This window comes from Eikenella corrodens, from assembly GCF_003990355.1.
In the GTDB taxonomy this organism is placed as follows: domain Bacteria; phylum Pseudomonadota; class Gammaproteobacteria; order Burkholderiales; family Neisseriaceae; genus Eikenella; species Eikenella corrodens_B.
This window is the reverse complement of sequence record NZ_CP034670.1, coordinates 631,136-746,478: the sequence shown is the minus strand read 5'-3', so window position 1 is coordinate 746,478 and position 115,343 is coordinate 631,136. Positions and strand designations below refer to the sequence as shown.

Below are 115,343 nucleotides of genomic sequence, written 5' to 3'. Positions count from 1 at the left end.
GCAAGCCGTTGCCGCGTTCAAGCAACTGCCCGAAGCCGCCGCACTCGCCGCCGCCAACAAACGCGTGCAAAACCTGCTGAAAAAAGCCGATGCCGCGTTGGGCGAAGTCAATGAAAGCCTACTGCAACAGGACGAAGAAAAAGCCCTGTACGCCGCCGCGCAAGGCTTGCAGCCGAAAATTGCCGCCGCAGTCGCCGAAGGCAATTTCCAGACTGCCTTGTCCGAACTGGCTTCCGTCAAACCGCAAGTCGATGCCTTCTTCGACGGCGTGATGGTGATGGCGGAAGACCCCGCCGTAAAACAAAACCGCCTGAACCTGCTGAACCGCTTAGCAGAGCAAATGAACGCGGTAGCGGATATTGCAGTATTAGGGGAATAACCCTTTGCTAGCACCAACTTGCTGATGATTTATACCTTACCTTGGTGCAATTAAGATGGAACAACTAAAATACCAGGCAGCCCCCCCTCCTCGCATCTATCTTGCTCTACCTAATATAAGCGGCATAACCGAATTATTCATTCAAAACTTGCAACACCATGGTTTTGACGTAATTAGCACTGATATTGCTATGCAATTTTCTTACCCCTCATTCAGCGCGAGATTACAAACTAAATATCGCCAACTGCTGTTAGGTGAGAGGGATGCCAAATTGCGCCTGCAAAGTAAAATAATTCAACAAGAACTAAGTGCTCAACTAAATGGACAACCGGTAGATTACGCATTAATTATACGTAGTGACTTATTGCACCCAGAGTTACTAACCTTTATCCGTAGGAATACCCGCCATACTATGGTAGCCTATCAATGGGATGGTATCCAGCGCTATCCTAATATCTGGCGTACTATTCCTTACTTTGATCGTTTTTTTGTATTTGACCCAGCCGATCTGGTATATCAGCAATATCCTCTACTACCTACTACGAACTTTTACTTTGATCATCTACCAACGGATAACACAAATACTAACAATAACTTCTACTTCCTAGGCTTCCATAATGATGATCGAGCTACTAAAATTAGCAATTTTGCCAGATATGCTAAGCAGCAAGGTTGGCAGTTAAATTTCAATATCCTATGGAATCAAGAGCCTTCGGAATTTCATAACTTTTATCCAGAAAACGTTAATTTTATTACCTCTGCTATTAGCTTCGACGAAAACCAAGTAAATATTAGAAATAGTAAAATATTAGTAGACTTTGTTATCCAAGCGCACCATGGTCTATCATTCCGTACGTTTGAAGCGCTTCACTACCAAAAAAAATTAATTACCACTAACACTCAAATACGTCACTATGATTTTTACCATCCAGATAACATTTTTATTTGGGATGGCCTTAGTTTTGATGGTATAACTGACTTCTTAAAACAACCATACCATGAAATTAATAGCCGTATCAAAGAGCGATATAGCTTTGGTAATTGGATTCGCTATATCTTAGATATTCCTCCATATGACCCAATTAGACTACCTAAAATTACTATATAACTTACCATCATGAGCCACCAGCCAACGATTTTATTAGGCATGCCGCCAGATAATGAAATCTTCCGTCTAATTGAAACCAATCTAAAATATCATGGTTTTAATGTTATTAATATTGTTGACGATGGTAGCCAATTTCAATATCCGTCCTTTTATGACTGGGCACAGACTAAATTTCGCCAATTAGCTCTCAGAGATAAACAAGCAAAACAACGGCTACGTTTATCACAACTACACACACAAATTGCTGATTTACTATCGAAAAATGAAAAAATAGATTATGCCCTATTTATTCGGGCTGATATCTACTCAGAAGATATACTACATCTCATTCGTCAGCATATAAGATTTAATATGGTTAACTACCAATGGGATGGCATGAATCGATATCCAAATATTAAAACACGCATCCCTTTATTTGATCGCTTCTATATATTTGATCCTGATGATATTTGTGCAAATTTTTTGCCTAACACGAATTTTTATTTTGATTATGATCTAAAGCTTCCACTAGAAAATAATAACGATACATTCTATTTTACAGGCAGCCATCTACCTGGCCGTGAGTTACTAATTCATAATTTTAATTCTTCTGCAAGAAAAAAGGGGTGGAATTTAAACTTTCATATCTATTGCGGATCTAAGCGACAACATAATTTTTCTAATTATAAAAAATTATACCCTAATAATATCAATATAATTAGCCACAATATTAGTTTCCTGGAAAATTTAAAAAATGCCAGAAAAGCTAAAGCATTAGTAGACTTAAAAGCACCAGACCATAATGGGCTATCCTTCAGAATATTTGAATCTATAGGCTACCAAAAGAAACTGATTACCACTAATCATAATGTGAAGAAATATGACTTTTATCATCCAAATAATATATTTATTTGGGATGGTATCCAATTCAATGGAATAGATAACTTTTTAGAGACTCCTTATTACCCAATAGATACTACTATTCGTGAAAAATACGGCTTTCTCAATTGGATACGCTATACTTTAGATTTACCACCATATCAACCAATTAACTTACCTACCATATAACCCATCTCAACTGAATTTACAAAATATTTAACACGAAGAGCGCCCGTATGGAAATTAAACTATTACCCTTACAAAGCCATGGCGATGATCGTGGCTCATTAATTGCTTTAGAAGAAGGGAAAAATGTCCCTTTTAAAATCAAACGAGTTTATTATTTATATAATACTAAACCTGGTGTATCACGTGGCTTTCATGCCCATAAAAACCTGAAACAAGTTGTAATTGCAGTTAGAGGGTCGTGCCGTTTTGTACTAGATGATGGTGATGAAAAAATTAGCATTCTACTGGATAATCCAGCTCAAGGGCTTTTAATTGAATCGGGAATTTGGAGAGAGATGCATAACTTCTCAGAAGATTGTGTACTAATGGTATTAGCAGATAGCCTATATAGTGAAGAAGACTATATTCGTGACTATAATAAATTTCTTCAATTCCATAAAAACATTGGAGGCGTACATGATTCATTCTTTAAGTGATGTTCATAGTAATAATATCGGAAATGGAACAAAAGTATGGCAATTTTCAGTTATCTTAGCTGGTGCTAAAATTGGGGATAATTGTAATATTTGTGCACATACTTTTATTGAGAATGAAGTGATTATTGGAAATAATGTTACTATTAAATCAGGGGTATACTTATGGGATGGAATCGTAGTACATGATGATGTATTTATTGGTCCGAATGCTACATTTACTAATGATAAAAAACCTCGATCTAAGCAATATCCTGACCAATTCTTAATGACAACTATTGGCAAAGGTGCATCCATTGGTGCTAATGCAACCATTCTCCCTGGAGTGAATTTAGGAGATTACTGTATGATTGGTGCAGGATCAGTAGTTACTAAAGATATTCCACCATATAGTATAGTTATTGGTAACCCAGCAAGAGTTATTGGAACAACCCTAGAAAATTCCAAACAGTATCTATAAGTATCAGTTATATTAACAATAGTATAACCAGAACAATATAAAGAGTTTCAGCAATGATTAAATTTTTAGACTTGCAAAAAATTAATGCTCAATATAAAAATGAGATACAAGATGCCTGCTCACGTGTGCTTGATTCTGGCTGGTATTTATTAGGAAAAGAACTAGAAAATTTTGAAGCTCTTTTTTCTAAATTCTGTGGAACAAAATATGCCTTAGGCGTTGCTAATGGATTGGACGCACTAGCCCTAGTGTTGCGCGCTTGGAAAGAATTAGGCTACCTGAAAGATGGTGATGAAGTTATTGTGCCAGCAAATACCTATATTGCTAGTATTTTAGCTATTACAGAAAATCGCCTAACTCCAATTTTGGTTGAACCAAATATCAACACTTATACTATAGATACAGATAAAATTCAATCGGCTATAACCACAAAAACTAAAGCTATCTTGCCTGTGCATCTTTATGGCCAGCTAGCCAATATGTCAGCAATTCTACAGATTGCCAAACAATATGACTTACTTATATTAGAAGACTGTGCTCAAGCCCATGGCGCACATATTGATGGAAGGAGAGCTGGCAATTTTGGGCATGCGGGGGCGTTTAGTTTTTATCCCGGTAAAAATCTTGGCGCATTGGGAGACTCGGGGGCAATTACTACCAATAATGAAACGTTATTTAGTACCTTAAAAGCTTTGCGCAATTACGGTTCTCATGAAAAATATAAGAATATTTATTGTGGTACAAATAGCCGGCTAGATGAACTCCAAGCTGCCATATTATCAGTGAAACTCCCCCATCTGCCTCAAGAAAATATTCGTAGGCAACAAATTGCCAAGCACTATTTAGAAAATATTCGTAACCCTGCAATAACCCTGCCTTGTATTGACATAGCATCAGCACATGTATGGCATTTGTTTGTTATCCGTAGTAAATATAGAGCTGCGCTACAAAACCATCTAGCTGAACAAAACATACAAACACTTATCCACTATCCTATTGCCCCACATCATCAGGCTTGTTACGCAAAGTGGAAGCATTTATCTTTGCCACTTACTGAACGCATCCATCAAGAAGTTTTATCTTTACCCATCAGCCCAGTGATGGAAGATAATGATGTAGAGGCTGTTATCACTGCTTGTAATTCTTTTAAAATATAAGGATGTAACATGACCCCCCCTATTGTTTCTATTTTAGTACCTGTTTACAATGGGGAAAAGTATCTTGGTATGTTGATTGACTGTCTTATAAAACAGACTCTGACTAATTTTGAAGTGATTTTTGTTGATGATCAATCTGAAGATAACAGTCTGCAAATAATTGAATATCAGGCTAGTCTTGATACTCGCTTTAGAGTGTTAAAAATGCCTAAAAAAGGGGGGAATGCGGTAAAAGGTATTAAATATGGGCTTAATTACTGTAATGGTAAATATTTCTTTTATATGAGTCAGGATGACTTAATAGAACATGATACTTTAGAAAAATTAGTTACAACTGCAGAACTACAAAATGTAGATGCAGTAATCCCTGATATGGAGTGGTTCTTTGCTAACTCTCCAAATAACCGTAGAACAACACTACCAAATGGATTAAACTACGATAGTATTATCGATGGTACTACGGCATTCAAATTGGCTATGCCATGGAAAATACATGGTTTCTATTTAAGAAAAACTTATTTACTTCGAGAGGTTGGCTATGATGATTCTTATCTCACAGGTGATGAATGTAACTCACGGAAATATTTATTTTTCTGCAATCGAATAACCTTTTGCCAGACTACTTTTTACTATCGTCAGGATAATACTTCTGCCCTCACTAAAGTTTTTCGGCCACATATTATAGAAGATATTTATAGTTATGTTCATCTTCTAGAATTTATGTATCAGAACTCCTTTGATAGAGAATTTATAAAAAAATGGCATCAACATACAGTTGATTTAATTTTTTACTATAGAAGAATGGCAGAACAGAATTCTGCCACCCTTGATGATACAGATAAGAAATCCGCACAAAATATATTGTATGAAGCAAGAAGTAGATTATTGAAATTCTCAAGAAATAGTAGGCTATTTAAAGGCTATCTTAGACTACTAAGAAAATCTAAAATCAACTGGCAATAATATTCTCAAATTAAATTATGCATCTTCCCCTCTTATCGATTTGCTGTTTAGGCTATAACCACGCAAATTTTCTCCAAGAAAATCTGGACTCTATTGTCTGCATAAATTATAAAAATATTGAAGTAATTGTTGTGGATGACGGTTCTACAGATAATAGCGCTGACATCTTACAAAAACTGGCCAAAAATTTTCCATTACCGATTACCATCATTTCACAAGAGAATACTGGGAATATTGGAAAAAACTTTAATACTGCCATACAGCATGCTAACGGAGAACTTATTTCTTTCATCGCTTTAGATGACGTATTCCGACCAGATACTATGCTAGCTTCCATTCAGCTAATGGCTAAAAACCCAAGCTTAGCTTTTATTGCTGCCAAAACAGCCGTAGCCATAAATGATACAGGCCTAGTGATAAATAAACTGCCTCCATTGCCAATAGAAGAACTAGAGCATATCAGCATCGATGAGCTGTTAGAATTTGAATATACACAATTTGGATCTTTCTACATACAAGGATGCATCTTTAGAAAATCTATCATTGATGCAATCAGCGGATTTGATGAAGATATGACTGGAGATGATATTATCTTAAGAACAAAACTATTTCGACATTTAAAACAAAATTCTGGATGGGAATATAGCTTTATTAATGATAATACCGTATTCTATCGATTACATGATAATAATGTTCACAAAAATGGTACTAGACAAATTCGTATTGTTTCAGAATACCTAGATAAATACTGGCCAAATAAACCAAATCCACAGACATTGATTGATTGGGCAAAATGGGTTATCCAAGATAAAAAATTTGAAGAAGCAATTTCTCTATTCTCTATGAATAAGCGCGCAGCTACTTTGCTATCAGATCCAACGATACAACAAACATTACAGCATATACTATATCGAAAAAGTAAACTAAATAAAATTATAAAAAAATACATCTATAGGAAAGAAAGGCCTACCTCAGAGATACGTAAATTAATTTTCTTTGGTATCATCCCTATCTCTTATCGAAGAAAAAAACAGATTTCCTCAGATCTTTTGCCACTTGTCCACTATTCAAACTACAAATAATTATGAATCTTCTCATCACTGGTGGTGCCGGCTTTATCGGCTCGGCAGTTATCCGCCACATCATCCAACACACTCGAGATTCCGTCATCAATCTCGACAAGCTCACCTACGCGGGCAACCTCGAATCTTTGGCAGAAGTTTCAGGTAGCCCCCGCTATACCTTCGAGCAAGTAGATATTTGCAATCGCGCTGAGCTCGACCGCGTATTTGCCCAATACCAGCCCGACGCGGTGATGCACCTGGCAGCAGAAAGCCATGTAGATAGGAGCATAGACAGCGCCGGCGAATTTATTCAAACCAATATTGTCGGCACCTTTAATCTGCTCGAAGCTGCCCGTGCCTACTGGCAAGGGCTACCTGAAAACCGCCGCTCGGCATTCCGCTTCCACCATATCTCCACCGATGAGGTGTATGGCGACTTGCACGGTACGGATGATCTATTCACCGAAACCACGCCCTACGCCCCGTCCAGCCCCTATTCCGCCAGCAAAGCCTCCAGCGACCATCTTGTACGCGCCTGGCAGCGCACCTACGGCCTGCCCACCATTATTACCAACTGCTCCAACAACTACGGCCCCTACCACTTCCCCGAAAAACTCATTCCGCTGATGATTCTGAACGCCCTAGCCGGCAAGCCATTGCCTGTCTACGGCGACGGGCAGCAAATCCGCGATTGGCTCTTTGTGGAAGACCATGCCCGCGCACTGTACCAAGTCATCACCCAAGGCAAAATCGGAGAGAGTTACAATATCGGCGGTCACAACGAAAAAACCAATCTCGAAGTGGTGCAAACCATCTGTACCCTGCTGGAAGAACTTGCTCCCGAAAAACCGGCCAGCGTAGCGCGTTATGAAGACTTAATCACTTTCGTGCCCGACCGCCCCGGCCACGATTTGCGCTACGCCATCGACGCCGCCAAAATCGGCCGCGAGCTCGGCTGGCGGCCGCAGGAAACATTTGAATCCGGCATGCGAAAAACCGTACAATGGTATTTGGCCAACCGCCCTTGGTGGCAACGCATTCTCGACGGCCGCTACCGCCTGGAACGGCTCGGCCATTCATCAACCCGATAAATTGGAGCTTATTCATGAATATCCGCAACACCGCACTACTCGGCTTCCTTGCCCTCGGCCTTGCCCTCTCCGGCAGTGTAGAAGCCAAAACCCGCCCCCACCGCGCACCTGCCGCCGCCCAGCAGCAGCAACGTGCCGACGGTAGCAGCCAAGAGCGCGCCGTAGTTATCCACGAAAACGACACCCCGCGCGGCATTGCCGCCGAAAACCGCTGGATTGCCCAAAACATGCCAGGCTACCGTAAAATCGGCCAAGCCCTGATTCAAGGGCAAAACGGCATCTACGACCGCATCAGCGTAGTCGGCCCGAACGGCGAGCGCAAAGAAGTATTCTTTGAAATCAGCGAATTCTTCGGCCGCTACAACGGTAAACTGCTGGGCGCGGAATAAACACCCGGCAACTCGCAACAGGCAACAGGCTACCTGAAAACGTTTTACCATTTTCAGGTAGCCTTCTGCAAAGGAGGAAGGAAGGTATGAAAGGCATCATCCTCGCTGGCGGTTCCGGCACACGGCTCTACCCCATCACTCGCGGCATATCCAAACAACTTATGCCCGTATACGACAAACCGATGATTTATTACCCCCTATCGGTGTTAATGCTCGCCGGCATCCGCGACATCCTCATCATCACCACCCCCGAAGACAACGCCGCCTTCCGCCGCCTGCTCGGCAACGGCAGCGACTTCGGCATCCGCCTGCAATACGCCGTACAACCCAGCCCGGACGGCCTTGCCCAAGCCTTCATCATCGGCGAAGAATTTATCGGCAGCGACAACGTCTGCCTCGTATTGGGCGACAATATCTTCTACGGCCAATCCTTCACCCAAACCCTGCAGCAAGCCGCAGCCCAAACCCACGGCGCCACCGTATTCGCCTACCAAGTGAAAGACCCCGAACGCTTCGGCGTGGTCGAATTTGATCAGCACTTCAAAGCCCTATCCATCGAAGAAAAACCCGCGCAACCCAAATCCAACTGGGCAGTAACCGGCCTCTATTTCTACGACAAGCGCGTGGTCGAATTCGCCAAACAAATCAAGCCATCCGCACGCGGCGAGCTCGAAATTTCCGACCTCAACCAACTCTATCTCGAAGACGGCAGCCTTTCCGTGCAACTGCTCGGCCGCGGCTTCGCCTGGCTCGATACCGGCACACACGAAAGCCTGCACGAAGCCGCCTCATTTGTGCGCACCATCCAAAACGTACAAGCCCTTCAGGTAGCCTGCCTCGAAGAAATCGCCTGGCGCAACGGCTGGCTTTCCAACGAACAATTGGCCGATTTGGCCAAACCCATGGCCAAAAACCAATACGGCCAATACCTGCTGCGGCTGCTCAAAAAATAGTTCAGGCTACCTGAAAACTCAGCAAACCCCATTGCAGCCACCTACCATTTCGATAGTGTAAAATAGCACGTACCGTTTTCAGGTAGCCTAGGAACACCAGCCCATGCCGTTTCCCGCCGATCATTTCGCCTCCACCGCCACCCCGCTGCTGCGCCTCAACCAAAGGCCGTGGAAAATCTTCTACCGCGGCCTCACCCCCAAACCACTGCGCAACAAAATCAATGCATACGCCAGCCGGAAACAGATGTATCACACCGCCGAATTATGGCGGCCTTTCCTGCAAGCCTACTTTCAAGGCCAGCTGCCCCGTTTTAATCTTCAAGCCAAACAAGATTTGCGCGGACAAAAAATCATCTGGCAATACTGGGGGCAAGGCCTCGAACCAGAGCAACTGCCAGAAATGGTGCGCCTGTGTTTCCGCTCAGTCGAACAAAATCTAGACGACTACCGGCTTATCCGGCTAGACGACCACACCCTGCACAATTATTTGGATCTGCCCGATTTCGTTCAAACCAAACGCCAAAATCCGGAGTTCAAACCCGCTTTTTTTGCCGATCTGTTGCGCCTGGCACTATTGGATATTTACGGCAGCGTTTGGCTGGACGCTTCTATATTGCTTACCGCCCCACTCCCAAAAGAATGGGCGCAAACAGATTTCTTTATGTACCAACGCTCTCCCAAAGCTGCCCATCAGGACTTTTGGCAGGGCTTCAATGCCGATGTATTCAATTGGTCGCCCAATCACCCCGTGCAGGTCAACAACTGCATTATCGCCGCCCAACCCGGCAACTTGCTGATTCACACCTGCCTCGATGTGATGCTGAACTTTTGGCAAACCCAAAACCACATACCGCACTACTTCTTCTTTCAAATCATGTTCAACGAACTAGTGCGCAACCATCTGCCAGGCCAAGCCAGCGAACCCGTAGACGACACCCTGCCTCATCTGCTCCTGGCCAAATTAGAACAACCCTACAACGCCGAAGCTTTCGCCGAAATCACTGCACAAACCCCCGTGCACAAACTCGACCGCCGTTTAAGCTTCCAACCCGGCACCTTCGGCGCGCACTTGAAACAACTCTTTGATTCCACATCATGATTCCAGCTTACATTATTTCCCTTGCCAACCAGCAAGACCGACGCGAACATATGCGGCAAGAGTGTGCGAAAGTGGGCATTGAGGCCACCTTTATCGATGCCGTGGATATGCGCCAAGCCAGCCAATCCGATATCGAACGCCTCTCATCCCGGCTGCTGCATAAAAAAACCAAAAAACAACGTTGGCTCACCCGAGGCGAATTAGGCTGCGCCCTCAGCCATCATCAGGTTTACGCCCACATTGTCCGCCAGCAGCACCCCTACGCCCTGGTTTTGGAAGATGATGCCGAATTTATCCGCAATCCGCAGCCCTTATTGGATGAAGGCTACCTGAAAGCCCTATCCACCCAATATCCGTTCGACATCCTGATATTAGGTTACGTCAAAACCCTGCCGCACCAACTGCCCTATTACTACCGTCGCATCCCCATCAAGCATCGTGTCAAAATGAATACAGACGGCAACACCATCTATTTCGGCACCCCATGGGAACAATACGGCTGCGGCACCGTTGCCTACATCATCAGCCGTGAAGGCGCGGAAAAACTGTACCGAGCTACACAAACCCCTTGCGCCACAGCCGACGACTGGCTCTACTTCGAACAACACCACGGCCTGCGCATCCTGCACAGCCGCCCCACCTTCGTACTCGAGGCGCTAGAAAAACTTGACAGCACCATCCGCCAGGAAAAAGCAGGCTTCCTCCAGCCGAAAACCAGTAGTATCATCATCCGCAGCATCAAAGGCTACCTGAAACACATCGGCATGAACTACTTAGGAATGAAATCATGATCAAATCTCGCCCCCTCCTCCTCACCCTCTTGCTCGCCGCCCCTCTGGCCCGCGCCGACATCTCCTTCGTCCGCGCCATGAGTGCGGCCGAATGCAAACAAGCCGTTATCGACAGCATGGAAATGTTTGTAGACAGCCGCTACTGCGAAAAAACCGACACCGAGCAAACCCGCCGCCAAGTCCTGATCGGCTGGCATGCCATTGGCGAACTCAACAGCCAATCGGGCAACGAAGAATTCAACCGCTGTACCCTCACTCCGGAACAGCTCCAAGAACTTTCCGATTTAACAACATATTATGAAACCATTATACGCACTCCCGAGCGCCTGCAGAACTTCTGTACCCCGGCCAACCGCGCCCGCATCGCACCGCTCTACCCCCGCTATATGCACCTGCTGCAAGAGCTGGTAAATGCCCGTCAGCAAAACAGCAATCCGCCAAACTGATTTTCAGGCAGCCCCATGCCCACATTATCCCGCCAGCCTATTTCTCGCCGTCATGCCCTCCAACACCAACCACGTCTGCTTCCACTGCCGCGCCGCCGTGCGCCGTGCCAAAACCCACGGCCAAGCCGTGCCCTGCCCCGAATGCGGCCGCCCCTGCACCCGCCTCAGCTACAAGCTCGCCATCCCGCCCAAACACCAGCCCAAAGCCTGGCAGGCGCTGCAAAACAAAATTCAGGCCTACTACGACGGCCAAGCCGCCTATGCCGTCCAAATGCAGCAACGCAACAAAACCGAGCTGCAACAGCGCATCGCCCGGCTCAAGCAGCAGGCCAAACAGCCCGGTTGCGGCAGCAAAGAACATGAACGCCTCAACCGCCAGCTGGCCGAAGCCCGGCACAAGCTCGGGCAAATCCAACGGCAACAATACATCAGTAACACCCTGGAGCATTCGTAAACCCATTTTCAGGCAGTCCAAAAGAACAGGCTGCCTGAAACCCTCTCCCTAACCCCAACCCAACGCGCATGAACATCCTCCCCACCACCCTTCCCGACGTCAAACTCCTCCAGCCCCAAGTCCACGGCGACGAGCGCGGCTTCTTTATGGAAACCTTCCGCGACAACTGGTTTCGCGAACACATCGTCCCGCACACCTTCATGCAGGAAAACCACTCCAAATCCGGCCAAGGCGTTTTGCGCGGCCTGCACTACCAAACCGAAAACACCCAAGGCAAACTCGTGCGCGTGATTGCCGGCGAAGTGTTCGACGTGGCCGTCGATCTGCGCCGCAGCTCCCCCACCTTCGGCCAATGGGTCGGCGCCGTCCTCTCCGCCGAAAACAAACACCAGCTCTGGGTGCCCGAAGGCTTCGCCCACGGCTTCTACGTGCTCAGCCAAGAGGCCGAATTCGTTTATAAATGCACCGACTACTACAACCCAAAAGCCGAACACTCCCTGCTGTGGAACGACCCCGCAGTCGGCATCGAATGGCCGCTGCAAGGCGAGCCCAAACTCTCGCCCAAAGACCTCGCCGGCAAACCGCTGAACCAAGCCGTATTGTTTGATTAAACATCCCAATTTCAGGTAGCCCCTATGAAACTCCTCATCACCGGCCACCATGGCCAAGTCGGCCAAGCCCTCATCCGGCAGGCCACCGATCACAATTTTCAGGTAGCCGCTTACGACCGCAGCGAGCTCGACATCGCCAACCGTGCCGCCGTATTGCAGGCCGTCGAGCGCGAGCAGCCCGACGTGATCATCAACGCCGCCGCCTACACCGCCGTAGACAAAGCCGAAAGCGAACCGGCCGCCGCCTATGCCGCCAACGCCGAAGGCGTCGAAAACCTCGCCCGCGCCGCCCACGCCGCAGGCGCCGCCATACTGCATATTTCCACCGACTACGTTTTCAATGGCCGCACCGAGCGCCCCTACCTCGAAACCGACACCCCCGATCCCCAAACCATATACGGCCGAAGCAAACTGGCCGGCGAACAAGCCGTGCAGGCCGCCTGCCCGCGCCACATCATCCTGCGCACCGCCTGGGTGTTTGGCGAACACGGCCACAACTTCGTGAAAACCATGCTCCGCCTCGGCCGCGAACGCGACAGCCTCGGCATCGTGGCCGACCAAAGCGGCGCCCCCACCTATGCCGGCCACATCGCCGCCGTCCTGCTGCACATCGCCGGGCGCACCCAAACCGAAAACTGCCCCTACGGCCTCTACCACTTTTCAGGCAGCCCCTACACCACCTGGCACGGCTTTGCCGCCGAAATCTTTCGCTGCGCCGCCGAGCAAGGCATCCTGCCCCACGCCCCAGAACTGCGCGCCATCACCACCGCCGACTATCCCACCCCCGCCCACCGCCCCGCCGACTCCCGCCTCAACTGCCGCAAAATCCACACCGCCTTCGGTATCGCCCCCAGCGATTGGCAAAGCGCACTGGGCAACCTGGCCGACTATCTCTAGCCATACAAACTTTCAGGTAGCCTCTCCCATAACAGGCTACCTGAAAACATTTATAGTGAACTGTTGGGGTTCCCAACCCAAGCTATGCGCCGGGCGGCTGTAGGGTGTGTGCCGCAGGCACGCACGCCGTTATTTGAGGTTTGAATAACGAGTACGTGCGTTCCGCATACGCCCTACACGCCCCCCAATGGAGAAAGCTACCTGAAAAGCCGTGGGTCGGACTCAAAAGCACAATCCATTGCTGTTTCAACGAAGTTTAACCACTGTTGCCAATCATCCGAAAACTTTCAGGTAGCCCCAAAAGGCTACCTGAAAGCGCAACAAGAGTAGATGGAGTTAACCACAGGCGTAACCCAACCAATAAAGTGAACCGTTGGCTTTCCCAACCCAAGCTGCGCGCCGGGCGGCTGTAGGGTGTGTGCCGCAGGCACGCACGCCGTTGTTTGAGGTTTGAATAACGCGTGCGTGCGTACCGCACACACACTACATGCCCCGCAAGGGAAGGCTACCTGAAAAGCCGTGGGTCGGACTCAAAAGCACAACCCACTGCTGTTTCAACGAAGTTTAACCACCGTTGCCAATCATCCGAAAACTTTCAGGTAGCCCCAAAAGGCTACCTGAAATTTCCTACCTCCGTCCGTTTTCCCACTCCCGCCGCGCCGTGCTCGCCTCGGCAAACATCTCCCGCAAGCCCGCTCCGTCTTCCTGCGCCAAGCATTCGCGCAGCTGCGCCAACTGCTGCTGTTGCCCGTCCAATAAAGCCAGCAGGTTTTCGCGGTTGGCCAGCGCAATGTCCGCCCACATCGCCGGCTCGCTGGCCGCCAGGCGGGAAAAATCGCGGAAACCGCTGCCCGCCAGCCGCAGCCATTTGTCACTCTCTGCCGCGAGCGCCACCTGCCGCATATAGGCATAGGCCAAAAGCTGCGGCAGGTGCGATACCGCCGCAAACGCCGCATCGTGCGCCGCTGCATCCATATACTCCACCCGTGCGCCCACTGCCTGCCACAATGCTTCCACCCGCGCCAGCGCCGCCGCATCCTGCCCCTCGTGCGGGCACATAATCAGCCGTTTGCCTGCAAACAGCCCGGCCTGTGCCGCCGCCGCGCCCGAACGCTCCGTGCCTGCAATCGGGTGTGCCGCCACGCAGCGCGGCCACGCATCCGCCAAATACTGCACAAACGCCGCCAGCACCGACTGCTTGGTGCTGCCCACATCGCTCACCACACATCCCGCCGGCAAGAGCGGCGCCAATTCCGCGCAAATCCGTGCCACCGCGCCCACCGGCACGGCCAGCAGCACCCAATCCGTATCGGCCGATAAGGCCTGCCCGAGCGAAGCAAAGCCTTCATCCACCACGCCCAACTCCAGCGCCTGTCGCAGATTGGCCGCGTCCGTATCCACGCCCGCCACGCAATCCGCCAGCCCCAGCCGCTTCACATCCAAAGCCAGCGAGCCGCCAATCAGGCCCACCCCCGCCACCACCATCCGCCGCAGCAAAGCCATTGTTCGTCCTTTTCCCATTCACTAATCACAGGCAAATATTCTAGCCGCAAAGCCCGCCCGGCAATAGGGCAGTTGCTTGCTGCCGCATACCAAAGGCTACCTGAAACGAGGTTTCCGCAGAAAGCCGAGTTGCCGCAAAGCTAAAGCATAGCTTTGACGAAATTCAAACGGCGCTAAAGGCTACCTGAAACTTTCAGGTGGCCTTTGCTCATTCCAACTGCCTCAGCGTTTAGCGGGTAACGTTTTTATCCGCCAATTCCTTACGCAGTTTTTTGGTAACCGCCATCATCACTTCAAGCTGCTCCAAGGTTTCTTTCCAGCCGCGGGTTTTCAGGCCGCAGTCGGGGTTCACCCACAGGCGCTCTACCGGCACCACTTCCATCGCTTTGCGCAGCAGGCGCTCCACTTCGGCTTCGGTGGGCACGCGCGGGCTGTGGATGTCGTACACGCCGGGGCCGATGTCGTTCGGGTATTTGAAGTCGCCGAACGCGGTGAGCAATTCCATGTCGGAACGTGAAGTTTCAATGGTAATCACGTCTGCATCCATGCTGGCGATGGCGGGCAGGATGTCGTTGAACTCGGAATAGCACATATGGGTGTGGATTTGGGTGCTGTCTTCCGCGCCGGTGCTGGAGAGGCGGAAGGCTTCGCAGGCCCAGTCCAGGTATTCGTCCCACTGCGCTTTTTTCAGCGGCATGGCTTCGCGGATGGCGGGCTCGTCGATCTGGATCACCTTGATGCCGGCTTTTTCCAAATCCAGCACTTCGTCGTTCAGCGCCAATGCGATTTGCTTGGCCACCACGCTCAGCGGCACATCGTCGCGCACAAACGACCATTTGAACATGGTTACCGGGCCGGTGAGCATGCCTTTCATCGGGCGTTTGGTCAGGCTTTGCGCGTAGGTAGACCAATAAACGGTCATCGGATTGGGGCGGGACACATCGCCGAAAATAATCGGCGGTTTCACGCAGCGGCTGCCGTAGCTCTGCACCCAGCCGAATTGGCTGAAGCAGTAGCCGGCCAGCTGTTCGCCGAAGTATTCCACCATGTCGTTACGTTCTGCTTCGCCGTGTACGGGCACATCCAATTCCAATTTCTCTTGGATTTCCACGCAGTAGGCGATTTCTTTCTTCATCGCGGCATCATAATCGGCAGCGGAGAGCTCGCCTTTCTTGAACGCGGCGCGCGCTTGGCGGATTTCGGTGGTTTGCGGGAAGGAGCCGATGGTGGTGGTGGGCAGCACGGGCAGCTTCATCCATTCCTGCTGTACCTTAATGCGCTGGGCAAACGGCGATTTGCGTTGGTCGGCGCCTTTGGGCAGGTCGGCCACGCGTTTTTGCACGGCTGCGTTGTGGATTTTCTTGTTGGTGGCGCGGTCGGCGGCGGCGGCATTGGATTCAGCCAAGGCAGCCTGAACGGCAGATTTGCCATGTGCTAAAGCCTGTTTCACCACGCCCAGTTCCACCAGCTTCTGTGCGGCAAAAGCCATCCAAGATTTGATTTCGCCGTCCAGTTTTTCTTCCACGGCCAAGTCTTGCGGGCTATGCAGCAGCGAGCAGGAGGGGGCAATCCACAAGTTGTTGCCGAATTTGGCTTTTACGGGCTCGAGCGTGTCGATTACCTTGTTCAGGTTGGCGCGCCACACGTTACGGCCGTCAATCAGGCCTACAGACAGCACGCGGTTGTCCGGCCAGCCGTCGGCAAATACGGAGAGCTGCTCCGGTGCGCGCACACAGTCGATGTGCACGCCGTGTACGGGCAGGGATTTCAGCAGGTTCAGATGTTCGGCCACGGAGGCGAAATAAGTGCCGATGACGATGCGCACGCCAGTGTTGGCCAATTCCTGATACACGGGAGCGAATGCATCCAGCCACACTTGTGAAGCTTCGGCAGCCAAAATCGGTTCGTCAATCTGAATCCAATCCACGCCTTCGGCAGCCAGCTCGCGCAAGAGTTGTGCATAGGCAGGCAGCAGCTTGGGCAGCAGCAGTTTGGTTACGCGGCAGCCGAAATCTTCTTTTTTCTTGCCCAACCAAGCCAGCGTAACCGGACCCACCAGCGTGGGCTTGATGTCGTGGCCTTGCGCTTTGGCTTCTTTGATTTGCGCAATCAGGTTTTTGGCGTTTACCTTAAATTCGGTGTCGGCCGACCATTCGGGCACGATGAAGTGGTAGTTGGTGTCGAACCATTTGGTCATTTCCATCGCAAACTGGGTGGCGTTGCCGCGTGCCAGCTGGAAGTATTCCGGCAGGGTCAGCTTGGCTGCATCAAAGCCGAAACGGGAGGGGATGCCGCCCAAGGTGCAGAGCAAATCCAGCACATGGTCGTAGAACGAAAAATCGCCCACCGGCAGCAAATCGGCGCCGGCGGCTTTTTGGGTGGCCCAGTTGGCACGGCGGATATCGGCCGCTACCTGCTGCAATTCAACTTCGGATTTCGCGCCTTTCCAAAAGGCTTCAACGGCAAATTTCAGCTCGCGCTTCGCACCGATGCGCGGATAGCCGGAGAGGTGGAATGTGTTCATAAAAACTCCTTCAATGGTTTGCAAAATGGAAAATGTTTAGGAAATAAGTAAAATTTCTCAAGAGGCAAGTTTGCGGCAGGACGAGGCAAGTTGCAAGCGATAAATTTGCTGCTTTGCATGAATGAAATTAATGCAAGCAGCAAAGCCAGCCCGAACTAAATTTATTTAATTTTAAGAAGAATATTATTTTTCAAAATATTGAATATAATTCTAAGATTCTGCGTTCTGCTCTTCTTCCAACCTTACTCCGTCTTTATAAATAAATTTTTAATAGATAGAAGAAAAAAGTCTAAGCCGGATAGTTCAGCCAACCTTACCGCGTTACGGCCAAAAGGCTACCTGAAAACACAGCTTCAACGAAGTTATAAACATAGCCGCACTCAGCTTTCAAAGCCACTTCGGCCACAGTTCGCGGCTTTTCGGATTGGCAAAAAACGGCTGCAACAGGCGTTGCAACTGCGGCAGGTAGAGGGTGGCGGCGGGGTCGTGGCAAATGGCGGCGCGGTAATACAGGGCAAAGATTTCGGCCTGCTGCTCCATATTGAGGCGGTTGAAGTGCAGTACGGTGTCGAGCATGGGCAGGCGGTAGGCGCGTTTTTTCAGGTAGCCCAAACGTAAAGCCTGCAAACTGCCGCCAAGCCAAACGGGAAAACCGTTTTGATGTTGCCAAACATGTGTCAGCTCGTGCACCAGCCAGGCGCGTTCGATCAAGGGTCGCTGGGCGAAATCGGGGCAGAAGCGGTTGGCGGGGAAGTAAACATGGCCGAAGGGGGCTATGGCAATATTGCGGGTAGGCAGCCACCACGCGCCGCCGTGCAGGCGGATGCGTTCATAACGCAGCCCGCTGCCAAACACGCTGCGGGCGAGTTTGGTTTCGGCGGGGGTGAGCGGGCGGGAAGAAGAGGAAAAAATCATAATCAGAACAATCCGGAGAGCCAAGAGGAATATAGCATACGGTGTCGGAATATAGGCCGCATTCCGCTACACCGGTTGAAACCTTTGCAAACCTCTGCCTTTGGCACTTTTCTCCGATATGCGTTTCTCAACAACTCATCCAGCTTAATGTTATAGTGGATTAAATTTAAATCAGGACAAGGCGGCGAGCCGCAGACAGTACACACGTTACGGCAAGGCAAGCCAACGCTGTACTGGTTTAAATTTAATTCACTATATGATTAAATATCTTATAATCCTTTCACTCCAAACAATACTTAATTCCTGTGTTTTGCAATGGATCTCAGGCTACCTGAAAATCGGCCGGGCAGGTTGAGTACGTCGCCCTTCTCCCGGGTATAGGATATCTCGCAACGCAAAGAAAAACGGCAACTGCCATGGTGCAGCTGCCGTTTGTTGTACCGCTTTAGAATATTTCCTGCCAAGAAATACGGCGGACAATGCCTTTAGAATCCTGCGGAGGACGTGGTTTTTCCAATGGGTTCATGGCAAGGGACATTTGGCCGGTATCACCCATAGCTGCAAGCACAGTTGCCTCACCGTTGGCGGTTTGAGCCAGCGACATCGCACTGGTAACGGCGATATTGTCGTAGAAAGTAATCATGCCGGTCTTCGCGTCTTTTTCATCGAACACGCCGTCGCCGTTGGTATCAAACACGGGCTTACCGAACAAGCCGCCATTTTTCAGATCCACGTTGATAAACGAGGTCGAACCGCTCAGTGAGCAGGAGGTGGGATTAGGGTTGCTCCTACGCGATACCGCTTGGAACATTGCTACCTGTTCGCGGTAAATGATGGCCGGAGCGGTAACGATCTGGCCGGCTGGCAACTCAATAAACCAGCCCTTTTCCGAACCGCTCAGCGCGTTTTGGCTGATTGTGAAGGCAGCCGCGTTACTTCTGGTGATCGCACTTGCGTCGCCTGATGCTTGTCCGCCGATGCTCTGGCGCAATAACTGCCCATGCCCGGTAACGGTGCTGCCGTCGTCGAAGAAGCCGTAAACATAATTCTGCTGATTGCGGTCAAGTGCATCGGCCGTCATATATTGGCCGGTACCGGCAATAACGTATGTCTTACCGCCTGGGTCTTTATGGGCGGCCGGCCTGGTGGTCATGGGCGGAGAGCCTGCCGGAGCGGCATACAGCTTGCTGGGCGTCCAAGCCCCGGTTGTCCGGTTGTAATCTACGCGCCACAAATTACCATCGTAGTCACCGGCATAGAGTCTTTCCGGCACGCCGTCTTTATTTGAATCCAGCACGAGTACGTCGCCGACACCGGCACGTCCCAATGGGATTTTCTGATATTGGCCGCCCCAAGACCCGCCTCTCGGCCTATCCACGTTCAAAACGAAGATATGTCCTCTGTCGGAGGGATTGTTGTAGCCGCTGTTGAAAATCGCAATGGCTTTGCCGTCTTTGTTTTTAGCCACATAAGGCACGCCTACGCCCACGCCCAAGTCGGAATCGTCGGCATTGGTAAATTCCCACATCAGGTTACCTTCGCCTGGAGACGAAAGATCGGTTACGTCGAGGGCGTAAACTGCCGCACCGCCTTTGCCTGCAGAACCGATGGCTACGGAGTGTGCCTTACCATCCGCCAGACAGGTCTCGGTCACCGAGGGGGTACCGTCGTTCAGGTAGCGGTGCACATACGACGGGCTGGCATAGTCATCCAACCAAGGCAGTGCAGTGGACAGCATCAGCGCCATTTTTTCTTCGCCGGAAGCATCCAACACATGCACCATACCGTCGTTGGCGCTCACCACATAATGTCTCGGCCTAGTGTTCGGATCAACGGTATAGCTGCAGCCCATTGGCCGTTCACTTGCCGGGATAGGCGAAACCAACGCCACGGTCGGGCTGACCATCGTGCCAAGTATCTTGTCGCGAGTGCGCGCCATAGCGGCCGCTTCCTTGCTGTTGTCGCCCAAGGTGTAGTTGATTACATCGTTATCCGACAAACTGCCGGTTCCGGAAACCGATGAGGCAAAATTGGACTTATTGGCGGTATTGAAGCGCACGAAGCCGTTGCCCCGGTTGCGCACGAACACTTGGCGGTTGGCATAATTGCTGCCGTTGTGGAAGCGTGCACCTATTTTCCCCGAAGCGGACCAAAGGATGCCGCCCACAGGCTGCAATTTATTGTTTACCATCTGCTGGCGTTCCGACACCACATCACCCGTCAGCTTAGTGAAATCATAAGTAGTTGAGATGATTTCGGTGCTTTGGCCAGATTTCAGGTCGGTTTTCTGTCCGGGAGGAGTGGTAAAGGTCGGTGCGGCCTGCGTGGGACGGGCAAAATCGCCGGCACGGGTAAAGGCACGCCTTAGAGCAGCGGCCATATTTTCCGGACTATTGCCCAAGGCAAAGTTCCTCGGCATTCTGTCGTTGCCAAACAAATTATTCTCTTCGCTAGTAGACGCCCGTTTCCAAGACCTGGCATCCTGATTAGGATTAGTCAGGGTTGCTGCACGTTGGACGCTGCCGCCATGCTCAAAACCACCATACTTGGCCGCCCAATACCACGGATTACCATAAGTACACTGGGAGTTGGCCGGAGGTAATTGGACGCCTCCACTCCACCTTTGCTGACAATTGTAACTAGAACTACCAGGCTCTTTAGAGTGACCGCCTTCCAATACGTCGATAATAAAGTTACTCTGATATTGGTTACCCGGGATATCGCTGCGCGTATCGTTGATATGCGCCCAATAGGCCAAACCGGCCACGCCGCCCGGGGAGTGTCCGTCTTTTTCACCGGTCCATAAATACTGATACTCTTTCAGGCTACGGTTCATATCCCACTTTCTACCCGGCCTACCTTCCCAATTCCAGATCTGCCTGAACAATTCTCCGGTCTTCAGGCTACCGGTATCGCTTACCCTGTTAGAGTTCGCTCTACCGGCATTTGTATACATATCCCACTGGGGTAAGTTGTTGTCATAGTGGGTATTGGTATCACCGATCCAAATAATGGTATTTGGACGGCACATCGGCTCCTTACTATTGGCGGGGAAACCCGTTTTCAGCGGGTCTTGCCAATCATAGTGAGCCGGGAAACCGTCTTTTTGTGTATCATTGGGATTACCGCGGTACACCGAACCGTTTACGTCTTGAGAACCGATTCGCAAGTATCGCATTGCAGCATAATACAGCTCGCCGCTGGGGTCGGTATCCTTATAGCCTTGGCGGTCGCCGAATTTATTAATATAGTTAATCACGCCGCTGTTGCCTTCCCCGGCATTTTCCGGGTTCGGATTCAGCTTGCCCGTACCCGCATCCCATTCGGGCGTATTGGTAACGGGGTTGCCGCTGATAGACGATTTACCTGGCGGGGGAACCAAATATTTCATCGGCGCGCGCAATACGCCGCCGTCCACATCATCGGTACGCGTGTAGAGGAAGCCGAAGGCGGCGAAGCGCGTACCCTCGCGCGCCTTGGCTTGAATCAAGCCTTCTGGTTTGTATTTACTACCGTAAGGCACGCAGAATTTCGCATCTTCACCCGGGAAAGGGGCAAAATCACATACGCGCACTACCACCGGTAGGTAGCGGTTTACCAACCCATTCCCAGAGTTCCTTCTATATAAGTAGTGAATTTCATTACCATTTCTTCCTGCACGGGCAAAAACAAAACCAAAATTATAGTTGTGGAAGTAGATATTTTGGTTAGCAAACCGCATGAGGTTTTCACGGCCAAACGTACCATTTTCGTTGATATAGCCGAATTGTCTCCGATTATCTGACAACATTTCATCGACCACCGAATGCGGCAGATAGCGTTTCAATTGATCCGGAGTCCCATTGAGCCCGCGGAAACGCATACGGGTACGGTAGGCGGCCATATCCTCACGCCCCCAACCAACATCGCTTCTCCAGCCTTCGTTGAATCTGGCGCGGCGCAGGAAGGTATCGCCATTGATCCCTATGCTTGAATTAAATTTCGCCCCATCGCCTTCGGCATAATCGCCATGATTGGGGTCGGTATTGGTACCCGTACCGTAGACGCGATTACCGCCGGTGAGGGTTTTACGGAACATATCCAAGGCGGACATGGTCCCCCAGTTCAGCACGTTGCCGCTGAACTCATTTGCCTTGGGGCAAGCATAATCAGGAGCTTGCGCGCGGGAAGTGGCATAGAAATAGCCGTTATTACCACCGTCGGCTTTAAACTCGTAGCATTTGTCCGAATCAAAATAGCCCAGATAACGGCGGTTGAAATCACCATTCCTGTATTTCAGTGTCAGATAACCCTTTAGCCATGGAGTTAGATCGTCGCTCAGAAAATCATCACTTGAATAAGCGCCGCCGGCGGTCGGATATTCCACCGAAGGCACGAGCACAATATTGGGCTGGTAGGTAGACTGCACCCCCGCCAACGGAGACTGGGCGATATTGATATTGGCGGCCATTAGCGACGGCGAAAACAACGACAACACGGAAACCGCCGCCAATTTCATCGGCATGCGGGGAGCCGTTTGCCCCCTTCTTTTTCTTTTTCCGATACGGGATACCATAAAATACTCCTTAAAATAAACTATTAACCCACAAGAAGCGTCAAGCCGGCGCAGCCCTCCGCCTGATAAGCCATTATATACTTATTTGTATCTTTTTCAAAAATTTTAATCCGAAATCCAGGCGGATAGCCGAACCGGGAAGCAGCTTGAAATAGCAATGCAAGCAAATTCCATACCACCCGGCCAACTCCGCAAGATGCGAACCTGCCCGAATACCCCCTGCCGGCATACCGTTTTATGCACCTCTGCCGCCAAAGCAGGCCGTATGGCAGGAGCCGCTATCGGCCGGTTTGCCCGCAAATTGAATTTGCCCCTGCCGCCATGCTGCCGTTTTTGAAACAGACGGCAAGATGACTCTTCCGAACCTGACAATATTCGTCAGCATCGCGCCAGCCCCATGCTATCCGGCACCCGGCTTCCGGAATTTGGGACGCCTTCTCAGTACGGCTTTCGTCGGCATAGCCAAACCAGCCTGCAGACCAAGCCTTTCGACAAATGCCGCATCGTTCTTGCTTTCAAGCATTCGATCCCACGAGAGGCTACCTGAAAAATTGGAACTTGCAGCGCATAGGAATTGGCTTTAAGCTGCACCAATACCCTTTTCAAGTAGCCTTTCCCCCGTATTCAGGCTACCTGAAAATAATCAGGCAGATTTCAGGTAGCCCCTTCTCTTTGGGAGCGTGATAATATGCGCCGTTTAATTTTGTTTACCCCGCTGCCATGACCCCCCAACAACGCATCCGCACCCTCGTGCAAACGCTCAACCGCTACGCCCACGAATACTATACTTTGGACGCGCCCAGCGTGCCCGATGCCGAATACGACCGGCTCTACCGCGAGCTGGAGGCCCTGGAAGCCGAGCATCCGCAGTTCAGGCTGCCCGAAAGTCCCACGCAGCGGGTGGGCGGCGCGGTGCTGGACGGCTTTGAACCCGTGGTGCACGCCGTGCCGATGTTGTCGCTGAACAACGCGTTTTCGCCGCGAAATGACGACACGGGCGCGTTCGACCACGCCGAATTTTTGGCGTTTGACGAGCGCGTGTGCAAGGAATTGGGCGTGGCGCAGGTGGAATACGCCGCCGAGCCAAAGTTTGACGGGCTGGCGGTCAGCCTGTTGTATCAAAACGGGATTTTGGTGCAGGCAGCCACGCGCGGCGACGGCACCACGGGTGAAAACGTAACCGAAAACATCAAAACCGTGCGCAATATCCCGCTGAAACTGCATGGCGAAAAGCAGCCTGCACTTTTGGAAGTGCGCGGCGAAGTGCTGATGCTCAAAGCCGATTTTGCCGCGCTGAACCAACGCCAGCTCGACGCCGGCCAAAAACCCTTCGCCAACCCGCGCAACGCCGCCGCAGGCAGCCTGCGCCAGCTCGATTCCAAAATCACCGCGCAGCGCAAACTGCATTTTTTTGCTTACAGTATCGCCCAGCTTTCCGGCGCAGAAAGGCTGCCTGAAAGCCATATCGAAGAACTCGCGCTGCTGCACGAACTCGGCTTTTCGCTGCCCGAAGGCTATGTCGGCGCGTACACCGGAGCGGCGGCCGTGTTGCGCGAATACGAACGGCTGGCCGAACACCGCCCCCGCCTGCCGTATGAAATCGACGGCATGGTGGTCAAAGTGAACTCGTTGGCCGAACAAAAAAAACTCGGCTTTGTGTCGCGCGCGCCGCGTTGGGCGATTGCGCAAAAATTCCCCGCCGAAGAAGCACTCACCACCGTGGAAGCGATTGACGTGCAAGTCGGCCGCACCGGCGCAATCACCCCCGTGGCGCGGCTGGCGCCCGTGTTCGTGGGCGGCGTTACCGTGACCAACGCCACGCTGCACAACCAAGACGAAGTGGCCCGCAAAGACGTGCGCGTGGGCGACACCGTGGTCGTGCGCCGCGCAGGCGACGTGATTCCCGAAGTGGTGCGCGTGCTGTTGGAACGCCGCCCGATGCAGCCTGTTGATTTATTGGGCGAACAAATGGAAGCGAAGTACGAACCGTTCAAGCTACCTGAAACCTGCCCCGTGTGCGGCAGCGCCGTCGAACGCGAAGAAGGCGAAGCCGTTGCCCGCTGCACCGGCGGCATGCTCTGCCAAGCCCAGCGCGCACAAGGGCTTATCCACTTCGCCAGCCGCAAAGCCATGGACATCGCCGGGCTGGGCGACAAGCAAATCGAAGCTCTCGTCGCCGCCGACGTATTGCACAGCTTTGCCGATATTTACCAACTGGACATCGCCCAACTGCAAACCATCAAAGACAGCAAATCCGCCGCCACCAAATGGGCGCAGAACATCTTGGACAGCATCGCCCAAAGCCGCACCCCGCCGCTCGCCCGCTTCCTGTTCGCCCTCGGCATCCGCCACGTCGGCGAAAGCACCGCCAAACAGCTGGCATCCACGTTCGGCAACCTCGACACCGTGCGCCGCGCCCCCGAACCCATACTCGCCTGCCTGCCCGACATCGGCAGCGTCGTTGCCCACGCCATCACCCACTATTTCAGGCAGCCTGCACAACAAAAAATGTTGGACGACCTATTGCAACACGTCGCCCCGCAAGCCGCCGCCCCGTCACCCCAAACCCGCACCCACGCCGCGCCCGAACAATGGCTGCAACGCCTGCCCGACATCAAGTTCAGCGAAAAACGCGCCGCCGAACTCTGGCAGCTCGCCGGCAGCCTGCACGCCCTGCAAACCGACCAAGCCCTGCCGCAAGAATGGCAAGACTGGCGCAGGCAGCCTGCACACGCCGCCTTGCTGCAAAACATCATCGCCTTCACCGAAGGGCTGCCTGAAAGCAGCGCAGACAACGTTTCAGGCAGCCTGCACCCCGAAAACAGCCCCATCGCTGGCAAAACCTTTGTCCTGACCGGCACCCTGCCCACCCTGAAACGCGACCAAGCCGCCGCCCTCATCGAAGCCGCCGGCGGCAAAGTGAGCGGCAGCGTATCCAAAAAAACCGATTTCGTGGTGGCGGGCGAGGCCGCAGGCAGCAAACTGGAAAAGGCGCAGGCACTGGGCGTGGCCGTGCTGAGCGAGGAAGAGTTGCTGGGGATGCTGGGGGGAACGGATTAGAAGGCTACCTGAAAACCTGTTTTCTACCATTTAGCCATCTCATTTTTCAGGTAGCCTTTCCCACCTGCTTTCAGGTAGCCCTTCCCACCTGCACACCCCCTATCTGCGCCATCCCTGCCCCGTTCATCGGCAATCTCGGGTAAGATGGCGTTTTTTTTCGGAGACAGCTATGCCGCAGAAAGTAATCGCAATCGACGGGCCGAGCGCATCGGGCAAAGGCACGGTGGCGCAGCGGGTGGCGGATGCCTTGGGCTGGCGTTATCTGGATTCGGGCGCGCTCTACCGCATCACCGCGCTCTATGCGCGCAACCGCCAAACCGCTTGGGATAACGAAGCTGCGGTGGCCGCGCTGGCGCAGGCTTTGCTGGTGGAGTTTGCCGAGGGCGCGGTGCTGTTGGACGGGGAAGATGTTTCCGCCGCCATCCGCAGCGAAGAAATCGGCATGGGGGCATCACGGGTGGCGGCGCTGCCGGCGGTGCGTGCGGCTTTGTTGCAGCGGCAGCGCGCGTTTCTAACCGAACAGGGGCTGGTGGCCGACGGGCGCGATATGGGCTCGGTGGTCTTCCCCGATGCCGTGCTCAAGGTTTTCCTCACCGCTTCGCCGCAGGTGCGTGCCGAACGCCGTGCCAAACAAATCGGCGTACCGCTTGCGGGCGCGGGTTTCGAGCGCATTTTGGCCGATATCGAAGCGCGCGACGAAGCCGACCGCAACCGCGCCGTTGCGCCGCTGCAAAAGTTGCCTGAAGCCCATCTGCTCGACACTTCGGCGCTGACGATTGAAGAATCGGTAAAAAAAGTGCTTGATTGGTATCGGGAAAAATAAAGTTACTGTATAATGCCGCGTTTTCGGCGCATCCGCTCCGCTTGGGCGCGGCTGTGTTGTATAAGCAATTGATTTAACTCACGCCTGCCATGCCAAGGGTGGCAGGCTTCTATCAACTCCAACCCTCCGCACTCCTTGGCCGTGCGTGGAAAAGACAAAACCTTATGGAAAATTTTGCCCAGTTACTGGAAGAATACTCAGCCGTACAAGAAATGAACCAGGGCGAGGTGATTACCGCCGAAGTGGTGGCGATTACCGACAAACACGTTATCGTGAACGCCGGCCTGAAATCCGAATCCCTGATTGATTTGAACGAATTCAAAAACGCCCAGGGCGAACTGGAAGTTAAAGTCGGCGATTTCGTTACCGTAACCATCGAATCCGTAGAAAACGGCTTCGGCGAAACCAAACTCTCCCGCGAAAAAGCCAAACGCGCTGCCGATTGGCTGGCTTTGGAAGAAGCCATGGAAAGCGGCGAGATTCTCTCCGGCGTGATCAACGGCAAGGTCAAAGGCGGCCTCACCGTGATGATCAACAGCATCCGCGCTTTCCTGCCAGGCTCTCTGGTAGACGTGCGCCCGGTGAAAGACACTTCTCACTTTGAAGGCAAAGAAGTTGAATTCAAAGTGATCAAACTGGATCGCAAACGCAACAACGTAGTGGTATCCCGCCGCGCCGTGCTGGAAGAAACCCTGGGCGAAGAGCGTCAGGCTCTGCTGGAAACCCTGCAGGAAGGCACTGTGGTGAAAGGTATCGTGAAGAACATCACCGACTACGGCGCATTCGTAGACTTGGGCGGTATCGACGGCCTGCTGCACATCACCGATTTGGCATGGCGCCGCGTGAAACACCCCAGCGAAGTGCTGGAAGTGGGCCAGGAAGTAGAAGCCAAAGTATTGAAATTCGACCAAGACCGCAGCCGCGTATCTTTGGGTATGAAACAGCTGGGCGAAGACCCCTGGAGCGGCCTCGCTCGCCGTTACCCTGCCCGCACCCGCCTGTTCGGCAAGGTAACCAACCTTACCGACTACGGCGCATTCGTTGAAATCGAACAAGGCATCGAAGGCTTGGTGCACGTTTCCGAAATGGACTGGACCAACAAAAACGTTCACCCGAGCAAAGTGGTTCAGCTGGGCGACGAAGTAGAAGTGATGATTCTGGACATCGACGAAGATCGCCGCCGCATCAGCCTGGGCATGAAACAATGCCAGGCCAATCCGTGGGAAGAATTTGCCGCCAACTTCAACAAAGGCGACAAACTCACCGGCGCGGTTAAATCCATCACCGATTTCGGTATTTTCGTGGGCCTGCCCGGCAACATCGATGGCCTGGTACACCTCTCCGACCTCTCTTGGAGCGAAAGCGGCGAAGAAGCCGTACGCAAATACAAAAAAGGCGAAGATGTGGAAGCCGTTGTATTGTCTATCGATGTAGAGAAAGAACGCATCAGCTTGGGCATCAAACAGCTCGAAGGCGACCCCTTCGGCAGCTACATCAGCATCAACGACAAAGGCGCCTTGGTGAAAGGCACCGTGAAATCTGTTGAAGCCAAAGGCGCCGAAGTGCAGCTGGCCGACGAAGTAGTGGCCTACCTGCCTGCTTCCGAGTTCGACAGCGAGCGCGTGGAAGACTTGACCACCAAGCTAAAAGAAGGCGACGAAGTGGAAGCCGTCATCGTTACCGTAGACCGCAAAAACCGCAATATCAAGCTGTCGGTAAAAGCCCGCACGGCCAAAGAAAGCCGCGAAGCGCTCAACACCGTGAACGCAGCGGCCAGCCATGCCGGCACCACCAGCCTGGGCGATTTGCTCAAGGCCAAGCTGGGCGGCGAAAACGAATAAGGATAGCGCAAAATGACCAAATCAGAGTTGATGGCCCATCTGGCCGAGAAGTATCTGGCTCAAGGGCATTCCCGCCTGGCTGTTAAGGATGTGGAGCAAAGCGTGAAGGTTTTGGTGGATGCCATGACCCGTGCGCTGGCTCGTGGTCAGCGTATCGAGATTCGCGGGTTCGGCAGTTTCGACCTGAACCACCGTCCGGCACGCATCGGCCGCAACCCGAAAACCGGCGAAAAAGTGAACGTGCCCGAAAAATACGTGCCGCACTTCAAAGCCGGCAAGGAATTGCGCGAACGCGTAGACCAAGCCGCCAAGTAAGATTGGCATTCGGCCGAATAAAAGGCTACCTGAAAATTTCAGGTAGCCTTTTATTTTATCCAACAGTTCCCGCAATGGCGTTATGTATGCACCTCGGTTGTTTAGATATAGCAGCCGAATCAACTCTCAAAACCATTCGGCAAGCCTCAGACAATACACACGTTACGGCAAAATGCGCATACCGTAATGCTTATTTTAATCCGCCATATCTGTCCCTTGCCTATCAGCCCCGGGGCTTTGAAAAGCCGCCCGTGCCTTTAAGGCAGCCTTCGGGAAAGGAAGACGGGTTGAATAATCCGGCCTATGACTGCTCCGCTACCTTGCATACCGCGCGGGCAACTACTTTCGATACACCGTGCAGGCGGTTAAACGGAATGCGTGCGCCTTGCGCGTTGGTGCGGCGTTCCACTTCGCGCACGGTTTTTTCTGCGCACTGCACCGAATAAACCTTGCTGCCGGCAGATCTGGTGTTGCGCACATATTCCGCCAGCGTCCTGCCTGGAACGACTACAAAGGCCTGAGAATTTTGGAGCACGCTCAACAAATGGATAGATGCAATTTCGCCCTCGCGCGCACCGCCATCCACAAAAATAAAGGTTTCCGTTATATCTTGAGCGGGCGTGCCGTAGATTTGATAGCCGTCAACCACATCCGGCGGTTTGAGATCGGCAAAGCTCGGGTCTTTGGCCAAAGCTGCCGAAGCGGATACGGCCAATACAGTAAACAACAGTTTTTTTTCATCATTTTCCCTTCAAGATAACGCCGCTCCGGCGGCAAAAGTGGCGCGGCACATGCCGCATGGTTTCAGGTAGCCTGCGGCGGGCAGGCCACGGATAGTAAACACCGCCATTCTACACATCCGCCCGAAGCCCGATAATCTTCCGCATACCGGCAGGCCGGGCATGGCTGCCGCAGCGGGCAAAATAGGCGCAGGCGGTATTTATCTGCAATCCCGCTACCTTTGTCTTACCCTTCTTTAATCTGCCATATATAGTGAATTAACAAAAACCAGTACAGCGTAGTCTCGCCTTGCCGTAACGTGTGTACTGTCTGCGGCTCGCCGCCTTGTCCTGATTTTTGTTAATCCACTATAAGGGTTAGAGACCGTCTGAAAACAAAGGGGGATATTTTCAGACGGCCTCTAAGATTCTCACTCCATATTTACCCGTTTCAACCTCAACGCATTGCTCAACACCGAAACCGAACTTGCCGCCATTGCCGCGCCTGCGATGATGGGATTTAAGAAGCCAAGCGCGGCGAGCGGGATGCCTAAAATATTGTAGAAAAAGGCGAAAAACAGGTTTTGCTTGATGTTTTTTAAAGTGGCCTGCGATACCAGCAGGGCATCGGCGAGCTGGTTGACCGAATGCTGCATCAGCGTGGCGGATGCGGTGTGTTCGGCAACGTCCGCACCTCCTTTCATGGCGAAGCTGACGTTGGCGGCGGCGAGTGCGGGTGCGTCGTTGATACCGTCGCCAACCATCGCCACGGTTTTGCCGGCAGCTTTGAGTTTCTGCACTTCGGCTGATTTGTCGCGCGGACTCATATTGCCGAAGGCGTGTGCGATACCCAGTTGTTTGGCGACATATTCGACCGTACCTTGGTTGTCGCCGCTCATAATATAGACATCGATATTGTGTTTTTTCAGACGGCCTATGGCTTCGGCGGTATCGGCTTTCAACGCGTCGGCGAGTGCGAATGCGCCGATAGGTTTGTTGTCAACTGAAACTGCGACAATGCTGGCAATGTCCCAAACGCCGTCTGAAAACTTCGGCAAGGTCAGTTCGGCAAATTCGGCTTTGCCCGCTTTCACCAAACCCACGCCTTCGACCTCGGCGGTAATACCTGCGCCGACAACGGTTTGCGCGTTTTGTGCGGCGGGAATCTCCAAACCGCGCTCTTGGGCGGCGGACACAATGGCGCGGGCGAGCGGGTGGGCGGCGTTTTGTTCGACGGCGGCGGCGATGCGGTACAAAGCGTCTTCGTCAAAACCGCTGTCAGGCACGCAATAAACGGCGGCAACCTGCGGCCTGCCTTCGGTCAGCGTGCCGGTTTTGTCCAACACGACGGCATCGACGTGGGCGGCTTCTTCCATCGCCGCCGCATCTTTAAACCAAATACCGTGTTTCACCGCCTTGCCCATGCCGACCATAATCGCGGCGGGCGTCGCTAGACCGAGTGCGCACGGGCAGGCAATTACCAAAACGGCAACGGCGTGCATCAACGCCACCGTCCAATCGCCCTTAACCAGCCAAGTGGCGATAAAGGTCAAAAGCGCGATGCCCACGACGGCAGGCACGAACACCGCCGCCGCCTTGTCCGCCACGCGCGCAATCGGCGCCTTGCTGCCCTGCGCTTCGGACAGCGCGTTCATCATGTCGCCGAGCAGGGTTTGGCTGCCGAGCTGCGTGGCGCGGTACACCACGCTGCCTTCGGTCATCAGCGCGCCCGCCAACACTTTGCCGCCCGCCTTTTTCTCTTCGGGATTGGATTCGCCGGTGAGATGGCTCTCGTCCGCCCAGCCGCTGCCGCTTTCGATAATGCCGTCGGCGGCAATGCGTTCGCCGTGGTTGGCGCGGATAAGGTCGCCGATTTGCACTTGGTCGATGGGCAGTTGTTTCCATTCGCCATCGCGTTGCACGTTGACTTGGGTCGGCGTAAGTTTCAAAAGCAAGCCCAAGCTGTTCAGGCTGGATTTTTTGGTGCGGTGTTCTAAAAATTTGCCCAGCGACACAAAACCAATCACCATCACGCCCGCTTCAAAATACACATGCGCCATGCCGTGCGCCGCGTGCGGGCTGAAAAATAACATATAGACGGAATACAGGTAAATCGACACCGTGCCAATGGTAACGAGCACGTCCATATTCGCCAGCCCGCCTTTAATACTCGCCCACGCGCTTTTGTAAAACGGGATTGCCAGCCAAAGCTGCACCACACTCGCCAATGCGAACTGCCACAACGGCGGAATCATCCAATCGTTTCTGCCGATCATCATCCCCGCCATGCCGATAAGGAACGGGACGTTGATGGCGAACAGCAGCCACAGCCGCCAGCTTACATGCGCGGTTTCTTCGGGTTGCGGCAGCGCGTCTTCCGTTTTTTCTTTTGCACCGTAACCGGTTTTCTCGATGATTTTGGCGATGTCGGCGGCGGAGGTTTGGCTATCGTCAAACACCACCTGCGCCTCCTCGCTGGCGAAGTTCACCCCCGCCGATTCAACAAAGTCTTTTTTGTTCAACACTTTTTCAATGCGCGAAGCGCAGGCCTGACAGGTCATGCCTTCGATTTGGAAACGGACTTTTTGTTGCATGGTTTCTTCCTTCTGAATGTGGTTGGGCTACCTGAAAAAAGCGGAGCAGGGTTTTCAGGTAGCCTTTGGGGTGTTGCAGTCGATTTGTTGCGATTCGATTTACAAAGCCGCATCAAAGCCGCCGTCTTCCACCGCTTCTATCAGCGCGGCGGGGTTGGTTTGGGCGGGGTCGAATTCCACGACGGCGTTCTTGTTTTCCAGGCTCACTTCGGCCTTGTCCACGCCGTTTACGCCTTCGAGGATGCTGGTAACGCTTTTCACGCAGCCGCCGCAGGTCATGCCTTCGATGTTTAATGTGATGGTTTGCATAGGGTTTCCTTTCTGTTGGAATGAGGCTGAGGTTTTAAAGCCCGTTGCAGCCAAAGCTTTCAGGTAGCCTGAAATGATGGGTCTGCTCTTGCTTTTCCGCTAAATGCCGCCACTATAAAGCTTCACCCGAAGTAAAGGTCAAGCATCATGATGAACATCAGCCAGGCCGCGGCCGAGAGCGGCCTTTCCGCCAAACAAATCCGCGACTACGAAAAGCACGGCCTAATCGCCCCGGCCGCGCGCAGCGAAGCGGGCTACCACCGCTACGGACAGGCCGACCTTACCCGGCTGCGCTTTATCCGCCATGCGCGGGAAGTGGGCTTTTCGCTGCCGCAGATCGGGCAGCTTTTGAGCCTGCAACACAACCCGCAGCGCACCAGCCGCGAAGTGAAAACGCTCACCGCGCGGCACATCGCCGAGCTGGAAGCCAAAATCGAACGCCTGCAGGGCATGGTGGCCGAGCTGCAACGCTGGCACGATGCCTGCGCGGGAGACGACTGCCCGGATTGTGCGATTTTGGCCGGGCTGGAGGAGCGTTAGACAGAGACAGCTTTGGCGGAATAGAAACGGGCTACCTGAAAAAGTTTCAGGTAGCCTTAATTTTGGGGTTAATTGGCTATCACGGAAATTCAAGCATATTATTCCATCAATTCTATAATTTCTTTAAAGCCTTCTCGTTCGGAACGATAATACTTGGTAAAGGGCCGACGTGGTCGCGGTGCGGCGGGAAAAGTGGTTGTCTTTGGCATCCTGAAACGCAATGGACGGGTCTATACCGTTGTCGCAGATAATGCCAAGTCCGATACTTTGATGCCTGTATCAAACAGAAAATCATACCGGACAGTATTGTTGATACCGATAGTCTGAGCAGTTACGACAAGTTGGACGTGAGCGGTTTTATCCATTACCGCATCAACCATTCCAAAGCGTTTGCCGACCGTCAGAACCACATCAACGGCATTGAGAATTTTTGGAATCAGGCAAAACGCGTCTTGCGCAAATACAACGGAATCGATCGCAAATCTTCCCCGCTGTTCTTGAAAGAATGCGAATTTCGGTTTAACTTCGGCACACCGTCCCGGCAGCTTCAAACCCTGCGGGATTGGTGTGGAATTTAGGGCTAATCTACGTCAGCCCCTAAATTTAAAACGGGACCAGGCAGCGAGACGCAAACAGTACAAGCAGTACGGTAAGGCGAGCCAACGCTGTAGCGTTTAATTTAATTCAACTATATCCAACATACGGCGACGCATCGCGCTTATTCCTGCCAATCCGCGAAAACTTCGCGCTCTTGTCTGCCTTGGGCACATTCTATGCCGCCTCCCGCCAATTCGCGGGCAGCGGCATCACATCTCTGCCAATCGGCTCGCTTGGCAGAAACACCACATCGCCGTTTTCATCCCAGCGGATATACACCGTATCGCCTTCAAAATGGCAGTAGGCAGGCACACGGCTTGGCGGCGGCCGTTGGTAAACAGTTTGGCCGTGCATCGCTATTCTCTTCTCTGAGCCATGCATATTAATCGTTACACGCAGCCTCAGACCCTAACAATTCCAAATAATTCCAAAATCCAATTACCACACTCTGCCAAACAGCTTGCACAACCTGAGGCTTACCATCTATCGAAAGCACGGGAATCCGCTGCCATGCAACAACTAGGGCGAGGTATCAGGGATATGGCAAGGCATGTGGAGGTTAACGAGGCGGGGAACGGTGTGTTTTTCAGGTAGCCTCCTGGCGGCGAAGGTTGGTTACAGGCTTTTCTTTCCCATTGTTTCTACTGAAATAATATATTTGCCGCACCGAAATAGCAGGCATACAATTACTCTAAACCCCCACACCATCCATGCGAATGCCGGTTGGCTTGGAATGCCGGAGCAAAGCAAGACAGGTGTTGTCTGCCCGCCCCCACGCCCTAAAGCTACCTGAAAAATTTCCCAAGCCGGTGTCTGGGCTTTGCTGGACTTGTTCCTTACGGATGGCCTTCCACATAAGGCCAGTAAAGTACAGCAACCGTAGCATAGGTTAGGATGTGTGCGTTCCGCACACACGTGGTTTTCAGTTTTTAGACAGATCATCCTCTTTACAGGCCATCTGCAAACGTAGCTTCAACGAAGCTACAAACCGTGTGGGCATAAATGTTCACGTTATGCTTACTTACATGCTAATATTCATATTTTTGTATTACTAAGATTTTATGAAGAATAATCTCTTTATTTATTTTTTTAGCGTCTTACTTTTTTCAATACTCTCAATACTTACAGGCTGCTTAAAGGAAAGTGAAAATATTCAAAATAACCATAGAAATGAAATCATCATAAAGGAGACCAATAAAATGATAGAAAAAAAAGATGCTCAACACGGCCAAAATGAGAATATAATATTCACAGAAAATCAAGAGGATGTAGATCTAGATATGATCGTTAACGAATTGATAAATGATAAATCTACTACATTAGAGGCTTGGTTATTCCCCCCGGAAATATTAACTGAACTACCAGTTACTATAGATAACATGAAAAATAAAGACTATTCAGAAGTATCTTATATAAAGATTAATGATAGTAATAAAATTGGCTCATTACTTAATTTTCTTCGTGATCAATATAAAATTTCATCACCCTCCTCAGTGGAAAGCTCAGAACAAGATTTTTTATATAGTAGAGCATGGTTAGAATTCTACAGTAAATCAAAAAATATTCGTCTTATTGTTAATTTAAATAATCTTGAATGGACATCACCTAATATATTAATTCAATTAAAAGTTTATTCCGAAAATATTAATTATCTATACCAAATAAGAGAAATAGATAGTTACGCTTTAAGGCCTAGGATTAGCGAGCTAGAAAGTAAAGCAAAGTAATTATTTAACTTATAAAAATTAAGGAAGTATTATGACATATTCAGGAAGAAGCTCAGTAAAAGTCGGGATTTTTACTGTTCAGAAATGAAAATGGAAGTCCTGTGACTATACATCAAGAACAGTCTGTTAGAAATGCTTTAAATTATCTTCGTCAGAGTTCTACTGCTCGTGAAGTGTTAGATAAAGTATCACATCAAGAGAAAGCTCCGGATATTGTTTTAACCAATGGAGGTAACGCCTATTACCCCTCTCCTGTTAAAGTTAATGGGCACGTAGTTCCTAAATCTGAGTGGCATTCCGTTCGTTGGAATCCCGATCGCTCTATGGGGATAAGATCGGGTAATGGGGATGGTCATCGCTCTCCTGCACTTGGTCTTTTCCAAGAACTAGCCCACTCGGCTGACACCAATAGAAACAAAGTAATCGATACGAATGAATACAGATCATCAAGTGATTCTTATTTAAGAGGTATGCTTAATTCAAAAGAACGGTATTCAACTGAATTAGAACAAAAAGTTGCTCGTGAACTTGGAGAACCTATAAGAAATTTATATATTGATGCATATTCAATAAATAAACGAGCTGAAAATGTAGCAAGCGTAGCCTACTTGTGTAGTGTGTGTGCGGAACGCACGCACGCGGTTTCAGGTAGCCCTTCCCCTTCAGGCTATCTGAAAACGCAGTTTCAACGAAGTTAAAAATCACACAGGCATAAATGCTATCCTTACGTTTGATAATACTATCTGGAAACCCTTATTATGAATAAATCTCCTACCTCCGCAAGAAAGAATAGAATACAAATCCTCTTGACTACATTTATTTTACTTTTCACCATTGCCGCCTGTACCCAGCAAACAAGCCAATCCCCTACGGAAACAGTGACAAGCCAAGCTTCTATACCGATTACGCAACGACCCCATTTAACCCATGCAGAATTTAGTGATTTCTATGCACTATATCTGCAAGATTACGAACAATCTAACCAAATCATAAACAGAAAACGGCTAAGTATACAAAACCAGACCATACGTGGCTTTTTCTCTTCTGATTTGAATAGTAAATTCTCTCAAGGCAGCTCAGAGTTAGTATATTTATTGATTGTGGATGGTGTATATCATCTTTTGATTCTAGCTGAATATGATAACACTTTTGGAGACCTTTGCAAAATCCCCCAAAATCCCCTAAATTCCCACCAAGACATTTAGGGGATTTCTCATGAGCACCTTCTTCCAGCAAACCGCCCAAGCCATGATTGCCAAACACATCGACCGCTTCCCACTATTGAAGTTGGATCAGGTGATTGATTGGCAACCGATCGAGCAATACCTGAATCGTCAAAGAACCCGTTACGTCCGAGACCACCGCGGCCGTCCCGCCTATCCCCTGCTATCCATGTTCAAAGCCGTCCTGCTCGGACAATGGCACAGCCTCTCCGATCCCGAACTCGAACACAGCCTCATCACCCGCATCGACTTCAACCTGTTTTGCCGTTTTGACGAACTGAGCATCCCCGATTACAGCACCTTATGCCGCTACCGCAACTGGCTGGCGCAAGACGACACCCTGTCCGAATTGCTGGAACTGATCAACCGCCAACTGGCCGAGAAAAACCTAAAAGTAGAGAAGGCATCCGCCGCCGTCATTGACGCCACCATTATTCAGACCGCCGGCAGCAAACAGCGTCAGGCCATAGAAGTGGATGAGGAGGGACACGTCAGCGGCCAAACCACACCGAGTAAAGATAAAGATGCCCGTTGGACAAAGAAAAACGGCCTCTACAAACTCGGTTACAAACAACATACCCGTACCGATGAGGAAGGCTATATCGAGAAACTGCACATCACCCCGCCAATACCCATGAGTGCAACCACCTGTTGCCTTTGCTGGAAGGAATAGCCAAAGACACAACCGTCTATGCCGACAAAGGCTACGACAGTGCGGAAAACCGGCAACACCTGAAAGAGCATCGGTTGCCGGACGGCATTATGCGCAAAGCCCACCGCAACCGTCCTCTGACGGAAGCGCAAACCAAACGTAACCGATATTTGTCGAAGACCCGTTATGTGGTCGAACAAAGCTTCGGTACGCTGCACCGTAAATTCCGCTACGCCCGGGCAGCCTATTTCGGACTGATTAAAGTGAGTGCGCAAAGCCATCTGAAGGCAATGTGTTTAAACCTGTTGAAAGCGGCTAACAGGCTAAGTATGCCTGTTGCCGCCTAAAAGGAGGCTCGGATGCCCGATTATCAGGTATCCGGGGAGAAAAAAAGGAGATTGGGAACAAAAAACAGCCGGAAGCCTGGGTTTGGGCTTCGGCTGTTGGGTGGAGGGGGATTTTTGCAAAGGTCTCTTTTGAATATACACGTCTGTATGAAAACGGCGTACCAGAGAACCTAATTAAGACCGAACAAGCCACCATATTAGACCTCTTGCGAAAATATTCATCCCATCGCATTAACCAGTCCTGCAATCAGATTTGCCCTTAACCCGAACCGTTTCCGCCTGTTGCGGTAAGGCAGCGACAATATTTTGAATATCTTCAGTTTCCTGTTGATGTGCTCGATGACGGTTCTGAGTTTGCCTAACCGCCTGTTCGCCTCTTTATCCTGTTTGTCCGGCGGATGACGTTTGGATTTCTTTTTCGGGGTCTGTAATCCGGTTTTGGCCAATCCTTGATAACCCTTATCCGCAATGACTATTTTGTAGGGATAAAGCTCTGCAAGGTGCCTCTTGGCTAAACGCATGTCATGCCGGGCACCCATCCCCGTCCGGATGCTGATGATTTTTTCCGTTTCCCTGCCGTATATGACCCGGATTTTAACCGTGTGCCGCCTTTTCTTGCCGCTGTAATACTGCCGCTGTTTTTTTGGGACGTTCAATCGGGCTTTCGGTAACGTCAATGATGACCGTTTGGTCGCCCGGATTCTTGTGCTTTGGCAGGGAGAAGCGTTTGCAACGGATGAGGGCGTCCTCGGTTTTACGGATGGTGCGGCAGACATTGCTTTCGGAAAGGCCGTAGATGGCGGCCAATTCGAGTTGGGTATGGTAATGACGCAGATAGCTTAGGGTAAGCAGCAGTTGGTCTGCCAAACCGAGCGTATGCGGCCTGCCTGACTTGACCTTCCGGCTTTCTGCTTCTGTGGTGACTTGCAGCATTTCGTGAAAAAGGACGGGCGTTACACCTGTGAGCCGTTTGAATTCGCTATCGCTTCTTTGGATGAGGTTTTCGTATTTCATTTGGGAATTGTAAATCTTCAGGATACTTTCGCAAAAGGTCTATTAGTTAATTTAGAAACTGGCTCTGTGATTCAGAATGAGGAAATAGACAAAATGAGGGTATATAACTATTTAGAATCAGCGAAATCTATCGTTGAAGTCCCAGCTATTACAGGCGAGCAAAAAGCCATATTTATGGAACAAGAAGAGCCTGCATATTATTGTGCAAATAAAATCTATCACGGCTGCCATCATCCGATATACTATGACACTGGCTATCATCTTGGAGAATATAGATATGCCTTCTATACCAGCGACAGCTCATATCAGCCTATAAATAACAAGCCTTTATATATAGGCTTTTATCGTTATGCCAACAATGACTCCAAAGCACTAGAAAATACTCCGTTTTCAGCACCTAAAACCCTAATTATCAATAGACCTGTTAGAGTTAAACTAGATCAACCCAATACCTATATCGATTCGAAACATATTCCTGCCGACTTTGTCGGTAATATACGAACATTATGGCAAATTGACAAAAACCGCCGCTATTTAGTTTATTTTGGTAAACAGTATCCATTTCTATTTCTAATTATGGATGGTGAAAAGGGATTGAATATTCCAGAGAACCAATTTGACGGAATCAGTTTTGTACCTTATGTTGAAGTATATGCAAAATTTGGGCAATACACCGATTACCGAAAGCGTGCTAAAGATTTATCGCGCTGGATTGACAATAGAAGCTAACCAATAGGAGCAAGCGTAGCCTACTTGTGTAGTGTGTGTGCGGAACGCACGCACGCGGTTTCAGCTTTCAGGTAGCCTTTAAGAAGACAAAGGCTACCTGAAAAAACACCATTTCAACGCAGTTAAAAAAGTGCAGGCTGCTTTTTAACGGCTTCAAAGCCCTAAAAAGCAGCCTGCACATCCGAGAACTGCCCGACGGCGGGGTACAGCAATGGCAATACGCCTACGCCCCCTTCGGCCGCCGAATCAGCAAGGAGCGCATCGACAAAGGCAGCCTGCACAGCACCGACCCCAAACGCACCATCTTCATATGGGACGGCAGTAAGCTGGTTCAGGAGTACAACTACAAAGGCACATACACCTATATCTACACCGACCAGGACAGTTACGAACCCTTAGCCCACGTCTTTTACAACAACAAAGACGAGAAACTCTACCTGTCCTACTACCACACCGGCTAAATCGGCATTCCCCGCGAACAGACGGATCAGTTCGGGAATATCCTGTGGCTGGGGGAATACGATGCGTGGGGCAGCCTGCAAACAGAGAACAAGATTTACCGCCACATGAAGGCGGCAGAGGCATTGGATGCGAAAACTTACTTCTGCCGCCCCTACCACTCCTGGGAGCGGGGATTGAATGAAAACACCAACGGGCTGATCCGGCAGTATTTCCCGAAAGGGACGGATTTCAACGAAATCAGCGATACCCAAATCCGCCGCGTACGGCAGGCATTAAACAGTCGGCCGAGAAAGACATTGGGTTATAAAACGCCTAATGAGGTGTTCTTGGGCAGGTTGGTGAGGTTGATTTAGGTGTTGCACTTGAAATACGAATGTGCGGTCGTCTGAAAAAACACGGCATCGACGTTTACATCATGAGCGGCGACAACCAAGGCACGGTCGAATACGTCGCCAAACAACTGGGCATCGCACACGCCTTCGGCAACATGAGTCCGCGCGACAAAGCCGCCGAAGTGCAGAAACTCAAAGCCGCCGCCGTGGTGATGGTCGGCGACGGCATCAACGACGCGCCCGCGCTCGCCGCCGCCAACGTCAGCTTCGCCATGAAAGGAGGTGCGGACGTTGCCGAACACACTGCGTCCGCCACTCTGATGCAGCATTCGGTCAACCAGCTCGCCGATGCCCTGCCGGTGTCGCAGGCGACTTTGAAAAACATCAAGCAAAACCTGTTTTTCGCCTTCTTCTACAACATCTTGGGCATCCCGCTCGCCGCACTCGGCTTCTTAAACCCCGTCATCGCAGGCGCGGCCATGGCGGCAAGTTCGGTTTCGGTGTTGGGCAATGCGTTGAGGTTGAAGCGGGTGAAGATTGAGTGAAACGTGGCAAAGGCTACCTGAAACGCCATACGCCCAGTTTTATTTTTCAGGTAGCCTCAAACTAGGAATCAACCGATGAAAAGCTATACGCTCGATATTCCCCACTTTAAATATCCAAAATCATTTGAAAAAATCGTCGAACTAAATTTAGTCGATTTCGATATTTGGCATCTACTCGATAGCGATTGAGCCGCCGAACTATACCAAGGCCTGCAAACCCGTTATCCCGACAGGAAACTGATCCCCTTCGCCAAACGCAGCGATTGCGATGACACTACCTGCTTCGAAATTGGCAATGGCGGCAAAGTCCAGCTTATCCACGACTTCGCCAGCCCCGGCTGGGAACAGCGTCAAGAATTCCCCGATTGCTGGGCATGGCTCGCCCAAACGGTGAACGACATGATCGAATACAATCGGGAAGACGGATCCTGTAAACCTCAAACCGGCTGATGAGCATCCTCCCATTTTCAGGTAGCCTGCCTTGAAAACCGCCGCATAAGCCAGCAAAATAACATCTCTCCTTGATGCCGCATACGCTACCGCTTCAACGGCGAGCAGTTTGTCCGTTTGAACTGAAACCGCCAACCACGCCACCCAACACTTTTCAGGTAGCCCCGAAGGCTACCTGAAACCCATCACCATGCTCCGCCACGCCCTCATCGCTCTGCAAACCCTCTTTGCCACCCCGCTACATGCCCGCCATGCCGCCAAAACCGATGCCGCCCTCGCCACCGCCCTGCAACACAACGGCAGCCAACCAGCCGACCTCTTCGCCGAGCAGCTTGAAGGCTGCCTGAAAACTACCGAATCCTGGGCCTGCCGTTTCAGCCAAACCCGCGCTGCCGGCCTGATGATCCACAGCAGCGCCGACGGCCGCGTGCGCAGCTTCACCCCGCCGCACAACCCCAGCAGTCTGCTCCAAGCCCGCAGCCCCGGCGGCCACACCAGCGTGCAAACCCTGCCCGGCCACATCGAACGCCTGCACACCCTCCGCCTCAGCGGCTACGGCTACGCCTACCTCCTGTTCACCGGACACACCGATGGCGACCACACCGAAAAATCCCTCCTCCTCCACTTCGCCGTAGAGCAGCTCCAAGCCATGCCCATCATCCAAACCGCCCCCGCCGCCGAGCCCACCCACCGACTCAACATCGCCTACAGCGGCCAACACGCCAACAACTATTTCTTCTACGAATCAGGCAGCCACACCATCAGCCAGCCGCAAATCAGCAGCCATACCCACACCCCCACCAACCGCCGCCTCAAATACCGCTTTAACGGCCAATTGTTCGTGCCGCACAGTTAAACCAACAATGAGGCTACCTGAAAACCATTCCGCATTTTCAGGTAGCCTCATGGCAGACAGCAGCACAATTTCCACATTTAAGGGCTTAAACTTTATAGTGAATTAAATTTAAACCAGTACAGCGTTGTCTCGCCTTGCCGTAACGTGTGTACTGTCTGCGGCTCGCCGCTTTGTCCTGATTTTTGTTAACCCACTATATTCGCCCGCACAACGCCCCGACTGTCTAAAACTGCGTGCATTCCGTATTCCTCCCGCACACCAATCTGTATTTTCAGGTAGCCTGCAACGGCACAGGCTACCTGAAACATATCAAGCAAAAGGCTACCTGAAAACCGAAAGCCGGTTTTTCAGGTAGCCTTCATGCTGATTAAGGCAACGCCGCTTTATTGCAGCTGCTGCCCGGTCATGGCTTCGATTTCCATGCCGAACAGGGCTTGCACGTCGGTGTCGTCAAACACGTATTTTTCGCCGCAGAAGTCGCAATCGACAGCAATACTGCCTTGTTCGGCCACGATGTTGCCCACTTCCTGCCTGCCCAAAAGCAGCAGCATATCGCTCACTTTGCCGCGCGAGCAGGTGCAGGCGAATTCGATTTGTTCGGGCTCGAACACGCGCGGCGGGGTTTCGTGGAACAGGCGGTAGAGCAGGTGTTGGGCGTCGAGCCCGATCAATTCCTGCGGGGTAACGGTGTCGGCCAGGGTGGTGTAGTGCATCCAAGCGTCGGCGTCGATTTGCTGTTCGGGCAGCCTTTGCAGCAGCAGGCCGCCGGCGGCGTGTTCGGAAGCGGCGAGACTGATGTGGGTGTCGAGCTGCTCGGAGCGGCGCATATAGGCGCTGAGCATTTCAGCAATGCTGCTGCCTTCGAGCGGTACGATTCCTTGCCAGGGTTCGCCTTCGTTGGGCTGGAGGGTGATGCCGAATACGGCGTTTTCGCCGAGCAGATCAATCAGGCTGCGGCCGTCGTCTAAGTTGGCTTGTTCGTTCCAGCGGGCGGTGGCGCGACAGCTGTGGTTGGAATCGGTTTCGGCCACGAGCATTTTGAGGTCGCCCTGCCCTTGGATTTGCAAGATGAGCTTGCCGGGCAGCTTGAGATTGCTGGAAAGCAGGACGCCGGCGGCCAGCAGCTCGCCCAGTGCGCTGCGGATGGCGGCGGGGTAGGGTTTGCGCTGTACGATGTGCTGCCACACGCTTTGCAGCTGCACATGCAGGCCGCGCACGGGCTGGTCGTCGAAAATAAAGCGGGTGCGCAGGTTGGCGGATTGGGTGGTCATGATGCTGTCCTTGTTGTTATCTTGTATTGGGCTGCTATATGGTTTCCAAGGGCGGATATTCAAGTTTCAGGTAGCCCGAAATCGGTTAAAATACCTATCAACCCGTTATCAGGAAAAGCTCATGACCATCATCGTTACCGGCGCCGCCGGCTTTATCGGCAGCAATATCGTGCACGCGCTCAACCGGCGCGGCATCACCGACATCATCGCGGTGGACAACCTCAGCCGCGCCGACAAATTCCGCAATCTGGTGCAGGCCGATATCGCGCACTATCTGGACAAACATGAATTCATCCGCCAAGTGCGCACCCACCAAATCGACGGCGGCGACATCGAAGCCATCTTCCACCAAGGCGCCTGCTCCGACACCATGAACCACGACGGCGTGTACATGATGGACAACAACTACCAATACACGCTCGACCTGCTCGATTGGTGCCAAGACGACCGCATCCGCCTGATCCACGCCTCCTCCGCCGCCGTATACGGCAAAGGCCAAACCTTCCGCGAACAGCGCGAATGGGAAGCCCCGCTCAATGTATACGGCTATTCCAAATTCCTGTTCGATCAAGTATTGCGCCGCCGCATGGCAGAAGGGTTGCACAATCAAGTGGTTGCCCTGCGCTATTTCAACGTATACGGCCGCCGCGAGCAGCACAAAGGCCGCATGGCCTCCGTGGCCTACCACCACTTCCACGAATACCGCGAGCACGGCCGCGTTACCCTGTTCGGTAGCTACGACGGCTACCCCGCCGGCGCGCAAAGCCGCGACTTCATCTGCGTGGAAGACGTAGTCAAAGTAAACCTCTTCTTTTACGACCATCCCGAAGTATCCGGCATTTTCAACTGCGGCACCGGCCGCAGCCAGCCCTTCAACGACCTGGCCGCCGCCACCGTAAACGCCTGCCGCGCCCGCGAAGGCAAGCCCGAACTGCCGCTGGAAGAACTGGTGGTACAAGGTTTGATTGTGTATAGCGAATTCCCCGACGCGCTCAAAGGCAAATACCAAAGCTTCACCCAGGCCGACATCAGTACCCTACGCGCCGCCGGCTATGCCGAAGCATTCGACGACGTGGCCACCGGCGTGCGCCGCTATGTGGATTGGTTGGCCGAGCAGGATTAAGCGCCACACCGTAGCATTCTGATTTCAATCTACTATACTTAGTTGCACTTATGTTTTCAGGTAGCCCTTCCGATATGGAGGCTACCTGAAAACATAGCAGCGCAAAGTTGCTGCCAAGCCCAAACCTTCCCGCCCTAATTTCCCCCTAATTCACGCCTGCTATACTGCCACCATACCCCCACCCACCCCAAGCCAAACCGCCATGCGCATCCTCCTCATCGAAGACGACACCATGATTGCCGACGCCGTAGCCGGCAACCTCAAAGACAGCGGCTACGCCGTAGATTGGATCAATAACGGCCGCACCGCCGTTACCGCCTTCGGCAGCCAAAGCTACGACCTCATCCTGCTCGACCTCGGCCTGCCCGGCCAAGACGGCCTCGACGTATTGCAGCAGCTGCGCGGCAGCGGCAACCCCACCCCCGTGCTCATTCTCACCGCCCGCGACGACCTACACAGCCGCCTCTCCGGCCTCGACGGTGGCGCCGACGACTACCTAATCAAACCCTTCGACATGGCCGAATTGCAAGCCCGCATCCGCGCCGTCCTGCGCCGCCAACACCAACGCACCAGCCCCCTGCTGAGCAACGGCGCCCTCACCCTCAACCCCGCCGCCCACCAAGTGGCAATCACCGGCCAGAGCAAACCCGTTGCATTGAGCAACAAAGAATTCGCCATCCTCGAAGCCCTGCTCCAACGCCCCGGCACCATCCTTTCCCGCAGCAGCCTCGAAGACAAAATCTACGGCTGGGGCGAAGAAGTGGAAAGCAACGCCATCGACTACCTCATCCACACCCTGCGCAAAAAAATCGGCAAAGAACACATTAAAAACATCCGCGGCGTCGGCTGGATGGTGCCCAAAGAACCCCAGCCGGATTGAACTCATGCCGCTCATCACCGCCACCCCATAAGGCTACCTGAAATCCGGCAAGCGGCTTAAAATCAGAACATTAATAAACCTTAAACCTCCATGCGCCTCCCCATCCCCTTCCGCCACTCCATCCAGCTGCGCCTGGCCGCCGCGCTCAGCGCCGCCCTGCTGCTCGCCGCACTCCTAGCCGGCGGCTTTGCCTTTTACGACAGCTACCGCAGCACCAACAAACTGCAAGACGACCTCCTGCGCCAAATCGCCGCCCACATCGACCCCAACAGGCTACCTGAAAACACCGAAAGCCAGCGCGACGCCCACATCCGCATCCAAACCCCCGCCGGCGAACGCGCCCGAAGCCGCGATAGCGACGACGATGATGACGACCACATCACCCTCCCCGCCAACTTGCCCGAAGGCCTACACACCTTCCAAGAGCCCGATGGCGACGACACCTACCGCGCCTACATTCGACACACCCCCCAAGGGCCCGTCGCCGTGCTCCAAGAAAACGACTTCCGCGAAGACATGGCCGAACGCGCCGCCTGGAGCAGCGCCCTGCCGCTCATCCTGCTCGCCCCCCTCAGCATCCTGCTCACCATCTTCATCGTCCGCCGCACCATGCAGCCCGTGCACCGCCTTTCCCAAAGCCTCGAAGCGCGCCGCAGCAGCGACCTCGCCCCCCTGAGCACCGAAAACATCCCCAACGAAATCCGCGGCTTCATCCAAGCCATTAACCGCCTGCTCGAGCGCACCCACCAAGCCATTCAGCAGCAACAGCGCTTCATCGCCGATGCCGCCCACGAACTGCGCAGCCCCATGACCGCCCTTTCCCTGCAAGCCGAACGCCTGGCCGCCAACAGCCTGCCCGAACCCGCCGCCGGCCAGCTCGCCAGCCTCCTGCAAGGCATCCACCGCAACCGCCGCCTGCTCGAGCAACTCCTCTCCCTCTCCCGCGCCCAAGCCCCCGAAGCCCAGCGCCCCCAAGAGCACCTGTCCAGCCAAGACCTCTTCCGCAGCGTGATCGAAGACCTCCTTCCCCTGGCCGAAGCCAAAGAGCAAGACCTCGGCGTATCCAGCCCCGACAACCCCGTCTTCCACGCCAACGAAGCCGACCTTTACACCCTCGTCAAAACCCTGGCCGACAACGCCATCCGCTACACCCCGCCCGGCAGTCAAATCGACTTAAGCGCCGAAGAAACCCCCGGCCACATCATCTTCCGCATCGAAGACAACGGCCCCGGCATCCCCCCCGCCGAACGCAGCCGCGTGTTCGACCCCTTCTACCGCATCCTCGGCAGCGGCCAGGAAGGCACCGGCCTCGGCCTCTCCATCGCCCGCACCATCGCCGAACGCCACGGCGGCCGCATCGAACTGGCCCAAAGCCCCCACCACCCCAGCGGCCTGCTCGTGAGCGTGTATCTGAGCAAACAATATTTGTAGCGTTTTTCAGGTAGCCTCTTCATTAAATGCTACCTGAAAAACGATAATTGCCAGATTTTTGCAGAGTGGGTATTTATGCCCGCTCTGCGCCTGTTGGTCTTCAAACAATATAAATATAGGTTTTATATGGAGCACATATTTGAATTAGATAACATACTATCCAAATATAGGGGAGAGTTTGATAATTATTGGTATGATTATTTAATACTTGATGCTATTGATATTTTAAATAAATTTAACGATGCTGAATGGAAGCATTTATTCGATATCTTGCAGAGTCAAAAAAACGAACTATGGTATTTAGCACTTATTAGCATACTGTCTGATACTAAAAATTTTTCTAATGCATTAGAGCTTTGTATTTCAATTTTTAGGGGGAATTCATATGCCGTTCAAATTGCCACTATAGATACTATTAATGCCATTATGAGTGGTAAAGATATAAGCATAAGAATTATTAACGAGATTAAATACATGGTTGTAAATTTCACCCCGAAATCCACAATAGACGATATTGTATATAACGCACTTTTATCTAATTTAGCGGGTAGGCTGGGTTAGCAAACCCAACGTTTTCAAGTAGCCTGAAAGAGGGCTACCTGAAAGAGAGTATATGGGCATAACTGCCCACACGATGCTTGCTGTAATCCGGTTTGACCAAGAACAAAAGGCCGTCTGAACTTTTCAGACGGCCTTTCATTCTTGGCATCAATGATGCGGGGACTAAACCGGCTAAGACAACCGTCCTGCCGTGCCATAAGCCAAAACTTCAACCGTACCTACCACGCCACCTTGTTGCGGTTGATAGATATTGTCCAAAGAGGCCGTTTCCAATTTGAAGTTCAACACGGCATTTGCCCCTTTCGCTGCAGCCTGTTCTTTTAGGCGCAGTACGGCTTCGCGCCGTGCGCGGTCGAGCAAGGTTTCGTAGCTGCGGATATTGCCGCCGAAGAAATTACGGAACGCTGCCAGCATACGGCGGAAATAATCGCTGGAAACCACAACTCCCGCATAAACCAATTCCCCGCCGCTGAAATCCTGCGGCGGTTTTTTAACGGCAATCACCATAATATGCCGCAGTGCAGCTTCCCGCGCCTCTATATCGGCATAATGTTTCCGCTCAATATGGCGGCCGGTGAAATAGGTGATCAGCAGCAGCCAAATCGGCCACAGGTACACCAGCAGCAGGATAATGGAGAAACCATCGTTGTCGTTCGACATCGCAGCCTCCTATTCCAAAACCACAGCTGTACCGTAGGCAAAGATTTCGGCAGCCCCTGCCGCTACGGATGCGGTGGAAAAACGCACATTTACCACCGCATTGACCCCGGCCTGATGCGCCTGTTCGACCATGCGTGCAATCGCCTCATCACGGGCTTCGTTTAAAAGCTCGGTGTAGCCCTTCAGTTCGCCGCCAACCAGGTTTTTCAAGCCCGCCATAAAATCCCGGCCGACGTGTTTGGCGCGCACGGTCGAACCCTGAACCAATCCCAAATGGCGGACGACGTTGCGGCCGGGAACAGTTTCAATATTGCTCAATAACATCGTATTCTTCCCTTTTATTACATTGATATTTTATGCAGGCTGACTTGATAAAAGTCTGCGGCAGTGCCGTTATGGATAACGGTTGCCCATCATATCATTTCCGCCAACGCCCAACCAATTCGGCCACCATCTTGCGGCTGCTTCCGAGCAAGCTTCTCCGTTGAGCCGGGCCACTGCCTGCCCACGCGGATAATCAGCGCTGTTCTGCACCTCCACGTATAGTGAATTAAATTTAAACCAGTACAGCGTTGTCTCGCCTTGCCGTACTATTTGTACTGTCTGCGGCTCGCCGCCTTGTCCTGATTTAAATTTAATCCACTATATTTTTCAGGTAGCCTCCGCCTCCTCCGCAAAGCTCTCCTGCAAAATCCGCAACACGGCGGCGGTACGGGCGGTTTGCACGCGGTGGGGCGTTACGGCATAGAGGGCAACGGCGGGCAGCTGCCAATCGGGCAGCAAGCGTAGCCCGCATGGGTAGGGAGGGTGCGGTACACACGGTTTTCAGTTTTCAGGCACCCACCCTTCAAGCTATCTGAATAAAGTGCAGGCTGCTTTTTAACAGCCTCAAAACTCCCGTCAGCCTGCTCGTGACCGTGTATTTAAGCAAACAATATTTGTAGTTCGGTTTCAGGTAACACCATTCATCAAGGATGTAGGAAACAGTAGCGTTGTTTCCAGTATTTATAATACTGGCATGAACATGCACAAAAACACCAGCCTCACCCATACCGCCGTAAAGCCATTTGGTTGGTTTCTACATAGGAGTTAACAGGATATCGTTAATGTTGCGTGATTAGCGTCGGTTGGTAGGGCGGCGGCGTTGCGCGGCCGGGCGGGATGGTTGCTTATCCGTCTGCAGAGAAGATATATCTTCACCGGCAGCCGATTCGTTTGCCAGCGGCGGTGGGGCATCGGTAGATGTGGAGAAAACACCAGTTGTTCCGTCTGCTTGGCGGGGAAGATGCTGTGTGGCGGGGATGGCAGGATTGGCCGGAGTGCTTGCACGGCGGGCTTTCGGATTACCGGCAAACAATTCGCGGCGCAGCTGCTGCTGCCGGGCAGCCTCCCCCAGCACGCCGGATTCTTTCAGCAGCCGCATATAGGCCAAGACATAGCCGTAGCGTGCCTGTGCCAGTTGCTGTTCGGCATCGGCGGCAGCTTGTTGTGCCTGCAGTTCTTCCAGCAGGCTGCGCACGCCCACTTGCCGCCCCAAACGGGTGGATTCCAGTTTGGCGCGGTTGCTTTCTAATAGGCGCTGCTGGGCGAGGATGCGGTATTGGTGGCCGTAGGCATCGAGGTAGGCTTGGCGCACCGCCTGCCGCACTTGGCGCTCGGTGGCGGTAAGCAATTCGTGCTGCTGCAATTCGCGGGCAGTGGTTTCTCGGATACGGCTGTTGGTTTGGCCGCCGTCGTATAGCGGCAGATTCAGTTGCAGGGTAACGCTGCCGCCTTTGCTTCGGTAGTGCTGGTCTGCACGGCCGTAGCTTTGAGTGTTGTGGTGGTCTTGATAGCCGCCGTTGAGGGTGAGGCGCGGCCAACGGCTGCCTTGGGCGGCTTCGCGGCTGCTGCGCGCCTGCTGCCAGGCCCAGCGTTGCTCGATCCATTGCGGATTATGCCGTTCGGCCAAATCTTGCCAGTAGTTTTCCTTTTGTTGCAACCAATCGGGCAATTCGCCGGGGCGTAACGGCTCGATTTGGCGCGAGTCCAGGCCGGTGAGGTTGTCTAATGTGCTGCGTGCCAGTTCCAGCCGGCTGACGGTGGTGATTTCTTTGGCCAGCGCAGCATCGTAGCCGGCGCGGGCTTCTTCGATGTCCACCCGCGTGGCCGCACCTTTTTCAAAGGCGGCGCGTGCCTGCTGCATTTGGCGGAAGTAGGCGGCTTTCTCTTGCCGGATGGCTGCCCAAGTGTCCTGCTGCTGCAAAACCTCGCAATAGGCTTGGGCTACCTGAAACAGCAAATCATCGCCGCTGCGCTGCAATTTGGCCGCGGCCTGTTGCGCCGCTTGCCGCCCTTGGCGGTATTGCGCCCACAGCGAGCGGTCAAACAATACTTGGCTGGCCTGTATGCCCCAACCGTGGCTCACGGTGTTGCTGGAAAGCGAGGCCGGTTGGCGTTGATACAGCGCATTGGCGCTGATTTGGGGCAGCAGCGGCGCCCTTGCCTGCGCTTTTTGTTCGATTTCCGCTTGATAGCCGTATTGTGCGGCGGCATATTCCGCCGAATGCTGCTGTGCCGCCTCGAAGGCCTGAATCAGGTCGAAGGCATATGCCGGCGCGGCACAGCCGATCAGCAGGCACAGGGTGAAACAGAGACGGGATAGGGGAGGGCGGAACATGGTGGATAAGATTGGGATGAATGGTTGGGAAAACTCAGCATTTAGAGGATAAGCGGGAGAGGTTGTCTGTGCCGAACAACTTTCAGGTAGCCTTTTCGGGAAGCGGGTAATTAATCATCGCCGAACAGACAGGCTACCTGAAAAGCATCAGCCTCAACGCGGCCAGAATCCGGTCATTGGGCTACCTGAAAACCCAGGCAGCTATCGGGCGCATATTTCGGCTGCCGGCCGTTTTAACGCCGTTGAAGCTTAGGCTTTCAGGTAGCCTCAACAGCCTTACCTGCTCGTCCGGCCGGGCATCAACGCTCTTTCAGGCTCTCCTGAACCTTGGTCTGCAGGGGGCTGATCAAATAATCGATTACGCGGCGGCGGCCGGTTTTGATTTCCGCGCTCACATTCATGCCGCCGGTGAGCTTCACTTTTTGGCCGTCGATCACCAAATAATCCTGATCCAGCGTGATCAATACGGCAAACACCAAGCCCAGCTGCTGATGCTCAACGGCATCAAAACTCACGCTCTTCACCTTGCCGGTGAGGTAGCCGTAGTGGGTGTAGGGGAAAGCTTCCACTTTCACCACCACCGGCTGGCCGGCGCGCACAAAGCCGATATCGCGGTTGGGCAGCAGCGCCTCGATTTCCATTTGCTCTTCGTCCGGCACCACCACCATAATCGGCTGTGCCGCCGTTACCACCCCGCCCACAGTGTGCGTGGCCAGCTGCTGCACCGTGCCGTCCACCGGCGAAGTGAGCGTCATCCACTGCTGCCGCTGGCGTGCCTTGCCGGTTTGCGCCGACAGCTGGGCAATTTGTTCTTCCGCCTGGCGCAGCGCATCCAATGTGTCGCGGCGCAGGGTTTGGCTGTTCAAACGGCGCTGCTGTTCCGTTTCGCGCAGGCTCTCGCGGATTTGCTGCAAACGGTTGCGCTGCGCCGCCAAATCGCTACGGTATTGAATCAATTTGCTTTGCTGCTCGTAATAAGCATGCTGCGAAATAAACTGTTTGGCCAGCAAGTCTTTGAAATCCGCCGTGCGCTGCTGCTCGATGGCTGTAAGCTGCGAAAGCTTTTGCTCCTGCGCCGCCGCCTCGCGCAACTGCGCCTGATGGCCGCGCCACACCGCCTGCAACTGTTCGTCCTGCTCCAGCCAGGCCTGATACTGGTTGCGCACCAAAGTTTGTGCCTCCGCCAAAGCCTGCGGCGGCAAACCCTCTTCCCCTTCCGCCGGCAACTGCGGCGGCTCATGCTTATCCAGCGCCGAGAGCAGCGCCTGCTGGCGCAAACGGCTCAATTTTGCCGCCTGCAAAGCCTGCTCCGCCTGAGTGTAGTCGCTGTCCGAGCCCACAGCCGCCAGCTTCACCAACACCTGCCCCGCCTTCACATGCTGGCCGTTGCCCACCGCAATTTCCTCCACCACCGCCGTTTCCAGCGGCTGGATGGTTTTGCTGCGCCCGCCCGGTGCCGTTTTGCCCTGAGCCACCGCCACAATATCCATCTGCCCGATGCACGCCCACAGCAGCGCCAACAGCGCAAACAGCATAATCAGCCGCGCACTCCATTTCGGCGCGGCGGAAAGCGGCGTTTCGGTCAGCTCCAAATGGGCGGGGAGAAAAGCCAGCTCGTCCGCATCGCGCTTGGGCGGGTCGAGCTGGTCGCGGACAGCCCACACATTGCGCCAAACGGTGCGGTAGCGGCCGAGGAAATCGCGGAGGGCACCAAGGCGGACAAAGCGGGACATAATCTTAGAGAAGGGAGATAAATTAAGAATGGCGCGATACTAGCCCAGAAGCGCTGTTTGGTAAAGAGCGGGCAGCGGATAAAACGCCAAACCGCCTGCTGATTGGGCCGAAAAGGCACAACCCGCAACAAGAGGCTACCTGAAAAACCAAACCGCTGCCAAGCCAACCCGGCAGCAGCCCAATCAGGCCGTGTTTTTCAGGTAGCCCTAGGTATCAGGCAATCTCCTGCCCGATACGGAGGAGCAGGTGGAATAAAGGCAGGTTAGCCCGGCTGTCCATACCTTTCCATACACCGGAGGCAGGATTGGAAAAACAAGCCAACTATCTGGCTGGATTGAATAAATAGCATATTCCTGCCGGATATATGCAAAGTATTATTAATTGCTTGCCAGCCGCCGCCCCCGCAAGCTACCATGCCGTACATAAACGATACCGATACGACCCAATCCGGAGCCCAAATGGATTCCCCCGCGAACACGCCGTACCGCCGAACCATACAGCAACACCGCTGCCGCCAGCATGGCCTTCATGCTGCGCACAGCGGTGTTTTTGTTTGACAGGTACGGATGGGCAAGAGGCTACCTGAAAACAGGCGATGAAGATTGGTAAAGAGCAAAAGAAAGGATTTTCAGGTAGCCTTTTGCCCAATTCTATATACAATTAATTGATGGGATTGTAAGCTATAATTTATAGTGGGTTAAAATCGCAATTCTAACACGTTGGGTCGCCTCAACGTACTCTCTGTATACCTCGCGGATTACCGCCTTGTATCATTTTTATTTTAACCCGCTAATAGGAGTAAAACATGTATGGACTGGCTATTATATTTTTGTTTTTCTTTTCGCTGATTTTGTGGATTGTGCTGACAAGATTGGCCGTTAAATTCGGCAGAAAGATATTCACCCGGATGTTGCCACAATATGGTTGGGCAGGGAAGGCCGGAGCATTTGCCGGATTTATGCTGCTGATGGGCGGCTGGATTGTGAAGTGGGAAATTGAGAACTGGCAGGCAGTCCGTCATGCCGAGGAAGCATGCAAAAAAACGGGGGTATGGGTATATGTGGATCCTGAGGAGTGGAAACGGACGGTGGGCGGCGAGGAAGCTTGGCGGGAGTTGGGCTATTATCCTTATGCCGGCACTTCAAAAGAAGTGGGCACGCGTTATCCGGAAACAGTGAATTTTGAAGGGATAGAGTATCAATTTAGCAGTAGAGAAAATGCACGTGTGGCATGGTATACTAATTTTAAGTTGTCTAATAAACCATATGTCTCACTATGGAGCGAAATATATTATGATGCCGTCAGTAAAAGGGTATTGTATAAGGCAACAACCTCCTATCTTCAACAACCATCAATAGAAGAGGGATTTAAGGGTTTTTTTTGGAGCGGGGAGAAAGACTGCCGAAGCATATACAAATTGAAGCAAAGAGAAGTTTTCCACCAATTTATATATTTACCAACCAACCATAAGGGATCTTAAGTCATGAATGCTAATCAATCTGTAGCCAACTATATTGTCCTAGCCGAAGCCTCATATGCCGAATTATCAGGGGTGGAGTTTGAGGGAAGAGATGAAGTTATCAAGGCTCTTATGCAAAAGTACGATAATAATGACGGATCTCCAAATATGCCAAAAAAACTGGCTGAATATATTGTTAATAATTATCAAATTATTGCTCATTATAAAGACCGTGCCGGACGGCATTTTCCTATTCCTAGAGTAGAAGATTTTAAGGGATTATTTAGCTCGGAAAGCGGTTTTTCCGCTACCTTGTTCAAAGATAATGGGACGGATGGGAAAAATTCTGGGGAATATATTCTAGCCATGCGCGGTACGCTAGGATTAAACGATGTCGTTGCCATTGATGCTGGAGACATTGCATTAAATGGCCTAGCTTATCTGCAAATTATTGATATGTACAACTTCTATCAGCAACTAACCGCTAAAGAAAATAGTAATTATCGCATTGCAGTTATTGCAGTAGATGAAGAATTAACAAAACGATATCAGGCAGCAATGTCTGATTATATCCAGTCTCGAAGAGATGGTGATAATTTGTTGATTAATCCAGAAGAAGTGTCAAAAAATCTGGCGAAGGTACGTGCTATCGAAGATGAGCTTCGCGGCAAGGGCTATATTCTGGATTCTAATATTGTGAAGAAGATTAGTTTTACCGATTCTGTTTCTCATTATGGCAACACAGATGATCGGGCTTTTGGCTTGGGTAAACTGGATCCTGGGCAACACCTGACTGTTGTTGGGCATAGTCTGGGTGGGCATCTAGCCGCTGCGTTTTCCCGTCTGTTCCCTGAGATATCTGATCGAGTATATATGGCAAATGCTGCAGGATTCGGTACGGAAAATAGTGTAAATTTAGTAGAAACTTCCCGAACCAATATTCCATTTAATATGACTGAATTATTTAAAACACTGGGTGGAGTAGGTTATTTCGATAAGAATAAGATCCTTAACCTTATAGGTGATAAAAACATAGATATTACTGCACAGGATTGGAAAATCGGCTTAACGCAAGCAGGAGCTAAACCGGAAGTTTTTATCGAGGGAAAGTGGGAAGGGCTTGGACATACTATAACCCAAGTTAGCGACACATTGATGGTTTCTTCATTATTTTTTGCATTAGATAGAAAATTAGATCAAACGTCAATCGATAAGGTGCTCCCTTTGCTTAACTCAATATACCAAGAAATGGGTAATGATGACTTTATGGCATTGGAGCAAACAGTATTTGCTTTAGGAAAAATACTTAGGGTTGAGGTGCATAAGAATAAAGAAAAAGATCGCGATTTGCTTTATAAGGATATTATAGCTATTCGTGAAAAGATTAAACTAAACGAAATAGAAGGAAAGTACGTCGTACATAAAGTGCTAACTGAGAACTCCCAACAAGGTATTGATCGATTGCAAACGATTGCTAGCCAAGATAATGAGGAAGGTAGGGCTTTCCGTTATGCTCTGCGTGAGCTCAACCCTTTTGCTGTGGTTGGGGCGGATTACAGTGGTCAAGATGATTTGGATCTATATAGCCCGACAAATCCAAATGGAATGAGTAAGACCTATTTGCAGCACCGCATTCAAATGCTGGCATTGAAAAGTTCTTTTGATACTATCAATACCCAATATGGAAAACTATTTGGATCTGGATTGAATCCTGAAGATATGCTCCGAATACACGCTAATTGGGGAGATAATTTGGTATATGAAGATACTGAGGCGGAAGTATTGATTGATATGGATGCAAGGAGGTTGCCTAACGGATTGAAGCGGCATATTATTTTTGGTGGGTCTGGTTCAAATACCCTTACGGGTGGGGAGTTAGATGATCATCTCTATGGTGGAGGAGGAGTTGATACCCTTAAAGGTGGTGATGGGGAAGATCATCTGGAAGGTGGTGCAGATGTTGACCATTTGTATGGTGGCAAGGGTAAAGACTACCTAAATGGTGGTACAGGACATGATTACTACTATTTCGATTCTGAAGACATTGAAGGGGATGAAATTATCGACCCAGATGGCGGCGAAATTATTATTGACGGCAAACCGCTGAAGGGCGTTCATGTTCCGCCCAGCGATTACGGCCGCTGGCGCGATGAGGATGGCTACACTTACGTTCCATTGAAAGAGAGATCAGACGGCAAAGGCGGGATGATCGCCGATTTAATGATTGTAACCCCGAAGAATCGACATTTGGTGCTGAGAGAGTGGCATTTCCAAAAGAGTAAAAAGGGTTTGATCGGCAGTAAATTCAAACTGGAGCTAAAAGCCGACAAGCAAGAGAAGCTTGATGTGCATTATATGAACGGCGATGTGGTGGCTCCGTTTAAATCAGGCACCAAAACCTATGATTGGGAGGCTACATCCTGGAACTATGCCACCGGCAAGCTAAATGGTGGCGTGGAAGCCAAAGGTTTCCACGACGTGCTGCGTGGCAGTGCGGCTAAAGATATCGTGCACGGTTTGGACGGCAACGATGCGATTGACGGCTCCGACGGCAACGATATCCTCTATGGTGACGACGGGCATGATTTGATTACCGGCGGTAAAGGTTCAGACCGTGTGTTCGGTGGCAAAGGGGATGATGTGATTTTGGGCACTTCTCATTTGTTTGGTTATGTGGTATGGGAAAGTACCGGTAGTACCGGAGCTTTGGGCGGAGGAGTGTATACTTACCGAAATGGAGGAGTTTGGGGCTATAATTATCCGAAAAAGAGTGATGAACTGCATCTCGCCGGCCCGGCTATTGATTATGTAAAAGATGAAACCAACGCCGGAGGCGATTATCTGGTAGGTGGAGATGGTGCAGATACCATTTATGGCAGCCATGAAAACGATTGGATCTACGGTGATGAAGTTGGCCAGCCGGATTATGTGCCGGAGAAGGAAATCAGCCAAGGTAATGAGTTGTATGGGTTAGGCGGGGATGACTATATTTTCGGCGGGGCTGGTGATGACAAGTTGTATGGCGACGGGCATACCGATAGTGCCAGATTCGGCTATCTGCCAGCGGGATTCCACGGCGATGACCACTTGTACGGCGGGCAAGGCGATGATACCTTGGTGGGACAGCTAGGTTCAGACCACCTGTATGGTGGGGACGGCGATGACATGCTGATAGGAGGCCTCATGAATTCTTTGGAAGAGGGGGACGGGGATGACTATTTGTACGGCGGGGCCGGTCACGATATTTTGAACGGCGGAGCCGGCAATGACTGGTTGGAGGGCGGATACGACGGTGCCGATACCTATGTATTTGCCAAAGGCCACGGAAAGGATACGGTGGATGATCGTACAAGCAACTCCAGCGGCGATTCCGATACCCTTTGTTTCACAGGGGCGGCATCCTCCGATGCTGTGTTTATCCGATCCGGTAACGATTTGGTGGTAAAAGCCTATGGTGGAGCGGATCAAGTGAAAGTGAAAGACTACTTTATCGATCGTAATCGGAGAGAGTTCCGTTTTGCCTTTGATGATCAAACATTGGGGGTAAACAGTTTGGCTATTACTTATAACGGAACCGACCAGGACGATATCATTCGTGGTAGCGAATTAAATGGAGTGTTTACCGGCGGTGCCGGCAACGATACGCTGATCGGCGGCGGTGGAAGGGATACTTATGTATTCGCCAAGGGACACGGCCAAGATACGGTAGATGATTCTACGGAGGATCTCTACTATTCAAGTATTCTTCGCTTTGAGGGGGCGGTTTCTTCTAACGCCGTATTTACCCGCTCCGGCAATGATTTGTTGATCCGGGCATATGGCGGGGATGATCAGGTGTTGGTGAAACACTTTTATCTTGAGGCAGCCGATCACAGCTACTGGGGTTACAAATTTGTCTTTGATGACCGCGTTTGGGGAAATGTTGATTGGGAAGGTTTTAATATTGCCAATAACGGAACCGACCAAGACGACACGATACAGGGTATCGAGCTGAAGGAGATCATTAACGGCGGTGCCGGTAACGACACCTTAACTGGCGGCGGCGGTAAGGATACCTATGTATTCGCCAAGGGACACGGCCAAGATACGGTAGATGATTCTACGGAGGATCGCTATTATTCCAGTATCCTTCGCTTTGAAGGGGCGGCTTCCTCTGATGCCGTATTTACCCGCTCCGGCAATGATTTGTTGATCCGGGCATATGGCGGGGATGATCAGGTGTTGGTGAAACACTTTTATCTTGAGGCAGCCGATCACAGCTACTGGGGTTACGAATTTGCCTTTGATGACCGCGTTTGGGGAGATGGTGGTTGGGAAGGTCTTAATATCGTCAACAACGGAACCGATCAGGACGACACGATACAGGGTATCGGGCTGAAGGAGATCATTAACGGCGGTGCCGGTAACGACACCCTAATCGGCGGCGGCGGTGAGGATACCTATGTGTTTGCCAAAGGCCACGGCCAGGATACGGTGGTGGATTGGAGTGTAACTTCGCGTGTTTGGCAATATATTCAACCGGATCTGAAAACCTTGCGCTTTGAAGGTGCCGTTATAGCGAATGCCGTATTCGATCGTTCCGGTAATGATTTGATCATCCGCGCCTACGGAGGGAAAGATCAGGTTACCCTATCTGGTTATTTTAAATCCGGAGCAAGTTTATCAATGAGAAGGGCTGGTGATGAGGGATTATCAGACCTAGGGGAAAGTCACTTCCAATTTATTTTTGATGATCGCACCTTGTCGCCGGAAGATATACACGGATTAACCATTACCGGAAGAGGAACCGATCGGGATGATAAGCTATATGGTTTCGGCGGGAATGATATTCTGTACGGTGCTGCTGGTAACGATCATTTGGCAGGTTACGACGGAGAGGATGTCTTGTCCGGCGGCGACGGCGATGACGAGCTGCTTGGCGATGACGGTAACGATGTTTTGGACGGCGGCAGCGGTAATGATACCCTGGTCGGAGGTATTGGCAACGATACCCTGATCGGCGGCGACGGCAACGATATGTTGGTAGGCGACAGGGGCATCGACACCTATCTGTTTGCAGCCGGACACGGGCAAGACACGGTGGAAGACTACGCTGAAAACGACGACGAGGCCGATACCCTGCGCTTCGAAGGCGCTCTTGCCGCCGATGCGGCGTTCATCCGCCGCGGCAACGATTTGGCGGTACGGGCCTACGGCACGAAAGACGAAGTCCTGCTGCCCGAATATTTCACCAGCTACGTTGTCAGCCGCCACCGCTTTGCTTTCGACGACCGTACCCTGCTGCCGCAGGATATTGACGGCATTCTGGTGGTGGAATCCATGCCGGCGGATAAGGTTTGGACCGGCAGCCTCGGCAACGATACGGTTTTGGGCGGCAACGGCAACGATCGGCTTACCGGCGGAGGCGGCAACGATGTATTCGATGGCGGTGCCGGCAACGACAAACTGTTTGGCAATTCCGACAGTGCCGACACCTACCTGTTCGCACGTGGACACGGACAGGACGAAGTGCGCGATTCCGCCGAAACCGACGAACAGGCCGATACCCTGCGCTTCGAAGGTGCTCATGCCGCCGACGCAGTGTTCAGCCGCTCGGGCAATGATTTGCTGATCCAAGCCTACGGCAGCGGAGACCAGGTCGGCATCGCCAATTATTTCCATACCTATGCCGACAACAGGCACAATTGGTTCAAACTGGCCTTCGACGACGAAGTCATCGAATACTTTGACTACGAACAGTATGCCGCCCAAGCCAACAGTTTGATGCAAGCCATGTCCACCTTCGGTGGCAACGGAGGCAGCGGGCCGGATAGCAGTACCGGCATGCCTGAAGCAGCTAATTCCCTGCTGGCTGCCTCGCCCCTGTAAAGCATCCATGGTTGGAGAGGATTTAAACACAAAGTACTGATTCATCAGCCATGCGTACAGGCTACCTGAAAATACCCGAGAGGAGGTTTTCAGGTAGCTTTTTTATGTAGGAGGGGAAATGATTACATCAAGTTGCTAAGCATGAAGGCTAGGAGTGGTATTCACTCTAAATAACTGCTTAGCAACAGGTGTTGCTGAGATGAGAAAGGTGCAGATGTTTCCCCGCAGCAGAGAGGCAGTATGCCCATGGCAGCACCCTGTCCGGGTTGGACCGCACTTTAACGGCAGCCGACTTTGCACCCTATGCCAACCAGGCCAGCGGGCTGATCCAAGCCATGGCCAGCTTTGGCAACAACAACGGCAGCGGTGTGAGCAGTCCTATTAGTGCCGTTAATCCGGTAAATCCCTTGTTGGCTGCTGCATCCGTGTAACGGCGATACCTGATTGCCGTTGATGCAGTACGGATAACAGGCTACCTGAAAGTGTTGGGCTGTGTAGCGGCTTCGCTTTCAGGTAGCCTGTTTTAATGTGTGCTATGGGGCGAATGATTTTGCTGAGAACAGCGTTTGCTTCGAGTTGCCCAGCTGCAGATGGTCATACTGTGATTTCTTCATCAGGCTACCTGAAAAACTTCCTCCGGATTTTCAGGTAGCCTATTTCGTTCTCTTTGCCACACTGCATCACCGATGCCGGATTGTTTTTACTGTCGGCTTGACTTTCCTTCCCCGCCCAGTATGATGGCTCGACTTGATTCGATTGCTCCGAATCGCTGTTTGTTCACTCTTCATTCTTCGATTGATTCCCATCCCATGTCTGCCACTTCCACCCCTTCTTCAGCTTCTCACGCATCTTCTCCCGCCCCGGCTTTAGCCGCCCTGATCCTGATGGCCCATTTCCACGGTGTGGCCGCCAATCCGGCCGATATTCTGCACCGCTTTGCTGCCAACGGGCAGGATTTGACCGAAACCGAATGGCTGTTGGCCGCTAAGGAGTTGGGGCTGAAGGCCAAGCCGGTGAAGCATGATTTGGCGCGGCTGCACATGTTGGCGCTGCCGGCGGTGGTGTGGCGTGAAGACGGGCAGCATTGTGTGCTGGCTAAGATTGATGGTGAACGCTACCTGATTCAGGATGTGGTGGCCGGGCGTTCGGCGGTGTTGGATCAGGCCGAGTTCGCCGGGCGCTACAGCGGCAGGCTGATTTTGGTTACTTCCCGTGCTTCGGTGCTGGGGCAGCTGGCCAAGTTTGATTTCACGTGGTTTATCCCTGCCGTTATCAAATACCGCCGGATTTTCTTGGAAGTGCTGGCGGTATCGGTGGTGTTGCAGCTGTTTGCGCTGGTGACGCCGCTGTTTTTTCAGGTGGTGATGGATAAAGTATTGGTGCACCGCGGCTTCTCTACGCTGGATGTGATTGCGGTTGCCTTGTTGGTGGTAACGCTGTTTGAAGTGGTGCTGGGCGGATTGCGCACCTATATCTTTGCCCACACCACTTCGCGTATTGATGTGGAGCTGGGGGCACGGCTGTTCCGCCACCTGCTGAGCCTGCCGCTGGCCTATTTCGAACACCGCCGTGTGGGCGATACCGTGGCGCGGGTGCGCGAGCTGGAGCAGATTCGCAATTTCCTCACCGGCCAGGCGCTGACTTCGGTGCTGGATTTGTGTTTTTCGTTTATTTTCCTGGCCGTGATGTGGTACTACAGCGGCTGGCTCACGCTGGTGGTCATCGTGTCGCTGCCGCTATATGCCGTGTGGTCGGCCACCATCAGCCCGATCCTGCGCGCCCGTTTGGACGACAAATTCGCCCGCAATGCCGATAACCAGGCCTTCCTGGTGGAATCCGTTACCGCCGTGGGCACGGTAAAAGCCATGGCTGTGGAGCCGCAGATGACGCGCCGCTGGGATCAGCAGCTGGCCGCCTATGTCAACTCCGGCTTCCGCGTTACCCGCCTGGCCACCATCGGCCAGCAGGGCGTGCAATTGATTCAGAAGCTGGTTACCGTGGCCACCCTGTGGCTGGGCGCGCGGCTGGTGATCGACGGCAAGCTGACCGTCGGCCAGCTGATCGCCTTCAATATGCTGGCCGGGCAGGTGGCCGCGCCGGTAATCCGGCTGGCGCAGCTGTGGCAGGATTTCCAGCAGGTGGGCATTTCCGTGGCACGTTTGGGCGATATTCTCAACACCCCCACCGAACACCCCGCCTCCCGCATCGCACTGCCCGATATCAAAGGCGACATCACTTTCGAACGCGTTTCCTTCCGCTACCGCCCCGACGGCGCGGAAATCCTGCGTGATTTGAGCCTGCACATCCGCGCCGGGGAAGTGCTCGGCATCGTCGGCCGCTCCGGTTCGGGCAAATCCACCCTCACCAAGCTGGTGCAGCGCCTGTATGTACCCGAGCGCGGCCGCGTGCTGGTGGACGGCAACGACTTGGCGCTGGCCGACCCGGCCTGGCTGCGGCGGCAGGTGGGCGTGGTGCTGCAGGAAAACGTGCTGCTCAACCGCAGCGTGCGCGACAACATCGCCCTGGCCGACCCCGGCATGCCGTTGGAACGCGTGATGCACGCCGCCAAGCTGGCCGGCGCCCATGATTTCATCATGGAATTGCCGGAAGGCTACGACACCATGGTGGGCGAACAGGGCGCAGGCCTTTCCGGCGGCCAGCGCCAGCGCATCGCCATCGCCCGCGCCCTAGTCGGCAACCCGCGCATTCTGATTTTAGACGAAGCCACCAGCGCGCTGGACTACGAATCCGAACGCGCCATCATGCAGCAGATGCAGGCCATCTGCCGCAACCGCACCGTGCTCATCATCGCCCACCGCCTCTCCACCGTGCGCATGGCACACCGCATCATCGCTATGGACAAAGGGCAGATTGTCGAGCAGGGCAGCCATCAGGAACTTTTGGCCAAAGAAGACGGCTACTACCGCTACCTGCACCGGCTGCAGAACGGATAGGCGGTACAGAAATATAGCAAGCCAAGTTAACCTCCAATACAAGGCGAACCAATGCTGTAGCGAAGTTAAGCTGGTTTGCTATCAAGCTACAGCCAATAATGAATGCCGCCTGTAGTGCAATAAGAGGCTACCTGAAAGTAAAACTTCAACGAAGTTAAAACTTTCAGGTAGCCTCATTGCTATGCACTCTGCCTACCATCGTAGACAAATCAAGCGCGGTACACGTTGGCTAACTTAATACTATCCGAATACTCCACCAACAACGGAACAGGCTACCTGAAAATGCAGCGCAGCGAAGTTTCTGCGAAGCTAAAATTTTCAGGTAGCCTGTTATTCCTATACCAAGCTAATCAGGCATGGCCATTACAGAGTCGGGGCTGCCAGCATTGGATTAATAACCGGATTGGATATCGTGCTGGTACTACTCACACCGCTGCCGTTGTTGCTGCCAAAGCTAGCCATCGCCTGAATCAGATTATTGGCATTGGCAACGTATTGGTTGTAGTCGAAATGCTCGACAGTGCGGTCGTCGAAGGCAAATCGATAATACTGGAACTTGTAACCAAGGAAATAGTTGGGGATGCTGACTTGGTCGGTATTGCCGTAAGCTTGGATGAACAAGTCGTTGCCTTTGCGCGTGAATACGGCATTGGCGGCTACAGCTCCTTCGAAGCGTAAGGTATCGGTTTGGCTTTCGGCTTCGGCAAAATCATTTACCGTATCTTGTCCATGGCCTTTGGCAAACAGATAAGTATCAGCGCCGAATGTGCCTCCTTCTAACCGATCATTACCTGTGCCACCGTCCAGCGTATCGTTACCGTAGTCGCCTTCCAACCGGTCACTACCTGCACCGCCAATCAGGGTATCGTTGCCGTTATCTCCAGCCAAGTGGTCGTTACCGGCATCGCCATACAAAATATCATTGCCATTACTACCATTCAAGTTATCGTCACCATCTTCTCCGTGCAGGATATCGTTACCGTCCCAAGCATAAACGGTATCATTGCCGCTACCAGCATGAATGATGTCGATGGTATCTCGTCCAATGAAGTGTTCGTTTTGATCGCTACCTTGTCCGGTTACGGTAATTTGGTGCATATCGGCATTGCCGATAATTCGGTCGTCGAAGGCAAATCGATAATACTGGAACTTGTAATCAAGGAAATAGTTGGGGATGCTAACTTGGTCGGTATTGCCGTAAGCTTGGATGATCAAGTCGTTGCCTTTGCGCGTGAATACGGCATTGGCGGCTACAGCCCCTTCGAAGCGTAAGGTATCGGTTTGGCTTTCGGCTTCGGCAAAATCATTTACCGTATCTTGTCCATGGCCTTTGGCAAACAGATAAGTATCAGCGCCGAATGTGCCTCCTTCTAACCGGTCATTACCTGTGCCACCGTCCAGCGTATCGTTACCGTAGCCGCCTTCCAACCGGTCACTACCTGCACCACCAATCAAGGTATCGTGGCCGTTACCGCCGCCGAGGGAATCATCACCGGCACCGCCTTCCAAATAATCATCACCTTCTCCTCCGTCTAATGTATCGTTACCCTGTAAACCGAGGATATAGTCATTATTTTTCGTGCCGTTGAGTATATCGTTGTTTGCAGAGCCGGTTAGGGTGCCCAGTTTCTCCAATACGGTGCGGCTGAACCTATCTTCATTCAGGTAGCCCAGTTTGCCTAGTGCTTCTTTACCCAACACCTCCGCATACTTATCCAACATCCCGGCGGCAACGGCCTCTTGGGTAAACCGTTCCAACAAGCCGGTTAGTGTGCCCAATTCTGGCGAGGCAGGGTTTTGCTGGTTGGCCAGGAATTCGCCTAAGTCCACAAATGCTTTTTGCGCGTTTTGGGCGTGTGTTTTTTCAAACAGGGCGCTTACGCCGCTGAAATCCAGTTTTAACTGGCCGTTATCCAGTGTGAAGGCTACGGCGTCCAGATAGGGTTTCAGGCGGGTTTGGAACAGCAGGCCTTGGTAGAGGCTGTGTTCCAACTGGGCATAAGTGGTGTTGGCGACACGGATGATTTCCTTCACTTGTTCCAGCGTACCGTAGCCCAGCGTGCGGGAGTCTTCGCCGGTGAACGCATCCAACAGGCGGATTTTGTCTTGCAGCGCGTCAAATTCGGCCTGCAGCTCGGGAGAAATGTTTACTTTGCCGTTGCGCAATGCCTGCAGTTCCCCGGGCGTAAGCGGCACGCCTTGGCCGGCGGTGCCGGATGCCTCGGTGGCGGCAGTGAGCGTGGGCGTGTAGCTGCCGTAGCGGGCATCGGTTTTGCCCCACTCGGCGGCCAGCTGCGCCAGCAATGCCGTTTGCTGTTCTTTGGTTTCGGCAGCGGCATATTGGCGCAACACCGCATCCAAAGCAGGCGACAAAGCCGCCGCCTCGCGCAAATCGCGCAGGCGGCCGATGCCGGAGAGGTTCGGATTTTGCAGCTGCTCGGCGGTTAGCTCCACATGATCGTTGAAGCGGCTGAACAGCGGATCGTTGGCCAGCAGCAAATCGCCCATCTGGCGGGTTTGGCCGTCGGTGGTGGTGTAGCTGCCTTCCTGTGCCAGCGTGTTGCCGTCGCCCAGGCTGCGGTTGGTGTTGCTAAATTGAGTGTTGAGCGACTGCACCTTGGCCTGCTCCAGCGTGAGCAGCTCGCCTTCCTGGCTGATGCCGTCTTGATTGAGATCGCGCCAAACGCGCAATGAAGAGAACGCCTTGTCGGCCGCATCGATTTTGCCGTCGCCGTTGTCGTCCAAATCGGCCAGCGCGGCAAACCCGTGCTCCGCCGTGCCGCCGTTTTGCAGGCGGGTGGCGTCGCCGAACAGCTCGCTGCCGTTGTTGATGATGCCGTCGCCGTTGCGGTCGTACACCAACAGCCCGTCTTCTTTGCCCACCCAGCCCGAAGCCGTGCGGATACCGTCGCCGTCGTGGTCGAAGAGGCTACCTGAAAATTGGTTGGCCGCCACAGTGCGGATGCCGTTGCCGTCGAGGTCTAGGGCGAGGGGGTCAACGATGCGGTATTTTTTGGAACGGTGTGCTTGTTTTCTCCATTGTTTGGCCATTCCTAACCAACCTCCGCTCGACCATTGGTCTTTGTGGCAAAGGTCATTCGGTATAACTATATTAAAAGTTTTTTCTTCGTAGGTTTGAACACCGTCGAACCGAAGACTGTTATCGAGAATTTTCCTACCTTCTACAGGGATATTCTCTGCATGAATTTTTGTTCCTGGAGGAGCATTTTTGATTATCTCAAAAAGTGTTGCACGCTTATTTGAAGAAGATGCCGGAATTATACCGTCTCCTTTAAAAACAGGCGATACCGGCCCCCATGTGCTAACTCCATATTGGAGTATGTTACACAGCTATTATCCGAATAATGATATTCATTGCTATGTTCAGGGTGTTTTCCTTCAGCTACTTCTTGTCCATATTTCACCATACTATCCTGTTGTTCTTTGGTGATTGATACGGTAATCGAGGAAAATTTTAATTCCCCTCCCCTGTTTGTATATTTTTCATGATCTGTTTTACTCAGATTATTTATTCCTCCAATACTTAATGAATCTCCAAAAGACCAGCCGTGGCTATAAGTAACAATACCAGCGGGGTCTCTATAAATTAGGAATTGGTGGCCTGGTATAGATGGCCATCCATTTGATTTTCTAGTTACCGCTGGGAAGAATACAATAGTAACAGTATAATTTCTGCTAGGATCAGCATCAGCCATGATTGCTCCTTATTTATAAATAATTAAGGGTTGGTAAAATACTTAAATCTGATAATTAAATGTTTACGTTTTGTTTTGTAGATGTTATTTCAAGTCGATGTATGGACTAACCCCAACTGAGATAATTATCTCATTAAACTCAGGTATAAAAGGACTTTTATCAATAAACTCAAATCTGTATTTTCCATAGGGCAAATCGAAGCAGTCCACCCCATCTTGATAGGCAATGTTTCTAGGGTTATCCGTGTTGCTGCCATAGGAATAAAAGACTTTCCCCATTATGTTGAGATTGGTGTAGTTTTTACGGAAAAAGACCTTTTCACCAAACCAACCTTGGCGGTAGGCGATAACTTGGAAAGTGTAATATTGGCGGTAGAAGGTTTCGGGGGCTAACCCGCCTATAGCCATGCCTTCTAGGCTATGCCCTCGGAAAACTTCTTGTTTGCCGTATTCCCATGGGTCTCTATCGCTTGGCCCTCTTTCCAGATTAGGGCCGTACAATTTGGTTTTACCATCAATAAACTCTGTCCGCATGCCGATGCAATACGGATGCTTAACATAGCTGCGCACTTCCAAATTCAGTCGTTTATTCTGCCCCAGCGGAAAATCGGTATAAGTAGGCGAGTACCCCGTGATATATTCCACGCCTATTATGGCCAACGTTCGCGTTACCATACAGCTGGCCAAACCATAAGCCACCAGCACAAACAAAACCACCCAGCGCAAACCGCGCCGGTGGCGTTTCAGGTAGCCTTTGATGCGACAAAAATATTGAGAAATAGGGTTGATTGATTGTTCAGGGGGGGGTGGGGAAGATTGTTGTTTATCCATATTAAATTCCTCTCAGTAAGCATTGCAAGTCGTAGCTCGCATGAAATTCCTAATCTTGGTGTAGGGTATGTGCGGAATGCATGCACACGGTCTCTGTTCAAACGAACCCAATACCTTCCTTTGAGATTGTCTGAGACTTAGCAGCAAGCGTAAGGGTAGGTATTTATACCCACGCGATTTTTAACTTCGTTGAAGCTGCGGTTTCAGGTAGCCTGAAATGGGATGGGCTACCTGAAACCGCGTACATGCGTTCCGCACAGACCCTACCCACGCGGGCTACGCTTTCTGAAAGCACATAGGCACAAATGCCCTGTGCTCACCTGCCTTTTGTAATCGTTGAAATAATATTGAACTTCCGCATGCGGCAGGCTGCCGGCAGGCACAAACCTCGGCAAAGTCTGAACACCGGCTTGGGAAATTTTTCAGGTAGCTTTAGGGCGTGGGGGCGGGCAGACAACACCTGTCTTGCTTTGCTCCGGCATTCCAAGCCAACCGGCATTCGCATGGATGGTGTGGGGGTTTAGAGTAATTGTATGCCTGCTATTTCGGTGCGGCAAATATATTATTTCAGTAGAAACAATGGGAAAGAAAAGCCTGTAACCAACCTTCGCCGCCAGGAGGCTACCTGAAAAACACACCGTTCCCCGCCTCGTTAACCTCCACATGCCTTGCCATATCCCTGATACCTCGCCCTAGTTGTTGCATGGCAGCGGATTCCCGTGCTTTCGATAGATGGTAAGCCTCAGGTTGTGCAAGCTGTTTGGCAGAGTGTGGTAATTGGATTTTGGAATTATTTGGAATTGTTAGGGTCTGAGGCTGCGTGTAACGATTAATATGCATGGCTCAGAGAAGAGAATAGCGATGCACGGCCAAACTGTTTACCAACGGCCGCCGCCAAGCCGTGTGCCTGCCTACTGCCATTTTGAAGGCGATACGGTGTATATCCGCTGGGATGAAAACGGCGATGTGGTGTTTCTGCCAAGCGAGCCGATTGGCAGAGATGTGATGCCGCTGCCCGCGAATTGGCGGGAGGCGGCATAGAATGTGCCCAAGGCAGACAAGAGCGCGAAGTTTTCGCGGATTGGCAGGAATAAGCGCGATGCGTCGCCGTATGTTGGATATAGTTGAATTAAATTAAACGCTACAGCGTTGGCTCGCCTTACCGTACTGCTTGTACTGTTTGCGTCTCGCTGCCTGGTCCCGTTTTAAATTTAGGGGCTGACGTAGATTAGCCCTAAATTCCACACCAATCCCGCAGGGTTTGAAGCTGCCGGGACGGTGTGCCGAAGTTAAACCGAAATTCGCATTCTTTCAAGAACAGCGGGGAAGATTTGCGATCGATTCCGTTGTATTTGCGCAAGACGCGTTTTGCCTGATTCCAAAAATTCTCAATGCCGTTGATGTGGTTCTGACGGTCGGCAAACGCTTTGGAATGGTTGATGCGGTAATGGATAAAACCGCTCACGTCCAACTTGTCGTAACTGCTCAGACTATCGGTATCAACAATACTGTCCGGTATGATTTTCTGTTTGATACAGGCATCAAAGTATCGGACTTGGCATTATCTGCGACAACGGTATAGACCCGTCCATTGCGTTTCAGGATGCCAAAGACAACCACTTTTCCCGCCGCACCGCGACCACGTCGGCCTTTACGCCGTCCGCCGAAACAGCTTTCGTCCAACTCGACAGAGCCCTCGAAAACCTCATCGGCAGCCAAGGCCAAATGATGGCTGATGACCATACGGATTTTGCGGTAGAACAGTGCCGCCGAATTGGGATGGATACCCAAAAGATCGGCGGCGGAACGGGCGGTAACTTCCAGCACAAAAAACGGAGCAGTTCTTTCTGTACTTTTTTCTTTAATTTGCAGTGTGTTATCTTCATATTTTGAGGGTAACACATCTGCTAATCTAGTACAGCCCCTTATAAGTAGTAAAGATAATAAACATAAGAATTATTAGAGATTAACTGCATGGTTGTAAATTTCACTCCAAAATCCACAATAGCCGATATTGTATATAACGCACTTTTATCTAATTTAGTGAGTCGGTTGGGTCAACAGACCCAACGTTTTCAGATAACCCTTTTTCAGGTAGCCTCCGCCTCCTCCGCAAAGCTCTCCTGCAATATCCGCAACACGGCAGCGGTGCGGGCGGCTTGCACGCGGTGGGGCGTTACGGCATAAATGGCAACGGCGGGCAGCTGCCAATCGGGCAGGAGGGTTTGCAGCCGGCCTTGGGCAACGGCATCGCGGGTTTCGCCGGCAATAATCAGGGCAAGGCCAAGGCCGGCTTCACACAGGTGGCGCATGGCGGCGAGCTGGTTGCAAACGGTGCCGTGACCGATGTTGAGCAGATAGCGTTCATTGCCGCGCGAGAGCTCAATGTGCGGCGGCAGGTGGTACACCCAAGGGTGGGCGGCTAAATCGGCAGGATGGGTGATGGAGGGAGCAGTTTTCAGGTAGCCCGGAGCAGCGCAAATTTGCCAAGGCCATTCGGCCAGCCTGCGGGCGACCAAGTCGGGCTCGTCCAAGGCATGGCCACCGCCGCGCAGGGCGATGTCGATACTGCCTTCGCGCAGTTCGGCGATGGCTTCGCCAAAGTGCAATTCGAGGCTGAGGGCGGGATGTTCGCGACGGATGCGCCGCAGGGCGTGCTGAAAGGCGGCAGCATTCACTAAACCGGTGGGCGCGGCCAAGCGCACGCTGCCGGCAATGTCGGTTTTGAGGCCGTCGAGCGCGGTGCGGGTGTCTTGCACGGTGGCAAGCAGGCGGCGGCAATGCGCGGCTAGGGCTTGGCCGGCATCGGTGGGGGCCAGGCGGCGGGTGCTGCGGTGTAGTAGCTTCACGCCGTGTAGCTTTTCCAGCCGGCTGATGTGCTGGCTCACGGCAGACGGGGTCATGCCCAAGGCTTGCGCGGCGGCGTTCATACTGCCGTGTTCGAGCACGGCGGCGAAGGCGAGTAGGGGTTTGAGGTCGTCCATAAAGGTTTATTTAAACAAGTTTTTTGTCTTCACTGTATAAGCGCTGCCTTCAAATACGCGTATTTCAAACTCAAGCCGTGTGCAGATGCTTTCCAAGGGGCGGCGTTTTTTGGCGCTGATCGTGAGGCTGTCTTGCTCTGCGGCGAGCTCGACATTTTTGATGTTTTCCTCCCGCATGATGCGGCGGATGATTTTGGCCAGCTCATGGCCGCTTGGGGCGTGTTGCGAGAAAAAGCAGTGTTCATGGCCGCCTAAACCAGCAAACGACAGGCTGAAGCGGTTGCCGGCCTGAACAATTTGATTGTGCATGGTTTATGCGCCCAACAGTTGGTCGAGCAGCTCATCGCTCAGCAGGCGGTTGGGCTCGCGCAACCAATCTCCATCAGCCTCGGGGAAGGCGTTGCGGCAATAGCCGGCGTGGGCGGCAAAGTCGAACACGGCGTGGATATAGCCGTTGATATCAAGCGCGGCCAGGCCGAGGTCTTCGCTCCACAGAATGCTGATTCCGGATGGGATATGGCGGTCGGCTACATCATCCACGTTATAAATATGCAGCGCATCGAGGATACCTTCCTCTTGGTGCACGGCATAGAAATAGCCGGTGCCGCAATCGTCTTCAAACACCACGCCGTAGGGGCTTTGTTCGAAAAAAGATTCCAACACCAGCTCTTGGCCGGGGGTGAATCGCTCCGGTTCACGGCCTAAATACAGGGTTTTTTGTATCATGACGGCCTCCATTGTTTAGCTGGGCTTCACAGCGTAAACAGTTTACAGCGGATTATCAAGCGGGATGAATGCCCTTAGAATGCGCTCCATCGTAATTAATCAACAAAACTTAAGGAGCTAAATATGAAATTCGCTGTAATTGGTGCCACCGGATATGTGGGCAACGCCGTGGTGCGCGAGCTGGCCGAGCGCGGGCATGAAGTAACCGCCTTTGTGCGCAATACAGGCAAGGCGTTGGCCGCGCCGAATGTAACAGCCGTGCAGGCCGATGTGCATGCAGCCGATTTTGCCGCGCAGCTCTCCGGCTTTGATGCGGTAGTGAGCGCGTTCAACCCGGGCTGGGCAAATCCGAACATCGGCCGCGATTTCACTGCCGGCTACGCAGCCATCCTGGCGGCAGCCAAAGCGGCAAAAGTGCCCTATCTTTTGGCGGTGGGCGGCGCAGGCAGCCTGTTCGTGGCGCCCGGCGTGCAGCTGATTGATACGCCCGGATTCCCGAAAGAAATTTTCGACGGCGCCAACGCCGCACGCAACCTGCTGCGCGACTTGCAAACCCAACACGCCGATGTGAATTGGTCGATGATTTCCCCACCCGCCCGCCTCGGCGCCGACGGCGGCTTCAACGAAGAGCGCACCGGCCAATACCGCCTGGGCGGCGATGAACTCCTGATGGCGGGCGAGGTGCCGGCCGGCATCAGCGTGGCAGATTTAGCCATTGCGATTGCCGATGATGTGGAGCAGAAAGCACATCTGCACCAACGCTTCACCGCCGCAGCCGTATAAATAAGGCATACCAAAAGGCTACCTGAATCCCTCTGGGTTTTTTCAGGTAGCCTTTATTTCATTCGATAAGTCTGGCACTCGCTGCCCGCACAAATACTTTTCAGGTAGCCTTTATCATGGCAGCGAGCCTCAACGCAGCCACTGCCAGCTGCTGCCCGGCGGCACGTGTGCCTGATGCAGCATGGTTTTGAAGTCCAGCCCGTATTGCTCGCCCAGCTTGGCGGCTTTTTTCTGCAAGGCCGCCAGCGGCTGGGGCGCTTGGTTTTGGAAGGCGAGCACGGCTACGTTGCCGTGGGTTTCGGCGGGCACGCACAACACGCGCTGTTCAAACACTTGCGCGAGCCGTTGCAGGAAAAGCGGGTAGCGTTTGTCGCCACTCCACCAGTTGGTGACGAAAATGCCGTGTTCGCTCAGGGCGGTGCGGCAGTCGGCAAAAAAGGGCTCGGCCACCAGGGCATCGATAATCTGCACGCCGTCGAAGCCGTCCACCAGCAAAATATCTGTGCCGCCGCGCAGGGTTTTGATGTATTCCGCGCCGTCGGCCTCGATGATTTCAAATTTTTCGCCCTCAAACGGCAATTCAAACAGGCCGCGCGCCACGCTGATTACCTGCGGGTTGATTTCCACCGCCGTTTGCGCCACCTCGGGCAGGTGGGCATCGATCCAGCGCACAAACGAGCCGCCGCCCAGCCCGATTTGCGTGATGTGGCGCACGTTTTCGGCAAACAGGAGCCAGGCCATCATGGCGCGGCTGTAGGAGAGCACCAACTCGGCGGGGTAATCCACATTCATCGAGCTTTGCACCGTTTCGCTGCCCAGATGCAGCGAGCGGATGTTGCCGTGTTCGGAAATACCCACTTCGGGCAGGGCAAAACGTGCCGAACGCAGGCGGCGGTAGGGATGACGTGCCATATCAACAAGCCTTTGGCCAAAATGCGGAAGGCGGGCATTCTAGCACGGTTTTCAGGTAGCCTTATACCGCTGCCCGCCGCTATTGGGCAGAATACGGCGTTCCGCCCGAGGCTACCTGAAATATATAGTGGATTCAAAATAAGGATGGGGCAAACCAACGCGGTAATGAAAGTTAAGTTGGCTTGCTAGAACATTACCGCCATTTTAAAGCTGCCGGCAAGCTGCCGGTGTTATACTATTGCCTTTAACCAAAGCCGTTCTTCCTTCCTGCAAAACGAGCCAATGCCGTAGGAGGAGAAGCACCCAGGCTATATCGAACAATCCAGCACAACGGAGGCAATCATGAGCATTTTGGTTACCGGCGCATCGGCAGGTTTCGGGCGAGCCATCTGCCGCACCCTCGCCGCAGCTGGCTACCACGTAATCGGCGCAGCGCGGCGTGCCGACAAACTGGACGAACTGCACGCAGAATTGGGCGCCAACTTCCTGCCGCTGCAAATGGACGTGGGCGATCCCACTTCCGTGGATGCCGCACTCAAAGGGCTACCTGAAAACTTTGCCCGGATCGACTGCCTGGTGAACAACGCCGGCCTGGCCTTGGGTTTAGACCCGGCTCATCAAGCCGATTTTGCCGACTGGCAAACCATGATTCAAACCAACATCATCGGCCTCACCTACCTCACCCGCCAAGTGCTGCCCGGCATGGTGGCGCGCGGCAGCGGTTATATCATCAACCTCGGCTCGGTAGCCGGCACCTACCCCTACCCCGGCGGCAATGTGTATGGCGCCACCAAGGCCTATGTGCGCCAATTCAGCCTGAATCTGCGCGCCGATTTGGCCGGCACGGGCGTGCGCGTGAGCAATATCGAGCCCGGCCTGTGCGGCGACACCGAGTTTTCCAACGTGCGCTTCAAAGGCGACGACCAACGCGCCGCCGATGTATATAAAAACGTAGACTACATCCGCCCCGAAGACATCGCCGACACCGTGCTGTGGCTCTACCAGCGCCCCACGCACATGAACGTGAACAGCATCGAAATCATGCCGGTGGCGCAGAGCTTCAACCCGCTCGCCGTTGTGCGCCACCCCAGCCAATAATAATAGGAAGCAGCCATGACCAAGCACTCCGCACCCGACTACAAAACCGCCATCATCGCCCGCGCCCGCGAGCAAGGCCTGCAGATTACCGCCCTGCGCGAGCAGGTGTTGGATATCGTTTTGCGGCAGGAAGGCGTGATTAAGGCCTACACCGTGCTGGCGCAAATGCAGCAGCAGAGCAACGGTGTGGTGGCGCCGCCCACCGCCTACCGCGCGCTCGATTTCTGGGCCGAACACGGTGTGCTGCACAAAGTGGCTGCGGTAAACGGCTACGTTTTATGCAGCCATGCCCGCCACCATTGCGATGCCCACTGCCACAGCAGCGACGAGCGGCAACACCACCACAGCGCCTTCATTTTGGTGTGTACCGAGTGCGGCAACACCGATGAGCAAACCCTCTCCCGCGAATGGCAGGCGCTGTGCGCCGGCGTGGCCGCAGGCGGGTTTAAACTAAAAGAAGAACATGTTGTTTTAACAGGAATATGCAAACAATGTCAGAAATAAAGAAAGCAAAAGTACATCTGTTTTCCGGCTTTTTGGGAACAGGCAAAACCACCGCCCTGCGCCACCTGATGGAGCAGAAAAGCCCCGATGAAAAATGGGTGATCGTGGTGAACGAATTCGGCGAAATCGGCATCGACGGCGCCGTGTTGAGCGACAACGGCATCCCCGTGGCCGAAATCGCCGGCGGCTGCCTGTGCTGCGTGGCCGGGGCGCAGATGGGCACCACCATCAACCGCATGGTGAGCGGCAACAAGCCCGACCGCATCATCATCGAAGCCAGCGGCCTGGCACACGCCGCCAGCGTGATCGACGAGTTACGCGCCAAACCCTTCGACCAAATGCTGGATATCGGCGCCGTGTTTACCCTGGTCGACCCGCGCCAATTCACCAACCCCGACTACGCCAACCAGCCGCTCTACCGCGACCAAGTGAGCGTGGCCGACGTGCTGATTGCCAACAAAACCGACGTGTGCAGCCCCGAAGAAATGGCTGTCTTCCGCAGCAAAGCCGCCCAGCTCTTCCCGCCCAAAGCCGCCGTGCTGGAAACCACCGACGCCTATTTGGACATCGCCCTGCTGGAAACCCCGGTGGTGGAAAAAAGCCGCTACCGCATCAAAGAGCTGCCCGACAACAGCATGGGCCTGCAATCGCAAGGCTATACATTCCCCGCCGGCAGCAGCTTCGACGGCGAAAAGCTCACCAAATTCTTCAACGACCTGCCCAAACTGTGCGAAGGCCTCATCCGCGCCAAAGGCGTGTTCCAAGTGCTCGGCAGCTGGGTGTGGCTCAACTGGAGCGAAGGCCAATGGGGCGCCAACCAAGTGGCCTGGCGGCGCGACAGCCGCTTTGAAGTGATTGCCAAATCCTTCGACAGCGACGTGCTGGAACAAAGATTACAAGCCGCGTTGGAAAAATAAAGCGAAAGGCTACCTGAAAAGGTTTCAGGTAGCCTCAATTTAATTGCTGGCCACCTGAAAACACTGTGATGCATCCAAATTGCCCAATCTATGTTTCAGGTAGCCTAGTCGAGATAGGCAAAAGGCTGGGTATTGTTCGTTATCCGTTTGCCGGTTCTACAGGCTTTACATAGGCAAAGTTCTGTTTGCCACATTGCTCCCCCCCCCCTTGAAATTTACAATGACACCGCATACAACTTGTATGTTCTTAAATCTTTCAATCCACGGGAGTAGACTTATGAAACAAAACATCATCGTTGCCTTATTCAACATCTCCAGCGAAGCTTATCAAGCCTTTTCTGAATTGAAAGCTTACTCGCAGACAACAGATGCTTTGGTGGCACAAGCCGTTTTGATTAAAAAGGAAAATGGTCTGATTATCCCAGCAGAAAGCACCGACTTTACCGCCAATACGGCCGAAAGCGCATGGACGGGCGGCCTCATTGGTTCGCTGGTCGGCATCCTCGGCGGTCCTATCGGTGTTCTGTTGGGTGGAGCTACTGGCGCACTCATCGGCAGTGATGTAGGCACTGCCAAAACATTGGGAGAGGGGTTGTTGCTGGAAAATACAGCCAAAAAACTGGATAACGGCAGTACTGCGATCATTATTTTGGCGCAAGAATCCGACGAAGCTGTATTGGACGCTTTCTTCCACCGTTTCAAAACCGTTATTCTCCGGCAAGATGCAGCCGTTGCCCAACAGGACGTATTGGCAGCAATAGAAGCGCAGGAAGAAGTGGCACGTCAGGCACACGAAGCTTGGAAAAAACAGCGCAAAGCCGAACGCCAAGAGAAAGTGGAAGCCTTCAAGGCCGACATCAAACAAAAATTCGACGAATTGGCAGCCAAGTTGAAATAACACTGCCACCAACCCAAGGTATGTAACCGCTCAAAATTTCCGTTTCGGATGCATACCAAACCGGTTTGAGGCTACCTGAAAATCTATTTTTCAGGTAGCCTTGATTCGGCAGCAGCCGACCAGAAAATGCGGGAATCTATGCTGCAGTGAAGAAACGGGTATTCACAAGGAGGATGCAATGAAATTCGGGATGCTGATTTCTCAGAGGATACATCAGAGGATACAGGAAATAAGATTGGCTTTGAGGGAGTTTCCCCTGCCGCACGTTTTCCTGTGCCTGTTTTTGCCACTCGGCATTGGCTCGTTTTTGGCCTGCTTGATCATTGGTCTGGAGTCGACTGGTTTAGCTGCTGCTCGAATCCTGTTTGCTGCGCGGATTGATTTTGCCGGTGCTGCCGCTATCGCAGCGGTTGGCACTTTGTTGGAATATGTTCAGCGGATTAAATCGTAATTTCTGAATTTCTCTGCTCCGGGTGCATGCCAAACCGGTTTGAGGCTACCTGAAAATCTATTTTTCAGGTAGCCTCTCCCTTTTTCATGCCCCGCCAAACCATCATGCTCACCCCGCAAAGCTGCGACCTGTTCCAACGCCCGTTTTTCCAGTTCGCCCAAATCCGCCAATACCAGCCCGAAACCGAAGCGCAAACCAAGGCCGACTACAAAGCCGCGTGGCAGGTGTGGCGCGCGTTGGTTTTACAGGTAGTCTCCGAGCTGGGCGCAGGCTTTGCCCCGCCGCATATCGAACGCTGGTGCAACGGCTGGCAGGTGCGTGCCCATTTTTTCGCCTATTTCAAATATCAAATCCATGCCGATACGGCGGTGATTCTCTCGCTGCTGCTCAACCGCCGCCGGCTCACCGCCAGCCTCGAATGGCACGAATACCGCGCCGCCCGCTCCACCCTGCCGCTGGCCTGCTACCAACAGGCTTTGGCCGATTTTCCGCATGCCGAATTTGCCGACTTCCAAATCTGGCACGGCAGCGACAGCGAATACGCCGACTACCCCGCCATTGCCACCGCCCCACCCGAAGCCTTCGCCCTGCGCAGCCCGCAGGACTTCCTCTGCCTCGGCCGCCACTTGGAACGCGACCAACTGGGGCAGGCCGACAGCGCGGCCTGGCTAGTCGAAACCCTGCACCGCCTGCTGCCGGTGTACGAAGCCTGCCACAACGTGCGGCTGTGAGCGAAAGCAAGCTTTCCCCAGGCTGCCGTTAAGGCTACCTGAAATCTAAAAGAAACAAACAAAACCAAACGGCGGCGAGGCAATGCCTCCCTACCCCATCATCAACGGAGAAACCTATGGAGCTTTCCTTTATCCTGCTGCTCATCACCGGCTTTTTAGCCGGGCTGATGGATGCGGCCGTTGGCGGCGGCGGGCTGTTGCAGCTGCCCGCGCTGTTCGGCGTGTTGCCACCCGCCACGCCCGTGCCCACCGTGCTGGGCACCAACAAGGCGGCTTCGTTCGCCGGCACCTTCACCGCCGCCGGCCAATTTGCCCGCCGCCTGAAGCTGCCGTGGAAAATGCTGCTGCCCGCCGGCGTGCTGGCTTTTGCCGCCTCGTTCGCCGGCGCAAAGCTGGTGGCCTATGTGCCGGTGCAATATATGAAACCGGCCATGCTGGTGATTATGGTGGCGATGTTTGTGTACACCTTCTTCCGCAAAGATTTGGGGCAAACCGAGCGCACCCGCTCGCTTACGCGGGGTGAAATGCTGCTGGGCACGGTGTTTGGCGCGGCCATCGGTTTTTACGACGGCCTGTTCGGCCCGGGCACGGGCAGCCTGCTGGCCTTCGTGTTCGTGCGCTTTTTTGCCTACGATTTCCTTACCGCCACCGCCTGCGCCAAAGTAATCAACCTGATGACCAATCTGGCCGCGCTGAGCTTTTTCATCCCCAGCCAACATGTGCTGTGGCACTGGGCGCTGCCGCTGGCAGCGGCCAACCTAATCGGCGGCTTCTGCGGCGCGAAACTGGCGGTGCTCGGCGGCAGCCGCTGGCTGCGTTACGGCTTTATGGCTTTACTGTGCCTGCTGATTGGCAATTTTGCCCGCCAGCTTTGGTTATCTTAGGCAGCGGGTTTTCGGCGGCAGGCAAAAAGAGTATGCTTAAGGCCGTTTGTCGCATTGTTTATTTGCTATCGTGCCCCCAACCGCACGAAAATTGCTTTTCAGGTAGCCTAATCAGGCAAAATTGAGGCTACCTGAAAACCCCATCCTCCCCATTCATTCACTTGGAAAAGACACCATGACCCAACCGCTTCATCCGCAAACCCTCGCCATCCGCGGCGCCAAAGAGCAAACCGACTACAACGAACACAACCAAGCCCTGTTCCTCACCAGCAGCTTCATGTTTGATTCCGCCGCCGACGGCGCCGATTTGTTTGCCCACAGAAAACCCGGCTTCACCTACTCGCGCACCGCCAACCCCACCGTTTCCGCCTTTGCCCGACGCATCGCCCTGCTCGAAGGTGGCGAGGCCGGCATCGCCACCGGCACCGGCATGGCCGCCATCCAAGCAGCCTTGCTCACTTTCCTCTCCGCCGGCGACCACCTCGTGAGCAGCCGCAGCCTGTTCGGCACCACCCTGGGCTTTATCCAAAACCACCTCGCCCGTTTCGGCATCGAAGTCACCCTCGTGCCGCAAACCGACCCCGCCGCCTGGCGCGAGGCCGTGCGCCCGAACACCAAAATGCTGTTTGTGGAAACCCCGTCCAACCCGCTCAACGAAATCGCCGACATCGCCGCGCTGGCCGACATCGCCCACAGCAACGGCGCCCTGCTCGCCGTAGACAACTGCTTCTGCTCCCCCGCCCTGCAGCAGCCGCTCAAACTCGGCGCCGATTTATCCGTGCAATCCGCCACCAAAGCCATCGACGGCCACGGCCGCGTGATGGGCGGCGTGGTGTGCGGCCGTGCCGAGCTGATGGAAAAAGTGGCGGTATATACCAACTCCGCCGGCCTGTTGCTCTCCCCGTTCAACGCCTGGGTGCTGCTCTCCGGCTGCGAAACCCTGCCCCTGCGCATGGAAAAGCAAAACGCCCAGGCGCAGGCCGTGGCCGAATGGCTGGAAAAACGCAGCGAAGTGGCCAAAGTGTATTACAGCGGCCTGCCCAGCCATCCTCAAGCCGCGCTTTCCGCCAAGCAGCAATCCGGCGGCGGCATCGTGGTGGCCTTTGAGCTCAAAGGCGGGCAAAGCGCCGCCTGGCAGGTAATCGACCGCGTTAAAGTATTCTCCAAAACCGCCAACCTCGGCGACGTGCGCTCCACCATCACCCACCCCTGGACCACCACCCACTGCCGCCTCGAGCCCCAAGCCAAACTCGAAGCCGGCATCCGCGAAGGCCTCATCCGCCTCTCCATCGGCCTGGAAGACACCGCCGACTTGATTGCCGACCTACAACAGGCGCTGGAAAGCATCCGCTAAGCCCAGCTTAGTGCAGCGCACAAAAGGCTACCTGAAAACGAATAAAGATTTTCAGGTAGCCTTCAATCTGTCAGCGGGCGGGCATCTTAATGGCCGGAATAATGTTTCCTTCAACACCCAGCATCGCGCCGCAGCCAGCATGGCCGACACGGTATGAAAACAAGGCATTCCGGCCATAGCCCGCCCGTTTCATCGCCTGTCCACACCTGTTCATCCCCCGCCATATCAGGCAAAATAGCAGCGTTTTTCATTCATCCAGCCTTCCAAAGGCTACCTGAAACCCACCCACCACACATCATGACTACATTCACCCCGCCCCCCTTCGCCGGCCACAGCCCCCTGAGCTGGTATCAGGCCGCATCCAAGCAGCCCGGCTTCATCCGCGATGCCGCCCAAGAAACCGCCATCCGCCGCCTCGACCAGCTCTGGCACGAGATCAACGCCTACCGCCAACAGTGCGGCCGCCTGCTGGGCAAACTCTTCGGCAAAAAAGCCCAGCCGCCCAAAGGCCTCTATTTCTACGGCGGCGTCGGGCGCGGCAAAAGCTTCCTGATGGACGCCTTCCACGGCTGCCTGCCGCCCGGCACCGCCCGCCGCGTACACTTCCACGCCTTCATGGCCGAAGCCCACCGCCGCATGCGCGAACACAAAAACCAAGCCAACCCGCTGCAAGCCGTGGCCCGCGACATCGCCCGCGACGCCCAAATCCTCTGCTTCGACGAATTCCACGTAAGCGACATCGCCGACGCCATGATCCTCGGCCGCCTGCTCGAAGGCCTGCTGGCCGAAGGCGTGGTGCTCGTGGCCACCTCCAACTACGAGCCGGCCGGGCTCTACCCGCAAGGCCAAAACCGCAGCAGCTTCCTGCCCACCATCGCCCTGCTCGAAAAAAGCCTCGACATCCTCAACGTAGACGGCGGCCAAGACTACCGCCAACGTAGCCTCAGCCCCGCCGACATCTTCTTCATTCCCGACGATGCCGAGAGCGAGATTCATCTCGCCGCCCTATTCGAGCGCCACACCGGCCAAGCCCCCCAGCCCGGCAGCCTGCCCCTGCTCGGCCGCGAAATCCCCACCCAAGGCCAGGCCGACGGCGTATTGTGGTTCCACTTCGACGCCCTGTGCCGCGGCCCCCGCTCCCAGGCCGACTACCTCGCCCTGGCCGAAACCAGTCGCATGATTTTCGTCTCGCACATCCCGCAGCTCAACGAAACCGAACGCGCCGAAGCCCGCCGCCTCACCTGGCTCATCGACGTACTCTACGACTACCGCGTCAAACTCAGCGCCAGCCTCGCCGTGCCGCCCGAACAAATCTACACCCACGGCGACTTCGCCAACGAATTCGTGCGCAGCGCCAGCCGCCTCACCGAAATGCAGTCCGAAGCCTACCTCGCCCTGCCGCACCTCACGCTGGATAAAGAGGCTACCTGAAAAACCAGCCTCAACCCAACCCAAACAGCCAACCCCTTTTCAGGTAGCCCGAACCCATAAGGAAAACCCATGCCCATCAAACTCATCGTCGGCCTCGGCAACCCCGGCCCCGAATACGAAGACACCCGCCACAACGCCGGCTTTTGGCTGCTCGACCAGCTCGCCCAGCAATGGCACAGCCATTGGCAAGACGACAGGAAATTCTTCGGCCACCTCATCCGCAGCACCCGCCCCAGCGGCGAAATCCGCCTGCTCAAGCCGCAAACCTATATGAACCTCTCCGGCCAATCCGTGCAGGCCGTTGCCTCGTTTTATAAAATCCAGCCGCAGGAAATCCTCGTCATCCACGACGAGCTCGACCTCGAGCCCGGCCGCATCAAATTCAAACTCGGCGGCGGCAACGGCGGCCACAACGGCCTCAAAGACATCCAAGCCCGCCTCGGCAGCCCCGACTTCTACCGCCTGCGCCTGGGCATCGGCCACCCCGGCGACCGCAACGAAGTGGTGAACTACGTGCTGAAAAAACCCCGCCGCGAAGAAAAAGAACTGATCGAAGACGCCATCGACAAATCCATCGCCACCCTGCCCGACATCCTCGCCGGCAAAATCGAAGCCGCCCAGCGGGTGTTGCACGGGAAATAGCGGCGCAGCCTGCTCACGAAAGCCCAATCATGCTCGAACGTCTCGTTTTCCACGATGCCACCCATGCCCGCCTGTTTCACGCCACGATGGAATGGCTGGCTTTGAGCGGCGGCTTTTGGCTGTATAGCCGGTTACGCAAACGCGGCGGCCATGCTTCGCCGCTGGCGGCCAAAGGCGGACTGTGGGTGGTTTTGTGTTGCCTGTTGGGGGCGGGCATCGGCAATAAATTGGTGTCGCTGCTGCAGTTTCCCGAACTGTGGGGGCTGCTGCACACGCAACCGCAGCGTTTTTGGCTGGCGGCAGTATCTGGGCAGAGCGTGGTGGGCGGGCTGCTGGGCGGCTGGCTGGGCGTGGAAATCGGCAAGAAAATCTCGGGGATTCGCTCACGCACGGGCGATGATTTTGTGGCACCGATCCTGCTCGGGCTGGTCATCGGGCGCACGGGCTGTTTTGCGGCCGGGCTATATGACGGCACCTACGGCATACACACCGGCCTGCCTTGGGCGGTGGATTTCGGCGACGGGCCGCGCCATCCCACACAACTGTATGAATGGCTGGCTGCTTTGGCGGCACTGGTGTGGCTGCCGAAGTGGCGGCGCTTTTTCGCACACGAGCAGGGCCTGGCGTTTCGGGTTCTGATGGCGGGTTATTTGCTGTGGCGGCTGCTGATAGACGGGCTCAAGCCGGTGCCGCCCGGTTGGCCGCTGGGTTTGAGCGGGATTCAGTGGGTGTGCGCGGCAGGTTTGGCGGTGATGATGCTTGGGCGTTATGGCCGTTGGCCGAGGCACGGTTTGAGGCTACCTGAAAATAAGGAATGAGGATGAGCAAAAATTTTCGTGTTTTAGAGGCATCGGTGATCGCAATAATTACCGCGCTGGCAGCGGGAGCGGGCTTGGGGGCGGCCATGCTGCTGGTGGTGGGCTTTGGGGTATGCCTGGGTACGTTTGACGGAGATGCCGATGGGACGTGGTGGGCAGTAATCGCGTTGGCAATGGCGGGGGCATTGGTAATGGGGGCCGTGGTGTTTATCAATGTTTATTCTGCCGAAGATAAAAAGCAGGAAGGCAAACGGCGTGTGCGTATCCGCCGGCGGTAAGGATGTGTGCAGGATTTTCAGGTAGCCTGCGCGGGCACCGGGCTACCTGAAAAATAGAAAGGATGGGATATGGCAGGTTGTTTGGGCGTGCTGGCTTTGCTGCTGCTGATGTTGTTTGTAGTCGGGCTGGGCGTGTGCTCAGGCGGCGGTGATGCCGTACTGATGCTTGTGATGATGTTGGTGATTCCGGCCATCATCTTTGTGGCGCTTTCTTCTTCGCTGCAAGATCAAGCAGATTCGGATAAGCCGCCTGCACGCCGTGTGCGTATCCGCCGAACTCAGCCGGGGGATGATGAGGATAATGAAAACGAAGATGACGAATAAAGAGCCTGCGGGCTACCTGAAAATATAGGAAGCTGATTATGCGAGGTTGTTTAGGTATTTTTGTGGCACTGATATTGGCGCTGCTGGCGGCATTCGTGGTGGGCATGGGGATGTGTATCACCGGGGCTAGCGCTGATGCAGGATTGCTGTCGGGCGCACTGATTATATTGAGCATTCCGGCGGCGCTGTTCACTTTTATAATAGTACTGTTTAAATTGACGATCGGCCCGCCCGAAACACCGCCGCAGGAGCAAGCCAAACCCGATGAAAACCAAGAAAACGAAACAGAATAAGTTTTTGCCGTTTTCAGATAGCCCGCAAGAGGCTACCTGAAAACGATACGATAAAAAATCAAACCATAAGGAACGCAAACCATGTCCCGCAAAAACCGCCCCTACCACTTCTACGACACCACCACCGGCCTGTGCACCGAGTGCCACAAAGTGGTAGAAGCCAAAATCATCTTCAAAAACAACCATGTTTATATGGACAAATGGTGTCCCAACCACGGCATGCAGCGCGTGCTGATTAGCGACGATGCCGAATATTACCGCCTGGGGCGCGAAGTATTCGTGAAAAAACCCGAAATGCCGCAGCGGTTTAACACCCAAATGCGCTACGGCTGCCCCTACGACTGCGGCCTCTGCCCCGACCACATGCAGCACTCCTGCCTTTCCATCATCGAAATCAACCGCGCCTGCAACCTCAACTGCCCCGTGTGCTTTGCCGACAGCGGCACACACCGCAGCGAGCACTACCCCCTTGAAACCGTGGAAAAAATGCTTGATGCCGTGGTGGCAAACGAAGGCGAGCCGGACGTGGTGCAGCTCTCCGGCGGCGAACCCACCATCCACCCGCAGTTTTTTGAAATTCTGGCCGCCGCCCGCCGCCGCCCCATCAAGCACCTGATGATTAACACCAACGGCGTACGCATCGCCCAAGAGCCGGAATTCGTCGAACGCCTCGCCGCCACCGGGCTGAAAGGGCTGGAAATCTATTTGCAGTTCGACTCGCTGGACAACGGCGTTACCCAAACCCTGCGCGGCGCGGATTTGAGCCGCATCCGCAAACAGGCGCTGGAAAACCTCAACCGCACGGGGATTTCCACCACGCTGGTGGTTACCGTGGCCAAAGGCGTGAACGACCACGAAATCGGCGACATTATCCGCTTTGCCGCACAACAGCCCTGTGTGCGCGGCATCACGCTGCAACCCGTGCAATTTGCAGGGCGCACCGAAAACGTCGGCGCACAAAACCGCCTGACCGTGAGCGAAATCCGCCGCAAAATCATTGAGCAAAGCGGTATTTTCAGTGCGGACGACATCATGCCCGTGCCGTGCAACCCCGACACCCTCGCCATGGGCTACGCATTCAAAGACGGCGCAGACATTACCCCGCTCACCCGCTACCTCGACCCCAAAACGCTGGTGGAAAGCGCGGGCAACACCATCGTATTCGAGCACGACGCGGGGCTGAAAGACCATGTTTTCAAACTGTTTTCCACCAACCACAGCCCCGAATCGCAAGCCAACTGCCTGAGCGAGCTGATGTGCTGCCTGCCGGAAATCTCCGCCCCCGCAGAATTGAGCTACCAAAACGTATTCCGCATTCTGGTGGTGCAGTTTATGGATGCCGAAAATCTGGACATCCGCAGCCTGAAAAAATCCTGCATCCACTTCGCCACGCCGGAAGGCAAGCTGATTCCGTTTGAAAGCTATAATTTGTTTTATCGCCCCGAAGCGGCAGCAAAATTAGCCGAACTGCGCGATAAAATCGATGCGGCAAACGCACTGTGGGCCAACAATAGCGGCAAAGTGTTTGCGATTGAGGCAGAGCAGGATTAATTTTTCAGGTAGCCTTTAAATGAAATACAAAGACCTACGCGACTTCATCGCCATGCTCGAACAGCAAGGCAAACTCAAGCGCGTCGCGCATCCCGTTTCCCCGCATTTGGAAATGACCGAAATCGCCGACCGCGTGCTGCGTGCCGAAGGGCCGGCGTTGCTGTTTGAAAACCCGATTAAGCCCGACGGTATGCGCTACGATTATCCCGTGTTGGCGAACCTGTTCGGCACGCCCGAACGTGTGGCGATGGGCATGGGCGCGGACAGCGTGTCCAAACTGCGCGAAATCGGGCAGACGCTGGCGTATTTGAAAGAACCCGAACCGCCCAAAGGCATCAAAGACGCGTTTTCCAAACTGCCGCTGCTGAAAGACATTTGGAGTATGGCGCCGAATGTGGTGAGAAATGCGCCGTGTCAGGAAGTTGTGTGGGAAGGCGAAGACGTTGATTTATATAAACTTCCGATTCAGCATTGCTGGCCGGAAGACGTTGCGCCGCTGGTAACGTGGGGCTTGACCGTCACGCGCGGTCCGCACAAAAAACGCCAAAACTTAGGCATTTACCGCCAACAACTAATCGGCAAAAACAAGCTGATTATGCGCTGGCTGTCGCATCGCGGCGGTGCGCTGGATTATCAGGAATTCCGCAAACTCAATCCCGATACGCCGTATCCCGTCGCCGTCGTGCTCGGCTGCGACCCCGCCACCATTTTGGGCGCGGTAACGCCCGTTCCCGATACCTTGAGCGAATACCAGTTTGCCGGACTGCTGCGCGGTTCGCGGACGGAACTGGTGAAATGTATCGGCAGCGATTTGCAAGTGCCCGCCCGTGCCGAAATCGTGCTGGAAGGTGTGATTCATCCGAACGAAACCGCGTTGGAAGGCCCATACGGCGACCACACGGGCTATTACAACGAGCAGGACCATTTCCCCGTGTTTACGGTCGAACGCATCACCATGCGCGAAAACCCGATTTACCACTCCACCTACACGGGCAAACCACCCGATGAACCCGCCGTTTTGGGCGTGGCGTTGAACGAAGTGTTCGTACCGCTCTTGCAAAAGCAGTTCCCCGAAATCACCGATTTCTACCTGCCGCCCGAAGGCTGCTCCTACCGCATGGCGGTGGTCAGCATGAAAAAACAATACGCCGGACACGCCAAGCGCGTGATGATGGGCTGCTGGTCGTTCCTGCGTCAGTTTATGTACACCAAATTCATCATCGTGGTTGATGATGATGTGAACGTGCGCGACTGGAAAGAAGTCATCTGGGCAGTAACCACGCGCATGGACCCCGTGCGCGACACTGTGTTGGTGGAAAACACGCCCATCGACTATCTCGACTTCGCCAGCCCCGTCAGCGGACTCGGCGGCAAAATGGGCTTGGACGCAACCAACAAATGGCCGGGCGAAACCGACCGCGAATGGGGACGGGTAATCAAAAAAGACCCTGCGGTTACGGCTAAGATTGATGAGATTTGGAGGGAGTTGGGGTTGTAGGCAGCTGCATCTCGCCAAGCATTTTGGAATTTTTCAGGTAGCCTTTTGCTATGCCGGTGGCTCGGTTTGAGAACATCAAGATGAGCAATAACGAATTAATTGAACAAATCAAAAATCCGCAAACCCCGCTGTGGAACAAAATTCTGCTGATTTTAGACCTTGCCGAACAACGCAATCGGGAAATCTACCGTTGATTTTAGCCGCACTAGACAGCGCGGAATACGCCAAAGTTCGCGGTACGCTGATTTATGCTTTGGTAAACTATCCGGCAGAGCCTTTGTTTGAGAAAGCCATCAGCTGGCTGATTGACGGCAATTTCGAAATGGCGCATGAAGCAACGGGCATTCTCGACAAAATTGCAAAAATAGAAGGCACGCGCGCAGATAAAGCATATGCCGCCCTCACTACCGCGTTGGACAATCCCGCCAACGAAACATGGCGCGTTGAGCTGTTGGGAGAGGTGCTGGAGATGTTTGAATAGCAAAGAGAAACGCGTAGATAAAGCCTATATCGCCTAATAAAGGCTACCTGAAAACCCAAAAAGCAGCCTGCACTTGATAAACCCAAAGTGCAGGCTGCTTTTCCCACCTCTGCCTTCATGCCGCCATCCCTTGCCACACGCCAAAAAACCCTATACTATTCGACCCACTAACCATCAACACGGCCAACCCTCATGCCCACATCCCTCCCCTTCTCCCCCGCCGAACTCTGGCAAATGCTGCTTACGCATTTATGGCTTTCCGGGCTGGCTTTGCTCGCGGCCGTGGCCATTGCCGTGCCTGCCGCCGTGTTGTTTGCGCGCAGGCGGCGGGCGGCGGAAGCGGTATTGCAGTTCACCAATGTGCTGCAAACCATCCCGTCTTTGGCGCTGCTGGGCTTGCTGATTCCGTTTGTCGGCATCGGTTCGCCGCCCGTATTGATTGCGCTCACGCTATACGCGCTGTTGCCGATTTTTCAAAACACCTATCTGGGGCTGACTCAAATCGACCAATCCATTCAAGACGCATACACCGCATTCGGCCTGTCACGTTGGCAGTCGCTGTGGCGGATTGAGCTGCCGATGGCTTTGCCTGCCATGATTTCGGGCATCCGCACGGCGGCGGTGCTGATTGTCGGCACGGCAACACTGGCGGCGTTAATCGGCGCAGGCGGCTTGGGCAACCTGATTCTGCTCGGCATCGACCGCAACAACATGACGATGACGTTTACCGGCGCATTGCTCTCCGCGCTGCTGGCCGTCGGCGTCAGCGGCATTATCGGGCTGTTGCAAAAATCGCGGCGCAAACTGCCGATGATTCTGGCATTGGCTGTGAGCTTCGGCGCACTCGGTCTGTCGCAGGTTTCATTTACGCCTGCCACGCAAAACGTGGTGATTGCCGGCAAAATGGGCAGCGAGCCGGATATTCTAATTAATATGTATAAATTATTGATTGAACGTGAAAATCCGAATGTAAAAGTCACAGTCAAACCCAATTTCGGTAAAACCACCTTCCTGTTTAACGCGCTGAACAGCGGCGAAATCGACATTTACCCTGAATTCACCGGCACCGTGCTGGAAGCCTTAGTACAAGTACCAAGTGAACAGAAAAACCGCCATCTGTCGCCAGATGAAACTTATCGACTGGGCAAACAATTATTGGAGGAACAATATCGGCTGGAGTTTCTACCGCCGATGTCTTATCAGAACACTTACGCGTTGGCGGTCAGAGAAAGTTACGGCGCGGCGCACCAATTGAATGCCATCAGCGACTTAAAGCAGGCTGCACCCGATATCCGCGCCGGTTTTTCACTGGAATTTGCCGACCGGGCGGACGGCTACAAAGGCATGCAGGTGGCCGGTATCACGCTAAAACATATTGTTAGCCTAGAGCCCGCCCTGCGCTATACGGCGCTGCTGAATGACAAAATCGACCTAGTGGAAGCCTTTTCTACCGATGCAGAGTTGAAACAATATCAATTGCGCCTGCTGAAAGATGATATTTCCCTGTTCCCCGCCTATCAGGGCGCACCGCTGATGAAAGCCGAATTTGCCGCGAAAAATCCGCAAATTGTGGCCGCGCTGAACCGATTGGCCGGCAAAATCAGCGAAGCGGAAATGAGCGAGATGAACTACCGCGTAAAAGTGCAAGGCGAAAGCGCAGAAAACGTGGCACGGGATTATTTGGAGAAGAATGGGTGGTTAGGAAAGTGAAATTGGCGGGATGTGCCTTCAGGCTACCTGAAAGCGTAAAAAGCAGCCTGCACACCCTCTCTCCCGAGTTTTCAGACGGCCTTCGGGCTACCTGAAAACGGCACGGGGCAAGTTTCTGCGAAGTTAACATATCTATCCGCAATTACCCTGTAAAAACAATCTACTAAGAAACTTCATGAAAGCCATAAAAATCTACCAAGCCGGCGGCCCGGAACAACTCATTTATCAAGACGTGCCGACGCCCAATATCAAAGACGGCTGGTCACTGGTAAAAATCAAAGGCTTCGGCATCAACCATTCCGAGATTTTCACACGCGAAGGCAAATCGCCGTCTGTCCAATTTCCGCGCATTTTGGGCATCGAATGTGTAGGCGAAGTGGCGCAAAGTTCCACACCCGCGCTGGCAGTCGGACAAAAGGTCGTCTCTATTATGGGCGAAATGGGGCGCGCCTTTGACGGCAGTTACGCCGAATATGTGCTGCTGCCCAACGAGCAAATTTACCCCGTTTATACCGACTTGGATTGGACAACCCTTGCCGCAATTCCCGAAACCTACTACACCGCGTTCGGCTCATTGCAGCAGCTTCGTATCGCGCCGCAAGATCGTGTGCTGGTGCGTGGTGCAGGCAGTGGCGTGGGCGTAGCCTTTGCACAGCTGCTCAAAGCGCAGTTTCCGCATGTCGTACTGCACGGTTCAACGCGTAATCCTGCCAAAGCTACCCGTTTGCAGGCGGTTGGATTTGACGAAGTGATTACTGAAGCCGATGGCAAACTGCAAACTGACCAACGCTATGACAAAATTCTGGAATTGGTCGGGCCGGCAACTTTGCGTGATTCTTTCTCCCACATCAACGAACACGGCATCGTCTGCAATACAGGACAGCTTGGTAACATATGGTACGTGAACGATTTTGATCCGATTATCGAACTCAAAAACAACAGCTATCTCACCGCCTTTTATTCGGGCAATGTCTCGCAAGCCAAGCTGGATGCGATGTTTGACTATATCCGGCAATTTAATGTGAAAATCTTAATTGAACGCGTGTTTACATTGGAGCAAGTTCCCGAAGCCCACCGTTTTTTGCAAAGTGCAGACGGATTTGGGAAAGTGGTGGTCATGAACGAATAAGGCTACCTGAAATCCAAAAAGCAGCCTGCACATGATTTGGTATCAACTTGGAAACCATCGTTAAGGCACAATATGCAAAACAACCCCATCCCCTTTATCGAATTTCGCGGCACAGGCAAGCAATATGACGGCAAATATGCCGTGCGCGATTTGGATTTGACCATTTATCAGGGTGAATTTTTCGTGTTGGTTGGCGGCTCAGGTAGCGGAAAATCCACCACTTTACGCATGATTAACGCGCTAATTGAACCGACCGACGGCAACGTTTATCTGCACGGCAAGCGCATTAAGGATTACGACATCCGCCAGCTTCGCCATCAAATCGGCTATGTGTTGCAGCAAATCGCCCTGTTCCCCACCATGACCGTCGCGGAAAATATCGCGCTCATGCCCGACATTTTGGGCTGGCCGAAAGCAGAACGCAAAACGCGCGTGAACGAATTATTGGAGTTGGTGGAACTTGACCCTACACACTACCGCGACCGCTATCCGCATGAACTTTCCGGCGGTGAACAGCAGCGCATCGGTATTTTACGAGCCATTGCAGCCAAGCCCCAAGTGCTGCTGATGGATGAACCCTTTTCCGCGCTCGACCCGCTGGTGCGCACCGTGCTGCAAGACCAAATCTCCATGATTCACCAGAAATTCGGCACCACCATCGTGTTCGTGACCCACGATATGCAGGAAGCCCTGAAACTCGCCTGCCGCATCGGCGTGATGCACAACGGCAAACTCGTGCAAATCGGCACGCCCGAAGCCATCAAAAAGCAGCCTGCAAACGATTACGTGCAATCGCTGTTTTCCGCCGCCGACGCACCCGATGCCGAACGCATCATCAACCAGTTCCTGCGGCTGGACCCAAAAGGACAAGAAGCGGTGAGATGGGCGTTGCTTTGATGCGCGTTTGAGGCGGCCTGAAAAGATGAAAAAGCAGCCTGCACTTTGAATTTTCCAAGTGCAGGCTGCTTTTACTATTTTTCAAACAGCCCTCAGCTTCTAAAGGCCATCTGAAACGCTCAAATATCCACAATCTGCCGTTCCATCCCTTTCACCGGCGGCAGCCACGGCGAGTTGGTCAGGCAGCGTTGCCACAGCGCGTCGGGCAGGCGGTAGTGGTCGGCGCGGGTGGGGTCGAGGTCGGTTTGAATGTCGGCATCACGGTTGTCGCGCAGCAAATCGGCCAAATCGGGGTTAATCATCACGGTTTTGCCCAGCGCGATAAACTCCGCCCAGCCGGTGTCAAACGCTTTGGCGATGTCGCTGCCGGTGTAGAGGTTGCCCACACCGATTAAGGGCAGCTTGCCGCCGATGCGTTCATGCAAAAGTTCCATGCGGGTGCGGTTGGTGTCTGCGCCGCGTCGGGCGTGTTTGTAGAAGTCCCACAGCGAAACGTGCAGATATTGCAGCGGTTTTTGCGCCAGCGCGTCCACAAGCGCAAAGGTTTCCGCCATGGTGATGCCCTGCTCGCCCGGCTCTTCGGGCGAGAAACGGTAGCCCAAAATGAAGTCGGGTTTGGCGTGTGCTTTGACGGCGGCGGCAACGGCATCGACTACGGCCAGCGGGAAGCGCAGGCGGTTGTGCAGGCTGCCGCCCCATTCGTCGGTGCGGCGGTTGGTTTGGGCGGACACGAATTGTTGCAGCAGGTAAGCGTTCGCGCCGTGGATTTCCACGCCGTCAAATCCGGCCTGCACCGCGAGAGTGGCGGCATGGGCATAGGCGGCGATGAGTTGTTCGATTTCGGCGGCGGTCAGTTCGCGCGCGCCCGTGGCCTCATCGGCGGACGGGGCGACGATGTCGGCGGAAAGTTCGGCTTTCAGGCCGCCGTGGTGGATTTGCAGGATGGCTTTCGCGCCTTGCGCTTGGGCGATTTGTGCCACTTCGCGCAGGCTGGGCAGGTCGTCCTCGTTTATGGCGTACGGCTGGCCGTGAAAGGTTTTGCCGTTGGCCTGCACCAGCGTGGCGGCGGTGATAAACAGGCCGAAGCCGCGGAAGCGGTTTTGCAAAAACGTGCGCTCTTGGTCGGTAATGCGGCCGTTTTCATCCGAAGCAAAATGGGTCATGGGGGCGACGGCGAGGCGGTTGGGAACGGTGGCGCCGTTGTTGAAGGTGTAGGGCTGGAAGACGGGGTTCATGTTGGATTCCTTGTGTGGTGGACGTTTCAGGCAGCCTGAAGCGGCAGACGCATTCGGTATATGTGCAACTGCCACATCAGCAACACCTTGCCAGTTGGGCGGTTTGGCCTGATTTTCAAGCAGAAGGCTACCTGAAAACGCTGCGGGGCAGCCGGTAGCCTGCTAAAATATAGTCAACATACTGATTCTTAAAGTTATCAAGTATGCTGCTTTGGAGCCTTCGGGCAGCCTTTCACATCGTCTCAAGCTGCTTATTCAGGTGTACAATCTCTTTTGTAAGATTCTCATTTCTATTTAGTCCAACAGGCTACCTGAAAGCAGAGCTGCAACCCGGTTTCTGTACAGCTCAAATCTCCATTTAAGGAAACGCCTGCAGGCAGCCCGGTTCAGGAGAGATGCCATGCTGAAAATTCAAAACGCCGTCAGCGAAACCCTGCTGATTCCGCTCTACATGAAATACCTTGACGCACAGCAGAGCCGGCCGATACTGAACGACCTCGCCGCCCTGCGCCTTGTGCCGCAAATCGACTACGACTTCGACCGATTCCGCGCCGCCCGCAACAGCCGCGTGGGCACAGCACTGCGCGCCCGCTATTTCGACCAAGTTGCCGCCGATTTCATCCGCCGCCACCCCGAAGGCATCGTTGTCATCCTCGGCTGCGGGCTCGACGGCCGCCGCGAGCGGCTCGGCAGCATCGCCGACCATACTACTTTCTATCAACTCGACCTGCCCGACGTGATTACTCTGCGCGAAACACTGCTGCCGCCGCAAGCTAACGAAACCCTCATCCACGCCTCCGCATTCGATACCGGCTGGATGGAACAGCTGCAGCAAAGCCACCCCGCCGCCACCATGCTCTTTATTCTCGAAGGCGTGCTGATGTATTTTGCCGAAGCCCAAGTGCGCGAACTGTTCCAACAGCTTGCCCAACGCTTCCGCGGCGAAATCGCCTTCGATGTGGCCGGTACGTTTATGGTGAAACATTCCGACCAACACGACGCCCTCAAACACGCCCGTGCCAGCTTCGATTTCGCCTGCGACGACGACCGCCAAATGGAAAGCTGGGCCGCCAACCTCCGGCTTGTGTCTGCCAAACGCATGACCGATTTCCCCGAAGCCAAAGACATCGGCCTCAACTACTGGCTCATGTGCCTATTCCCCAAAATTCGCCATGCCTATCGATTACTGCACTACCGGATTGATTAGGGCAGACGGAGCAAAGGCTACCTGAAAAATGAATGCAGCCATTTTTCAGGTAGCCTTTCTTATGGCAGATACCGCCCTACTCTGTTTCCCGACCTATAGCATCTGTCCGTTCGGCCACACCCAACCCCAAAACTCTGCTTATGCAGAAACTACTTTCCTGCTTTTCAGGTAGCCTCCACTATTCTGCTGAATCAGTGGGGAAATTTATTCACAGCCAATCAATTTGCCTGTTGCCCACCGCTTTTTCCGTTGTTATACTCATTTCCCGATTAATGAAATAAATCTGCGGCCGATGTCCATCCCGGCCACACAGCTAAAGCGCTTATTTCTCCACATCGGGCAATAAACGGAGAAATCGGGCTTTGGCTTTTGTTTTTGGCGGATGCGGATTCGGCGCAAGAAAGGAGAATGCAAAATGAATGCTGTAGTGTTGGCTGTGCTGGTGATGCTGATTTTATCGGCGGCACGCGTACACGTTGTGTTAAGCCTGGTTATTGGCGCATTTGTGGGCGGCCTGGCCGCCGGGTTGCCGCTGGCGGATATTACCGACCCGGCCACCCATGAAGTCATCACCAAAGGCGTGATTACCCATTTCCAAAGCGGCTTGGCCGGCGGCGCGAAGATTGCGCTCTCCTATGCCATGCTCGGCGCGTTTGCCATGGCGATTGCCCACTCCGGCCTGCCCTATCAGCTGGCCGGCATGGTGGTGCGCAAAATGGGCGGCAATGCCAGCCGCGACCAAATCCCTTCCAGCGTAAACGGCCTGAAATGGGGGCTGATTGGCGCGCTCTTGCTGATGAGCATCATGAGCCAAAACATCATCCCAATCCACATCGCCTTCATCCCGATGGTGGTGCCGCCGCTGTTGCTCGTGTTCAACCGCATGCAAATCGACCGCCGCCTGCTGGCCTGCGTGATTACCTTCGGCTTGGTGACCACCTATATGTTCCTGCCCTATGGCTTTGGCGCAATTTTCTTAAACCAAATCCTGTTGGCCAACATCCAAAAAGCCGGTATGAACGTGCAGGGCATCAACGTGATGGAAGCCATGGCGATTCCCGCCGCCGGCATGCTTGTGGGGCTGCTGCTCGCCTTCATCCACTACCGCAAACCGCGCCACTACACCAATAATCAGGTGGATTTGAGCTCCGAGCAGGCTGCGGCCAACGCGCCGAAAATTTCCACCTACCGCAGCGTGGTGGCCGTGGTGGCGATTGTGGCTTCCTTTGTGGTGCAGCTGGTGTACGACGACGCGCTGCTCTTGGGCGCGATGATCGGCTTCGGCGTATTCATGGCCACCGGCGTGGTGCGCCGCTGCGAAGTGGATGCGGTATTCGACAGCGGCCTGCGCATGATGGCGATGATCGGCTTCATCATGATTGCCGCCCAGGGCTTCGCCGAAGTGATGCAGGCCACCGGCCAGATCAAACCCTTGGTCGACACCAGCGCCAACCTGTTTGCCGGCAACAAAAGCATGGCCGCACTGGTTATGCTTGCCGTCGGCTTGTTGGTAACCATGGGCATCGGCAGCTCCTTCTCCACCCTGCCCATCATTGCCTCCATCTACGTTCCCCTGTGCGCCGGCATGGGCTTCTCGCCGCTGGCCACCGTAGCCATCATCGGCACTGCCGGCGCGCTGGGTGATGCCGGGTCGCCTGCTTCCGACTCCACCCTCGGCCCCACTTCCGGCCTGAACGTAGACGGCCAGCACGACCACATCTACGATTCGGTTATCCCCACCTTCATCCACTACAACCTGCCGCTGATGGCCGCAGGCTGGGTGGCCGCCATGGTGCTGTGATGACGCAGAACGATACCGAAGCGCGGCTGGCCGAACTGGAAATTCAGGTCGCCCTGCAAAACGACCTGCTCGACAGCCTGAACGACACCGTCGCCCGCTTGCAGCAAGCCTCAGACTTGCAACAAGCCCAGCTGCGCCTACTCTACGGCCGTTTGCAAGAGAAAGACGGCGGTGGGGCGAATCAGCTCTTTAATCCCGCCGCCGAAATTCCGCCGCATTATTAAAGGCCAAGCGTACCAACCAAGAGGCTACCTGAAAACGTTTCATGTTTTCAGGTAGCCTCTTGCCAACTTGCCTATTCCTTTTCTATATTGGATTAACAAAAATCAGGACAAGGCGGCGAGCCGCAGACAGTACACACGTTACAGCAAGGCAAGACAACGCTGTACTGGTTTTTGTTAATTCACTATATCATTCTGCCCCTCATTTCCACCATAAGACAGTACATCATGCCCTCCCCAATCTCCATCGGCCGCACCGCCATCCTGGCCGGCCTCGTTTGCCTCACTGCCGGCTGCGCCAGCCTAGACACACGTATGAAACGCTTTGTTGGCAAACCCATCGATGCCGTTATCAAATCCTATGGCGGCGGACCCACAGAAAGTAGAGTCAAATCAGGAAACAACCGCTATGCCTACCTCTGGCGCTACACTTATATTTCCTACGGCGGCCGTGAATACGAAGGCAGCAGCCAAAACGGCCCCATCATTACCAACTACTATAGCGATGTCTGCTACGGCCAAAACCACGACCGCATCTTCTATACTGATAACCAAGGCATCATCGTAGATTATGACTGGCAAAACAGTAACAAATGGCGCGTGAATTGCCGCACCCATCGAATCGGGCGGTATTTCCATAAATCTCTGTAATCAGCCACATCCTTCAAACTGCATCACGCGTTTGGCATAAAGAAAACGGTTTTGCCGCAGCAAACCCTTATCCAACCGAATAGAGGGAAAATGGGGATGGAACAAAGCGGCCAACCGCAGACAATACGACTAGTCGAGCCAACGCAGCAGCATTCTTAGTTTAATTCACTAAAAAAAGGCTACCTGAAACCTTCAGGTAGCCTTTTTAAAACCGCCAAACACTTCTAGTACATAAAAACAGCAGCCCGAAGGCTGCCCAAACAAGTTTTATGAAAGGAAATCTGGTGGCGGAATACGGAACCGAACCCGCGTCCGCAATCCGAACCAGATAGTAACGCCTTGGCCTTGAGGGCGTGGGTTTGACGATTTGTCCACTTCGATTGTTTGCTCAGCTACAAGCAGTGACGCATAATGGCATCATTTTGATGATGTAAACCGCCTAGCAATGGACAAACATAAAACCAATATCAGTCTTTCGGTCATCCGTCTTGGATGAGGAGCCTTCGGTGACTCAACCCCAGCGCGTCGAGAGCTTGAGCCACGCCCAGCGCGAGCGGCTGGCCTACATCGACTTCCGGCTCTACTTCTTCGGTGAGATCGGTCGCCCGGATCTGATTGAGCGCTTCGGCGTGGCTCCGGCAGGCGCGACACGCGACTTGGCGCTGTACCGGGAAATCACGCCGCAGAACATCACCTTTGACGGTAGCAACAAGATCTACCGTATCGGGCAGGCGTTCTCCCCGCTGTTCGACCACGCATCGCAGCGCGTGCTGTCGACCCTGGTTCTGGGCTTCGGCGATGGTGTAAGCGGCGCAACGCAACCGCTGCTGCCGTGCGAGTCGCCCACCGCCCTGAGCAACCCCAGGGTGGGTGTGCTGGCTCCGGTCTGCCAAGCGATCCACGCCAAGCGGCCAGTTACTATCCGCTACCACTCGATGAGCAGCGGTGAGTCAGAGCGGGTCATCGTGCCCTTTGCGCTGGTGGACACCGGGCTGCGCTGGCACATCCGGGCATTTGATAGGAAGAGCAGCGAGTTCCGGGACTTCGTCGTCACCCGTATCGAAGCACCGACGCTGCTCGATGAGGAGCCGCAGGCCCATGAGCGTCCAGACAACGACATCCAGTGGACGCGCATCGTCGAGCGGGACTTTGTGCCGCACCCACGCCTTGAGCACCCCGAGACCATCAAGATGGACTACGGGATGACCGACGGCTCGATCCGGATGCGCGTTCGCGCCGTCGTCGCGGGCTACATGCTGCTGCGCTGGAGCGTGGACTGCTCGCCCGACCATCGTCTCAAGGAAGAACAGTACCGCCTGTGGCTCAGCGATCCGCTTGTGCTGTACGGCGTCAAGAACGCCAAGCTAGCTCCGGGCTACCAAGCCCCAAGCAGCCCAAAGAAACAATAGAAAAGGAGAGAACCAATGGCCAAGACACTTGAAGCCCACGACAAACTGATCAGGGAGATCTTTGAAGGCAGCTACCAGTTCGAGATTCCGGACTACCAGCGCCCCTACGCCTGGACAACCCAGCAGGTCACAGAGCTGTTCGATGATCTGTATTCGGCGATGCAGGACGCGCGGGTCTCGGGGGGCGGCAGCCAATATTTCCTTGGCAGCATCGTTCTGATTAAAAACGACCGGGACCCGAAGTCATCGGTGGTCGATGGCCAGCAACGCCTGACTACGCTCACAATGCTGTTCGCCGTGTTGCGCACCGTGATGCCGGACGCGGCAGACGACATCACCGACTTCCTCTACAAAAAGGGCAAATTCAGTCTTGGCGAGAAAAATGAGTATCGCCTGACCGCCCGCGAGGAAGACGCCGACTTCTTCCGCACCCATATTCAGGAGCCGGGTGGCATCGCCCAGCTGGTTGCCAGTACCGATAAGCTGAAAGACAGCCGTCTGCGTTACCGCGAAAACGCCACGCTGCTGCTTGAAAAGGCCAAGGCGCTGTCGCCAGATGACCGTAACGCCCTTTGGAAATTCATCGCCAACGACAGCTCGCTGGTCGTTATCTCCACCCCCGACCTCGAAGCCGCCTACCGCATCTTCTCCGTGCTCAACAACCGTGGGCTCGACCTTGCGCCTATCGACATCCTCAAGGCCGAAGTGCTTGGCTCGATTCGCCGCATGGGCGGCGAAGACAAGGCGTACACCTACTCGAAAAAGTGGAGCGAGATCGAAAGCCAGCTGGGCCGCGACGCCTTCGGTGACCTGTTTGGCCACATCCGCAGCATCTACGCCAAGCAGAAGCAACGGGCCACACTGGTCAAGGAGTTCAAGGAGCACGTCACCGAGTACAAGACCCCCATCGACCTCGTTGACAAGGTCATCAAACCCTATGCCGAAGTGTGGAACTTCGTGCGCGATGCCGACTTCGAGGCCACCGAGTACGCTGAGAAGATCAACGAACACCTGTCTTGGCTCAACCGCGTGGACTTCAAGGACTGGGTACCCCCGGCACTGGTCTATTTCAAGCGCTTCCGGCAGCAGCCTAAATTGCTCGCAGAGTTTTTCAAGGCACTGGAACGCCTGACCTATTTTCTGCTGGTCACCAAAGTGGGCATCAACGAGCGCATCGAAATCTACGCCGCGCTCACCAAGGAAATTGAACCGGAGGCCTTCAAGGGGGATCTGGCTGCGCTCACCACGCTGACACTGACAGACGCACAAAAGCGCAAGTTCGTCGCGGCACTCGATGGAAACGTGTACGACGATCTGCCCAAGGCACGGATGGCGCTGGTCTTGCGCCTTGAGTCCTTGGTACGCGCCCCCGGCGTGCAGCTTCAAGATGCCGTGTCTCTGGAGCACGTTCTGCCGCAAACCCCGCCCGACGGTTCGGACTGGATCAAGTGGTTCCCGGATGAAGACGAGCGCGACGGCTGGACGCACCGTCTGGCCAATCTGGTTCCGCTGGATAGGAACAAGAACTCGTCCGCCAGCAACTACGACTTTGCCAAGAAGAAGGACGCCTACTTTAAGGGCAAAGGCAAGGCCTCTCCCTTCGTGTTGACGCAGGAAGTCAGAGCAGAAAACGAGTGGACGCCCACGCTTTTGGCCGAACGCCAGAAACGTCTTGTGGGTGTCCTCGCAGAACATTGGGATCTTGCCGTCTCCACAGGCACGGCGGCAAGTTGAGGAACGTATCGATGCAGAAGAAGCGACAACAAGACCAAAGCCAGATCAAGTGGATATCCGACTTCATCTGGAACATCGCTGACGACCGTCTGCGCGACGTTTACGTGCGTGGCAAATACCGTGACGTCATCCTGCCCTTCACCGTGCTGCGGCGGCTCGATGCCGTGCTCGAAGCGACAAAAGACGCGGTGCTCGAGCGCAAGAGGTTCCTGGACATCCACAAAGTGGCCGAGCAGGACGGCGCGCTGCGCATGGCAGCAGGCCAAGCCTTCTACAACGTTTCGGAATTCACGCTGGCCAAGCTCAAGGGAAGCAGCCAGGGCCAGCGCTTGCGCGATGACTTCATTGCGTATTTGGACGGCTTTTCGCCCAACGTGCAGGAAATCCTCACCAAGTTCAACTTCCGCAACCAGATCCAGAAGCTGGTGGATTCCCACGTCCTTGGTTACTTGATCGACGACTTCCTCGACCCCGAGGTCAATCTCGCGCCGCTGCCAGTAAAGGATACCGACGGCCGCATCAAGCTGCCCGCGCTGGACAACCACGGCATGGGCACCGTGTTTGAAGAGCTGATCCGCCGCTTCAACGAAGACAACAACGAAGAGGCAGGCGAACACTTCACCCCGCGCGACGTGGTGCAGCTCATGGCCAAGTTGTTATTTCTGCCGGTGGCCGACCGGATCGAGTCCAGCACCTATTCGCTCTACGACGGCACCTGCGGCACCGGCGGCATGCTCACCGTGGCCGAGGAAGTGCTACATGAACTGGCTGAGCAGCACGGCAAGGAAGTGTCGATTCACCTGTTCGGGCAGGAGATCAGCGACGAAACCTACGCTATTTGTAAGGCCGACCTGCTCTTGAAGGGCGAAGGCGCGGAGGCCGAGAACATCGTCGGTGGCGCAGACAAATCCACCCTGTCCAACGACCAGTTCAGGAGCCGCGAATTCGACTTCATGATCTCCAACCCGCCCTACGGCAAGAGTTGGAAGACCGATCTGGAGCGCATGGGCGGCAAGAAGGAATTCAACGACCCGCGTTTCATTGTCAGCCACGCGGGCAACAACGAATTCAAGCTCATCACCCGCTCAAGCGACGGGCAGCTCATGTTCCAGGTGAACAAGCTGCAAAAGATGAAGCACAACACGCCGCTGGGCAGCCGCGTTGCGCTGGTGCACAACGGCTCCGCGCTGTTTACCGGCGACGCAGGCCAGGGCGAGAGCAACATCCGCCGCTGGGTGCTGGAGAACGACTGGTGTGAGGCCATCATCGCCCTGCCGCTCAACATCTTCTACAACACCGGCATCGCTACCTATATCTGGGTTCTGGCCAACAAGAAGGCCGAAGCGCGGCGTGGCAAGGTGCAGTTGATCGACGCATCGCAGTGGTTCCAGCCGCTGCGTCGCAACCTCGGCAAGAAGAACTGCGAACTCTCGGCTGGTGACATCCAGCGAATCCTCGACCTCTACCTCGGCGAGGCGCAGGAAACCGCCGAGTCGAAATGGTTCGACACCCAGGACTTCGGCTACTGGAAGATCACCGTCGAGCGCCCGCTGCGCCTGAAAAGCCAGCTCTCGGACGAGCGCATTGACCCCCTGCGTTTTGCCTCTGGCGATGAGGTGCTGCGTGGCGAAATCTACGCGCAATATGGAGAAGCACTTTACACCGACTTCGCCAAAATCAAGCCCGCCATTGAGGCATGGCTAAAAGGTGAGGACGAGAACGAAGACGACGACGGCGAAGACAGTGGCGATGACAACGAAGTCTCCGTCGCCCGCAAGGCCGTGCCCGCCAAGCGCCGCAAGAAGTTGCTCGATGCCTCGACATGGCAGCGCGACAAGCGGCTGATTGAGGTGGCGCAACGGGCGCAGCGGCTACTTGGCAGTGCCGTTTTCGACGACCACAACGAATTCCGCGTCCGCTTCGATGCTGCGCTCAAGTCGCAGGGCGACAAGCTTGGTGGGCCAGAGAAGAAAGCCATCTACAAAGCAGTGAGCTGGCGCGACGAAACCGCGCCGCCGGTTTACGCCCGCCGCAGCAAGCTCAAGGCAGGGGAACATTTCGAACCCGGCTTCGACGGCGCGTACCTGGAAACCGTGGGTAAAGATCGCTTCATGGTCGAGTACGAACCCGACAGCGAGCTGCGCGACACCGAGCAGGTGCCGTTGAAGGAGCCGGGGGGAGTCGACGCCTTCTTCGTCCACGAAGTGCTGCCGCACGCACCGGACGCCTGGATCGCCACGGACAAGACCCAGATCGGCTACGAGATTTCCTTCGCCCGCTATTTCTACAAGCCCGCGCCGCTGCGCACGCTGGCCGAAATCCGCGCCGATATTCTCGCACTGGAGCAGCAGAGCGAAGGGTTGCTGCACAAGATCGTGGGGGGCGTGTAATGACGGTGGCGAGCACATACCCGAACTACCGGCAGCCGAAGATGCGCTGGTTGCCCGCGATGCCGGAACACTGGAACGAGCAGCGAGCCAAGCACTTTTTACTGCGAATTGATGAAAGGTCGTTCACAGGGCAGGAAGACCTTTTGTCGGTCTCCAATGTTTATGGTGTTTTTCCTCGTAAACACATAAAAAAAAGAATGATGACAGCATCAACCTATGCCGGATACCGGATTTGCCAAGTTGGGGACATAGTAGTTAAGACCCTTGGCGCTTGGATGGGGGGAGTTGCTGCTACACAGTTTTCTGGATTGGTTAGCCCTGCGTATGACATATATCGAGTGCGAAAGTCAGAGGACTTCAATTCAAAATACCTTGATTACCTTTTGCGTACACATGCTTACGTCGCCGAATATCATCGTCGTTCTACTGGTGTAGGAGTTGGGTTTCTACGCTTGTACCCGAACCAGTTCCTCGACATTGCGCTGATCCAGCCGCCGCGCCCCGAGCAAGACCAGATCGTCGCCTACCTGCAGGTGCAGGACGCGCACATCGCCCGCTTCATCAAGACCAAGCGCGAGTTGATCGCGCTGATGGCCGAGCAACGTGGCGTTCTTGCAGAGCGGGCCATTGCATCTTCAGAAACGCAACACCTTCGGCTTGATCGGGTCGTCTCGCTTTTGGTGACGCCCATCATCAGAGAGCCGGAAGTGACCTACACGCCGATTGGCATGTTCAATCGTGGTCGCGGTATTTTCCACAAGCCGCCTACCGAGGGGAAACACCTTGGGGATTCGACTTTCTTCCGCATTGAGAAAGGCGACTTGATATTCAGCGGCCAGTTCGCTTGGGAAGGCGCGGTGGCCGTTGCCAGCGCCGAAGATGATGGGTGCATTGCGTCCCATCGTTACCCGATTGCCAAATGCAAACGTAATGCCGTCACGCCGGAGTATCTCTACACGTTCTTCTTGAGCAAGGCTGGCGATCTGATTCTCAACCATCATTCACGCGGCGCTGCGGGACGCAATCGCCCACTGAATCCGCGCTCGCTGTTGAAAGAGAAGGTTCCGGTTCCGCCGCTGCATCTGCAACGCGAAGTTTCCGACTTCTACTACGAAGAACTAGCGGTGCGCCGAGAGATCGAGAAGGAAATAGCCCTGATCCGCGAATACCGCGACCGCCTGATTGCCGATGTGATCACCGGTCAAGTGGACGTGCGCGGCTGGCAACCCGGCCCGGACGACATGGTGGACGACGCTCTGCTTTCCGCGCTGGGCGATGAAAACGAAGAGGTGACCGAAGAGGAGGATGGCGATGGCGAAGACTGACACCAGCGAGCGCTGGTTCGAGGCGCGCGTGGTACGCGGCTTGACCGGCGTGCCGCAGCCGGAGTACAGCCATGAACTGGCTCCCACGGACTTCGCCGCCACCCACAACGGCTACGTTCAAGGCAAGCCCACCGACTACAACCGCGACGTGGCGCTGGATGTGGCGCAGTTGCTGGCCTTCTTGCAGGCTACAAGCCCCGAGGCGGTAGAAACGCTGGAACTGGCGGCAGAGGGCATCAAGCGCACCCAGTTCCTGCACCGGCTGCAGGGCGAGATCACCAAACGCGGCGTGGTGGACGTGCTGCGCAAGGGCGTGAGCCACGGCCCGGTACACGTCGATCTCTACAAGCTGCTGCCCACGCCGGGCAATGCCGCCGCAGCGGATGCCTTCGGCAAGAACATCTTCAGCGTCACCCGGCAGGTGCGCTACAGCAACGATTCCGGCAACGAACTGGATTTGGTGATCTTCATCAACGGTCTGCCGGTACTGACGTTCGAGTTGAAGAATTCGTTGACCAGGCAAACCCTGGCCGACGCCATCGTCCAGTACCAAACCACGCGCAACCCACAGGAGCTGTTGTTCCAGTTGGGGCGTTGTGTGGCGCACATCGCAGTCGATGACGCGGAGGCCGCGTTTTGCACTGAGCTGAAGGGCAAGGCCTCGTGGTTTTTGCCGTTCAACCAGGGCTGGAACAGCGGCGCAGGCAACCCGCCCAATCCGGATGGTCTGAAGACCGATTACCTGTGGAAGCAGGTGCTGACCCGCGAGTCGCTGGCCAACATCATCGAGAGCTACGCGCAGGTGGTGATGGAGGAAGAAGCAGATGCCAGCGGCAAAAAGAAGAAAAAGCGCAAGCAGATCTTTCCGCGCTTCCATCAGCTGCGTACGGTGCGCGCCCTGCTGCGCCGTGCCCATACCGATGGGGTGGGCAAGCGCTACTTGATCCAGCATTCGGCAGGCAGCGGCAAGAGCAACACGATTGCCTGGCTGGCGCACCAATTGGTGGAGCTGCGCCGCAAGGACGACCCGATGACGGCGCAGTTCGACTCCATCATCGTCATCACCGACCGGCGCGCGTTGGACACACAGATCGCCCGCACCATCAAGGGGTACGACCACGTGGCGGCGATCTTCGGCCACTCCGACAACGCGCAGGAGCTGCGTGAGTACCTGCGCCGTGGCAAGAAGATCATCGTCACGACGGTGCAGAAATTCCCGTTCATCCTTGATGAGCTGGGCGACCTCTCTGGCAAGAGCTTCGCGCTGTTGATCGACGAAGCGCATTCCAGCCAAGGCGGCAAGACCACGGCACGGATGCACGAAGCCCTCGGCGGCAAGGTTGTCGAAGAGGCGTTCGAAGAGGACAGCACGCAGGATGCGGTCAATGCCGAAATCGAGAAGCGCATCGCCTCGCGCAAGCTTCTAGCCAACGCCAGCTACTTTGCGTTCACTGCCACGCCCAAGAATAAGACGCTGGAGTTGTTCGGCGAGAAGACCCTTGTCGGCGATAAGGTGCAGTTCCGCTCGCCCGAAGAACTGACCTACACCACCAAGCAGGCCATCCAGGAGAAGTTCATCCTCGATGTAGTGGAGAACTACACCACCTACGACAGCTTCTACCAAGTGGCCAAGACGGTGGCGGACGACCCGGAGTTCGACAAGGTGAAGGCGCTGAAGAAGATTCGCCACTACGTCGAATCGCACGACAAGGCCATCCGCCGCAAGGCCGAGATCATGGTCGATCACTTCATAGCGCAGGTGGCGGGTAAACAGAAGATAGGTGGCAAGGCGCGGGCGATGATCGTGTGTAACGGCATCGCGCGGGCCATTGACTACTGGCGCGAGGTGTCGGACTACCTCACCCAGATCAAGAGCCCGTACAAGGCGATCGTGGCGTACTCGGGCGACTTCGAGATTGGCGGGCAGAAGAAGACCGAGGCTGATCTCAACGGGTTTCCGAGCAAGGACATTCCGGCCAATCTCAAGCAAGACCCGTATCGATTCCTGATCGTTGCCAACAAGTTCGTCACCGGCTTTGACGAACCCTTGCTGCACACGATGTACGTGGACAAGCCGCTGGCGGGCGTGCTGGCGGTGCAGACCCTGTCACGCCTGAACCGGGCGCATCCACAGAAGCACGACACCTTCGTACTCGACTTCGCCGAAAACGCCGAGGCAGTGAAGGCGGCGTTCCAGGATTACTACCGCGCCACCATACAGACCGGCGAAACCGACGCCAACAAGCTGCACGACCTGAAGGCTGAACTCGACGGGCAGCAGGTGTATAGCTGGCAGCAGGTGGAAGACTTGGTGACACTTTACTTGAGCGGCGCAGACCGGGACAAACTCGATCCGATCCTCGATGCGTGCGTGGTCGAGTACACCGGCCAGCTCGGCGAGGACGATCAGGTCAAGTTCAAGGGGAAGGCGAAGGCCTTTGTGCGCAGCTATGGTTTCCTCGCCGCGATCCTGAGTTACGGTCACCCGATGTGGGAGAAGCTGTCGATCTTCCTGAACTTCCTTATCCCCAAGCTGCCCGCGCCCAAGGAGGAAGACCTCTCCAAGGGGGTGCTGGAGACCATCGATATGGACAGCTACCGGGTTGAGGCCAAAGCGGCATTGAAGATGGCGATGGACGATGCCGACGCAACCGTCGAGCCAGTGCCGCCGGATGGCGGTGGCGGCATGGGCGAAGCCGATATAGACAGGCTCTCCGCGATCATCAAGACCTTCAACGACCTCTTCGGCAACATCGAGTGGAAGGACGAGGACAAGATCCGCAAGGTCATCGCCGAGGAAATCCCGGCGCGGGTGGCGCAGGACAAGGCCTACCAGAACGCGCAGGCGAACTCCGACAAGCAGAACGCCAAATTGGAGCACGACAAGGCGCTCAACCGCGTGGTGTTGGAGCTGCTGTCCGACCACACCGAACTGTTCAAGCAGTTCAGCGACAACCCCAACTTCAAGCGCTGGCTGACGGACACCGTTTTCGATGCGACCTATCAGCAGGGCGCGATTCCGCCGAAGGCTCCGCCACAGACTGGAGCGTCAGCATGAGAACGAATTGGTGCGGGAGGACGTGATGACCGGGACATCGCCAGAGGATCAAGCCAAGATTTCTGCGCTTTGCAGAGAGGCTGAGCGACTGGAAGAAGACGCCCTGTATTCGAGCAAGGGGCATTTCAACGCCGAAGATACATGGGTTCGGCGCAACTACTGGCTGGGTGTGCCTGCAACCGCTCTTGGTGCGATTGCAGGTGCCACTCTGGTTAAAAGCCAACCCGAGTGGGCCAGTGCCTTCACCTTGCTGGCGTCGCTGCTGACGGGGTTGATGACCTTTCTCAAGCCGAACGAGCGCGCTGCAATGCAGCGGGCAGCTGCCGGACAGTTCTTGGCTCTTCGAAATGAAGCCCGCTTTTTTCGTGAGATCGAACTGCTTGAGACAGATCGGCTGGACGAGCTTCCTGAGAGATTGAAGGCGCTTTCCTCTGCACGCAATGAGCTGAACCAGAAGAGCCCGAGTATTCCAAGGCGCGCATTTGTCGCAGCTCGCAAAGGGATCGAAGAAGGCGAAGCCACCCACAAAGTAGATAAGGAGAAATGACAGAATGTCGGTATTGAGTTTTCTGACGGACACGGCCAGTGGTGCCGTGCTCTCCACAGCTGAGCAGTCGTTGATCACGACATCGATCTCCACGTTGCAAACCCGGCTTGGCCAGCATTTCAGCAGTGGCGTAATCAAGCAGCACTTCCGCTTCGGTTCGTCGACTCGAGGCACGATTCTTCCGCGCTCTATGGATGAGCGTTCGGATATTGATTACATGATCGTGTTTAGCGAGAACAACGCCACGCCTCAGACTTATCTGAATCGGCTGAAGGCTTTTGTCGAGAAGTACTACAAATCTTCGGATATCCGCCAGTCCAGTCCGACCATTGTCCTGGAGCTGAACCACATCAAGTTCGACCTCGTTCCCGCAACTACGACCTGGCTCGGCGAGCTGCAGATTCCGGATGGCTCTGGCAGTTGGATGACGACCAACCCGAATGATTTCAACGCAACGCTTGAGGCAAAGAACAAAGAGAACAAGTCGCTGATCAAGCCGTCCATTCGGTTGTTCAAGTATTGGAATGCGACCGCAGGGTTTCCGTTTCGATCTTCCTTCGAGATGGAGAAATGGGTCTGCAGCCTGAGCTTTTGGTTTCAGACAAACCAGAAGGACTATTTCTTCACGGTTATCGATAATCTGAATACAAGTTCTTCATACGCTCAATGGGTGAACGACGAGATCACCCGAGCAAAAACCATCGTGGCCAATGTTCGTCAGTATGAGAAAGATGAGATGCCGGTAACGGCAGAGAACGAAATCAAGAAACTTTTCCGGCTCTGAGAGGGGGAGACATGACACTCAATCTTGCAAAGGCCGTCATTGGCTACCTGAAGGATCGGCCCGAGCAGAAATTCACTGCACGGCAGATCGCCGAGTGGGTGTTCGCTTCATACCCGGATGAGTGCCAGGAAAAGCGTGCTAACAGCCGTGGCGACTACATAAAATCCGATGCGGATTTGGTGCAGCAGCTAGTTGCAGAAATCAGCTCGCAGCGCCCGCGTATGCAAACGAAGCATCCGGGACTCAAAACGACAGAAGGACGGCCGCGCCGTTACTACTTTTCGGAGCGTTCGGACAGCGCCGAAGTGGCGGCTGCCGAAAGCGAGGGGACATCGACGACTGCAGATGCGAGTATTTTGAAAATTGACGAGCACGCGCTGTACCCGCTGCTGTCGCAATACCTGTGGGAGGAGTTTGGCGTATTCTCCAAGCACATCGATGAGAAGCGTTCATCGAATAAGCGCGGCCCGAACGGGAACCGCTGGCTTTACCCGGACGTGGTTGGCATGGAAGACTTGGGTGCGGACTGGCATCAGGAGGTGCGGGACTGCGTCAACCAGTATTCCGACAAGCGTACCAAGTTGTGGTCGTTCGAGGCCAAGCTGTTGATCAACCGTTCGAACGTGCGCGAGTGTTTTTTTTCAGGCAGTGTCGAATTCTTCGTGGGCCAACTTTGGCTATCTGGTGACGGCGGAAATCGGCGGCACCGATACTCTAAAGGAACTGCGGATGTTGTTCGCCGCCCACGGCATCGGTTTCATCAAGCTGGACGTGGACAACCCTGCCGACAGTCAGGTTCTGATACCGGCCCGCGAGCGTGACGAAATCGATTGGGACATGGCCAATCGACTGGCCACAGAGAACCGGGATTTTCTGGAATACGTGAAGCTGGTGAAGCAGTTCTACCAGACCGGCGAAGCGCGCCCGGCGGACTGGGACGTTCCGAAACTGGACGATTGATCATCTATAGTCAAATTGCTAATAAAGAGTAACGAGAGTAAAGAACCAAAACAGCAGGGCATTCACATCGGCCAACCGCCATTGTTTCCTCAACCGTTTGATCCATGCCCATGTCTTCTCTATCGGGTTGAAATCCGGGCTATAGGGCGGAAACCACAGCACCGTATGTCTCCCAGCCTGTAACGCATCCAGCGTGTCCTGCCGCTTGCGGAGGGAGGCGTTGTCCATCACGATCACACTGCAGGCGGGCAGCTCTGGCAGCAGTCTTTCTGTCGCCCATGTGTGGAAAACATCGCTAGGCTGGGTGCGCCGCCTTCGATGACGTCATCACGCACGAATACCTTCTGGCCGATGGCAGCGCTGCCGCGTGCGCGGATCAGGACACCGCGTTGATGCGGGCGCTCGGACTGGCACAACACTGGCAACGCCTGCTGGATGAGCAGCGGGCCGCGTCGGTGGGGAGATCGCCGAGGCCGAAGGCATGGACGTAACACAGATGCGCCGGGTCATGCGGCTGACGCTCCTGACCCCGGAAGTCGTGGAACGGCTGGTTGGTTCACCCGATGCCGTGCTGGAGAAGAGCACCGCCCCTAGCCCAACGCCTGGGGCGTGTGCTCGCGCTACCCGGGTGAGCGCGTTGCACCCAGCGCCAGCAACCGCCTGCGGGCGGTTTTTTTGTGACCGCTTGGCACTCGGTCGCCACCGCTACAGGAGCTGCCAACCACAACCGATCGCCTCTAAACCCGCGCCAGCAAAGGAAATGGTCTCGAGAACGCTCGCGTGGCCACCAGAGAAAACGGAGAACAGAGAGGCGCCGGTGGGGGGCAAAAACACCGACTTTGCAGGGGTGGCGCTCGCAAGGCCAGGCCCGAAAACCGCACCAACACTAGGGGAACAGGCAAAAAAATCCCAACCGATGAGGGTTAGGATTTTGGGTATTGGTGGAGGCGGGGGGAATCGAACCCCCGTCCGGAAGCCCTCTACAAAGCGTTCTACATACTTAGTCTTGCCAACTTAAAATCTCACCCCCATTCCGCCGACAGACAGGCTGTTTGGGAGCCAGTTACCTTAAATCTCATTTCCCGCCAAGTAACCCGACGGGAAACCAGTCAATGTAGAATGACGTTGCAGTAGCTTACGCTACACAGCCCATTGACCAACTGCTGCAACGGCAGGCCTTAGGCGGCCAATGCGAAAGTTTCGTCGTTTGCGACTATTTAAATTCAGTGTTTTACGGGAAATCTGAGACCCCGGTATGCCCGCATCTGCTTCGCAACCCCCGTCGAAACCAAGGTCGCCCCCAGATAAAGGGGGGTCAATTATACGCTGTCGGTCGGCTTTGGACAATTCGTTTTGCCGGCCGCCACCCAAAGGCTACCTGAAAACGGTTTCTTCAGCGAGGCGGAGTCGCGGTTTGGTATAAGCCAAGGCCAAGTGTCTGCGAAACTAAAAGCCTAAGAGCCCTCCTACACTTCCAGCACAATAAAAAATCGGCCGGAAGACTCCGACCGATTTTCTAATCAGGCATTAGGCCAAAGCGGCTTTGGCTTTTTCAACCAGCTGCGCGAAAGCAGCTTTGTCGAATACGGCCAAGTCGGCCAATACTTTGCGGTCCAGCTCGATAGCGGCGCGTTTCAGGCCGTTCATGAATTTGCTGTAAGACAGGCCGTGCTGGCGGGCACCGGCGTTGATACGGGCAATCCACAGTTGACGGAACTGGCGTTTGCGCTGACGGCGGTCGCGGTAGGCATATTGGCCTGCCTTCATCACCGCCTGTTTGGCAACACGGTAGACATTTTTACGACGGCCGCGATAACCTTTGGCCAGAACTAATACTTTTTTATGACGGGCACGTGCGGTTACACCGCGTTTTACGCGTGGCATATTTCAGACTCCTTTAAGCGTAGGGCAACATTTTGTGAACAGAAGCCACGTCGCGCTCGTTCACCATAGCGGTACCGCGCAGCTGGCGTTTGTTCTTAGTGGTTTTTTTGGTGAGGATGTGGCGTTTGAACGCGTGGGCGCGTTTGATGCCACCGTTGCCCAGCACTTTGAAGCGTTTCTTCGCACTGGATTTGGTTTTCATTTTAGGCATGGGAAAACTCCATTGGTTTATCGGATTAGGCATCGGGAGGCTGCCTGCAACAGGCCGCGCTTAATACCCGAAACCACGGTTTTATGCCGCACACACAACATTGAAGCCGTTTCCCGCGTGCGGCGGAGCGGAAAACGGCGAATTATACGGTTACTTCTTCTTGGGCGCAACCATCATCACCATCTGACGGCCTTCCATTTTCGGGAACTGTTCCACAGCGGCCACTTCGGCCAAATCGGCCTTCACACGTTCCAGCAGCTGCGCACCCAAGTGCTGGTGCGCCATTTCGCGGCCGCGGAAACGCAGGGTAATTTTCACTTTGTCGCCATCGGCCAAGAAGCGGGTAACGTTGCGCATTTTAATTTGATAATCGCCTTCGTCGGTGCCGGGGCGGAATTTGATTTCCTTAATCTGCACCTGCTTCTGCTTTTTCTTGGCTTCGTCGCGTTTTTTCGACTGCTCGTATTTATATTTGCCGTAGTCCATCAGCTTGCAGACAGGCGGTTTGGCGGTGGGGGAAATCTCCACCAAATCCACGTCTTGCTCTTCGGCCATGGCCAGGGCTTCTTTCACGGTTACGACGCCGAGCTGCTCGCCCGTGCCGCTGATTAAACGCACTTCTTTGGCGTGAATTTCGCCGTTGATCCGTGCTTCGCGTTCTTGTGCGATGATGCATCTCCTATTAAGGTTAGTTTGGTAGCATGCCAATTTTGGCTGATGAACCGACGGCATGCCGCTGTGGCCGGTGTATCGAAAGGAGCACCGGCTGCTCCGGAAATTTTCAGGTAACACAAGGCAGGCTATTTGACATCAAATGTATCAAATGCGGCGCCCGGCCATTTAATTTTTTTGCTGCCGGTATTCGTCTAACACGGCAACGGCATCACGTAAAGAGAGGCCAAAACGGGAGCGGATAGCTTTGATATCGGTAATACGCACGCCACTCAAGTTTTCAGCCAGCCATTGACGGGCAGCAGGGTTATTATGGAATGCTTGCAGGGCGGCACGGTGGGCACGGCTTATCATCCAATCGTAGAGGCCATATACCAAGAGTAGGGCAAGGATATAAACCAAGAAGTCTTGGCTACTGCCAGCTTGCCTGGTGAAATGCCACAGCAGGATAGCAAAAATAATCAGATAAACAACTTGCAGCCAGCTCCAAAGTTTGCTGCGCATCATTGATACCTCTTAGCGGGTAATTCTTAATCTGCCTGCGGCGCTTTTGAGACAGTCCTTTTCTTTCAAGTAAAGGCTACTTGCCCTCTATTCTTTCCAAACCACAAGCTCCAATTACAGGTTTGCCTACCTGCCGCCGCAACGCGCCCGCGATTATAGCAAGTTTCACCGTAAATACACCAAAAACCTGCATTTAGCCGCCCAAAACGATACTTCCCGCCAACAATCCAAGCAATCTGCACAAGCGATGTGCATAATTCTGCCTACTTACTGCCAAACACATGCTATGCATCCGCCCGAATTTTTCAGGTAGCCTCCAGCAATCGCCGGTACAGTGCCGCATCTTGCTGCGAAAAACAGCAAAACACTACGCGCTCTATCTGCGGGCATTGCGGCAGCGTTTCGCGCACAGCCTGCACCGCAATTTTCGCTGCTTCGTACATGGGGTAGCCATACACGCCGGTGCTGATACAGGGGAAAGCAATGCTTTGCGCACCCTGTTCCGCAGCGAGGCGTAGAGAATTGGCATAAGCTGCGGCCAATAGTTTCGCTTCGTCATGCTGCCCGCCGCGCCATACCGGGCCGACAGTGTGCACCACCCAGCGCGCCGGCAGCCGGTAGCCCTGAGTGATTTTGGCCTCACCGGTGCGGCAGCCGCCCAGCCGGCGGCACTCGGCCAACAGCTCCGGCCCGGCGGCACGGTGTATCGCACCGTCCACTCCGCCGCCGCCCAATAGCGAAGAATTAGCGGCATTGACTATAACGTCCACCGCCAGCGTGGTGATATCGGCTTGGCATACTTCCAAAGTGGCAGTCATATCGGTTTCCTTAGTTTTAAATGAGAGGCTACCTGAAATTGCTTCAGCCTTGCCGTAGTCTATTTTGCTGCGTTGCGGCAAAAGTTTTCAGGTAGCCTGATTCTCCGTTGGTACAATACGCCTAGTTTACTGCCCGCCCTGATTAGAGGCTACCTGAAATCTGTGCTGCCGTTTTAACTGAAGCAAGGCCAACGCCTTGGCTACGCCAAAACGTCGCCCCCGTTGAAGCTGCACTTTCAGGTAGCCTTTGCCATTTCAGGTACAATACCCGCGTTTTTTATTCATAGCCAACAGCCGTGCCCTACTGCCAAGTTGCCCTCAACGTTCCGATCGACACGCTGCTTACCTACCGTGCCGACTATATTCCCGCGCCCGGCACCCGCGTGGCCGTGCCGTTTCGCGGTAAAACCGTGGCCGGCATCGTATGGGGCGCGTGCGAAGAGCCGGAAATCAGCCCGGCCAAAATCCGCCCGCTTGAGCAAGTGTTTGAACACGAACCGCCACTGCCCGCCGCCTGGCGCGAACTGATTGAATTTACTTCCCGTTATTATCACCACCCCATCGGCCAAACAGCCTTCACCGCCCTGCCAGCCGGCCTGCGCGAAGCCAAGCCCTGCCCATTGTCGCAGCCGGAAACCTATTTTTCACTCACTGATTTGGGGCGGCAACAGCCCGCGCCACCACCGCACCACCGTCGCAAAGCCGCGCTGTGGCAGGCGCTGCTGGAGAGCCCGGTGAGCCAAAGCGCCGCCCGCACCATCGCGCCGCAGGCCGCCGCCCAGCTGGCAAGCTGGCAGGTACAAGGCTGGCTGGCAGCCGAAACCGGCGCATTGCCCGCCCGCCTGCCGATTCCGCCCTCGCCCGTACCGCTCAACCCCGAGCAGCAGGCCGCGGCCGATGCGGTGGCGCAGGCGCAGGGTTTTGCCCCCTTCCTGCTGCACGGCATCACCGGCAGCGGCAAAACCGAAACCTATTTTGAGGCCATGGCCGCCGCGCTTGCAGCGGGCAAACAGGTGTTGTTCCTGCTGCCCGAAATCAGCCTCACACCGCAGCTCATCGCCCGTTTGCAGCAGCGTTTTGCCGATGTGCCGACTGCTGTGCTGCACAGCCAAACCGCCGCCGGCGAGCGCACCCAAGGCTACCTGAAAGCCATGTGCGGCCAGGTGCGGCTGGTGGTGGGCACCCGGCTTGCAGTGTTTACGCCGCTGCCGGATTTGGGGCTGATTGTGGTGGATGAAGAACACGATTCCTCGTTCAAGCAAGACAGCGAGCTACGCTACCACGCCCGCGATTTGGCCGTGTGGCGCGCACGCCAAGCTGACTGCCCGATTGTGCTCGGCAGCGCCACGCCCGCGCTGGAAAGCTGGCACAAGGCGCAAAGCGGCGGCTACCGCCTGCTCAGCCTGCCGCAACGCGCCCGCGCGGCCGCCCGCCTACCCGAAATCAACCTAATCGACATCCGCCGCGAGCCATTGAACCAAGGCTTCAGTCCGGCCGCTTTCAAGCTGTTGCAGCAAAATCACGCTGCCGGCGGCATGAGCATGGTGTACCTCAACCGGCGCGGCTTCGCCCCTGCCCTCTTCTGCGGCGACTGCGGCCACACCTTCGGCTGCCCGCACTGTTCCGCCAAGCTGGTGCTGCACCAGCGCGCGCGCCAGCTGCGCTGCCACCATTGCGGGCTGGCGGTGCCGATTCCGAAAAAATGCCCCGACTGCGGCAACCAAGATCTTACCGCCGTAGGCATCGGCACGCAGCGGGTGGAAGAAGCCTTGCGCGCGCAACTGCCCGGGGCCAAAATCGAGCGCGTGGACCGCGACAGCGTCGCCCGCAAAGGCGACTGGCAGCGGCTCTACCAGCGCATCGCCGAAAACGGTGTGGATGTTTTGGTGGGCACGCAGATGCTGGCCAAAGGCCACGATTTCGCCCGCCTGAATTTGGTGTTGGTGCTCAATGCCGACGGCAGCCTCTACAGCGCCGACTTCCGCGCCCCCGAGCGGCTGTTTGCCGAACTGATGCAGGTGGCCGGCCGCGCCGGGCGTGCCGAGCTGCCCGGCCGCGTGTTCATCCAAACCCGACTGCCGGAACATCGCGTGTATCAAACGCTGCTGCGGCAAAACTATGCCGACTTCGCCGCCGGCGAACTGGCTGAGCGCGAAAGTTTCGATATGCCGCCCTTCGCCCACACCGCCGCCGTCCGCGCCGATGCCGCCAATATGGCCGATGCGCTGGAAATGTTGCGCCTGGCTGCCGAATGGGTGGCGCAACAAAGGCTACCTGAAAGCGCGGCAGCCGAAGCCGCGGAAGTGCTCTGCCTCGGCCCGGTGCCCATGCTGCTGGCCAAACTCGCCGGCCGAGAACGCGCCCAGGTGTTTCTGGAAAGCCCCAGCCGCAAAGCGCTGCACCGCCAAGTCTCCCTCTGGCAGCAAGCCCTCGCTGTGCTGGCACGGCAGTTTGCTGCGGCCAGATGGTCGGTGGATATCGATCCCTTGGAAATGTGAGCTGTCTGTATTCAGTGTCAGCACCACGCATTCATATAGTGAATTAACAAAAACCAGTACAGCGTTGGCTCGCCTTGCCGTAACGTGTGTACTGTCTGCGGCTCGCCGCCTTGTCCTGATTTTTGTTAATCCACTATAAAAGGCTACCTGAAAATACTCCCGCCCTTTGAATGGAGCATTTTTCAGGTAGACTTGCTGCGATAAGCTGCCTTTAAGCTAAAGCCGCCCAAGGCCGATACGCTTTCCCTCCCCTTCAACGCCGCTATTCAAACCCGATCCCACCAAACAGCCCTCTAGCCATTGCGCAAAAAACAAAGGCTACCTGAAAACAGCAAATCTGTTTCAGGTAGCCTTTTCTACATTTTATAGGGTTACGCCAGCACGCGGGCAAACAGAATATTGTCTTCCAAATCGATGTGGTCGCGCAGGTCGTCCACCAGCTCTTGAGCCAGGCTGTAGAGCCGTTGCCAGCTGCGGCAGGCATCGGCGGGGGCTTGCAGGTTGCCGGTAACTTCCAGCAGGCGCTCGAGGGCGGCTTCGTGTTCGGTGTGCTCGTGCATCATCATGCGCACGGGCATGGCGGCGGCGCGGCCGGCGCCTTGTTTGAGCATGGGGAAGAGGATGCGCTCTTCCTTCATCATGTGGCTGAGCAACTCGTTTTGGATGGTGTGCAGCAGGGAAACCACCTCGGCCGGGAATTTGCCTGCGTGCACGCCGGCCACTTTTTCGGCCAGTGGAATGAGCTCTTCGAGCTGGCGGCGGTGGGTGTCGTGGTAGCGCGGCAGGATGTGGTCGATGATGTCGCTGTCGGAGGCGTTTTGCCAAAGTTCGTGATCAATCATGGGTGCGGTGTCCTTTATGGTTCTATAGTGAATGAAAATAAGAATGCCACTGTGTTGGCTCGCCTTGCCGTATTACGCATACTGCACTATGGCTCGCCGCCTTGTCCCGTTCTCATTTTACTCCACGATATAAAAAT

Annotated in this window: 103 protein-coding genes, 1 other RNA gene and 8 pseudogenes (1 of these 112 cut by a window edge); 78 read left to right on the top strand and 34 right to left on the bottom strand. The window is 54.1% G+C overall.

Features of this window, described 5'->3' with window-relative positions:
- The 18 genes from glyS to ELB75_RS12450 all read left to right on the top strand — a co-directional run.
- A protein-coding gene (gene glyS / locus ELB75_RS03820) for a glycine--tRNA ligase subunit beta (protein WP_126982784.1) crosses the window boundary here: on the top strand, window positions 1-379 show its 3' portion. Its footprint begins 1,685 nt before the window's first position; 379 of the gene's 2,064 nt are visible here — the last part of the coding sequence; its start codon lies off the left edge, out of view; its stop codon occupies window positions 377-379.
- A gap of 55 nt (window positions 380-434) precedes the next feature.
- On the top strand, window positions 435-1,487 hold the full coding sequence (locus tag ELB75_RS03815) for a WaaS/CpsH family glycosyltransferase (RefSeq protein ID WP_126982783.1): 1,053 nt from the start codon (window positions 435-437) through the stop codon (window positions 1,485-1,487).
- Between the two features lie 9 nt (window positions 1,488-1,496).
- A complete protein-coding gene (locus ELB75_RS03810; RefSeq protein WP_126982782.1) occupies window positions 1,497-2,534 on the top strand; it encodes a WaaS/CpsH family glycosyltransferase in 1,038 nt (345 codons plus the stop codon).
- Window positions 2,535-2,581: 47 nt separating this feature from the next.
- A complete protein-coding gene (locus ELB75_RS03805) occupies window positions 2,582-3,010 on the top strand; it encodes a sugar 3,4-ketoisomerase (protein ID WP_126982781.1) in 429 nt (142 codons plus the stop codon).
- Entirely contained in the window at window positions 2,991-3,467 is a 477-nt protein-coding gene (locus ELB75_RS13000; RefSeq protein ID WP_126982780.1) for an acyltransferase, read from the top strand. The genes ELB75_RS03805 and ELB75_RS13000 overlap by 20 nt, the downstream gene beginning before the upstream one ends.
- A 53-nt stretch (window positions 3,468-3,520) precedes the next feature.
- Window positions 3,521-4,624 (top strand): DegT/DnrJ/EryC1/StrS family aminotransferase, encoded by a 1,104-nt coding sequence (locus ELB75_RS03795; RefSeq protein WP_126982779.1) that lies wholly within the window; start codon window positions 3,521-3,523, stop codon window positions 4,622-4,624.
- A 9-nt stretch (window positions 4,625-4,633) separates the two neighbouring features.
- A complete protein-coding gene (locus tag ELB75_RS03790) occupies window positions 4,634-5,587 on the top strand; it encodes a glycosyltransferase family 2 protein (RefSeq protein ID WP_126982778.1) in 954 nt (317 codons plus the stop codon).
- A gap of 17 nt (window positions 5,588-5,604) precedes the next feature.
- Entirely contained in the window at window positions 5,605-6,669 is a 1,065-nt protein-coding gene (locus ELB75_RS03785; protein ID WP_126982777.1) for a glycosyltransferase family 2 protein, read from the top strand.
- Between the two features lie 2 nt (window positions 6,670-6,671).
- Complete coding sequence (rfbB, locus tag ELB75_RS03780) at window positions 6,672-7,742, top strand: dTDP-glucose 4,6-dehydratase (protein ID WP_206501488.1); 1,071 nt, start codon at window positions 6,672-6,674, stop codon at window positions 7,740-7,742.
- A gap of 14 nt (window positions 7,743-7,756) precedes the next feature.
- Window positions 7,757-8,131: a hypothetical protein gene (locus ELB75_RS03775; RefSeq protein WP_126982775.1), complete on the top strand. Its 375-nt coding sequence runs from the start codon at window positions 7,757-7,759 to the stop codon at window positions 8,129-8,131.
- A gap of 86 nt (window positions 8,132-8,217) precedes the next feature.
- On the top strand, window positions 8,218-9,084 hold the full coding sequence (gene rfbA / locus ELB75_RS03770) for a glucose-1-phosphate thymidylyltransferase RfbA (protein WP_126982774.1): 867 nt from the start codon (window positions 8,218-8,220) through the stop codon (window positions 9,082-9,084).
- 103 nt (window positions 9,085-9,187) lie between these two features.
- Complete coding sequence (locus tag ELB75_RS03765; protein WP_126982773.1) at window positions 9,188-10,183, top strand: capsular polysaccharide synthesis protein; 996 nt, start codon at window positions 9,188-9,190, stop codon at window positions 10,181-10,183.
- Window positions 10,180-10,974: a glycosyltransferase family 25 protein gene (locus ELB75_RS03760; RefSeq protein ID WP_126982772.1), complete on the top strand. Its 795-nt coding sequence runs from the start codon at window positions 10,180-10,182 to the stop codon at window positions 10,972-10,974. Before ELB75_RS03765 ends, ELB75_RS03760 begins: the two co-directional genes overlap by 4 nt.
- Window positions 10,971-11,420 carry a hypothetical protein gene (locus ELB75_RS03755; protein WP_126982771.1) on the top strand — a complete coding sequence of 150 codons (450 nt, stop codon included), beginning with the start codon at window positions 10,971-10,973 and terminating at the stop codon, window positions 11,418-11,420. The genes ELB75_RS03760 and ELB75_RS03755 overlap by 4 nt, the downstream gene beginning before the upstream one ends.
- On the top strand, window positions 11,386-11,874 hold the full coding sequence (locus tag ELB75_RS03750) for a hypothetical protein (RefSeq protein WP_126982770.1): 489 nt from the start codon (window positions 11,386-11,388) through the stop codon (window positions 11,872-11,874). Before ELB75_RS03755 ends, ELB75_RS03750 begins: the two co-directional genes overlap by 35 nt.
- A gap of 68 nt (window positions 11,875-11,942) precedes the next feature.
- Window positions 11,943-12,485, top strand: coding sequence for a dTDP-4-dehydrorhamnose 3,5-epimerase (rfbC, locus tag ELB75_RS03745; protein WP_126982769.1), 543 nt, complete (start codon window positions 11,943-11,945; stop codon window positions 12,483-12,485).
- A 24-nt stretch (window positions 12,486-12,509) separates the two neighbouring features.
- Complete coding sequence (rfbD, locus tag ELB75_RS03740; protein WP_126982768.1) at window positions 12,510-13,382, top strand: dTDP-4-dehydrorhamnose reductase; 873 nt, start codon at window positions 12,510-12,512, stop codon at window positions 13,380-13,382.
- A gap of 266 nt (window positions 13,383-13,648) precedes the next feature.
- The gene (locus ELB75_RS12450; protein ID WP_164726792.1) at window positions 13,649-13,795 is read left to right on the top strand and encodes a hypothetical protein; all 147 of its coding nucleotides are present in this window, start codon (window positions 13,649-13,651) and stop codon (window positions 13,793-13,795) included.
- A 214-nt stretch (window positions 13,796-14,009) separates the two neighbouring features.
- On the opposite strand, the gene ELB75_RS03735 is transcribed toward ELB75_RS12450, so the two are convergent.
- The 3 genes from ELB75_RS03735 to ELB75_RS03725 all read right to left on the bottom strand — a co-directional run bounded on the left by ELB75_RS03735 (window position 14,010) and on the right by ELB75_RS03725 (window position 18,324).
- Window positions 14,010-14,885, bottom strand: coding sequence for a prephenate dehydrogenase (locus ELB75_RS03735; RefSeq protein ID WP_126982767.1), 876 nt, complete (start codon window positions 14,883-14,885; stop codon window positions 14,010-14,012).
- 229 nt (window positions 14,886-15,114) lie between these two features.
- The gene (metE, locus tag ELB75_RS03730; RefSeq protein ID WP_126982766.1) at window positions 15,115-17,409 is read right to left on the bottom strand and encodes a 5-methyltetrahydropteroyltriglutamate--homocysteine S-methyltransferase; all 2,295 of its coding nucleotides are present in this window, start codon (window positions 17,407-17,409) and stop codon (window positions 15,115-15,117) included.
- A gap of 387 nt (window positions 17,410-17,796) precedes the next feature.
- The gene (locus ELB75_RS03725) at window positions 17,797-18,324 is read right to left on the bottom strand and encodes a type IV secretion protein Rhs (RefSeq protein ID WP_126982765.1); all 528 of its coding nucleotides are present in this window, start codon (window positions 18,322-18,324) and stop codon (window positions 17,797-17,799) included.
- A 151-nt stretch (window positions 18,325-18,475) separates the two neighbouring features.
- Between ELB75_RS03725 and ELB75_RS13200 the strand changes: the two are divergent.
- Window positions 18,476-18,582, top strand: a pseudogene (locus tag ELB75_RS13200) (IS5/IS1182 family transposase); the annotation flags it as partial.
- Between the two features lie 187 nt (window positions 18,583-18,769).
- On the opposite strand, the gene ELB75_RS03720 reads toward ELB75_RS13200, so the two are convergent.
- A complete protein-coding gene (locus ELB75_RS03720) occupies window positions 18,770-22,879 on the bottom strand; it encodes a pilus assembly protein (protein WP_126982764.1) in 4,110 nt (1,369 codons plus the stop codon).
- A gap of 720 nt (window positions 22,880-23,599) precedes the next feature.
- Between ELB75_RS03720 and ligA the strand changes: the two genes are divergently transcribed.
- The 4 genes from ligA to ELB75_RS03700 all read left to right on the top strand — a co-directional run bounded on the left by ligA (window position 23,600) and on the right by ELB75_RS03700 (window position 28,918).
- Window positions 23,600-25,939, top strand: coding sequence for an NAD-dependent DNA ligase LigA (gene ligA, locus ELB75_RS03715; RefSeq protein WP_126982763.1), 2,340 nt, complete (start codon window positions 23,600-23,602; stop codon window positions 25,937-25,939).
- A gap of 169 nt (window positions 25,940-26,108) precedes the next feature.
- Window positions 26,109-26,762, top strand: a complete 654-nt coding sequence (gene cmk / locus ELB75_RS03710) for a (d)CMP kinase (protein WP_126982762.1) — start codon at window positions 26,109-26,111, stop codon at window positions 26,760-26,762.
- Between the two features lie 164 nt (window positions 26,763-26,926).
- Window positions 26,927-28,603 carry a 30S ribosomal protein S1 gene (rpsA, locus tag ELB75_RS03705; protein ID WP_126982761.1) on the top strand — a complete coding sequence of 559 codons (1,677 nt, stop codon included), beginning with the start codon at window positions 26,927-26,929 and terminating at the stop codon, window positions 28,601-28,603.
- A 12-nt stretch (window positions 28,604-28,615) separates the two neighbouring features.
- Window positions 28,616-28,918, top strand: a complete 303-nt coding sequence (locus ELB75_RS03700) for an integration host factor subunit beta (RefSeq protein ID WP_003824966.1) — start codon at window positions 28,616-28,618, stop codon at window positions 28,916-28,918.
- Between the two features lie 301 nt (window positions 28,919-29,219).
- Here ELB75_RS03700 and ELB75_RS03695 read toward each other — a convergent pair whose 3' ends face one another.
- From ELB75_RS03695 to ELB75_RS03685, 3 genes are all read right to left on the bottom strand, one after another.
- Window positions 29,220-29,645: a hypothetical protein gene (locus ELB75_RS03695; RefSeq protein ID WP_126982760.1), complete on the bottom strand. Its 426-nt coding sequence runs from the start codon at window positions 29,643-29,645 to the stop codon at window positions 29,220-29,222.
- A gap of 423 nt (window positions 29,646-30,068) precedes the next feature.
- Window positions 30,069-32,231: a heavy metal translocating P-type ATPase gene (locus ELB75_RS03690; RefSeq protein ID WP_126982759.1), complete on the bottom strand. Its 2,163-nt coding sequence runs from the start codon at window positions 32,229-32,231 to the stop codon at window positions 30,069-30,071.
- A gap of 99 nt (window positions 32,232-32,330) precedes the next feature.
- A complete protein-coding gene (locus ELB75_RS03685; protein ID WP_003674677.1) occupies window positions 32,331-32,540 on the bottom strand; it encodes a heavy-metal-associated domain-containing protein in 210 nt (69 codons plus the stop codon).
- Between the two features lie 147 nt (window positions 32,541-32,687).
- On the opposite strand from ELB75_RS03685, the gene cueR reads away from it, so the two are divergent.
- Both cueR and ELB75_RS03675 read left to right on the top strand, forming a co-directional pair.
- Window positions 32,688-33,080 (top strand): Cu(I)-responsive transcriptional regulator, encoded by a 393-nt coding sequence (gene cueR, locus ELB75_RS03680; RefSeq protein ID WP_126982758.1) that lies wholly within the window; start codon window positions 32,688-32,690, stop codon window positions 33,078-33,080.
- Between the two features lie 159 nt (window positions 33,081-33,239).
- Window positions 33,240-33,658 (top strand): annotated as a pseudogene (locus ELB75_RS03675) (IS1595 family transposase); the annotation flags it as partial.
- A 193-nt stretch (window positions 33,659-33,851) separates the two neighbouring features.
- Here ELB75_RS03675 and ELB75_RS03670 read toward each other — a convergent pair.
- Window positions 33,852-34,031: a hypothetical protein gene (locus ELB75_RS03670; protein WP_126982736.1), complete on the bottom strand. Its 180-nt coding sequence runs from the start codon at window positions 34,029-34,031 to the stop codon at window positions 33,852-33,854.
- 845 nt (window positions 34,032-34,876) lie between these two features.
- On the opposite strand from ELB75_RS03670, the gene ELB75_RS03665 reads away from it, so the two are divergent.
- From ELB75_RS03665 to ELB75_RS03650, 4 genes and pseudogenes are all read left to right on the top strand, one after another.
- Window positions 34,877-35,404, top strand: coding sequence for a hypothetical protein (locus ELB75_RS03665; protein WP_126982757.1), 528 nt, complete (start codon window positions 34,877-34,879; stop codon window positions 35,402-35,404).
- 101 nt (window positions 35,405-35,505) lie between these two features.
- Window positions 35,506-36,102 (top strand): M91 family zinc metallopeptidase, encoded by a 597-nt coding sequence (locus ELB75_RS03660; RefSeq protein WP_164726791.1) that lies wholly within the window; start codon window positions 35,506-35,508, stop codon window positions 36,100-36,102.
- Between the two features lie 60 nt (window positions 36,103-36,162).
- A complete protein-coding gene (locus ELB75_RS12445) occupies window positions 36,163-36,609 on the top strand; it encodes a hypothetical protein (RefSeq protein ID WP_164726789.1) in 447 nt (148 codons plus the stop codon).
- Between the two features lie 10 nt (window positions 36,610-36,619).
- Window positions 36,620-37,626 (top strand): annotated as a pseudogene (locus ELB75_RS03650) (IS5 family transposase).
- 218 nt (window positions 37,627-37,844) lie between these two features.
- On the opposite strand, the gene ELB75_RS03645 reads toward ELB75_RS03650, so the two are convergent.
- Window positions 37,845-38,640 (bottom strand): IS5 family transposase gene (locus ELB75_RS03645; RefSeq protein WP_126982325.1). Its coding sequence is split into 2 segments (ribosomal slippage): window positions 37,845-38,273 and window positions 38,275-38,640, totalling 795 coding nucleotides; the frame shifts between segments, so codons are not numbered across the junction.
- Here ELB75_RS03645 and ELB75_RS03640 point away from each other — a divergent pair.
- From ELB75_RS03640 to ELB75_RS03625, 3 genes and pseudogenes are all read left to right on the top strand, one after another.
- On the top strand, window positions 38,641-39,369 hold the full coding sequence (locus ELB75_RS03640) for a hypothetical protein (protein WP_126982754.1): 729 nt from the start codon (window positions 38,641-38,643) through the stop codon (window positions 39,367-39,369).
- Between the two features lie 563 nt (window positions 39,370-39,932).
- A pseudogene (locus ELB75_RS03630) lies at window positions 39,933-40,184 on the top strand (IS30 family transposase); the annotation flags it as partial.
- A 26-nt stretch (window positions 40,185-40,210) separates the two neighbouring features.
- Window positions 40,211-40,708: pseudogene (locus tag ELB75_RS03625) on the top strand (HAD-IC family P-type ATPase); the annotation flags it as partial.
- Window positions 40,709-40,906: 198 nt separating this feature from the next.
- Here ELB75_RS03625 and ELB75_RS12620 read toward each other — a convergent pair.
- Entirely contained in the window at window positions 40,907-41,302 is a 396-nt protein-coding gene (locus ELB75_RS12620) for a hypothetical protein (protein ID WP_206501487.1), read from the bottom strand.
- 46 nt (window positions 41,303-41,348) lie between these two features.
- On the opposite strand from ELB75_RS12620, the gene ELB75_RS03615 reads away from it, so the two are divergent.
- On the top strand, window positions 41,349-42,014 hold the full coding sequence (locus tag ELB75_RS03615; protein WP_126982752.1) for a hypothetical protein: 666 nt from the start codon (window positions 41,349-41,351) through the stop codon (window positions 42,012-42,014).
- Between the two features lie 383 nt (window positions 42,015-42,397).
- Here the strand turns inward: ELB75_RS03615 and hslO are convergent, their stop codons facing one another.
- The gene (hslO, locus tag ELB75_RS03610; RefSeq protein ID WP_126982751.1) at window positions 42,398-43,285 is read right to left on the bottom strand and encodes an Hsp33 family molecular chaperone HslO; all 888 of its coding nucleotides are present in this window, start codon (window positions 43,283-43,285) and stop codon (window positions 42,398-42,400) included.
- Window positions 43,286-43,406: 121 nt separating this feature from the next.
- Here hslO and rfaD point away from each other — a divergent pair, with 121 nt between their 5' ends.
- The 4 genes from rfaD (at window position 43,407) to ELB75_RS03590 (ending at window position 47,280) form a co-directional block, all read left to right on the top strand.
- On the top strand, window positions 43,407-44,408 hold the full coding sequence (rfaD, locus tag ELB75_RS03605) for an ADP-glyceromanno-heptose 6-epimerase (protein WP_126982750.1): 1,002 nt from the start codon (window positions 43,407-43,409) through the stop codon (window positions 44,406-44,408).
- A gap of 202 nt (window positions 44,409-44,610) precedes the next feature.
- Window positions 44,611-45,288 (top strand): response regulator, encoded by a 678-nt coding sequence (locus ELB75_RS03600; protein ID WP_126982749.1) that lies wholly within the window; start codon window positions 44,611-44,613, stop codon window positions 45,286-45,288.
- A 90-nt stretch (window positions 45,289-45,378) separates the two neighbouring features.
- Entirely contained in the window at window positions 45,379-46,719 is a 1,341-nt protein-coding gene (locus tag ELB75_RS03595) for an ATP-binding protein (RefSeq protein WP_126982748.1), read from the top strand.
- A 75-nt stretch (window positions 46,720-46,794) separates the two neighbouring features.
- Window positions 46,795-47,280, top strand: a complete 486-nt coding sequence (locus tag ELB75_RS03590; RefSeq protein WP_126982747.1) for a hypothetical protein — start codon at window positions 46,795-46,797, stop codon at window positions 47,278-47,280.
- A 171-nt stretch (window positions 47,281-47,451) separates the two neighbouring features.
- Here ELB75_RS03590 and ELB75_RS03585 read toward each other — a convergent pair whose 3' ends face one another.
- From ELB75_RS03585 to ELB75_RS03565, 6 genes and pseudogenes are all read right to left on the bottom strand, one after another.
- Complete coding sequence (locus ELB75_RS03585) at window positions 47,452-47,940, bottom strand: YbjQ family protein (protein WP_126982746.1); 489 nt, start codon at window positions 47,938-47,940, stop codon at window positions 47,452-47,454.
- Between the two features lie 9 nt (window positions 47,941-47,949).
- The gene (locus tag ELB75_RS03580; protein ID WP_126982745.1) at window positions 47,950-48,264 is read right to left on the bottom strand and encodes a YbjQ family protein; all 315 of its coding nucleotides are present in this window, start codon (window positions 48,262-48,264) and stop codon (window positions 47,950-47,952) included.
- 165 nt (window positions 48,265-48,429) lie between these two features.
- A pseudogene (locus ELB75_RS12615) lies at window positions 48,430-48,614 on the bottom strand (IS5/IS1182 family transposase); the annotation flags it as partial.
- The gene (locus tag ELB75_RS03575) at window positions 48,592-48,723 is read right to left on the bottom strand and encodes a hypothetical protein (protein ID WP_431306050.1); all 132 of its coding nucleotides are present in this window, start codon (window positions 48,721-48,723) and stop codon (window positions 48,592-48,594) included. The gene ELB75_RS03575 and the pseudogene ELB75_RS12615, both read right to left, overlap by 23 nt.
- 334 nt (window positions 48,724-49,057) lie before the next feature.
- Entirely contained in the window at window positions 49,058-50,599 is a 1,542-nt protein-coding gene (locus ELB75_RS03570) for a TolC family outer membrane protein (protein WP_126982744.1), read from the bottom strand.
- A 299-nt stretch (window positions 50,600-50,898) separates the two neighbouring features.
- Window positions 50,899-52,332: an HlyD family type I secretion periplasmic adaptor subunit gene (locus tag ELB75_RS03565; protein WP_126982743.1), complete on the bottom strand. Its 1,434-nt coding sequence runs from the start codon at window positions 52,330-52,332 to the stop codon at window positions 50,899-50,901.
- 806 nt (window positions 52,333-53,138) lie between these two features.
- Here ELB75_RS03565 and ELB75_RS03560 point away from each other — a divergent pair.
- From ELB75_RS03560 to ELB75_RS03550, 4 genes are all read left to right on the top strand, one after another.
- On the top strand, window positions 53,139-53,813 hold the full coding sequence (locus tag ELB75_RS03560; RefSeq protein ID WP_126982742.1) for a hypothetical protein: 675 nt from the start codon (window positions 53,139-53,141) through the stop codon (window positions 53,811-53,813).
- A gap of 3 nt (window positions 53,814-53,816) precedes the next feature.
- Window positions 53,817-59,660: a hypothetical protein gene (locus tag ELB75_RS12995; RefSeq protein WP_126982741.1), complete on the top strand. Its 5,844-nt coding sequence runs from the start codon at window positions 53,817-53,819 to the stop codon at window positions 59,658-59,660.
- Between the two features lie 266 nt (window positions 59,661-59,926).
- The gene (locus ELB75_RS12440; protein ID WP_164726785.1) at window positions 59,927-60,091 is read left to right on the top strand and encodes a hypothetical protein; all 165 of its coding nucleotides are present in this window, start codon (window positions 59,927-59,929) and stop codon (window positions 60,089-60,091) included.
- 378 nt (window positions 60,092-60,469) lie between these two features.
- Window positions 60,470-62,614: a type I secretion system permease/ATPase gene (locus ELB75_RS03550; RefSeq protein WP_126982740.1), complete on the top strand. Its 2,145-nt coding sequence runs from the start codon at window positions 60,470-60,472 to the stop codon at window positions 62,612-62,614.
- A 363-nt stretch (window positions 62,615-62,977) separates the two neighbouring features.
- Here ELB75_RS03550 and ELB75_RS03545 read toward each other — a convergent pair.
- The 3 genes and pseudogenes from ELB75_RS03545 to ELB75_RS03535 all read right to left on the bottom strand — a co-directional run.
- Window positions 62,978-65,677 (bottom strand): annotated as a pseudogene (locus ELB75_RS03545) (calcium-binding protein); the annotation flags it as partial.
- Window positions 65,678-65,892: 215 nt separating this feature from the next.
- A complete protein-coding gene (locus ELB75_RS03540; protein ID WP_126982738.1) occupies window positions 65,893-66,330 on the bottom strand; it encodes a hypothetical protein in 438 nt (145 codons plus the stop codon).
- Between the two features lie 84 nt (window positions 66,331-66,414).
- Entirely contained in the window at window positions 66,415-67,161 is a 747-nt protein-coding gene (locus ELB75_RS03535) for a hypothetical protein (RefSeq protein ID WP_126982737.1), read from the bottom strand.
- Window positions 67,162-68,022: 861 nt separating this feature from the next.
- Here ELB75_RS03535 and ELB75_RS03530 point away from each other — a divergent pair.
- Window positions 68,023-68,202, top strand: a complete 180-nt coding sequence (locus ELB75_RS03530) for a hypothetical protein (protein ID WP_126982736.1) — start codon at window positions 68,023-68,025, stop codon at window positions 68,200-68,202.
- A gap of 193 nt (window positions 68,203-68,395) precedes the next feature.
- Here ELB75_RS03530 and ELB75_RS03525 read toward each other — a convergent pair.
- From ELB75_RS03525 to ELB75_RS03510, 4 genes and pseudogenes are all read right to left on the bottom strand, one after another.
- A pseudogene (locus tag ELB75_RS03525) lies at window positions 68,396-69,047 on the bottom strand (IS1595 family transposase).
- Window positions 69,048-69,251: 204 nt separating this feature from the next.
- Window positions 69,252-70,145: a LysR family transcriptional regulator gene (locus tag ELB75_RS03520; protein ID WP_126982735.1), complete on the bottom strand. Its 894-nt coding sequence runs from the start codon at window positions 70,143-70,145 to the stop codon at window positions 69,252-69,254.
- Between the two features lie 6 nt (window positions 70,146-70,151).
- On the bottom strand, window positions 70,152-70,454 hold the full coding sequence (locus ELB75_RS03515) for a hypothetical protein (RefSeq protein ID WP_126982734.1): 303 nt from the start codon (window positions 70,452-70,454) through the stop codon (window positions 70,152-70,154).
- A gap of 3 nt (window positions 70,455-70,457) precedes the next feature.
- Window positions 70,458-70,871 (bottom strand): DUF2251 domain-containing protein, encoded by a 414-nt coding sequence (locus ELB75_RS03510; RefSeq protein WP_164726783.1) that lies wholly within the window; start codon window positions 70,869-70,871, stop codon window positions 70,458-70,460.
- Between the two features lie 123 nt (window positions 70,872-70,994).
- Here ELB75_RS03510 and ELB75_RS03505 point away from each other — a divergent pair, with 123 nt between their 5' ends.
- Window positions 70,995-71,654 carry an NAD(P)-dependent oxidoreductase gene (locus ELB75_RS03505; protein WP_126982732.1) on the top strand — a complete coding sequence of 220 codons (660 nt, stop codon included), beginning with the start codon at window positions 70,995-70,997 and terminating at the stop codon, window positions 71,652-71,654.
- Between the two features lie 129 nt (window positions 71,655-71,783).
- Here the strand turns inward: ELB75_RS03505 and ELB75_RS03500 are convergent, their stop codons facing one another.
- Window positions 71,784-72,566 (bottom strand): polyamine aminopropyltransferase, encoded by a 783-nt coding sequence (locus ELB75_RS03500; protein ID WP_126982731.1) that lies wholly within the window; start codon window positions 72,564-72,566, stop codon window positions 71,784-71,786.
- A gap of 342 nt (window positions 72,567-72,908) precedes the next feature.
- On the opposite strand from ELB75_RS03500, the gene ELB75_RS03495 reads away from it, so the two are divergent.
- The 21 genes from ELB75_RS03495 (at window position 72,909) to ELB75_RS03400 (ending at window position 90,455) form a co-directional block, all read left to right on the top strand.
- Window positions 72,909-73,664 (top strand): SDR family oxidoreductase, encoded by a 756-nt coding sequence (locus ELB75_RS03495; RefSeq protein WP_126982730.1) that lies wholly within the window; start codon window positions 72,909-72,911, stop codon window positions 73,662-73,664.
- Window positions 73,665-73,679: 15 nt separating this feature from the next.
- Entirely contained in the window at window positions 73,680-74,168 is a 489-nt protein-coding gene (locus ELB75_RS03490; protein ID WP_126982729.1) for a Fur family transcriptional regulator, read from the top strand.
- Window positions 74,156-75,085: a CobW family GTP-binding protein gene (locus ELB75_RS03485; protein ID WP_126982728.1), complete on the top strand. Its 930-nt coding sequence runs from the start codon at window positions 74,156-74,158 to the stop codon at window positions 75,083-75,085. The genes ELB75_RS03490 and ELB75_RS03485 overlap by 13 nt, the downstream gene beginning before the upstream one ends.
- Window positions 75,086-75,362: 277 nt before the next feature.
- On the top strand, window positions 75,363-75,983 hold the full coding sequence (locus ELB75_RS03480) for a DUF1269 domain-containing protein (RefSeq protein ID WP_126984192.1): 621 nt from the start codon (window positions 75,363-75,365) through the stop codon (window positions 75,981-75,983).
- A 178-nt stretch (window positions 75,984-76,161) separates the two neighbouring features.
- Window positions 76,162-76,434 (top strand): hypothetical protein, encoded by a 273-nt coding sequence (locus ELB75_RS03475; RefSeq protein ID WP_126982727.1) that lies wholly within the window; start codon window positions 76,162-76,164, stop codon window positions 76,432-76,434.
- A gap of 104 nt (window positions 76,435-76,538) precedes the next feature.
- The gene (locus ELB75_RS03470) at window positions 76,539-77,165 is read left to right on the top strand and encodes an HI_0552 family protein (protein ID WP_126984191.1); all 627 of its coding nucleotides are present in this window, start codon (window positions 76,539-76,541) and stop codon (window positions 77,163-77,165) included.
- 116 nt (window positions 77,166-77,281) lie between these two features.
- Window positions 77,282-78,049, top strand: coding sequence for a sulfite exporter TauE/SafE family protein (locus tag ELB75_RS03465; RefSeq protein WP_126982726.1), 768 nt, complete (start codon window positions 77,282-77,284; stop codon window positions 78,047-78,049).
- Between the two features lie 175 nt (window positions 78,050-78,224).
- Entirely contained in the window at window positions 78,225-79,403 is a 1,179-nt protein-coding gene (gene metZ, locus ELB75_RS03460) for an O-succinylhomoserine sulfhydrylase (protein ID WP_126982725.1), read from the top strand.
- A 10-nt stretch (window positions 79,404-79,413) separates the two neighbouring features.
- Window positions 79,414-79,560 carry a hypothetical protein gene (locus tag ELB75_RS12435; protein ID WP_164726781.1) on the top strand — a complete coding sequence of 49 codons (147 nt, stop codon included), beginning with the start codon at window positions 79,414-79,416 and terminating at the stop codon, window positions 79,558-79,560.
- A gap of 140 nt (window positions 79,561-79,700) precedes the next feature.
- The gene (gene zapE / locus ELB75_RS03455; protein WP_126982724.1) at window positions 79,701-80,834 is read left to right on the top strand and encodes a cell division protein ZapE; all 1,134 of its coding nucleotides are present in this window, start codon (window positions 79,701-79,703) and stop codon (window positions 80,832-80,834) included.
- Window positions 80,835-80,903: 69 nt separating this feature from the next.
- Window positions 80,904-81,476, top strand: coding sequence for an aminoacyl-tRNA hydrolase (gene pth, locus ELB75_RS03450; RefSeq protein ID WP_003823982.1), 573 nt, complete (start codon window positions 80,904-80,906; stop codon window positions 81,474-81,476).
- A gap of 29 nt (window positions 81,477-81,505) precedes the next feature.
- Window positions 81,506-82,294, top strand: a complete 789-nt coding sequence (locus tag ELB75_RS03445) for a prolipoprotein diacylglyceryl transferase family protein (protein ID WP_126982723.1) — start codon at window positions 81,506-81,508, stop codon at window positions 82,292-82,294.
- Window positions 82,295-82,296: 2 nt separating this feature from the next.
- A complete protein-coding gene (locus ELB75_RS03440) occupies window positions 82,297-82,572 on the top strand; it encodes a hypothetical protein (RefSeq protein ID WP_126982722.1) in 276 nt (91 codons plus the stop codon).
- Between the two features lie 69 nt (window positions 82,573-82,641).
- Entirely contained in the window at window positions 82,642-82,896 is a 255-nt protein-coding gene (locus ELB75_RS03435) for a hypothetical protein (RefSeq protein WP_126982721.1), read from the top strand.
- A 38-nt stretch (window positions 82,897-82,934) separates the two neighbouring features.
- The gene (locus ELB75_RS03430; RefSeq protein WP_126982720.1) at window positions 82,935-83,189 is read left to right on the top strand and encodes a hypothetical protein; all 255 of its coding nucleotides are present in this window, start codon (window positions 82,935-82,937) and stop codon (window positions 83,187-83,189) included.
- Between the two features lie 81 nt (window positions 83,190-83,270).
- On the top strand, window positions 83,271-84,740 hold the full coding sequence (locus ELB75_RS03425) for a radical SAM protein (protein ID WP_126982719.1): 1,470 nt from the start codon (window positions 83,271-83,273) through the stop codon (window positions 84,738-84,740).
- A gap of 19 nt (window positions 84,741-84,759) precedes the next feature.
- The gene (gene ubiD, locus ELB75_RS03420) at window positions 84,760-86,238 is read left to right on the top strand and encodes a 4-hydroxy-3-polyprenylbenzoate decarboxylase (RefSeq protein WP_126982718.1); all 1,479 of its coding nucleotides are present in this window, start codon (window positions 84,760-84,762) and stop codon (window positions 86,236-86,238) included.
- Between the two features lie 190 nt (window positions 86,239-86,428).
- Window positions 86,429-86,719 (top strand): hypothetical protein, encoded by a 291-nt coding sequence (locus ELB75_RS03415; protein WP_206501486.1) that lies wholly within the window; start codon window positions 86,429-86,431, stop codon window positions 86,717-86,719.
- A 192-nt stretch (window positions 86,720-86,911) separates the two neighbouring features.
- Window positions 86,912-88,429, top strand: coding sequence for an ABC transporter permease/substrate-binding protein (locus ELB75_RS03410; RefSeq protein ID WP_126982717.1), 1,518 nt, complete (start codon window positions 86,912-86,914; stop codon window positions 88,427-88,429).
- A 175-nt stretch (window positions 88,430-88,604) separates the two neighbouring features.
- The gene (locus ELB75_RS03405) at window positions 88,605-89,558 is read left to right on the top strand and encodes a zinc-binding alcohol dehydrogenase family protein (protein WP_126982716.1); all 954 of its coding nucleotides are present in this window, start codon (window positions 88,605-88,607) and stop codon (window positions 89,556-89,558) included.
- Window positions 89,559-89,630: 72 nt separating this feature from the next.
- Complete coding sequence (locus ELB75_RS03400) at window positions 89,631-90,455, top strand: ABC transporter ATP-binding protein (protein ID WP_126982715.1); 825 nt, start codon at window positions 89,631-89,633, stop codon at window positions 90,453-90,455.
- Between the two features lie 119 nt (window positions 90,456-90,574).
- Here ELB75_RS03400 and ELB75_RS03395 read toward each other — a convergent pair whose 3' ends face one another.
- Window positions 90,575-91,690 carry an NADH-dependent flavin oxidoreductase gene (locus tag ELB75_RS03395; RefSeq protein ID WP_126982714.1) on the bottom strand — a complete coding sequence of 372 codons (1,116 nt, stop codon included), beginning with the start codon at window positions 91,688-91,690 and terminating at the stop codon, window positions 90,575-90,577.
- A 400-nt stretch (window positions 91,691-92,090) separates the two neighbouring features.
- On the opposite strand from ELB75_RS03395, the gene ELB75_RS03390 reads away from it, so the two are divergent.
- The 13 genes from ELB75_RS03390 to ELB75_RS12990 all read left to right on the top strand — a co-directional run bounded on the left by ELB75_RS03390 (window position 92,091) and on the right by ELB75_RS12990 (window position 107,777).
- Window positions 92,091-92,897, top strand: coding sequence for a class I SAM-dependent methyltransferase (locus ELB75_RS03390; protein WP_126982713.1), 807 nt, complete (start codon window positions 92,091-92,093; stop codon window positions 92,895-92,897).
- Window positions 92,898-93,312: 415 nt separating this feature from the next.
- Window positions 93,313-94,698 (top strand): Na+/H+ antiporter family protein, encoded by a 1,386-nt coding sequence (locus ELB75_RS03385; RefSeq protein ID WP_126982712.1) that lies wholly within the window; start codon window positions 93,313-93,315, stop codon window positions 94,696-94,698.
- Complete coding sequence (locus ELB75_RS03380) at window positions 94,698-94,922, top strand: SlyX family protein (protein ID WP_126982711.1); 225 nt, start codon at window positions 94,698-94,700, stop codon at window positions 94,920-94,922. Before ELB75_RS03385 ends, ELB75_RS03380 begins: the two co-directional genes overlap by 1 nt.
- A 225-nt stretch (window positions 94,923-95,147) precedes the next feature.
- The gene (locus tag ELB75_RS03375; RefSeq protein WP_126982710.1) at window positions 95,148-95,570 is read left to right on the top strand and encodes a hypothetical protein; all 423 of its coding nucleotides are present in this window, start codon (window positions 95,148-95,150) and stop codon (window positions 95,568-95,570) included.
- Between the two features lie 506 nt (window positions 95,571-96,076).
- A complete protein-coding gene (locus ELB75_RS03370; protein ID WP_206501485.1) occupies window positions 96,077-96,979 on the top strand; it encodes a helix-turn-helix transcriptional regulator in 903 nt (300 codons plus the stop codon).
- A gap of 15 nt (window positions 96,980-96,994) precedes the next feature.
- Window positions 96,995-98,713: a DUF262 domain-containing protein gene (locus ELB75_RS03365; RefSeq protein WP_126982709.1), complete on the top strand. Its 1,719-nt coding sequence runs from the start codon at window positions 96,995-96,997 to the stop codon at window positions 98,711-98,713.
- Window positions 98,714-98,724: 11 nt separating this feature from the next.
- Entirely contained in the window at window positions 98,725-101,103 is a 2,379-nt protein-coding gene (locus ELB75_RS03360) for a type I restriction-modification system subunit M (protein ID WP_126982708.1), read from the top strand.
- Window positions 101,104-101,144: 41 nt separating this feature from the next.
- Window positions 101,145-102,428 (top strand): restriction endonuclease subunit S, encoded by a 1,284-nt coding sequence (locus ELB75_RS03355; protein ID WP_206501484.1) that lies wholly within the window; start codon window positions 101,145-101,147, stop codon window positions 102,426-102,428.
- Window positions 102,415-105,486, top strand: a complete 3,072-nt coding sequence (locus ELB75_RS03350; RefSeq protein WP_126982706.1) for a type I restriction endonuclease subunit R — start codon at window positions 102,415-102,417, stop codon at window positions 105,484-105,486. Before ELB75_RS03355 ends, ELB75_RS03350 begins: the two co-directional genes overlap by 14 nt.
- A 25-nt stretch (window positions 105,487-105,511) precedes the next feature.
- On the top strand, window positions 105,512-106,033 hold the full coding sequence (locus tag ELB75_RS03345) for an SLATT domain-containing protein (protein ID WP_126982705.1): 522 nt from the start codon (window positions 105,512-105,514) through the stop codon (window positions 106,031-106,033).
- A 4-nt stretch (window positions 106,034-106,037) separates the two neighbouring features.
- Window positions 106,038-106,817: an SMODS domain-containing nucleotidyltransferase gene (locus ELB75_RS03340; protein WP_126982704.1), complete on the top strand. Its 780-nt coding sequence runs from the start codon at window positions 106,038-106,040 to the stop codon at window positions 106,815-106,817.
- Window positions 106,818-106,828: 11 nt separating this feature from the next.
- Window positions 106,829-107,638 carry a hypothetical protein gene (locus ELB75_RS03335; protein WP_206501483.1) on the top strand — a complete coding sequence of 270 codons (810 nt, stop codon included), beginning with the start codon at window positions 106,829-106,831 and terminating at the stop codon, window positions 107,636-107,638.
- A 16-nt stretch (window positions 107,639-107,654) separates the two neighbouring features.
- Window positions 107,655-107,777 (top strand): hypothetical protein, encoded by a 123-nt coding sequence (locus ELB75_RS12990; RefSeq protein ID WP_277600827.1) that lies wholly within the window; start codon window positions 107,655-107,657, stop codon window positions 107,775-107,777.
- A gap of 18 nt (window positions 107,778-107,795) precedes the next feature.
- On the opposite strand, the gene ELB75_RS03330 is transcribed toward ELB75_RS12990, so the two are convergent.
- The 7 genes from ELB75_RS03330 to ELB75_RS03290 all read right to left on the bottom strand — a co-directional run bounded on the left by ELB75_RS03330 (window position 107,796) and on the right by ELB75_RS03290 (window position 111,866).
- Entirely contained in the window at window positions 107,796-108,005 is a 210-nt protein-coding gene (locus ELB75_RS03330; protein ID WP_126982703.1) for a transposase, read from the bottom strand.
- Window positions 108,006-108,716: 711 nt separating this feature from the next.
- Window positions 108,717-109,079: a transfer-messenger RNA gene (ssrA, locus tag ELB75_RS03315) on the bottom strand.
- A 225-nt stretch (window positions 109,080-109,304) separates the two neighbouring features.
- The gene (rplT, locus tag ELB75_RS03310) at window positions 109,305-109,661 is read right to left on the bottom strand and encodes a 50S ribosomal protein L20 (protein ID WP_023888029.1); all 357 of its coding nucleotides are present in this window, start codon (window positions 109,659-109,661) and stop codon (window positions 109,305-109,307) included.
- A 13-nt stretch (window positions 109,662-109,674) separates the two neighbouring features.
- On the bottom strand, window positions 109,675-109,872 hold the full coding sequence (rpmI, locus tag ELB75_RS03305; RefSeq protein WP_003823953.1) for a 50S ribosomal protein L35: 198 nt from the start codon (window positions 109,870-109,872) through the stop codon (window positions 109,675-109,677).
- Window positions 109,873-110,022: 150 nt separating this feature from the next.
- The gene (gene infC / locus ELB75_RS03300; protein WP_080674557.1) at window positions 110,023-110,544 is read right to left on the bottom strand and encodes a translation initiation factor IF-3; all 522 of its coding nucleotides are present in this window, start codon (window positions 110,542-110,544) and stop codon (window positions 110,023-110,025) included.
- Window positions 110,545-110,712: 168 nt separating this feature from the next.
- Window positions 110,713-111,051: a hypothetical protein gene (locus ELB75_RS03295; RefSeq protein WP_126982702.1), complete on the bottom strand. Its 339-nt coding sequence runs from the start codon at window positions 111,049-111,051 to the stop codon at window positions 110,713-110,715.
- Window positions 111,052-111,353: 302 nt separating this feature from the next.
- A complete protein-coding gene (locus ELB75_RS03290) occupies window positions 111,354-111,866 on the bottom strand; it encodes an O-acetyl-ADP-ribose deacetylase (RefSeq protein ID WP_126982701.1) in 513 nt (170 codons plus the stop codon).
- Between the two features lie 296 nt (window positions 111,867-112,162).
- On the opposite strand from ELB75_RS03290, the gene ELB75_RS03285 reads away from it, so the two are divergent.
- On the top strand, window positions 112,163-114,364 hold the full coding sequence (locus tag ELB75_RS03285) for a primosomal protein N' (RefSeq protein WP_126982700.1): 2,202 nt from the start codon (window positions 112,163-112,165) through the stop codon (window positions 114,362-114,364).
- 371 nt (window positions 114,365-114,735) lie between these two features.
- Here ELB75_RS03285 and ELB75_RS03280 read toward each other — a convergent pair whose 3' ends face one another.
- Window positions 114,736-115,206: a hemerythrin domain-containing protein gene (locus ELB75_RS03280; RefSeq protein ID WP_126982699.1), complete on the bottom strand. Its 471-nt coding sequence runs from the start codon at window positions 115,204-115,206 to the stop codon at window positions 114,736-114,738.
- Window positions 115,207-115,343: the final 137 nt, after the last annotated feature.

Excerpts from the sequence above, each read along its gene's own strand:
- rfbA (WP_126982774.1), top strand. The coding sequence starts at position 8,218 with ATGAAAGGCATCATCCTCGCTGGCGGTTCCGGCACACGGCTCTACCCC.
- ELB75_RS03790 (WP_126982778.1), top strand. The coding sequence starts at position 4,634 with ATGACCCCCCCTATTGTTTCTATTTTAGTACCTGTTTACAATGGGGAA.
- ELB75_RS03765 (WP_126982773.1), top strand. The coding sequence starts at position 9,188 with ATGCCGTTTCCCGCCGATCATTTCGCCTCCACCGCCACCCCGCTGCTG.
- ligA (WP_126982763.1), top strand. The coding sequence starts at position 23,600 with ATGACCCCCCAACAACGCATCCGCACCCTCGTGCAAACGCTCAACCGC.
- ELB75_RS03435 (WP_126982721.1), top strand. The coding sequence starts at position 82,642 with ATGGCAGGTTGTTTGGGCGTGCTGGCTTTGCTGCTGCTGATGTTGTTT.
- ELB75_RS03735 (WP_126982767.1), bottom strand. The coding sequence starts at position 14,885 with ATGGCTTTGCTGCGGCGGATGGTGGTGGCGGGGGTGGGCCTGATTGGC.
- ELB75_RS03670 (WP_126982736.1), bottom strand. The coding sequence starts at position 34,031 with ATGCACGGCCAAACTGTTTACCAACGGCCGCCGCCAAGCCGTGTGCCT.
- ELB75_RS03535 (WP_126982737.1), bottom strand. The coding sequence starts at position 67,161 with ATGGATAAACAACAATCTTCCCCACCCCCCCCTGAACAATCAATCAAC.
- ELB75_RS03430 (WP_126982720.1), top strand. The coding sequence starts at position 82,935 with ATGCGAGGTTGTTTAGGTATTTTTGTGGCACTGATATTGGCGCTGCTG.
- ELB75_RS03480 (WP_126984192.1), top strand. The coding sequence starts at position 75,363 with ATGAAACAAAACATCATCGTTGCCTTATTCAACATCTCCAGCGAAGCT.
- ELB75_RS03485 (WP_126982728.1), top strand. The coding sequence starts at position 74,156 with ATGTCAGAAATAAAGAAAGCAAAAGTACATCTGTTTTCCGGCTTTTTG.
- ELB75_RS03395 (WP_126982714.1), bottom strand. The coding sequence starts at position 91,690 with ATGAACCCCGTCTTCCAGCCCTACACCTTCAACAACGGCGCCACCGTT.
- rpmI (WP_003823953.1), bottom strand. The coding sequence starts at position 109,872 with ATGCCTAAAATGAAAACCAAATCCAGTGCGAAGAAACGCTTCAAAGTG.
- ubiD (WP_126982718.1), top strand. The coding sequence starts at position 84,760 with ATGAAATACAAAGACCTACGCGACTTCATCGCCATGCTCGAACAGCAA.
- ELB75_RS03690 (WP_126982759.1), bottom strand. The coding sequence starts at position 32,231 with ATGCAACAAAAAGTCCGTTTCCAAATCGAAGGCATGACCTGTCAGGCC.
- ELB75_RS03775 (WP_126982775.1), top strand. The coding sequence starts at position 7,757 with ATGAATATCCGCAACACCGCACTACTCGGCTTCCTTGCCCTCGGCCTT.
- ELB75_RS03700 (WP_003824966.1), top strand. The coding sequence starts at position 28,616 with ATGACCAAATCAGAGTTGATGGCCCATCTGGCCGAGAAGTATCTGGCT.
- ELB75_RS03725 (WP_126982765.1), bottom strand. The coding sequence starts at position 18,324 with ATGATTTTTTCCTCTTCTTCCCGCCCGCTCACCCCCGCCGAAACCAAA.
- ELB75_RS03400 (WP_126982715.1), top strand. The coding sequence starts at position 89,631 with ATGCAAAACAACCCCATCCCCTTTATCGAATTTCGCGGCACAGGCAAG.
- ELB75_RS03550 (WP_126982740.1), top strand. The coding sequence starts at position 60,470 with ATGTCTGCCACTTCCACCCCTTCTTCAGCTTCTCACGCATCTTCTCCC.
- ELB75_RS03350 (WP_126982706.1), top strand. The coding sequence starts at position 102,415 with ATGGCGAAGACTGACACCAGCGAGCGCTGGTTCGAGGCGCGCGTGGTA.
- rfaD (WP_126982750.1), top strand. The coding sequence starts at position 43,407 with ATGACCATCATCGTTACCGGCGCCGCCGGCTTTATCGGCAGCAATATC.
- ELB75_RS03815 (WP_126982783.1), top strand. The coding sequence starts at position 435 with ATGGAACAACTAAAATACCAGGCAGCCCCCCCTCCTCGCATCTATCTT.
- ELB75_RS03475 (WP_126982727.1), top strand. The coding sequence starts at position 76,162 with ATGAAATTCGGGATGCTGATTTCTCAGAGGATACATCAGAGGATACAG.
- ELB75_RS03785 (WP_126982777.1), top strand. The coding sequence starts at position 5,605 with ATGCATCTTCCCCTCTTATCGATTTGCTGTTTAGGCTATAACCACGCA.
- ELB75_RS03500 (WP_126982731.1), bottom strand. The coding sequence starts at position 72,566 with ATGGCACGTCATCCCTACCGCCGCCTGCGTTCGGCACGTTTTGCCCTG.
- ELB75_RS03685 (WP_003674677.1), bottom strand. The coding sequence starts at position 32,540 with ATGCAAACCATCACATTAAACATCGAAGGCATGACCTGCGGCGGCTGC.
- cueR (WP_126982758.1), top strand. The coding sequence starts at position 32,688 with ATGATGAACATCAGCCAGGCCGCGGCCGAGAGCGGCCTTTCCGCCAAA.
- ELB75_RS03590 (WP_126982747.1), top strand. The coding sequence starts at position 46,795 with ATGCCCGCTCTGCGCCTGTTGGTCTTCAAACAATATAAATATAGGTTT.
- ELB75_RS03515 (WP_126982734.1), bottom strand. The coding sequence starts at position 70,454 with ATGCACAATCAAATTGTTCAGGCCGGCAACCGCTTCAGCCTGTCGTTT.
- ELB75_RS03755 (WP_126982771.1), top strand. The coding sequence starts at position 10,971 with ATGATCAAATCTCGCCCCCTCCTCCTCACCCTCTTGCTCGCCGCCCCT.
- metZ (WP_126982725.1), top strand. The coding sequence starts at position 78,225 with ATGACCCAACCGCTTCATCCGCAAACCCTCGCCATCCGCGGCGCCAAA.
- ELB75_RS03470 (WP_126984191.1), top strand. The coding sequence starts at position 76,539 with ATGCTCACCCCGCAAAGCTGCGACCTGTTCCAACGCCCGTTTTTCCAG.
- ELB75_RS03505 (WP_126982732.1), top strand. The coding sequence starts at position 70,995 with ATGAAATTCGCTGTAATTGGTGCCACCGGATATGTGGGCAACGCCGTG.
- ELB75_RS12995 (WP_126982741.1), top strand. The coding sequence starts at position 53,817 with ATGAATGCTAATCAATCTGTAGCCAACTATATTGTCCTAGCCGAAGCC.
- ELB75_RS03495 (WP_126982730.1), top strand. The coding sequence starts at position 72,909 with ATGAGCATTTTGGTTACCGGCGCATCGGCAGGTTTCGGGCGAGCCATC.
- ELB75_RS03355 (WP_206501484.1), top strand. The coding sequence starts at position 101,145 with ATGCGCTGGTTGCCCGCGATGCCGGAACACTGGAACGAGCAGCGAGCC.
- metE (WP_126982766.1), bottom strand. The coding sequence starts at position 17,409 with ATGAACACATTCCACCTCTCCGGCTATCCGCGCATCGGTGCGAAGCGC.
- rpsA (WP_126982761.1), top strand. The coding sequence starts at position 26,927 with ATGGAAAATTTTGCCCAGTTACTGGAAGAATACTCAGCCGTACAAGAA.
- ELB75_RS03345 (WP_126982705.1), top strand. The coding sequence starts at position 105,512 with ATGACCGGGACATCGCCAGAGGATCAAGCCAAGATTTCTGCGCTTTGC.
- ELB75_RS12445 (WP_164726789.1), top strand. The coding sequence starts at position 36,163 with ATGAATAAATCTCCTACCTCCGCAAGAAAGAATAGAATACAAATCCTC.
- ELB75_RS03490 (WP_126982729.1), top strand. The coding sequence starts at position 73,680 with ATGACCAAGCACTCCGCACCCGACTACAAAACCGCCATCATCGCCCGC.
- ELB75_RS03750 (WP_126982770.1), top strand. The coding sequence starts at position 11,386 with ATGCCCGTCAGCAAAACAGCAATCCGCCAAACTGATTTTCAGGCAGCC.
- ELB75_RS12990 (WP_277600827.1), top strand. The coding sequence starts at position 107,655 with ATGGCCAATCGACTGGCCACAGAGAACCGGGATTTTCTGGAATACGTG.
- ELB75_RS03520 (WP_126982735.1), bottom strand. The coding sequence starts at position 70,145 with ATGGACGACCTCAAACCCCTACTCGCCTTCGCCGCCGTGCTCGAACAC.
- rplT (WP_023888029.1), bottom strand. The coding sequence starts at position 109,661 with ATGCCACGCGTAAAACGCGGTGTAACCGCACGTGCCCGTCATAAAAAA.
- ELB75_RS03375 (WP_126982710.1), top strand. The coding sequence starts at position 95,148 with ATGCCCTCCCCAATCTCCATCGGCCGCACCGCCATCCTGGCCGGCCTC.
- ELB75_RS03365 (WP_126982709.1), top strand. The coding sequence starts at position 96,995 with ATGGCCAAGACACTTGAAGCCCACGACAAACTGATCAGGGAGATCTTT.
- rfbC (WP_126982769.1), top strand. The coding sequence starts at position 11,943 with ATGAACATCCTCCCCACCACCCTTCCCGACGTCAAACTCCTCCAGCCC.
- zapE (WP_126982724.1), top strand. The coding sequence starts at position 79,701 with ATGACTACATTCACCCCGCCCCCCTTCGCCGGCCACAGCCCCCTGAGC.
- ELB75_RS03560 (WP_126982742.1), top strand. The coding sequence starts at position 53,139 with ATGTATGGACTGGCTATTATATTTTTGTTTTTCTTTTCGCTGATTTTG.
- ELB75_RS03595 (WP_126982748.1), top strand. The coding sequence starts at position 45,379 with ATGCGCCTCCCCATCCCCTTCCGCCACTCCATCCAGCTGCGCCTGGCC.
- ELB75_RS03385 (WP_126982712.1), top strand. The coding sequence starts at position 93,313 with ATGAATGCTGTAGTGTTGGCTGTGCTGGTGATGCTGATTTTATCGGCG.
- ELB75_RS03390 (WP_126982713.1), top strand. The coding sequence starts at position 92,091 with ATGCTGAAAATTCAAAACGCCGTCAGCGAAACCCTGCTGATTCCGCTC.
- ELB75_RS03810 (WP_126982782.1), top strand. The coding sequence starts at position 1,497 with ATGAGCCACCAGCCAACGATTTTATTAGGCATGCCGCCAGATAATGAA.
- ELB75_RS03565 (WP_126982743.1), bottom strand. The coding sequence starts at position 52,332 with ATGTCCCGCTTTGTCCGCCTTGGTGCCCTCCGCGATTTCCTCGGCCGC.
- ELB75_RS03510 (WP_164726783.1), bottom strand. The coding sequence starts at position 70,871 with ATGATACAAAAAACCCTGTATTTAGGCCGTGAACCGGAGCGATTCACC.
- rfbB (WP_206501488.1), top strand. The coding sequence starts at position 6,672 with ATGAATCTTCTCATCACTGGTGGTGCCGGCTTTATCGGCTCGGCAGTT.
- ELB75_RS03665 (WP_126982757.1), top strand. The coding sequence starts at position 34,877 with ATGATAGAAAAAAAAGATGCTCAACACGGCCAAAATGAGAATATAATA.
- ELB75_RS03760 (WP_126982772.1), top strand. The coding sequence starts at position 10,180 with ATGATTCCAGCTTACATTATTTCCCTTGCCAACCAGCAAGACCGACGC.
- pth (WP_003823982.1), top strand. The coding sequence starts at position 80,904 with ATGCCCATCAAACTCATCGTCGGCCTCGGCAACCCCGGCCCCGAATAC.
- cmk (WP_126982762.1), top strand. The coding sequence starts at position 26,109 with ATGCCGCAGAAAGTAATCGCAATCGACGGGCCGAGCGCATCGGGCAAA.
- ELB75_RS03580 (WP_126982745.1), bottom strand. The coding sequence starts at position 48,264 with ATGTTATTGAGCAATATTGAAACTGTTCCCGGCCGCAACGTCGTCCGC.
- ELB75_RS03615 (WP_126982752.1), top strand. The coding sequence starts at position 41,349 with ATGCTCCGCCACGCCCTCATCGCTCTGCAAACCCTCTTTGCCACCCCG.
- ELB75_RS03570 (WP_126982744.1), bottom strand. The coding sequence starts at position 50,599 with ATGTTCCGCCCTCCCCTATCCCGTCTCTGTTTCACCCTGTGCCTGCTG.
- ELB75_RS03600 (WP_126982749.1), top strand. The coding sequence starts at position 44,611 with ATGCGCATCCTCCTCATCGAAGACGACACCATGATTGCCGACGCCGTA.
- ELB75_RS03720 (WP_126982764.1), bottom strand. The coding sequence starts at position 22,879 with ATGGTATCCCGTATCGGAAAAAGAAAAAGAAGGGGGCAAACGGCTCCC.
- ELB75_RS03380 (WP_126982711.1), top strand. The coding sequence starts at position 94,698 with ATGACGCAGAACGATACCGAAGCGCGGCTGGCCGAACTGGAAATTCAG.
- hslO (WP_126982751.1), bottom strand. The coding sequence starts at position 43,285 with ATGACCACCCAATCCGCCAACCTGCGCACCCGCTTTATTTTCGACGAC.
- ELB75_RS03440 (WP_126982722.1), top strand. The coding sequence starts at position 82,297 with ATGAGCAAAAATTTTCGTGTTTTAGAGGCATCGGTGATCGCAATAATT.
- rfbD (WP_126982768.1), top strand. The coding sequence starts at position 12,510 with ATGAAACTCCTCATCACCGGCCACCATGGCCAAGTCGGCCAAGCCCTC.
- ELB75_RS03295 (WP_126982702.1), bottom strand. The coding sequence starts at position 111,051 with ATGATGCGCAGCAAACTTTGGAGCTGGCTGCAAGTTGTTTATCTGATT.
- ELB75_RS03405 (WP_126982716.1), top strand. The coding sequence starts at position 88,605 with ATGAAAGCCATAAAAATCTACCAAGCCGGCGGCCCGGAACAACTCATT.
- ELB75_RS03465 (WP_126982726.1), top strand. The coding sequence starts at position 77,282 with ATGGAGCTTTCCTTTATCCTGCTGCTCATCACCGGCTTTTTAGCCGGG.
- ELB75_RS03805 (WP_126982781.1), top strand. The coding sequence starts at position 2,582 with ATGGAAATTAAACTATTACCCTTACAAAGCCATGGCGATGATCGTGGC.
- ELB75_RS03585 (WP_126982746.1), bottom strand. The coding sequence starts at position 47,940 with ATGTCGAACGACAACGATGGTTTCTCCATTATCCTGCTGCTGGTGTAC.
- ELB75_RS03410 (WP_126982717.1), top strand. The coding sequence starts at position 86,912 with ATGCCCACATCCCTCCCCTTCTCCCCCGCCGAACTCTGGCAAATGCTG.
- ELB75_RS03540 (WP_126982738.1), bottom strand. The coding sequence starts at position 66,330 with ATGGCTGATGCTGATCCTAGCAGAAATTATACTGTTACTATTGTATTC.
- ELB75_RS03280 (WP_126982699.1), bottom strand. The coding sequence starts at position 115,206 with ATGATTGATCACGAACTTTGGCAAAACGCCTCCGACAGCGACATCATC.
- ELB75_RS03335 (WP_206501483.1), top strand. The coding sequence starts at position 106,829 with ATGACACTCAATCTTGCAAAGGCCGTCATTGGCTACCTGAAGGATCGG.
- ELB75_RS03360 (WP_126982708.1), top strand. The coding sequence starts at position 98,725 with ATGCAGAAGAAGCGACAACAAGACCAAAGCCAGATCAAGTGGATATCC.
- ELB75_RS03340 (WP_126982704.1), top strand. The coding sequence starts at position 106,038 with ATGTCGGTATTGAGTTTTCTGACGGACACGGCCAGTGGTGCCGTGCTC.
- ELB75_RS03290 (WP_126982701.1), bottom strand. The coding sequence starts at position 111,866 with ATGACTGCCACTTTGGAAGTATGCCAAGCCGATATCACCACGCTGGCG.
- ELB75_RS03330 (WP_126982703.1), bottom strand. The coding sequence starts at position 108,005 with ATGGACAACGCCTCCCTCCGCAAGCGGCAGGACACGCTGGATGCGTTA.
- ELB75_RS03530 (WP_126982736.1), top strand. The coding sequence starts at position 68,023 with ATGCACGGCCAAACTGTTTACCAACGGCCGCCGCCAAGCCGTGTGCCT.
- ELB75_RS03795 (WP_126982779.1), top strand. The coding sequence starts at position 3,521 with ATGATTAAATTTTTAGACTTGCAAAAAATTAATGCTCAATATAAAAAT.
- ELB75_RS03445 (WP_126982723.1), top strand. The coding sequence starts at position 81,506 with ATGCTCGAACGTCTCGTTTTCCACGATGCCACCCATGCCCGCCTGTTT.
- ELB75_RS13000 (WP_126982780.1), top strand. The coding sequence starts at position 2,991 with ATGATTCATTCTTTAAGTGATGTTCATAGTAATAATATCGGAAATGGA.
- ELB75_RS03425 (WP_126982719.1), top strand. The coding sequence starts at position 83,271 with ATGTCCCGCAAAAACCGCCCCTACCACTTCTACGACACCACCACCGGC.